The sequence below is a fragment of the Solimicrobium silvestre genome (genome assembly GCF_002976435.1).
GTDB lineage: Bacteria > Pseudomonadota > Gammaproteobacteria > Burkholderiales > Burkholderiaceae_D > Solimicrobium > Solimicrobium silvestre.
In genome coordinates, this window is record NZ_PUGF01000020.1 from 1 (window position 1) to 95,954 (window position 95,954).

The following is a 95,954-nucleotide window of genomic DNA, read 5'->3' on the forward strand; positions in this document are numbered from 1 at the left end:
GGTGTATTTAATGTATTTTACTGTCGCCAGAAGATTCTTAAAATCGACTTGCGCGCTGCAACTAATTCGGCTTAAATGTGTTACCCATGTCTGGATACACCCGTTACCTATGTCCCACGTCTAAACAGCGAAGCAAAAAAGGTAAGTAGCTGTCGGGCTACCCCCGACCCGCAGCCTTAAATTTACCGCGAAAGTATTTAATTTAAGTCTACGTAATATCAGGATATTTAAATCACATGAACACATCCGATTCAACAACAAAACCAAGCCAAATCCGCACCCGCCCCTACCCCTTCCGCACATCGGAACTACTAAGACAGCAAGGCGTACACCCAGTATTAGCCCGCTTATTCACAGCACGCGGCGTAACCAGCACCAGCGAATTATCATCAGAACTCAAAGCCCTACACGCCCCAACCGGCCTGCTCCACATTGAAGCGGCAGCAATTTTTTTAGCAGATTCCATCGCCGCACAAAAAAAGTTCGTAATCGTAGCCGACTACGATTGCGATGGCGCCACCGCCTGCGCCGTTGCCTTACGCGGTTTACGCATGTTAGGCGCGCAGGTTGATTACATTGTGCCGAATCGTTTTGAATACGGTTATGGCTTAACGCCGGAGATAGTCGAACTCACCCAGCGCACCACCGCACCAGACATTATCATCACCGTAGACAACGGCATTGCCAGCATTGAAGGTGTCGCAGAAGCAAATCGACGCGGCATTGAAGTACTGGTGACTGATCATCACTTACCCGCTGCCACCTTGCCAGATGCGCGCGTAATCGTAAATCCCAACCAGCCTGATTGCGGCTTCCCAAGCAAAAATCTAGCCGGTGTCGGCGTGATGTTTTATGTATTACTCGCGCTACGTGCCGAATTACGGCAACGCGGTCAGTTTGATGCGGCAACTCAACCTAAATTGGATGTATTGCTAGATTTAGTCGCACTAGGCACAGTCGCCGACGTAGTCAAATTAGATGCCAACAACCGGATCTTGGTAGCGCAAGGCCTAAAACGCATGCGCGCCGGAAAAATGCACGCCGGCATAGCCGCACTATTCCGGGTCGCGGCACGAAACCCGCAAACTGCCACACCGTTTGATTTAGGTTTTGCGGTAGGCCCGCGCTTAAACGCCGCTGGCCGCATGGACGACATGAAAATCGGCATCGAATGCCTAACCACTGACGACGAAGGCCGAGCCTGGGAAATTGCCCAACAATTAAATACCTTAAATATTGAACGGCGTGAAAAAGAAGCGGAAATGCAGGACGCCGCCTTACTGATACTGGACGACTTCCAACCACAAGACAGCACCACCTTGTGCGTATTCGACGAAAGCTGGCATCAAGGCGTGATCGGCATTGTGGCTTCACGCTTAAAAGACAAATTCTATCGCCCGACTATCACCTTCGCCCCCGGCGGCAATGGCATTATTAAGGGCTCGGGCCGCTCGATTCCCGGCTTCCATCTGCGCGACGCTTTAGATTTGGTTTCCAAACACGCCCCAGACTTAATCCAAAAATTCGGCGGTCACGCGATGGCGGCGGGCTTAACAATTGCCGCTGGCGATCTACCCGCATTTCAAGCGGCATTTGAAGCAGTCGGCAAACATTTGTTGGAACCCGCTCAACTGGAACGCATTATTGAAACGGACGGCGTACTGGAAGATGCCTATTACAGCGTTGATTTCATTCATCTTTTAGAACAACAGGTCTGGGGCCAAGGCTTTCCCGCCCCCACTTTTTGCGATGAATTCAGATTGATTTCACAGCGAGTATTAAAAGAACGCCATCTCAAACTGATGCTGGAAAAAAACGGCCAGCGCTATGACGCCATCTGGTTCGGCCACACCGACAATCTGCCCGCCAAAGTCAAAGTAGCATTTAGGCTAGATGCTAATGAATACAACGGCGTGACTCGGGTGCAGTTATTAGTAGAGCACGTTGAAGGGGCAGTCAGTTAGCAAGCCCTATACATATATTTGATTTTTTACCATTAACAGCGAAACTGTACATTGAGCTTAAAATATAGTTTTCATTGCGCCAATAGCCATTGGATAGGTTAAATTTTCAAAAAGCTAGGGAGTATAGTAAATAGTGCTTACTCCCCTGCTTTTACCTATGAAACACCTCGTTTTTCACAGTAAAACCCATCAGAAAAACAGACCGTTGCAAGCAATTTATTATCTATTACAGCCCTAAATTCTTCCATTCATCCCCTTTTTTTTGCAGACTGTCGCATTCCCACTACGTGCACTTAGGCACTTGGTTAAAGTGACTCCATCGCCATTAACCCTCACGGGAGAAGATCATGAAAAAGTTTAGCCAAGCCATCGCACTCGTCGCTGTGACTACCCTGTTTGCAACTGCATTTACCACTATTAATGTTGATCACAAAACTACCGACATGAAAGCAATTCCAGCGCAAGCCGAGCTCAATGTGCCGCAAGTTGTTATTGTTGGGAAGCGTATGAGCGTGCTTGAAAAAGCCCAATACGATGTTGAAATGCTGGCCCAAAACCAAACTCAGCCAACGAAAACTGAACAATCTGAATTACATATTGCCATAAAGTAAGCAACTCACTGTTAAACTATCACCACAATAAAAAGCGTGCCTATCATGAATCAGCCAACCCTTATCTTAGTTAAAGAGTTTATTGACAGCTTAATCAGCATGCTCACACGCTTTTTTGAAAAAGTGACCAATTGGGTCACCGAACTTTCCTGGATGAAGTTCGTTCTGTTTGCAATCGTACTGATGATCATGGGTGCGATTACCCAGGATCAGATTTTATCTTCCGATGAAAAAGTAATCGTCACAAAAAAACCGCATTCAGCGTCAAGTAAAATTTTCTCAGATCGTGACAGTGATATTGAAATTAATAATTCTGGTATTCACATCAGAAAAAATAAAAATTCTATCCCACCGGCACCTCCTGCACCGCCGACAATATCAACAACGCCAGCGGATTCAGTAGATTCAAGCAATACGACGCCGAGCAATTCCAATGCGAAAGAACCCATTGATGATGATGAAATCCACGTCAAATTGCCGCCGGGCGTTAGTGATGACATTAGCAAAGTAATTAATGATGAAATCGCGGATGCAAATGAACACGAAGTGGAGAGTTACCGCAAAAAACAATCAACTTGGCTGATGAGTTTAATCATGCTGTCCTTGTTTGGTTTATTCGGGATTAAAGCTTTAATGGGAGGCAAACGCCGTGCCGAAATATTGGCTCAGGCGGCACAGGAAGCTGCCGAACGTGAATCCTTGCGTCGCCAGGTCGTTGAAGCAAAAATGCAAATGATGCAGGCACAAATTGAACCGCACTTTTTATTTAATACATTAGCGTCGGTAGAGCATTTGATTGAAACAGATCCACCACGTGCTTCTGCCATGCAACGTAGTTTGATTCAATATTTACGAGCTGTAATTCCGCAAATGCGTGAAAATTCAAACGGCACTAATTTAGGACGCGAAGCGGGTATTGTGCAGGAATATTTAACCTTGTTAAAAATGCGGATGGAAGAACGGCTGGAGTTTTCAATATCGATACCTGAAGGTTTAAGCTCTGCTGCTTTCCCATCCATGATGTTGCAAACATTAGTTGAAAACGCCATTAAACACGGCTTGGAACCCAAAGCAGAAGGCGGCAAGGTAACTATCAGTGCTGAGGTTGCACACAATAAATTACGGGTCTCGGTCTCGGATAATGGTCTAGGTTTTGGTGCGGTTCCTAGCAATGGCACCGGACTGGGTTTACAAAACATTCGTGAACGGTTAGCCCTGCTGTATCAAGGTAACTACCAGTTTATTATTACGCCGAATAGCCCAACTGGTGTAGCGGTAACGATAGAAATTCCATATCAATTTACCCACCATTGATGCAAGTTTAAGATAAGCAGCAAAAAAAAATAGAGCATTATTATGCTCTATTTTTTTAATAATTTAGGACTTACGTAAAACTGTTCCAGCAAGGCTGAACATCCTTAGGTCGCTAAGGAAACTTCCCCGGCATGGGAAGTTCGTTCCGCCGGCAGGCGATATATCACCTGAAACCCCGACTACACCACGCTGACGCAGACAGTACTTTTAGTACGGCAAGGAGAGCGTAACGCGGCTGGAGCGGTTTTTCGCAAGTCCATGTTGTTGTTTTGAAAGAAATAAAATACACTAGGTAGCATTAAAAATAACCATCAACATCATTCCTATGCCAACTGCCATCATTGCTGACGACGAACGTTTAATGCGTGACCAACTTGTACTGCGCCTGCAACAAGTCTGGCCAGAACTTGAGATCGTCGCGCAAGCCAAAAATGGCGAGGAAGCGATAGAAATGGTCAAGCTGCACCAGCCTGACTTCGCCTTTTTAGATATTCGTATGCCGGGTAAAACCGGGCTCGAAGCAGCGCAGGCAATTGCCGGTTTAACGCATATCGTGTTTATTACCGCTTATGACCAATATGCAGTTGAGGCATTCGAGCACGGCGCAATCGATTATGTGTTGAAACCGGCCGATGTGGATCGCTTAAGTTTGACGGTAGATCGCCTGAAAAAACGCATTGCCCAAACGCCGAATGACATGAGTAGCTTAATTGCCCAGCTAAGCCGTCAAATCACTCAAAAACCGAATTATCTGCAATGGATACAAGCGTCCATCGGTTCTGAATTACGCTTATTTCCGGTCGAAGAAATCTTATTTTTTCAGTCGGATGAAAAATACACCCGGGTTCAAACCAAGACGGTCGAAGCGCTGATAAGAAAGCCGGTACGGGAATTAGTAGAAGAGTTGGACCCTAACCTGTTTTGGCAAATCCACCGCTCTACCTTGGTGAACGCCAAAGCTATCGACGGCGTAATTCGCGACATGCGCGGCCGTCATTTGGTGCAGATCAAGGGATTAACAGAAAAACTGGAAGTGAGCCGCAGCTACGTGCATTTGTTTAAGCAGATGTGATACGTGGCGGACTACGCAGGGATATCCTTGGTTGATCAACGAAGGATATCCCTACAAAGAACCTAACTACTTAGGTTTATTATCTGCACCAAACGGGAAAGTCGTGAACATGCCCAAAGTTTGATTTTGCATCTGCTCTTGCATCTGCACAAACAAGCTCTTACTTTGTTCAATGTAATTGCCCATCATGCCTTGCATCATTGGGCCTTGAATGTTCATGAACTGAGTCCACATTTCAGGGCTGAATGGTTTTCCATCGTAATTAGCTACCGAGTTCTCAGCTAATTTGTGTTGAATATCAATAAATGCCTGTATGTTTTTTTCCAGATAATTACCCATCATGCCTTGCATGGCATGGCCGTAATAGCGAATAATTTGCGATAAAACTGCGCTGGAAAACATCGGCGAACCACCGGCTTCTTCGTCCAAAATAATCTGCAACAAAATACTGCGGGTTAAATCTTCATTGGTTTTTGCGTCGACCACAACAAAAACATCACTGTCCATCACCAGTTGTTTTACATCAGAAAGCGTAATGTAAGTGCTGGTTTGCGTGTCATACAAACGACGATTAGGGTATTTTTTAATTAAATGTTCGGATGATTTTTTTGCGCTACTCATGGTTATTCCAATGAATTTATCGCCCTGCATAATTAGGCAGGGGAATAATTTGTTAATCAAATCGACCGTAGATTTATCGGTGTCTCAGTTTTATTGGCAGATTCGCATGCTGCGCCTAGCAAGCATACAATCCTTTTTTAATCGTGTTGTTTGGCCGATTATAGCAATGTCTCTTGCTTGTTAGTAAAGGATTTTCAAAATACAACGACGACAATAAAAAAGGGAGCCATGCCAGCTCCCCCCTTAATCCTGCACAGAGATTGATTACCCCATATGTAAGCCACCGTTAATTGAAAAATCGGAGCCAGTGGCATAACCACCTTCATTTGACGCAATCCAGGCAACGATCGATGCGATTTCATCCGGCTCAGCCAGACGCTTTACAGGAATACCGGAAACAATTTTTTCCAGCACATCAGGACGAATTGCCTTAACCATGTCGGTACCAACATAACCCGGAGAAACGGTGTTCACGGTAACGCCTTTGGTCGCCACTTCTTGCGCTAAAGCCATTGTAAAACCATGCAAACCCGCTTTGGCCGTGGAATAGTTGGTTTGACCAAACTGCCCTTTTTGACCATTCACCGACGAAATATTAATAACACGACCCCAACCACGCTCAACCATGCCGTCAATAACTTGCTTGGTGACATTGAACAACGAATTTAAGTTTGTGTTAATAACAATATCCCAATCTTCATGGGACATTTTTCTGAATTGACCATCACGGGTAATACCGGCGTTATTCACTAGCACATCCACTTCACCAATTTCAGCCCTAACCTTTTCAAATGCTTCTTTAGTTGAATACCAGTCAGAAACATTGCCTTCCGAAGCATGAACATCATAGCCTTCATCACGCATTGCTTTTAACCAAGTTTCTCTACGCATTGAATTAGGACCACAACCAGCGACCACAGTAAAACCATCTTTACACAGGCGTTTACAAATTGAGGAACCGATTCCGCCCATGCCGCCAGTTACATATGCAATACGTTTTTTCATTTTGCTCTCCGATTTAATTTTTCGAGGTATTCAATGCTGAGTTAGGGCGTGTTGACATGACTCAGCAAGAAACTTTTACATAACGTCCTGGCGCAGGTTCAATGACTTTGTGCTTTGCATTGCCCATCTTTGCCGTCGCTTTAATTTTTTTCCCTGCATGTTCAGCCAAAAACTCCGACCATTCCGGCCACCAGCTACCGGCATGCAGTTGCGCACCATCCATCCATTCCTGTGAATTTTTTGTCGACTTATTATTTGACCAATAATTTCTTTTCATTTTTGCAGGAGGATTAATCACTCCAGCAATATGCCCCGAAGCACCTAATACAAAGCGATTTTTAGATGGTTTTTTAGGGTTCAATAAAGATAACGAGGCAAACGCCGCCGTCCACGGAACGATATGATCTTCGCGTGAACCATAGACAAACACCGGCGCGTCTATCTTACCTAAATCAACTTTTTCACCAGCAACGATAAGTCTATTGGCCTGTTTTAAATTGTTTTCTAAATAGGTATTGCGCAAGTACCAGCAAAACATCGGGCCCGGCAAATTGGTGCCGTCACCGTTCCAGTACAACAAATCAAACGCAGTGGGCTCTTCGCCCTTCAGGTAATTTGCCTGCACATAATTCCACACTAGATCATTCGGACGCAAACTGGAAAATGCACTACCTAAATCGCGACCTGACATTAAACCGCCTTGGCCGATACTAGTTTCACGCATTTCAACTTGCATTTCATCGACAAATACTTCCAAAATGCCCGCATCTTCAAAGTCTAGCAGCGTCGTCAATAATGTGACGCTGGCAGCCGCTTGTTCGCCACGTGCAGCCAATACCGCTAAAGAAGTTGAAAGCAAGGTTCCACCGACGCAGAAGCCAAAGGTGTTGATTTTATCTTGACCAGAAATAGCTTGAACCACATGGATTGCCTCAATCACACCCGCTTCCACATAATCATCCCAAGTAATCGTCCCTAGCTCCGCATCTGGATTTACCCAAGATACTAAGAACACAGAATGACCTTGCTCCAGCGCATATCGCACCAGTGAGTTTTCAGGCTGTAAATCTAAAATATAGTATTTATTGATGCAAGGCGGAACCATTAACAAGGGCCGTTGATGCACTGTGCCGCTGAGTGGCTTGTATTGAATTAATTGAAATAAATGATTTTCAAAGACTACTTGTCCTTCAGTCGTTGCCACGTTGTGACCAACTTCAAAGGCAGTTTCATCTGTTTGTGAAATCCGTCCTTTTTGCATGTCAGCAAGCATATTGCTCATGCCTTTGGTCAAGCTTTCACCATGACTTGCGATTAATTTGCCCTGCGCTTCAGGATTAGTCGCTAAAAAATTGGCGGGAGACATCGCATCAACAATTTGTCCAACCGCGAAAAGTATTTTTTGTTTGGCACGCTTTGGCGCCTGCACCGCTTCAGCCAATGCGGTCAGGTAGCGTGCATTTAATAAGTAAGAAGCGGCAGAATAGGCGTGCAAGGAAGAGTTATGCCATTCGGGTGATTTAAACCGCCGGTCATCCAGCACCGCCGCTTTAGATTGCAGCATGTCTTGCCACAAGGTAGATATTTTCTCGAAATACTCTTGCTGCAACTGATTAACGACTTGTGGATCTAAGTTGCCACCCAAGTCTTTAAGCAAGGTAGAAACTTGCTTAGACATGTCGGGCATTGCCGTGGCGGGCATAAAGGTCGAAGGAAAAACTGGGGCCGGAGTTGAAGATATAGCGGCAGGAGGATTGAAAAAAGGGGACATGTTGGGCATGGTATGATACGCCGCGGTCCATGCCTGCCATTGCGGTTGCGTATTTAGCTGAGTAAGCATTGCTGCAACAAGTGCTTCTGGATCAAATGATTTCATGCTTCTCCTGTTCTGGCCAATTTCGGATCATAACTAGACGGACAATTCCACAAACTACTACTTTATTAAACTTATGCACATCATCGCACTAGGCTGGATTTACGTTGTTTTAATGATGGCGATTACCGAGTCTTCCATTATCGCGGGAATAATGACATTCACGTTTTATTGTGCGATTCCGCTGGGACTTGTTTGGTATCTCACGAGCCGCAAAAAACCTAAAATCGACAAATCTCAAGAACAACACAATAGCGATTTAAAAAGACAACAACATGACAGTAGCAAACCTTGCGAAAAATTGGAAACAAAAAATTAAATTTTGCATTCAATAAAATAATAAACTGAAATTTAGACTACTCCTTTAATCCAAATCAAACTCGCCATGCGCCCTGTCACGCCATCGCGCCGATAAGAATAGAATTTTTCTGGCTCGCTAACAGTGCAAAAATTTCCACCAGAAATTTGAACAACTCCGGCACATTGCAAACGCATCCGTGCCAATTGATAGATATCAGCATAAAATTTGCCAGGTTCTTTGCCCGGCTTAAATGCCGCGCTTGCACATGGATCAACTTCCATAAACCGCGCACGCACTTCTGCACCTACTTCAAATTTTAATGGCCCAATTGCAGGACCTAACCAAGCCAAGATATGTTTGGATTCTGCACCGGCTGCTTGCATTTTCAAAAGGGTATTTTCAAGCACGCCATCTACCAAACCACGCCAACCGGCATGTGCAGCAGCGACCACCCCATTTTTAGCGTCACAAAATAACACTGGCAAACAATCTGCCGTTTGCACAGCACAAACCACGTTAGCTTGAGTAGTAAAGCAGGCATCGGCAATCAGACCACTTTTGGCATTTTCCACAATTGAGCCTAAATCCAACACCGTGGTGCCATGCACTTGCGATAGCCATTGCGGCATATCTGGTAAAAACTGAGCAAGTAAAGACCGATTCTGCAAAACATGCTCAATTTGGTCGCCAACATGCGTACCTAAATTAAAGCCATCAACGCCGCTGCCATCATCAAATGGAGCACAACTAACGCCACCAGTTCGCAGCGTAGTTAATGCGCCTATTTGCGAAGGCAAATTCGGCCAATCAGGCTTTAAGATACAGCTAGGCGGCATACTCAATTCCGGCACTGACCAACAACGCGGCTATATCATCCGCTAACCCGACTTGCCAGGAGCATTCTTTTTGATTTTTAGGATGAAGCAAACCTAAACGACGCGCTTGCAATGCCTGACGATTAAAATAGCTCGCCAAATGCTGTTTGCCATATAAAACATCACCAACCAAAGGGAAGCCCAAATGCGCCATATGTACACGGATTTGATGAGTACGGCCTGTTTCCAACTGACACTCAACTAAGCTGACTGGTTTTCCATCCAGCACGCCGATGGCAATCCGTTGAAAATGGGTAACGGCAGGTTTCGCAGATGGACTATCTGATACCGCCATTTTGATGCGGTCACGAGGATGTCTGGCCATCGGTGAATCGATGGTGCCGGACAGATTTGGTCTGCCCCAAACAAGAGCCAGATATTCGCGCTTAACGGTACGCGCTTGTAATTGGCGCACCAAATCAGTTTGCGCTTCCAGAGTTTTAGCTACCACCATTAAGCCGCTGGTATCTTTATCCAGGCGATGCACAATACCGGCACGAGGTACGCCAGAAATGGCGGGGAAATGATGCAACAGACCATTGAGCAAGGTACCCGACCAATTACCAGCAGCTGGATGCACCACCAAACCGGCTGGCTTATTAATCACCAGCATGCTTTTATCTTCGAATACGATATCTAAAGCCATGTTTTCTGGCGAATAAGCATTATCTTCAGGTGCTGGCTGTGGATAAACGATGACTTCTTCGCCGCCCAACACAGTCATTTTGCCGCGACCGGCAACGCCGTCGACCGTCACATGGCCGGAAACGATCCATTGTTGCAGCCGGCTACGAGAAAATTGCGGGATTAATCGGGCGATTACTTTATCTAAGCGATCTCCGCACACATCTTCGTCTAATTTGAATATAATCGGTGTCGCGTTAAAAGCGTAACTTGCTTCAGACTCTTCGGCGAACTCATCGGCAAGATCACCTGTAAGCTCGTCAGGGTGGATTTCTGAACCGTGTAAATTGGATGGAATAGTTGCTATCACAGTAAGTCCCATCGGATATAATTGAAAAATTGTTTAAAAGTGCTCATGCAAAACCTCATGCAAAAAAATTCATTAAAACGCTTACGCTCCGTTACAGTCCTGATTTTCATCACCGTTTTCGGGTTATCAGCTTGTGGTCTCTTGCCAGAAAAATCGGATGAAACCAAAACTTGGTCTGCGGCAAGACTGTATCAGGAAGCGAAAAGTGATTTGGCAAATGGCAGTTATGAAAGTGCCATTAAAAACTTGGAAAAGTTAGAATCGCGTTTCCCATTCGGTACTTATGCGCAACAAGCGCAAATGGAAATTCCATACGTCTATTATAAACAAGGTGATCAAGCGCAGGCGCTTGCTTCGATAGAACGTTTCATTAAATTGCATCCAAATCACGAAAATCTGGACTATATTTATTATTTACGCGGTTTGGTCAACTTTAATGACCAAGTCAGCTTCTTCCAGGCGCTGGCAAAACAAGACATGACGGAACGTGACCCGAAAGCGGCACGTGAGGCATTTGATGCATTTAAAGCATTGGTAACGCGTTTTCCAGGCAGCAAATATACGCCAGATGCGTTGTTACGCATGAAATATTTGGTCAACACCATGGCGCAATATGATCTGCACGTTGCCAAATATTATTTCCGTCGCGGTGCTTATTTAGCATCGGCTAATCGGGCACAATCTGCCATCAAAGAATATCCTGATGCACCGGCTATTGAAGAAGCGTTATATGTTTTATATAATAGCTATGACAAAATGGGCTTAATCGAATTACGTGACGATGCTAACCGCGTGTTCACAACGAACTTCCCTAACAGCAAATTTACGCATGCTAGCAAAGAAGAAAAATCTTGGTGGCAATTCTGGTAGGTTGATTTAATGATGGTAGATGAGGCAATCCTCAACTACCATCTTCATCTCCCCACACGCCCCACAGACCCATCGCACTATTTACAGCGACTGCACAATCCCGCTCAACTCCGCCTGAATCTCTTCAATCGGACGATTTGAATTAATCACTCTAAAACGTGCTGGAAATTCAGCCGCCCTACGTAAATATTCCGCACGGGTATTCGCAAAAAAATCAGCCTTTTCCTGTTCAAATTTGTCTGGATCACGCGCCGCATCCAAACGGCTGCGAGCAACTTCTAGCGGCACATCAAAGAGCAAGGTCAAATCTGGTTGTAAATCGGGATGCACCCATTTCTCCAACGCCTCTAACTTGGCCAATGCTAATTTACGACCGCCACCCTGGTAAGCAAAACTTGCATCGGTAAAGCGATCTGAAACTACCCAATCACCACGCTCCAATGCTGGCGCTATCACTTGAGCTATATGTTCACGTCTTGCTGCAAACATCAGTAATGCTTCAGTTTCCAAATGCATAGATTGATGCAATAACAAGGCACGTAGCTGCTCACCTAACTCTGTTCCACCGGGTTCACGCGTGCTAACCACCGTGTGCCCAGCTGTTTCTAATAAGCTCACTACAAAAGGAATATGGGTAGATTTACCCGCCCCGTCTATGCCTTCAAAGGTAATCAGTTTTGCTGTCTTCATGGTTTTACTTAGTTTGTTTGATTGGTTCATCGGACGAATTGATTTACAGCGCGATTATGGTCATCTAAATTGCTGGAAAATTGACTACTGCCATCGCCACGCGCAACGAAATACAGTGCGTCTGTGTGTGCCGGATTTAATGCCGCCATGAGCGACTCCATCCCGACTAACGCAATCGGCGTAGGAGGCAAACCAGTGCGCGTATACGTGTTGTACGGTGTGTCTTGTAATAAATCGCGTTTGCGGATTTTGCCTTGATATTGATCACCCATACCGTAAATTACTGTCGGGTCGGTTTGCAATAACATGCCTTTACGCAAGCGATTAACAAATACACCGGCGATCATATTCCGATCCGATTTCATGCCAGTTTCTTTTTCTACGATAGACGCCAAAATCAATGCTTCATATGGAGTTTTTAAAGGTGTCGCCGCAACATCGCGCTGTTGCCAGGCAGTATATAAATGCTGCTGAAGCTGACTATAAGCGCGCTTATACACGTCCATATCGCTCACACCCTTGGGAAATAAATACGTATCAGGAAAAAAAAGTCCTTCTGGCTGATCATACTCACTGTTTAGCTTGGCTAAAATTTCTGCGTCAGAAAATTCGACTGTGTCGTGTTGTAGGAAAGGATTTTGACTAATGGCCAAACGCATTTGCTTAAATGTCCAACCCTCAATCAAGGCAAAACTGAACTGGGAAAATTCACCGCGCACAATTTTACTTAACAAGGCTAACGGTGTAATCCCCGCTTCCGCTTCAAATGCACCTGCTTTAAAAGTACTGTCTTGACTGTTTATTTGCTTATTCAAGCGCGCCAATACTTCAAATAAAATAGGCTGGATCGGCACACCGGCATTGGCTATTTGCTGGCTACTGCTACGCAAACTGCTGCCCGGTTTAATCGTGAATTCATGCGCACTGCCTGAGATCGGTTGCGTTGCCCAATAAACAAAGCCAGCGCCAGCAGCCAGTGCCAACAACAAAAATAAGCTAAATAATTTTTTCAAAATAACCCTAATCGTACGTGTTTCTTGCAACAGATTTATAATTTGGAACTTATGCTCATTTGAGCGCACCTTGCGAATTAAGGCAAAGTAAAAATAAGCCGTAATGATAATGCCAAATACCCAATAACCATACTGTCTCAACTAATTTAATTCTTTCACGGCCTTCACAATATGCATGCATTAACACTACCTAAACCTCTTAATAATTCCTTATCCGGTTTTTGTAAATTATCGCAATTTGCGCTAATCACGGCTAGTGGCGTTGATGCCGCTAATTTCTTGCAAAGTCAGCTCACCAATGACATTAAATCATTAGCCGCCAACCGCGCATGTTTAGCGGGATATTGCACGCCTAAAGGACGCTTGTTAGCCAGTATGCTGATATGGAAAACGACAGAATCTGCTACCGACACCATCACCATTGAAGTCCCGGCAGAATTGCAAGAAGCCTTGCAAAAACGCTTACAAATGTTTGTTATGCGAGCACAGGTTAAATTGCATCACAGCAGTCCTACTTCTGCCATTTTAGGGATTTTAGGTGCCGATGCCGCAGCCCAATTAGCAGAATGGTTTCCAACGTTACCCGTCGCGCCGTATGAGCTGGTAAACAATGAATCGGGCACCCTATTGCGCCTGGCTGATGCACAGGGAATAGCGCGCTACCAGTGGATTACGACCAAGGAATTTGCCGAGCAAGCTTGGCCAGCATTACTCGCAATCTCTCCAAGCTTGCCTGAGCATGTTTGGGGCTGGTCAGAAATACATGCGGGAATTCCGCACATCAGCTTAGCCACCCAAGAAAAATTTGTGCCGCAAATGATTAACTATGAATTAATCGGCGGCGTTAATTTTAAAAAAGGCTGTTATCCCGGCCAGGAAATCGTGGCACGCAGCCAATATCTCGGCAAGCAAAAGCGCCGCATGGTGTTAGCACAAATTAACAGCGCAACCGTACACAGCGGCATGGAAGTTTTTGCCAGTGACGACCTCAGCCAACCGTGCGGCATGGTGGTTAATGCACAACCCAACGGGGCTGATGGCAGTGACTGTTTAATTGAAATTAAAACGGCTTATCTGAAAGACGCGACAGTTCAATTAAGCAGCGGCGAAGTCTGTAACTGGCTGCCCATGCCCTACCCTTTGCCAGACGATACACTGGCATCAACTGACCAGCCAACTTCCTGAGGACTGCCATGTGCCTAATCGTTTTTTCATGGCAAGTGATTGGTGGGTATCCGTTAATTGCCGCGGCTAATCGCGATGAGTACTATAGCCGCGAAACGGCGCCAGCAACATGGTGGGCCGACCATCCCAACATCTTTGCGCCACGCGATTTGCAAGCAGGTGGCACTTGGATGGGACTGACTAAATTAGCAGGGCAAGATAATTCAGCAGGTAATAAAGCCGGCTATAAATTTGCAGCTATCACCAATGTGCGCGACGGTTCGGAGGTCATTCAAAATGCACCAAGCCGTGGGCAATTAGTCTCAGACTATTTAATCGGCGCGGACAATGTAGAAAGCTATATTCAACGCATTTCTAAACATGCCGATCACTACAATGGCTTTAATTTATTGGTCGGTGAAATCAGTGAAACCAGTCAGGAATTATGCTGGTTTTCCAACCGGAACACGTCAGATGCGCGCAACGGTCAGTTACTCACGCCCGGCATTTATGGCTTGTCCAACGGAACTTTAGATTCCCCTTGGCCCAAAGTCAGCAAAACCAAAGCAGAACTGGCGAGTTTATTGTGCCAGCATGCGCCGCAAGAAGCATTTTTTGAAATGCTATCCAACCCAATTCCCGCTCCAGATCACCGCTTGCCGGATACCGGCGTGAGCTTAGAAATGGAAAGATTGCTTTCTTCTACATGTATTGAATCTGAAAACTACGGCACGCGCAGTTCGGCCTTATTGAAGATCTGTAGCAACCTTGAATTTCAATATCTGGAACGCGTATTACGGTGATTTTTTAATGAAAAAAAGGGGGAGCTTTTATGCTCCCCCTTTTTTATTGAACTATTTAACGCGTCCAACTACCAGCAAAAACTAGCCGCGGTGATAACGTTGAGCAAAAAATGGCGTTTTAACGACTTCAACCGCCACCGGTTTACCGCGCACAATAGCTTGCAACTTAGTACCAATGGCAGCGAATGGCAGGCTGACATAGCCCATTGCTACTGGAGCATTAACGCTAGGGCCAAAGCCACCTGAAGTTACCTTGCCGATTACTGTGCCTTCAGCATCCACAATTTCCGCACCTTCGCGTACCGGGATTTTTTCATTGATCTGCAAACCAACGCGTTTTTTACTTACGCCGTCAGCAATATGAGCTTGAATTGCGGCAGCGCCCGGATAACCACCCGCACGCGCGCCATCGGCACGACGTACTTTAGATAAAGCCCACAGCAAACTGGCTTCAACCGGAGTAATTGTGGCGTCCATATCGTGACCGTACAAACACAATCCAGCTTCCAAACGCAATGAATCGCGTGCGCCCAAACCAATGGCAGCGACTTCTGGTTGCGCTAATAATAAACGCGCCAATTCTTCTGCTTTCTGATTAGGTACCGAGATCTCAAAACCATCTTCGCCTGTGTAACCTGAACGGCTGATGAAGCAACTCACGCCGACCAAAGTAACTTCTTTTGAATCCATAAACACCATTGCTTCTGTTTCTGGCAACAAACGTGCCATGACAGCTGCTGCGGCCGGACCTTGCAAAGCTAACAGAGCGCGATCAGCCAACTCTTCAACTTTGCAATATCCTTCTAAATGCTTACGCATATGTGCAACATCCTGCTGTTTGCAGGCAGCATTCACCACCACAAACAGGGAGTCACCCATATTGCTGATCATCAAATCATCGAGTATCCCGCCTTGCTCATTGGTGAACACGGCGTAACGCTGTTTGTTTAATGGCAAATCGAGTACATCGATCGGTACTAAAGTTTCTAATGCTGTAGCTACCGCATTGACGTCAGCACCAGCCAACGGGCTTAAACGTACTTGTCCCATGTGAGAAACATCAAATAAACCTGCCGCAGTGCGGGTATGTAAATGTTCTTTCATCACGCCAAGCGGATATTGCACCGGCATTTGGTAGCCGGCAAACGGCACCATTCTGGCACCGAGTTCCAGATGTAAATCGTACAACGGGGTACGTAGCAAATCAGTTGCTTCAGTTGCGTTTGTCATTATCAATCCCTTTATGATTAGTTGGTCTCGTAGTCAGACAACGGCGGGCATGAACAGATCACATTACGATCGCCATACACGTTATCTACCCGACCAACTGGCGGCCAGTATTTGCTGCCGTTTTTGAGTGAGGCAATCGGAAATACCGCTTGTTCACGGCTATAAGCATGCGTCCATTCCGCAGTTAAGGTCATGGAAGTATGTGGCGCGTGGCGTAACGGGCTGTCTTCTGCGCTGATTTTGCCACTGGCAACGTCGGCGATTTCTGCGCGGATAGCTATCATGGCGTCACAGAAACGATCCAACTCAATACGATCTTCACTTTCAGTTGGCTCGATCATCAAAGTGCCTGGCACTGGGAATGACATGGTCGGCGCATGGAAACCGAAGTCCATCAGGCGCTTGGCAACGTCATCAACAGTTACGCCGGTTTCATCTTTTAACGGACGCAAATCAACGATACATTCATGCGCCACAATGCCGCCCTCGCCTGCGTACAGAATCGGAAAATGTGCGCTTAAACGTTTGGCGATGTAATTGGCATTTAAAATCGCCACTTGGCTCGCTTGTTTTAAACCTTCTTGCCCCATCAACTTGATGTAAGTCCAGCTGATTGGCAAAATACTGGCGCTACCCCACGGTGCTGCGCACACTGGTGACGCTTGATTTTCCAGCAAATGATGACCTGGCAAGAATGGGATCAAGTGCGATTTAACGCCAATAGGACCAACGCCCGGGCCGCCACCGCCGTGTGGAATACAGAATGTTTTATGTAAGTTCAGATGCGAAACGTCACCACCGAATTTACCTGGCTGGCACAAACCAACCATTGCATTCATGTTGGCGCCGTCGATATAAACCTGGCCGCCATGCGTATGGATCACTGCGCAAATTTCTTTAATCGCAGCTTCAAAAATACCGTGCGTGGATGGGTAAGTAATCATCAGCGCAGCTAAATTAGCGGCGTGCTGTTCAGCTTTCGCAGTTAAATCAGCGACGTCAACGTTACCGCCCTCATCACATTGCACCACTACCACTTGCATGCCGACCATTTGCGCAGTCGCTGGGTTAGTACCGTGCGCAGAGCTAGGAATCAAGCAGATATTACGATGTGCATCGCCGCGGCTATGGTGATAAGCACGAATTGCCAACAAACCAGCATATTCACCTTGCGAGCCAGCATTCGGCTGCAAAGACACTGCATCGTAGCCGGTGCAAGCCACTAACATTTGCTCTAACTCGGTAATTAAACGGGCATAACCTTGCGTTTGTTCAGCTGGCGCGAAAGGATGAATATTGGAGAACTCTGGCCAGGTGACCGGGATCATTTCAGCCGTTGCATTCAACTTCATGGTGCATGAACCGAGCGGTATCATCGTACGATCCAACGCCAAATCTTTGTCCGACAACATACGCAAATAACGCAACATTTGCGTTTCTGAACGATGACGCTGGAAAACCGGGTGCGTTAAATACGCGCTGGTGCGTTGTAGTTCAGCTGGAATGCATTCTGCTGTTTGCGCAAATACCGTTTTGAAATCAGGAACTTGCTGGCTACTTGCCGCAAACGCTGCCCAAATATCTTGCACATCAGTTTCAGTACAGGTTTCATCGATTGAAATACCGATTCTTGCATCGTCAATTTGACGTAAATTGATTTCAATTCCACGAGCAACTGCATGAATTACTTTGGTGTGCGTGTCAGTTACTACTTCAATCGTATCGAAATAGCGTTCATTTTTTACGGTATAACCAAGTTGCTTCAAACCAGCTACCAACGTAGCGGTTAATTGATGTACGCGGTTGGCGATCCGCTTAATACCTTCAGGACCGTGGTAGACCGCAAACATACTGGCGATATTCGCCAACAAAACTTGGGCGGTACATACGTTACTGGTGGCTTTTTCTCGGCGAATATGTTGTTCGCGAGTTTGCAAGGCCAGACGATAAGCTGGGTTGCCGTGGCTATCAATCGACACGCCGACAACGCGACCTGGCATTTGACGCTTATGTGTATCTTTAGTCGCAAAGTAAGCGGCGTGTGGGCCACCAAAACCGAGCGGAACACCAAAGCGCTGTGCAGTACCAATGGCAACGTCAGCACCGAATTCACCCGGCGGCGTGAGTAATGTCAACGCCAATAAATCGGCAGCGACTACAACCATCGCCTGCTTGTCGTGCGCTAGTTTGCAGGTATCGGCGTAAGAGTAAATTTCACCACTCAAGGCTGGGTATTGCAACAACACGCCAAAGAAATCCAGATCTTTTAATGCAGTGCGATGGTCACCCACCACAACTTGAATACCGATCGGTTCTGCGCGAGTTTTAATAACCGCGATAGTTTGCGGGAAGCAGTCTTCCGACACAAAGAACACGGAGCTTTTACTTTTTGAAATGCGCTGGCAAAACGTCATCGCTTCTGCTGCAGCAGTAGCTTCATCCAGCAACGAAGCATTGGCGATTTCCATACCGGTCAAATCGCTGATCATTGTTTGGAAATTCAGCAAGGCTTCTAAACGACCTTGTGAAATTTCTGGCTGATACGGTGTATAAGCCGTGTACCAAGCTGGGTTTTCCAGCAAGTTACGCAGAATTACATTCGGCGTATGAGTATTGTAGTAACCCATGCCGATGTAAGATTTAAGGACTTGGTTTTGCTCGGCAATTTCACGTAATAACTGAAGCACTTCCGGCTCATTGTTGGCGTGTCCCAGTTCTAAAGCCTGTTCCGACAAAATCGATGCCGGAATAACTTTGCGGATAAATTCATCCATCGTGGCAAAGCCGAGAGTAGTCAGCATAAACTGAATATCCGTCGACGATGTACCGATATGGCGTGAAATAAATTCCGAATTAAATTCGTGATGTTCTTGTGCTGCGCGTTGCAAAACCATAATAACTCCTTAATTAAACCTAACTTAAAACGACACTAGCCAACTAGTGGACTGTAATGGATGAATTGAGAGTGAAGGACGCGGCTGTGGCGTGCAGGGCAAGGCGCAAAGCACAGCGATAGCTAGCTATCGCGCGCATTTGCAACGCGGCCATGTGCGACGCAGTCGTGGCAAGCTCTCTTGATTCATCCGTTGCAGTTCACTCACTAACCTAATTTGGCGATATATGCGTCATAAGCTGCTTCGTCCATCAGTGTGCTCATTTGAGCTACATCGGAGGTGGTCATTTTAAAAAACCAACCTGCGCCCAGCGGATCTTCATTCACTACCCCTGGCTCATCGTTTAATGCGCTATTGACTTCAACAACAGTGCCGCCAAACGGCATAGCAATACCACCCGCTGTTTTAACTGATTCAATCACGGCAACTTCTTCGCCAGCAGCATAATCAGCGCCAACATCCGGCAATTGGATATAGACTAAATCGCCCAAATGACCTTGCGCATAATCTGTAATGCCCACTGTCACTACGTTGTTGTCTTCCAAACGCAGCCATTCGTGTTCGCTAGTGAATTTTAAGTTACTCATGGTTTGATCTCCTTAGAATTAATGCAATATTGCAATAATATGAATTGATGGAACCCGAAAAAACGGATTAGTTATTAAAAACAGTATGGATTTAAAGCAGTAATTTGATGATTTAAAAGAAAATAATTTAGATCTCAATAGCTAAAATTTCTCTGAAAAATTGTAGTGGTATCACGGGTTTTCATGTGCTCATAGTGTAGCCAAAAATTTTGATTTTTAAACACATTACAGTGAAATTTTGTTTATTTAAAAAAATACACATGGTTATTTTTAAAAATACACATGTGTTTTTCCTTAGAAAGGATTTCAACAAAATCATCAACACACCGATTAATTAATAACCAATAATTAGTACCATTTCCCTATGGCAAAAATTCAATAAGCGATGATAAAACATTAAAATAGCTCAATATAGTGCGCATTACACATAATCATCTCAACGGATTCTTAATAAATATGAATAAACAAGTAGATATGTTGGTAGTTGGAGGCGGTATTAACGGCGTTGGAATCGCACGTGATGCAGCTGGACGCGGTTTATCCGTGTTGCTATGTGAAAAAGATGACTTGGCTTCCCACACTTCTTCAGCTTCAACCAAACTCATACATGGCGGCTTGCGCTATCTGGAGTATTACGAATTTGGCTTGGTTCGTAAAGCCTTGCAAGAGCGGGAAGTGTTATTGCGCGCAGCACCACATATCATCAGCCCGCTACGTTTTGTCATGCCACACGTGGCGCATCTGCGACCGGCGTGGATGATACGGATCGGTTTATTTTTTTATGATCACCTCAGCAAACGCAATATTTTGCCTGGCTCACGCGGCATCAATTTAAAAAAACATCCGGCTGGCGCACCACTACATGATAATTTCACCAAAGGTTTTGTCTATTCCGATGCGTGGGTTGATGATGCACGTCTGGTTGTGCTGAATGCAAAGGATGCACAAGAACGCGGCGCGACTATTTTGACGCGCACCAAACTTGTTTCAGCCAAACCGGATGCACAAGGTTGGCACGCAGAATTGCTTAACGCGCAGCAAAAAACTATTCATATCCACGCCCGCTGCATCGTCAACGCAACGGGACCTTGGGCCAGCGCATTATTAAATAATGCTATTCATTCAGACGCGCTCACGCCACGTAATGAAGTTCGACTGGTTAAGGGCAGCCACATTGTCACAAAAAAATTATTTGAACATGATCACGCTTATATTTTTCAAAACCCAGACAAACGTATAATTTTTGCGATCCCTTATCTGGATCAATTTACCTTAATCGGAACTACCGATCTGGAATACAAGGAAGACCCGAATCACGTCACGATTACCGAAGACGAAATCACATATTTATGTGAATCCGCAAATACCTATTTCAAACAATCGATTCACCCTTCCGATGTCGTTTGGAGCTATTCAGGCGTTCGCCCATTACTAGAGCAAGAAGATGCCGCAAACCCTTCCGCCGTGACCCGCGACTATCAACTCGAACTCGATACACCACACAAACTAGCCGTAGTGCTGTCCGTGTTTGGCGGAAAAATCACTACGTTCCGTCGTTTAGCGGAAGAAGCTGTCAACCTGCTCACCCCATCTTTGGGTATTCAACAACCCGATTGGACGGCGACGGCAACCCTACCAGGCGGAGATATTCCTCACGCCGACTTCCCTACTTTCTGCTCTGAATTCCAGCAACAACACGCCTGGCTACCCGTGCAACTAGCCAAACGTTACGCACACAACTACGGCACTCGTGCAACGCAGTTATTAAATGGCGCAGTGAATATGGCTGGTTTAGGAGAACAACTCAGCCCCGGTTTATTTGAGTTGGAAGCGCATTACCTGGTCAAGCATGAGTGGGCGCAACAAGTCGACGATATTTTATGGCGCAGAACAAAATTAGGATTGGCTGCTACGCCAGAATCAATTCAGCGGCTACAACAATGGCTAGATCATGCCGTAACAACTATCCACACTGAAGCTGAGACTCATGGAAAATAACATGGAAAATAAATTCATATTAGCCTTAGATCAAGGCACCACCAGCTCACGCGCAGCATTATTTGATCATGCGGGAAATATTATTTCAGTCGCGCAAAAAGAGTTTCAGCAAATATATCCGCATCCGGGCTGGGTTGAACATGATCCGCAAGAAATCTGGTCAACACAAGCAGGCGTTGCCGCCGAGGCGGTAACTAAAATGGGGTTGAATGGCAGTTCCATAGCGGCTATTGGCATTACTAACCAACGTGAAACAACCATCGTCTGGGAGCGCGCCACTGGTCGCCCTATCTATAACGCCATCGTTTGGCAAGACCGCCGCACAGCAGCATATTGTGATGAATTAAAGAGCCGTGGATTAGAAAAAATTGTGCGCGCAAAAACAGGGTTACCGATCGATTCCTATTTTTCCGCCACCAAAATCAACTGGATACTCAACAACGTTGCTGGCGCGCGCGAACGTGCCGAACGCGGCGAGTTAGCATTTGGCACCGTCGATACCTGGCTAATCTGGAACTTCACGCAGCATGAACTGCACGTGACCGATGTCACCAATGCATCGCGCACGATGTTATTCAATATCCATACATTAGATTGGGACGAAGAACTACTGGCCGCAATGGATATTCCACGCAATATGCTGCCGCAAGTTCGCTCCTCCTCTGAAATTGTCGGGCACACTAAAAGCACTGTTTTCGCCACCCCCATCCCCATTGCCGGCATCGCGGGCGATCAACATGCCGCCCTGTTTGGACAAATGTGTACCAGAGCGGGCATGGCTAAAAATACTTACGGCACAGGTTGCTTTCTAGTAATGAACACAGGCAATAAGCCCGTTGAATCAAAAAACAATTTAATCACGACCATCGCCTGGAAAATCGGCGATCAAGTTACTTATGCATTAGAAGGCAGTATTTTTATCGGCGGCGCGGTAGTGCAATGGCTGCGCGATGGCATTGGCATGATAAAAAGCGCCTCTGAAATTGAACAGCTGGCACGAACTGTTCCAGATAGTGATGGCGTATTTATGGTTCCCGCCTTTGCCGGGCTCGGCGCGCCGCATTGGAATCCCCATGCGCGCGGCAGTATATTTGGCGTTACGCGCGGCACGACTTCGGCCCATCTGGCGCGCGCGGCATTAGAAGCGATTGCACTGCAGTCGTACGACGTTTTGAAAGCAATGGAAGCGGATCTTGGCGAAAAAATTGCCGAATTACGGGTTGATGGCGGCGCTGTCACTAATGATTTACTGATGCAATTTCAAGCTGATTTACTGGGCGTTGATGTAGTTCGCCCAAAAATCATTGAAACCACCGCCTTGGGGGCGGCTTATTTAGCAGGTTTGGCCGTTAACTACTGGGCGAGTATCGACGAAATACAAGGTCAATGGAAACAAGACCAGCGATTTAGCCCCTCCATGGATGCCGCCCAAGTTTCTAATTATAAAAAGGGCTGGCAACGTGCCGTTACTGCCAGCATTGCCTGGGCAGACAGTAACGACTGAAGATGTCGATTCAATAAAACACAGTAGCGTGACTAAACTGCTTATTTTTGATGAATTTGGTGTGCATTTTTTTATGCGCGAATTCATCTAAATAAGCATTTGGCACAATCACAACCACGGGTTCTTTTAAAAGTTTAAATTGCTCGCGACTCAGCATAATGGTGTTCTCGGGACGTAATTGATTCCCCCAATACAAATCGCTGCTAACACTATCAATAACGTTTAACGGTTTTTTTAAATAAAACGGCAATGAAGAATTCTGCTCAAAATTACGATACAAATACACCGTGCGATTTGGCACTGTTTGTTGAATAAATGCAGCCATTGATCGGTCTGAAATCGATTCATCCATCGCGTTTGCGGTAACCAGCAAGATCCCCATCGAGAATAGCGGCAGAACTATATAGCTCACTAAGCCCACATTAGGAACGCGCCACGCCAACAACGCTGCCAGCAGGGATAATCCCGTTGCCGACCAAAGCGCAATCACTGCATAGTCGTGCCATGGCAGACCAAGTATGACTAATTCAGATGAGACCAAATTAGGTGCGGCTTGCAAAGTAATCGCCGCAGCACCCGTGAGTAACGCCACTACAACGCCTAATATCGTGCTCCGCTTACCCTTTAAAAAGTCACTTTGCTCAAGCAGCAAAGCTAAATTTAAGGCAGCAAATGGCATCGAGACGATGACATAATAATTAGCCTTAGCGCTCGAAATTGAAAAGAACAGGAGAGGAACCAGCCAGCCAAAAACAAGCGTTTTCCTCAATATAGTAAATTCTTGAATTTCAACCCGCGATAATCTTGTCCAGGTAGACAGTAATGCGATCGGTAATAAAAGCGACCAGGGAAAAAGATAAATCACCATACGCGGCAAGTAATACCACCACGAACCCGAATAAAAATCATGGGGTATCCGCAAACCTAAAAACCGCAACACATGTTCATTAACGAAAAAAAACCACAGGAAAATAGGTTCGATCAAACTCGCCGCAACAAACCAAGGCACTGTAATTGCAAAAAATAAACAGATAGAAACCAGATCAAACCATTTGCTAAATTGCTTCCACGCTGAAGAACCATGTACCAGTATGATCCACACTAAAGTCACCGAACCAAATAGCAGTAAAGCCACAAAACCTTTAGTTAACACGGCAAAGGCCAAGCTCACATGAGCAATACGTAAATCGCGTTTATGACCTTCTAGTTTGTATAAATAGGCAAACAGTAATGCCGCTGTTAAAAATGCCGTGAGCAACATATCAAACAACAGCGTGCGACTAATGATCATCACGCCTAAGCCAGAAATAAACATCAATGCTGCCAGACGACCTACTTGTGGGCGATAAATACGCTGACCAAAATTTAGCATCAAACCGACACATGCCAAACCAGACAAGCTTGGCACCAACCTGACCACCCAATCTGCCTGTCCAAAAAGTGTGAATGCCAGCGCAGTCAACCAGTACAGCAGCGGTGGTTTTTCCATGTATGGCAAACCATTTAAATGGGGAATTATCCAATATTTGATATCGCCGGAATTCAACATTTCACGGGGAATTTGTGCGTACAGTCCTTCATTGTTATTTAATACACCATACGCACCCAGGCCTGCCCAAACGCAGATAAAGGCGAGTAGCCAAATCAGCCAATCCGGGTTTTGCATACCTCGCTGTGTAATGCGCAGTCCAGCATTCTGCATAGTGGTTTGTTTCTGCCTCATTGCACTTCCGTAAGACCTGCTTCAATATAATTCGCTATTATTTCACAAACAATACCTTGATGCATTCCATTCAAGCTGACAAACCAGGCTGAAACTTACGCAGGTAGTGGAAAAACCTCATAACAAATACACATATTTTCAAACAAAAACTTACATTACCGCCTAATTCCATTTCGATAGTGCTATCCTAGGCGCCATTTTGTATTAAAGGGTAGAAACACATGCGGGTTGCTGTTATCGGTGCGGGTGTGGTGGGTGTCACTACAGCGTATTTTCTTGCACAAAACGGGCATCAGGTTAGCGTTATAGAGCAACGTGGCAATGTCAGTGAAGAAGCAAGCCTTGGACATGCCGGACTACTCGGCGCTGCGCACTTAACGCCTTTCGCTGCGCCGGGAATGCCGAAACAAATTTTGTCACACTTTTTTAAAACTGATGGCGCCATCAATTTACGCCCTTCCGTCAATGTGACGCATTGGCGCTGGCTGCGTAGTTGGCTACGTGAATGTTCCCTTGAAGGCTTGTTGGCAAACAAAGAAAAAATGCAGCGCTTGGGAAGATACAGTCAGCAACTATTATCAGAACTCAGCCACAGTCACAATCTTGACTTTCAACAACGCAGCGGTATTTTGCAGTTGTTTCGCAATGTCAAAGAACAAAAAAAAATAATCGCTGGCTTAGCACTATTAAGCGACGCTGACCTTCCTTTTCAGCAACTTGATACGGCAGCATGTCATCAATTAGAGCCTGCATTAAACAAAGACACCTCACTTGCTGGCGGCTTATATTTACCGCAAGATGGCAATGGTAATTGCGTGTTATTTACCAAACAATTAAAGTTGGTCGCACAACAACTAGGGGTCGAATTTGAATTTTTGACCAAGTGCGAGCAAATCATTCCAAACAAAAATGGTGCGACGTTACACTTAAAAAAAGCTGAACAAACAGGCCAGCAACAATTTGATGCTGTAGTGTTAGCCTCTGGCGCAAGTAGCACGCCATTTTTAAAAAATATCGGCATTAATCTACGCATTGCACAGTTTCAAAGTTACTCAAACACTGCCAACATTAAAAATTTAGATGATAGCCCGCGCTTGAGCATTATTGATGAATCTGAACAAATTGCTATCACCCGTATGGACAAACGCATTCGTATCGCAGGTACGCTGCATTTAGGAAAAAGAAAGAATACTGCCGATGAACGTGCCTGGCAAAAATTGCGCAACGTCGGCACGGATTGGTTTCCTGATGCCGCAAACTACCATACCGGCCAAAACTGGAGCGGTCATCATCTAATGCTGTCAGACAGCACACCTGTTTTAGGACGATCCGCTGTTAAAAATATCTTCGTAAATTGTGCCCATGCAGAATATGGCTGGGCAATGGCAACTGGTTCCGGCAAAATTCTAGCCGATCTAATTTCTGGAAAATCTCCTGAAATTGACTTGGATGGGCTTACGGTATTGCGTTAGTGTTAGATGGTTTATCTGTTTTACTTAGTGAAAGGTGTTAGCCATGCTGTACACAATTAAGCAACTACGTCAGATCGAACAATCCGCATTAAGCTCCCTAGAACCAGGTACGCTCATGCGCGCGGCCGGAAAAGCAGCCGCGCAAGCAGCGCTACAGTTACTTAAGACACCCAATCAAGCCGTCTTAATTCTTGTCGGGCCAGGCAATAATGGCGGCGACGCGCTGGAAGCGGCAGTGCATTTGGCGAATGCTGGTCACCAAATATTCGTGCTTCACTCTCCATCCAAAACAGCACGTTCACCAAGTGGCCAACAAGCATTTAATCAAGCCCAAGCTTGCACACAAATTAATTGGTTAGCTAGTGACGCGCCTTTGCAAGACAATTACGCATTAGTCATCGACGGCTTGTTTGGTATTGGACTAACGCAATTAGCTCAACAAAAAATATCACCGGCACTGCAAAAGCAAATTACCCAATGCAATGCGATGTCCTGCCCAATTCTGGCTCTTGATGTACCAAGCGGTTTAGATGCAGACACTGGCACCATCATCACAAACATCGCCATACAGGCAAGTCATACCATCACTTTTATTGCCGACAAAGCTGGCTTACATACGGGTGACGGGCAAGATTATGCTGGACTAGTTGAGGTTGCGGATTTAGATATTGCACTGGAATATTTTCCAGTGTCAGTATCAGAATTAAACAAACCCGCTTTATTTCCCGACATAGCCAAACCTCGCAGGCATAACAGCCATAAGGGAAGCAATGGCACAGTCGCCGTCATTGGTGGCGCTGTCGGCATGCAAGGCGCCGTTATTTTGGCAGCGCGCGCAGCACTTTATTCTGGGGCAGGTCGGACTGTGGCTAGTTTTGTTGAAGCCACACCGAATTTTGATGCACAACAACCTGAACTGATGTGCCGCCCAGCTCAACAGGTTCAATTTAATCCTGACACCGTCGTTGTGATTGGCCCGGGGCTTGGTAACAGCATTGCCAGCTTTGATCTGGTAAGCCGTGCATTGCTCAGTACCAGCCCATTAATTATCGATGCGGATGCCTTAAATTTAATGGCGCAACAACCGGCACTACATGCACTCTGCAATGGCCGCGATAAACTAAGCACCCTACTCACTCCACACCCGCTAGAAGCGGCGCGACTACTGGGGTGCAGCGTAGAGATCATTCAAGCTGATCGCATTAGTGCCGCAAAAAAATTGGCGCGCCAATACTCGTCCGTAGTTATTCTCAAAGGATCGGGCAGCATCATCGCGCATCCTGATGGAAACATGGTTATTAATCCTACAGGCAATGCCGGTTTGGCCAGTGGCGGAACCGGCGATGTATTAGGTGGGGTCTGTGGCGCACTAATGGCACAGCATAAAAATATGTGGCAAGCGGCTTTGGCTGCTACCTATTTACACGGCACTGCTGCTGATAGTTTGGTGGCGCTTGGCATAGGCCCAATTGGCCTATGCGCTAGTGAATTGTTAGTTGAAATCAGAAAACAGCTGAATACACTCTTAAAATAACTCCCTGTGCGTCCGAATCGATTCCATAACAATTGGACTAAGTTGCGTTTCCTCATCCACATCAATATGTTCGAGCAAAGCTCGCCGCATGCGCGGCTCCCAATATTTTTTTAAATGCCCTGAAATATCCTTCAAGGCTTGATTTCGGTCAGGCATCGTTTCATAAAATGAACCTATTTGATTTGCCATCGTGACCAAGTTTTCAACATTCATACCGACTTCTTTCTTTAGCGTTCAATTATTGACGACACTTAGTTTTTTTGAAGAGTCATCTGCATTGGCATCGGCATTTAACAAACCCAATTGCTCCTCATTAAAGCGACTATAGTTTTTTTGCCATTCAGAAGGCTGAGCAACCGGCATCACTTGCACCGCTGTCACTTTATATTCAGGGCAGTTGGTCGCCCAATCAGAATTGTCAGTGGTAATAACGTTTGCGCCAGACTCTGGGAAGTGGAAGGTTGTATAAACCACGCCAGGCTGCACCCGGTCAGTAATAATGGCGCGCAATACGGTTTGCCCTGCCCGCGATTCAATTCCCACCCAGTTGTTTTCTTTAATGCCACGATCTTCTGCATCATGCGGATGAATTTCCAATACATCTTCGCTATGCCACTGCACATTTTCCGTGCGACGGGTTTGCGCGCCCACATTGTATTGCGACAGAATGCGGCCGGTAGTTAAGATCAAAGGGAATTTTCTGGTTATTTTTTCAGATGTGGCAAAGAACTGGGTGTTAATAAATTTACCTTTACCACGCACAAATTCACCAATATGCATGGTTGGCGTACCGTTCGGTGCCGCGTCATTACAAGGCCACTGTATGCTGCCAAGCTCATCTATTTTTTTATAACTAACGCCGTGGAAAGTTGGCGTTAATGCGGCAATTTCATCCATGATTTCGGAAGGATGTTTATAGCGCATCGGATAACCGAGCGCATTCGACAAAGCCACCGTTACTTCCCAGTCTGACTTACCGGCTTTGGCTGGCATGACTTTACGAACGCGGGAAATACGACGTTCGGCATTAGTGAATGTACCGTCTTTTTCCAGGAAGGATGAACCCGGCAAAAATACATGGGCGTATTTCGCCGTTTCATTTAAGAATAAATCTTGCACCACAATACATTCCATCGCGGATAGCGCCGCGGTGACATGTTGCGTATTCGGATCAGACTGTGCAATGTCTTCACCTTCGCAATACAGTCCCATAAACGAGCCGTCGATAGCTGCTTCAAACATATTAGGAATCCGCAGACCTGGCTCAGGATCAAGTATACATTGCCAGGCTTCTTCAAATTGAGTGCGGACTGTGGTATCGGAAATATGGCGATAACCAGGGAGCTCATGCGGGAATGAACCCATATCGCACGAACCCTGCACATTATTTTGCCCGCGCAAGGGATTAACGCCAACCCCTTCTCGCCCCACGTTACCGGTTGCCATGGCGAGGTTAGCAATCCCCATTACCATGGTTGAGCCTTGTGAATGTTCCGTGACACCCAAGCCGTAATAAATGGCGCCGTTATTACCTGCGGCAAAAAGTCGCGCTGCGCCACGTAAATCTGCGGCACTTACACCGGTAATCGCTTCCACTGCTTCCGGCGAATTATCCGCATGCAGCACGAATTCTTTCCAGTCACTAAATGACTGCGTATCACAACGCTCTGCAACAAATTCGGCATCAAACAAGCTTTCGCTAATAATCACGTGCGCCAATGCAGTAATTACGGCGACGTTGGTACCTGGCCTCAGTTTTAAATGGTAATCAGCCTGAATGTGCGGCGATTTAACTAGCTCGGTAGTGCGAGGGTCAATCACAATTAACTTGGCACCTTGGCGCAAGCGGCGCTTCATTTGTGATGCAAAAACCGGATGCGCGGCGGTTGGGTTAGCGCCGATCACCATGATCACGTCCGACTTCATCACCGAATCAAATGTTTGCGTACCAGCGGATTCGCCCAGAGTTTGTTTCAAACCAAATCCGGTTGGCGAGTGGCAAACACGCGCACAGGTATCGACGTTGTTATTACCAAATGCTGCGCGCACTAATTTTTGCACTAAATAGGTTTCTTCATTCGTGCAACGCGAAGAAGTAATGCCGCCAATTGAATCCTTGCCAAATTTGGCCTGTATCCGGCGGAACTCAGATGCCGCATACGCCAATGCTTCATCCCAGGAAACCTCATTCCAGGGATCGGTGATATTTTTGCGTATCATCGGCTTTAACATACGATCTTTATGGGTCGCATAACCCCAGGCAAAACGACCCTTAACGCAGGAGTGTCCGTGATTTGCATGACCATCTTTGTTCGGTACCATGCGCACCACTTCATTGCCTTTCATTTCCGCTTTAAATGAACAACCAACTCCGCAATAAGCACAGGTGGTAATTTTGCTGTGCTCCGCCTGCCCCATCATAATGACGGTTTTTTCAGTAAGCGTGGCCGTTGGGCAAGCATCGACACAAGCGCCGCAAGATACGCATTCGGATTCCATAAATGGCTGATTTTGCCCAGCAGATACGCGTGAATCAAAGCCTCGTCCATCAATTGTTAGCGCAAACGTGCCCTGAGTTTCTTCACAAGCACGTACACAACGATTACAGACTATGCATTTTGATGCGTCATAAGTGAAGTAAGGATTAGACTCGTCTTTTTTTAAATCGAGATGATTTTTACCTTCGTAACCATAGCGGACTTCGCGCAAACCAACTACCCCGGCCATGTCTTGCAGCTCACAATTGCCATTGGTTGGGCAAGTTAAACAATCCAGCGGATGATCAGAAATATAAAGTTCCATCACACCTTTGCGCAATTCGGCTAATTTTGGCGTTTGGGTCCGTACCTTCATGCCTGGCTCGCACGGGGTTGTACATGATGCAGGGTAGCCGCGCCGGCCTTCAATTTCAACCAAACACAAACGGCAGGAACCAAAAGCTTCCAAACTATCTGTCGCGCACAGTTTAGGTACATTCACGCCAGCTTCAGCCGCCGCACGCATGACAGAAGTGCCTACCGCTACCGTTACCTCTACACCGTCAATTTCAATGCTGACGCGAGTCTCTGAGATTCGTTCTGGCGTTCCGAAATCGATTTGATTGAGCTGATTCATTTGTATTCCTTCACCTAAATCGCACTTAGGCGTAATTGTTTAATTTATTTTAAGGGTTTAATTTGCGATTAAAATCATCTGGGAAATAATTTAAAGCTGACAGCACCGGATTAGGTGTCATGCTTCCCATCGCACATAAAGAGCCATTCACCATAACGTCGCATAAATCGCGTAATAGATGGATTTGCTGCGGCCGGTCTTGATTAGCAATAATCTTGTCAACCGCCTCAACTCCGCGCGTTGAACCAATCCGGCATGGCGTACATTTCCCGCATGACTCAACCGCACAAAACTCCATCGCATAGCGCGCCTGTTTTGCCATATCTACCGTGTCATCAAACACGACTATTCCGCCGTGCCCAACCGTCGCGCCGATAGCAGCAAACGCTTCGTAATCTATCGGCGTATCAAATTTCGACTCAGGAAGATAAGCCCCCAGCGGGCCGCCGACTTGCACTGCCCGAATTGGGCGACCGCTGGCAGTACCCGCGCCAAAATCAAACAGCAATTCACGCAAAGTCACACCAAATGCTTTTTCAACTAAACCGCCCTGCTTAATGTTTCCCGCTAATTGCATAGGTAATGTGCCGCGTGAACGTCCCATACCTACATTTTTATAAAAGTCGGCACCACGCGCCAAAATCAACGGTACGGCGGCCAATGAAATCACGTTATTAATTACCGTAGGTTGACCGAACAAACCTTGTATCGCCGGTAAAGGTGGTTTGGCGCGCACGATACCGCGCCGACCTTCCAGGCTTTCAAGTAAAGCGGTTTCTTCACCGCAGACATAGGAACCGGCACCTTTCCGTACTTCCAGCTCAAAAGTCTGGCCGTAGCCGCAAATATCCTTGCCCAAATAACCGTGTTGGTACGCGCTGGAAATTGCCTTATTCAACGCAGCAATAGCGTGAGGATATTCAGAACGAACATAGATATAACCCTGCTTGGCACCAACCGCCAAACCGGCAATAGTCATGCCTTCGATCAGCATAAATGGATCATCTTCCATCACCATGCGATCTGAAAATGTACCGGAATCACCCTCATCCGCATTGCACACTACATATTTATCCGTGGCCTCGGTATTCAGTACCGTTTTCCATTTAATACCGGTTGGAAAAGCAGCGCCGCCGCGTCCGCGCAAACCGGAATCAAGCACTTCCTGCACTATATTTTGTGCGGACATTGCAGCCGCGCGTTTTAACCCAGCGTAACCTTCATGCGCCAAATAATCGTCTAGCGATACTGGATCAGTAATTCCTACCCGCATAAAAGTCAGGCGCTCTTGCTTCTTCAAATAGGAGATTTCCTCGGTGAGACCGAGCTGTAAAGGATGTGCGGCACCTTTTTCAAAACCTGCATCAAACAAACCAGCAACGTCTTCAACCTCAATCGGTCCATACGCAATCCGACCTTGATCGGTGCCAACCTCAACCAATGGCTCCAACCAAAACATGCCGCGCGAGCCATTGCGAACCAACTGAATTTCAATACCCCGGGCTTGTGCCTCATGAACAATTGCAGCGGCAACTTCATTGGAGCCCAAAGCAATCGCGGATGAATCGCAAGGTACATAAATAATGAGGGCCTTATTCATGCCGCACCTCGCTTGGCTGCCAATTTGGTGGACAATAAGCGATTAAATTTATCGTTTGAAACGCGAGCGTATAAATCTTCTCCAATTGTCATGGCCGGGCCGCAAGCACATTGACCCAGGCAATACACGGGTTCAAGAGTAAATTCGCCATCTGAGGTGGTTTCATGAAAATCACAGGCTAGCGTCGCTTTGGCATGCTGTACTAAAGCGTCAGCACCGTTGGCCTGACATGCTTCAGCGCGACAAATTTGCACTACATGTCGGCCTGCTGGCTTTTGTCGGAAAAAATGATAGTAGCTAATTACGCCATGCACTTCAGCACGCGAAAGATTTAGTTCCAATGCAATGAGCGGAACGACTTCAGCCGGAATATAACCAATTTTTTCTTGTATGCCATGCAAAATCGGGAGCATTGCACCGGGCAGTGAACGACGTTCTTTGATGATGGCTTCAACATCTTTTATGTTGAATGAACTTGCTACATCCATGCTAAACCTCAAAATTTATTAAAGTCAAATATGCTTTGTTATACATATCTATAGTGGCATTATATTGAATATAATTAACACTATCACCAATGAAGTCGTGTTTCAATAGGCTATAAAAAACATAATGTACAAAGTTAAAATTACCCCACATTGGGAAATAAGCAGTGATTCTGAGGCGGCTCTAGATACCTCCGCTTTACTCAGCCTACTCGCATCCATCCAAACAACGGGCTCGATTGCACAGGCAGCACAAGAAGTCGGCTTATCGTACCGCTATGCGTGGGGCATATTACGCGACGGTGAAAAACTGTTTGGCGAAGTATTAATGTCAAAAAGCCGCGGGCGCGGCACCACGCTGACTCCACTCGCTGAAAAATTAATCTGGGCAGATCGCCGAGTTGCGGCGCGTTTATCGCCAACACTGGAAAGTTTGGCCTCGGAATTAGAAAGTGAATTAAATAAAAATTCACTGGAAAAATCGAAAGCAATCCGCTTACATGCCAGCCATGGATTTGCTGTCGCCTCTCTTTTAACGATCTTCAACAAAGAAAAGCTGGCCGTTGAAACCATCTACCGAAACAGTACCGATGCGGTCGCGGCACTATCGCGTAAAGAATGCGATTTAGCTGGATTTCATGTGCCCTTGGGCGAGTTTGAAGCACCGGCCATTGCGCAGTATTCGCAATGGCTCAATCCCAAAACACATTGTTTGATTCATTTGGCGGTCAGAAACCAAGGCTTGTTTATCGCACCAGGCAATCCCAAAGGGATACGTGGCATCGCCGATTTAAATAAGCACAATATCAACTTTGTAAATCGTCAAAAGGGCTCTGGAACACGCATGTTGCTGGAGTTGATGCTGGCGAACTTAGATATTTCACCGAATGATATTAACGGATTTGAGAACACCGAATTTACCCATTCTGCGGTGGCGGCTTTTATAGCTAGCGGGATGGCAGAAGTAGGATTTGGCGTGCAAACTGCAGCCCAGCGATTTGGTTTGGATTTCATTCCACTAGTACGCGAACGTTACTTTTTTGCGCTTCCGCTCGCGGCTTTGGATGACCCCATCATTCAACATGTGATCGCCATTTTACAATCCACCGGTTTTCGTGACGAAATTCAACAACTAGCTGGTTATGATTCGCTCGATACAGGAAAAATCCTCTCTATTAATGAGGCATTTCCCTATATAAAACGCGCTTAAGTTAATCGAATCCGCTCAGGATGAGCGTAAGCCACCAAACCCTCATTCCGAACAAAACCGATTAAGGTCATGCCACTTTGCTGTGCCAGATTGATCGCCAGACTCGTTGGCGCCGAAATGGCGGCTAACAATGGCATCCCTGCCCGCGCCGCTTTTTGCACTAGCTCATAACTTGCCCGGCTAGTCATCAGCACGCAACCTTGTTGACGTGATTCAGGTTGAGAGATTATCGCGCCGATCAGTTTATCTAAAGCGTTGTGCCGACCTAAATCTTCCCTCACCATCATTACCTCACCCTGCGCATTAACCCATGCCGCAGCATGCATAGAACCGGTGATCAGATTGATAGCCTGGCTTTGTTTTAGTGAATTAAAGGCAGAAAATAAGGCTTGTTGAGTGATGATGAAATTATTTTCTGGTAGACGCGGTACGGCTGAACCTACAGCTAAATTTCCAGCCTCAAATGCTGATAAACTCTCTAACCCGCATATACCACAACCCGTGCGCCCAACCAAACTGCGGCGGCGTTCTTTTAAGCGCATAAAACAGGCATTGGCAATGGTCAGGTGTATTTCTAGCCCTAAATCAGGATGTGCAATTTCTTCAATTTCGTACACTTCAGAACGGTGACTAATAATGCCTTCTGAAAAACTAAAACCAATCGCGAAATCCGTTAAATTCAATGGCGTTGCCAGCATCACCGCATGGGAAATTCCATTGAATACCATCGCAACGGGCACTTCTGTCGCGACAAAATCGGTGCTACTGGTGAATGCGTTATCTTTATACCGCTGAATAGGTACTTCGCCATAACCACCGTCTTTATTGTTATCTAGCGAAGTATCTGGATTTTCGTTTTGCATAACCTGGATATTTTTTATAAAAAGGGAGAGGAGTTTCCCCAATTATCAACCAAAAATTCCCCTCCATCTTTTTTTAAAAAATTTAATCGGCGCTTACTCAAATAAGATAAGTGCTTTTTGCAAAGTAATCCAAATACCGAACAGCAGCGGAATTCCGACTGCGGACCAAGCCAATATTGCTACCAATACGCTGTTAGAACTAACGACTTCGTTAGTGCCCGCCATTGACAAAGTAACTGCTTTATCATGCGCCAGTTGTCGTTCATGCGCCAATTCCTCTGCCGTCATAAACTTATCTTTGGAGACTGGGCGGATTAGTAAATTACAAATAAATCCTAACGCCAACATACCCGCCAGCACATACATTGTCACATCATACGCTTGCGCCTTTGGCACGCCGTTACCCAATTGATATTCACGAATATAGTTAACCACCAATGGGCCCAGTACACCTGCAGTAGCCCACGCGGTTAATAACCGGCCATGAATCGCACCCACCATTTGCGAGCCGAACATGTCTGCCAAATAAGCAGGCACAGTCGCAAAACCTCCACCATACATCGACAAAATAATGCAAAAAGATAGGACAAATAAGGGTAAATGGCCGCTGCGCCCAATGGTTGGAATAGCCGCATATAAGATGAAACCAATCACAAAAAAGGCGAAGTAAGTCATCTTACGACCAATGAGATCCGACAATGAAGCCCAGAAAAAACGGCCGCCAATATTAAACAAAGAAAGCAGTCCGGTAAAACCGGCAGCAATGGTCGCGATTTGCGCTTTCTGGGCTAAATTTAAAGCATTAAAGCCCAAATCAACACCAATCAGGTGTCCGCCAAATACTTCCTGCAGCAGCGGTGACGCCATACCGATGATGCCGATTCCGGCCGTCACGTTCAAACACAATACCCCCCAGATTAACCAAAATTGCGGGGTGCGCCAGGCTTTAGCAAGGTGCACGTGCTGGTTAGTGATCATGACATTATTGATTTGCGCTACAGGAGCAGTCCAGCCAACTGGAGTCCAACCGGTAGCCGGAATCCGGTATGCGAAAGCTCCGCCTATCATAAACACAAAATAAATTACCGCCATAGTTAAAAAGGTTTCCCAAACACCGACTGAAGTCGCGCTGGAAAAATGTCGCATTAACCAATCGGCCAACGGTGCGCCAACCATCGCGCCACCGCCAAACCCCATAATCGCCATGCCAGTTGCCATCCCACGGCGATCCGGGAACCATTTAATTAACGTGGACACTGGCGAAATATAACCAAGCCCCAAACCTATGCCACCGATTACGCCAGCGCCTAACCACACCAACAAAATTTGATGCACATAAATACCGAATGCAGAAATAACTAAACCGCCGCACCAGCATAATGCAGCTACAACACCCGCTTTGCGTGGGCCAGCGTGCTCTAGCCAGCCACCGAATAGAGCCGCAGCGCCGCCCAGAAAAATAAAAAACAGCTGGAACATCACAACTAAACTAGATATTTTCCAATCGCAATTGGTGGCAAATAATGTTTCAAAAAAACTGAGCTCTTTGGCACAGGCGACCGAACTGGTAATACCAACCGCTCGGGATAAGGGCAACCAAAATACCGAAAAACCATAAGCCATGCCAATGCACAAATGAATTGCCAATGCGGCGGGTGGGACTAGCCAGCGATTAAAACCAGCACCCGCGATGATGTGTTCCTTGGAAAATACGTGCATAAAAGACATTAAACATTCCTCTTGATATTTATATTTTAAAAAATTTACTTATAGAAACTATTTAACTCTTTTCTCGAGCGAATATCAATTGCTAGAGCATAATTTTTTTCATAAATCGATATGCGCTCGCAGCATAATTTGGTCGCCTTGACAGCTATTCAGCATTAGAATCACGCAACGTCTTTTGACTCGCAACAAAAAATAGAAATCATGAATTTATTAACATCGCAACAGCGCATTTGCACTGACTTAAGTAACCAGGGTTGGTCGGTTTTAGATAACTGTTTAGAACCAGAACTCATCCGACAACTTGCCCAAGAATGCAGGAACCAACATGCACTAGGATCTTTACAGGATGCTGGCATAGGCCGCGCTGAACAACGTTCAGTGCAAAAATTAGTGCGCGGAGATCAAATACTTTGGCTGGAAACCGGCATGTCGGCAGCAACCGACATGTATTTAACTGCCATGGATACCTTGCGCCAGTCTCTGAATGAGCAGCTCTATTTGGGCCTGGAAAGCAGCGAAAATCATTTTGCGGTTTATCCACCTGACTCGTTTTACCAAAAGCATGTCGATCGGTTTCGCGATAGCGATAGCCGCACTATTTCTTCAGTCTTATATTTGAACCCGGAATGGCAGCCAGAACATGGCGGTGAGTTGCGACTGCATTTGAATGATCAACAGTTTGATATTGCACCGCTGGCGAATCGCTTGGTGCTATTTATTTCTGCCGACATTTGGCATGAAGTATTGCCAACAAAAGCGGAAAGATTATCGTTGACTGGCTGGTTTAAGCGACGGGCTTAATTTCTGATTTTATTTTTAACATACTAGGGGCTTAAAATTCAGTAGGTGCACGCCGGAAAGAGCACACCTACCCAATTGCTATTCTTCTTGTTCTTGCTCTGCAGGCCAATCACGAATATACGCTTTCAGCATTTTATTTTCAAAACTCTGCGCTTCCAACACTGCCTTGGCGACGTCATAAAATGAAATAACGCCCAACAACATTTTGGCATTCATCACCGGCAAATAACGTGCGTGCTTTTCTAACATGACGCGCCGTACTTCGTTGACTTCGGTATCCGGCGTGACGGTCAATGGATGATCGTCCATGTATTTTCTGACTGTGCCTGCGCCTAATGAGCCGCCATTGGAATGAATAGCTTTAATTACCTCGCGGAAAGAAAGCATACCAGCAACTTCGCCGAACTCCATCACCACCAACGAACCGATATCTTTTTCTTCCATGATATTCACTGCGTTAACCATGGATTCATCTGGCGTAACGGTATACAGAATGTCGCCTTTTACTTGCAGAATTTCTGAAACTTTCATGCTTTCCTCCGCTAAGATTTGTTTTACAATAAGCCTCTTAAAAAACCGTCAACCAACATTCAGGGCTTATCTTGGGTAGGTAATTGTTAAGGTCTCCAATTTTTCTTCGGAAAAAAACTTGTGCCGAGAGTGACAATGTATCTTATACCAATCGAAAAATCCAGCGATTGAATCTTGAAAACGTCCAAGCTACTAATTTTTTTCTCAACACCCCAGTTACTAGAAAGTCCACATGAGCGCTTCTAACACTCCCGGTTTTGACACCTTGTCATTACATGCCGGTGCAACGCCCGACCCAACCACCGGGGCGCGTGCTACGCCAATTTATTTCAGCTCTTCTTACGTTTTTAACGACTCCGACCATGCGGCTTCGCTGTTCAATATGGAACGCCCCGGACATGTTTATTCGCGCATTTCCAACCCGACCAATGCGGTATTAGAAGAACGGATTGCGGCATTAGAAGGTGGTGTTGCCGGGTTGGCGGTAGCCAGCGGACAAGCCGCCATGCATTTAGGCTTAAGCACCATTGCCGGAGCAGGCTCACATATTGTCGCTTCACGCGCGCTGTATGGCGGCTCGCAAAATTTACTGGCTTATACCTTAAAACGGTTTGGCATTGAAACCACCTTTGTTGATCCACGCAATATTGATGCATGGCGCGCCGCCATCCGCCCCAACACCAAAGTGCTGTTTGGCGAAACGCTAGGCAACCCCGGCTTGGATGTATTTAACATTCCCGCGATTGCCGAATTAGCGCATGAAAACCAGCTGCCGCTCATGCTGGATTCCACCTTTACCACGCCGTATTTACTACGCCCATTTGATCATGGCGCGGATTTGCTATTTCATTCCGCCACCAAATTCTTATGCGGGCATGGCACGGCAATTGGCGGCTTGCTGGTCGATGGCGGTCGTTTTGACTGGCAACAGGCTTATGACAAAACCGGACGTTTTGATGAACTATGTGCGCCATACGACGGTTTTCACGGCATGGTATTTGCCGAAGAATCCAGCACCGCCGCCTTTGCTTTGCGCGCACGCCGTGAAGGCTTACGCGACTTTGGCGCTTGCATGAGTCCACATAATGCTTTTGCGATTTTGCAAGGCATAGAAACCTTGTCGCTGCGCATGGATAAACATTTATCCAACGCCCGCAAAATCATTGAATTTTTGTTAGCGCACCCAGCGGTAGAGTCTGTCACTTACCCTGAACTGGAAAGCCATCCTGACTATGAGCTGGCTAAACAATTGCTGCCTAAAGGCTGTGGCGCGGTATTTACGTTTGCCTTAAAAGGCAACCGCGCAGCCGGTGCGCGCTTAGTTGAATCGCTTAAATTATTTTCCCATTTAGCCAATGTCGGTGACGCTAAATCGTTAATTATTCACCCTGCTTCCACTACCCATTTCCGCGTGCCTGCTGAACAGTTAGCAGCATCAGGCATCACTGAAGGCACCATGCGCTTATCGATTGGCTTAGAAAATGTGGATGACTTAATTGCGGACTTAAGTGCAGGATTAAAAGCAGCACAGAAAGGGATTTGAGATGATTTATCAAGTACAGGGAAACCCGGTTTATTGCTATACCGGCGGCAAGGCATTCCAGGCTGAATTGGCGACGCTGGTTTTTATTCATGGCGCACAAAATGATCATTCTGTTTGGGCTTTACAAAGCCGTTATTTGGCACATCACGGTTACAACGTATTAGCGGTTGATTTGCCCGGGCACGGTCGCAGCGCAGGCAACGCATTGACTTCGATTGAAGACATGGCGACATGGCTACTGGCTTTACTCGACGTCGCAGGCGTAGTAGGCGAGGCGAAAGCGAGTTTAATCGGGCACAGCATGGGTTCGTTAATCGCACTGGAAACAGCGCGTTGTGCACCTGATCGTGTGACAAAACTGGCGCTGTTAGGCAACGCTTATCCGATGAAAGTGGCCGACGCTTTATTAACGATGGCGCGTGACGATGAAGCCGCAGCGATCGATATGGTAAATAGCTGGTCACACTGCACCAGCACCCAACAATCGGCAATTCCCGGTTTTAATGTGCAAGGCAATGCACAACGATTAATGCAACGCATGTCCGCCATTAATCCAGCGCAGCTGTTTTACACCGATTTTTCCGCCTGCAATAATTATCAGCAAGGTGAAGCCGCGGCAGTGGCCATTAACAGCCAGCAGTGCCCAACGCTGTTTGTCATGGCTAAGCAAGATCGCATGACTCCGGTCAAGGCCAGTGCCACTTTACGCTCGAGCATTCTTGGCTCCAAGGTGGTTGAAATCGCCAACTGCGGCCATTCATTAATGACCGAGCAACCAGATGCGGTATTGACGGCTTTAGTCCAATTCTTAAAATAAAAAACTTTCACAAATAAATCCATGAGCATCACTAATTTATGGCTGTTTACAGCGACTGAAGCCGCGTTATCGTTGTCTCCAGGACCTGCTGTCATTATGGTGGTTGCTTATGGAATTGCTCGCGGCCAGCGCGGCGCGCTGTTTGTTACCTTGGGAATATTGGCAGCGAATGCGCTGTACTTTGCCTTATCGGCCACAGGTATTGGCGGACTTATTGCTGCATCGCCGCAGCTTTTTCATTATATTAAATGGTGCGGTGCGGCCTATTTAATTTACCTCGGCCTATCAGCCATCTTTGGTAAAGCTTCACCCATTACACTTTCTAAAATGAATGCCAATGCTCAATCAGGTTGGCGCATTTTTAGGGGAGCGGCGTTATTGCAGCTCTCCAATCCTAAATCCTTGCTGATGTTTGTCTCCATTCTTCCGCAATTTATAGACCCAGGCGCCCCCGTTGGCAGGCAAATGTTGATTCTTGCCGCCTGCTCCATTATTCCGGAATTCTTTATTTTATTGGGCTATGGCATGCTCGCGTCTAAAGCAAGCCGCACCTTAACCCAACAAAAATATGCGGTAATTACTGAACGGGTTGCAGGCTGTTTGGTACTCATGGCTGGTGTGATGGTGGCAGCGATTTAATGTACCTCCGGTTATGGCGGCGACAGTTTATATTTATTAAGGATTTTTTCATTAGTGCCATCCAGTTCCATTTCCTTAAAAATTGCACTCATCGTTTCAACTAATTTTTTGTCCATATTAAGATTGCACATTAAATTAAGCCCACGCCGAAACACAACAAACTGTTTCGTAATTTTTTTTTGCAGGCCAAGTTGCTGAATCATGTAGTCCCCATGTATTTCTGTCGTGATCCAGTAATCTAAACGCTTGTTGATCAATAAATTAGGGTTATCTTCATCGCGTGCTGAAAACTCAATGTTAAAACCTCGCGCAGCCAATTCGGTACCAGAGCCAGCTTTTAGATAAGAGCCGATCACATAGGGCTTTAATTCCGCTAAATTTTTAGGGTTGCGATGGTCATCAGAACGCCCATATGCCACCCAGTTTTCTTCCGCCATCGGCATAACCCATGTATATAGGGTGGCCTTTGCTTCATGGCGAAAAACCGGGAATGAGCAGCCCGTTATGTTATTACGTACATGCTCGTAGGAGCTGGCTTGCGAGGTATGCTCAATCGTAAATTCCCACTTTGCCCGCCGCATCATTTCAGTCACTTCTTCGACGGCAATACCTGTCATCGCAGTTGAGGGTGGATTAAGCATCAGCCACGGTGGATAGGTTTCAAAATAAAAATCAATTGTTGTTGCTGATGCAATTAGTGGCACAAAATAAATAACAACAATGAGTGAGCGGCGCCACATTTTTTTCTCTATAAAAAGCGCTATAGACTTTCATTAAAGCATTCCCCGCTCAGAATTCAATCAAAATCGCACATCATAAAATTATTTACGCATTTGAAATATTCCTGTAAAACAAGTTGTTCATAATCAGCTAAGTTTCCACCTTTTTATTTTTAATAACTTATGTATAAAAGTAATAAGCGACTAATTATCCTTGATGCCGATGGAACGACTATTGATGCGTTTAGTGCAATCACGTCAACTTTCTCTCAGCATGGAATGGATCTTGGGAATGAAGATAACTTCCAAAAACGCCACAATTTATTTAAATACATGGGTGGGTTTAAGGAGTTTCCGCGCAATATTAAAAAACAAATTAGCCATCGCAAGCGCTTGATAGCAACCTTGACCGATGTGTATAGGGATGAGGCACAACTTTATCCTGGCATTGCCGAGTTAATACAGCGCTTAATTTCTGCACCCAATGTCGTCGTTGGCATTGTGACGCGCAACATCACTAATCAGCCAATAGAAACCTTGGGAAAATTATTTTTTCGGCACGGAATTGATGTAGCCCAATTAGACTTCCTACACCACATCCCTGTTAAGCAAAACAAAATAAGCGCATTTAAAGAAATACGCGAACACTACGACATCAACCCAGCGTTAAGTTATATTTGCGGCGATGAGCATAAGGATTACCATGCAGCGCTTGCTTCTGGAATGCACCCGTTTATGGTGTCTTACGGTTTTGAAGATCACCAGCGACTCACCGAAAAATTTAATATCCCAGAAGAACTGATTGCACGCAGCCCTAGAGAACTATGCGCCAGGGTGTGCCACACTTTGCAATTAACTGAGCTTATTGATCCAGATTAATGTTCGCGCTGAATGGGCAATATTAACTAAGGTTAGAAACTAAGATTAGTTTCTAACACCCTCGTCAAACAGCTTCTTCAAATCCTGGCTTTTCAGTTTTATCAGAAAAAGAATAGGCCAGCATCACCATCCCTATCGCAATGGCAAACCAATAGTCAATCGGTGCGCCGCCCCACCAATGTCGATGCCAGGTAACATTGATCGGATCAAATCGCGCCAGGCCAAAGGCGGGGTTCAGCACAAACCAGAGAAAATCTTCTATTACCCAAAACAGCATCACCGAAGCCACTACCCGCGCTTCGATTCTCCAGCTCCATTTACCTATTAAAAAAATCGGCAAATGAAATATCAAGCCGATGAATGTAAACACCCACGCATGGTAGCCAGTCATGGCACGACCACCCCAAAATAGCGTTAATAACCAATGCTGCTCAATACGCCAAGTCGGCAAATTAGCCGCCCAACCGCCATCAGGCCCTTCAATTTGAATTTCGACTTTGGCAAAGAAAAATCCCAACACGAATACATATAAAAATAAGATGACAAGCTGTCTGCCATCAATTTGCGCCATTTTTTTAGCGCAAACATGTTTAATTTTATTTACCAGTTTCATCATTCAGCGCTCCAAAACATGCGTCAGTACGGCATGTGCTGCATTGGGTTTGGCGATTGCCAACATTTTTTGACGCATAGTTACTAACCGCTCAGGCTCAACGATGAATTGCCGGATTTTAAAATCCAGCCCAACAATGTCATGCGCTTTAACGGCCGCACCCTGCTCCATTAAATAATCACCGTTACGTTCTTCCTGGCCGGGAATCGGATCAACCAATAACATCGGCAAGCCCATAATCAAGCATTCAGAACTGGTTAAGCCACCGGGCTTAGTAATCACCACATCGCTGGCGGCCATCAGATTTTCTATGCATTTACTAAAGCCGAATATCACTAATCTGTCGGTATATTGGATAGCTAACTGTTGCAGTTCAGCCAGTCGAAGTGGGTTATTTCCAGCGACCGCAATGACTTGCAGCGTGTCGTTATTGCGCAATAAACGCTCAGCAATTTCAGTCACGGTACCAATTCTGGCGCCACCGCTCAAAATTAACGCGGTAGTCAATTCTGGCTTCAGGCACAGTTCCATACGACAATCATGTTTCTTTTTGTCAGCCAAAAAGACTGGGGACACAGGAATGCCGGTGACATGCACCACATCATTCGCAATTCCACGTTCACGCATTTTAAAAGCGACTTCATGATTAGCAGCAAAGTAGCCGCGCATATGCGGTTGCACCCACAAACTGTGCAAATCAAAGTCCGTCACTTGCACCCAAACCGGGCAAGTTAAGCGTCCATGTTTAATTTCCCGCGCGAGTAATTCCGCAGGTAGGAAATGCGTGCAAATGATGTGATCAGGTTTAAATTCGGCGATTTTTTTGATGAGTTTTTTGGTGCACAACTGCTCAATTGAACGGCGTAGCATGGAGCTAATATCGCTACGTTGTGCGTCATCGGTTTTTTTATATAAATAGGCCCACAATGCTGGCGCATGATTGATTAAGTGGCGATAAAAATCACTATATACACCACGAAAACTGCGACTGACATACGACATAACATCAATATGCTGCGCATGAATATGACTAAACTGCGGCTGACTAAATTGCGAAGACGTTTCTAACAAAGCTTCAGCGGCGCGTACATGACCTGATCCGGCTGACACACTAATCATTAATACTCGTGGTTGAGGCATTTACATTTTCCCATTCATAAACTAGCAGATATAACTGACCAGTTTATTCTTGAGAAATTTCAGGCGTGTGACGAAACCATTAGCAACCGCCAGAAATCATTGACGATATAACTAGATCAACTGCCCCGCAGCTATCGTCAAAACACGATCACAAAGCTCGGCCACTTTAGGGTCATGCGTCACCAAAACCAGAGTCGAACCGCGCTCCCGGTTTAAGGAAAACATCAACTCCATCACCGCTGCGCCAGTAACCGCATCTAAGCTGCCGGTTGGCTCATCGGCAAATAACAGCGGTGGCTCAGTGACAAAGGCACGCGCCAAGGCAACCCGCTGTTGCTCACCGCCCGATAAAAACTTGGGGTAATGCGTTAAGCGGCTGGATAATCCCACCCGACCCAGCATTTGCTCTGCCTTTTCACGCGCTTGTGAGCCCGAAAATTGATCGCCACGCAATTCCAGCGGCAGCATCACGTTTTCCAGCGCTGTTAAATGCCCCAGCAACTGAAACGACTGAAACACAAAACCGAGCTTTTGTTTGCGCAGCGCTGCCCGACCGTCTTCGTCCAGCTTGAAAATATCCACGCCGTCTATCTTGACCGAACCGGTGCTGGGCACATCAAGACCGGCCAACAATCCTAATAATGTTGATTTGCCTGAACCCGAAGCGCCAACAATAGCCATCGTTTGGCTAGCCGGTACGGTAAAATTCAGGTCATGCAAAATGGTCAGTTCACCACTGGCATCAAAAACGCGCTTACTTAAGTTGAGTACATCAATAGCAGCTGGCGCATTGGATAGATCACGATTAGCTTCATTATTTTGAGGTAAATGCTTCATGCAAAAATTTCGCCTGACTGAAAAATGGTTTAAAAAACTAAGCTGGGTTTTATTCTTAACGATCTTATTTACTGCGCTCAGCGGTTTTAGGACTGCCTATTCTGCACCAAAAACAGTCCTCGTGTTGGGTGATAGTTTATCGGCCGAATATGGATTGGCACGCGGTACTGGTTGGGTCGCCTTGCTGGAACAACGAATTCAAGATAAAAAGCTCGCTGTTCAGGTGATTAATGCCAGTATCAGCGGCGACACCACCAGTGGCGGCTTAGCTCGGATTAACGATTTATTAAAAAAACACCAACCAACGACAGTCATTATTGAACTGGGTGGCAACGACGGCTTACGCGGCTTATCCTTGACTGCATCGGAGCAAAATTTTCGCGCCATGATTGCGGCTAGCAAAACCGCTAAAGCCAACGTGCTGTTAGTCGGCATGCAAATTCCGCCTAACTATGGCCGTACTTATACCGATCAATTCTCGGCCATGTATGGAAAAATCGCCAAGGAAACCAAGATTCCCTTAGTGCCATTTTTACTGGCCGGTGTAGCAGATAAACCTGAATTATTTCAAGCCGATCGCATTCATTTAATTGCCGCAGCGCATCCAAGTATATTGAACAATGTTTGGCCTTATTTGTTGCCATTAATAAGTAAATAATTGATTTCAATCACAAACCATCTAAACTTATCTTGCTAACATTCTGAATGAATTGTGGATTTATTACGGGAGATAAAAATGGATCTGCGTACCGCTTATGAGAGTGACAAAGAACTGAAAGATCAATTTATCATGGCCATTGAAGCCAATGCCCAAGTTGATGCGACAGTGATCATGAAATCGGACCGTTGTGCACTAGGAGTGTGGCTGCATGGCGAAGCGGAACGCAAGTTCAAATTTTTAAGCTCGTATAAGCCGTGCATGGAAGCGCACGAAGCATTTCACGCGCAAGCAGCAAAGGTAGCGCGACAAATTAATCTGGGCGAACACACTTCCGCACGCAGCATGCTGGCCGACGGTACGCCTTATGCCAAAGCATGTTCATCACTGGGCTCGGCCTTGATTATGTTAAAGAAGGACGCAAAAATATAAGCAAGGTGCTTTTTCGATATTTTGTGCAATATTGCATAAAATAGTAGAACAATCGAATTGAAAAATTAAAAACCAAACTAAATAACAGCTCTTGCAAAGATTCAACATCGCCAATTAAGATCACCTCATTAAGGAATTACTATGACTTATAAAACGATATTAGTTCACATTGACGATACTAGCCGCTCACCAAGCCGCATTCAACTCGCAGCGCAATTAGCCATGAAACAGGACGCTCACCTGCTTGCTATTGCGGATACCGGTGTTTCACGGTTTATCTATCAAGACGGCAATATCAATGGCGTTGATCCAAGCTTACTGAGTCACTTAGAGTATTTGCGTGAACGAGCTACACAAAATGTCGTCGATTTTAAAATCCAAGCGGCCAAATTAGGTGTGACTTCATTCAGTAGCGAAATTACCCAAGATGATGCTTGCGGCGGGATAGGTTTACGAGCGCGATATTGCGATTTGGTGATTGTTGGACAAACCAATCCAGACGAGGCTTCCCCTGCCGTGATGGATGATTTCCCTGAATACATGATCCTTAATTCGGGCCGTCCGGTATTAATTATCCCGTACGCAGGTGACTTCAATCAGCCTGGGAAGCGCCCATTGATTGCCTGGGACGGCAGCCGCGCCGCAACCCGCGCTATTACCGACGCCATTCCCTTATTACGTACAGCCGATTTAGTGAATGTAGCGATAGTTAACCCCAAGGGTGATACGCACGGCGAGCAACCTGGCGCTGACATTGCCGCTTATTTAGCGCGCCACGGCATTAAGCTGGACGTTTCAGTGCACAACACAAAACTCAATACCGGCAACGCTTTATTATCCTTAGCGTCGGATTTAAATTCGGATTTAATGGTGATGGGTGGTTACGGCCATTCGCGTTTCAGGGAAATGATTATGGGCGGAGCAACCCGTACCATCTTGGAAAGCATGACGATTCCCACATTGATGTCGCACTAAAGCAAGAACAGGAAATTCTCCGCATCACGAAATCGGGTGGAACTAATAACCGCCACCCGCGATTTCTGCCACAGCCTGAGATCCAACATCGAATCAGCCACAGCTGATTCCCTTTCGCCTCCAAAAAAAACAGCGTCCGAGTAATTTCCCTTATTTTCCCTGCATGAAGGTAAGCTGATTTATACGATGTTTTGCACCCATGAGTAAGTTCAAGTTAAACTATTACTTTTCGTGCGGAGGATTAATCATGCGACACATTCTTATTTTTTCACTATTACTCACCCTTGTCTGTGGGCTATCTGCATGTGGGAAAACCGATAATAAAGCAGTTGAAGAAAAACCTGCTTTCGATATTGCGCCACAACGTGCGCAACTGCAAAAAGCCAAAGATCTTGAGAAAAAAATGCAGGAAGATGCTGAGAATCAGCGCAAAGTCATTGAACTTCAAACCAATCCAAAATAATCTGCTAACTAACAACACATCAAGAACCCATGCAATTTAGTCCAAAATCGATCGCCCTATTTCGTCAATTCATCCATTTCGCCGCTGTCGGCTTATCTGGCACGTTAGTGCAATATCTCAGTTTATGGATAGGCGTTGAATATTTTTTAATGGCAGCAGCCGTCGCATCAGCCATCGGCTACATTCTTGGTTCGGTGGTTAATTATTTGCTGAATTATTTCTTTACTTTCAGCAGCGGCAAATCACATAAAGAAGCAGCCAGTAAATATTTTTCCGTCATTGGAATCGGCTGGTGTCTTAACTTCTTGCTGATGAGCTTGTTTGTAAAACAGCTGGGATGGTATTACTGGTTTGCGCAAATCATTACGACTGGCATAGGCTTGTTGTGGAATTTTTCGGGAAGTAAATGGTGGGCGTTTAAACACAAGCCCACCTAACTCACTTAGTCAACGCGATAGTCATCGAAATTGAGCAAGAACAGCTTCGGGTAACGGAGCTGATTTTTCTTGTACAGTATCAACCCACACCACTTTTGCCTGCCCTTCCGCACACCGCGTTTTCTCGGCACCCAAACGATAAATTTGGTAATGCGTATTAAAACTGGAACGGCCCGGCGCAGCAATAAACATCTGCACTTCAATTTGATCCGGATATTTTAATGAGCGCAAAAAATTACATTGCGCATTGATTAAAACGGGACCAGTGTTTGACGCACTGGCCACGTCTAAAAATGAAGCCATCCATTCAATTCTAGCTTGCTCCATATAACGGAAATACACGGTGTTATTGACATGTCCAAATGCGTCCATGTCACCCCACCGCACCGGCATACAACATGTATAGACCAACTTCAACTCAGATTGCTGGTTTTGCTGCGTATTTCCTACTGTCGTCATTGAATACTCATCCCATCATCAGCACTCACAATTGCGCCATTTAAAAACCGGGATTCTTCTGCGGCTAATAACAACAATAATCCATCCAAATCTTCTGGCTGGCCCAGGCGATTGCGCGGCAACATGCTCATCAATTTTCTGCCTGCTTCGCTATCAAAATAACTTTGATTAATTTCGGTGGCAATGTAACCAGGGCAAATCGCATTCACATTAATACCGTATTTACCCCATTCCAATGCCATCGCCTTGGTCATTTGAATGACGGCCGCCTTACTCATGCAATAAATACCAATTTGAGGTAACGCACGCATACCGGCAACCGAGGCGATATTAACTATTCTGTGCTGTTTTTTAGGATCACCTTTAGCGCGCGCAACCATGCGTTTAGCGGTTTCCTGCGCCACAAAAAAGGCACCGCGCTGATTAGTATCCATGACATAGGCGTAATCGTCTGGCGTGACATCCAACAAGCGCTGCGTTGTAGAAACTCCGGCGTTATTAATCAAGATGTCAATCGGCCCGGCTTCGGTTTCCGCATGCGCAATCGCCGACTTAATGCTGGCATAGTCGCTCACGTCGAGCTGCACCATATGGGCGGCGCCGCCTTCGGCTTCAATTTCGGCACGCAATTCTTTTAAGCGATCAATTCGTCGTGCTGCCAACACCACTTGCGCACCGGCTTGAGCTAATACTTTTGCAAAGCGCGCACCTAAACCGCTGGATGCGCCAGTAACTAAAGCGATTTTTCCTTCGAAATTAACTTCAATACCCATCGTTGCCTCCTCAAATATAAAACATCACAACATGATGCCATAATTGTTGCAATTTCAGTGATGCAATCAGCACCCTATTCCAGTCATTTAATGCATATTTTGACTGGCTCTGACATAATTTCGACATTCGTTTCAAAATTCGTTGCTACGCTATCTTGCTCAATTCGTCAGTAACCTATATTATTCAAACAAAAAATAAGCACGCTCGTACTAAATTAACCTTACAACCAAAATGAGATCACCGTTATGACTACAAACTTCCTGGAAAAATTTGGGCCACGCGATACGATGGAATACGATGTCGTTATCGTCGGCGGTGGTCCTGCTGGGCTGTCAGCGGCGATCAAACTCAAGCAACTAGCGCTAGCTCAAAGCAAAGAAGTATCAGTCTGCGTGCTGGAAAAAGGCGGTGAATTAGGCGCACATATTTTATCCGGCGCAGTGATGGACCCGATCGCCATCAATGAATTATTCCCAAACTGGAAAGAACTCGGCGCACCGTTAAATACCGAAGTCAGCGAAGATCGTTTTTTAATGTTAACCGAAACTGGCTCCATCAAAACTCCCAATTGGATGCTGCCGGATTGCTTTCAAAACCACGGCAACTACGTTATTTCCTTAGCTAATGTGGTGCGCTGGTTAGGCCAGCAGGCTGAAAGCTTAGGTGTTGAAATTTTCCCTGGCTTCCCTGCTGCTGAAATTTTATATAACGAAGATGGCTCAGTAAAAGGCGTCGCCACTGGCAACATGGGCGTAAGCCATGACGGCACAGCCAGTGCGGCATTCCAGCTAGGCATGGAATTACACGCGAAATACACCTTGTTTGCAGAAGGTGCACGTGGCCACCTCGGCAAACAGTTGATGCAAAAATTCAACTTAAACGAACAGTGCGACCCACAAACTTACGGTATCGGTATCAAAGAATTGTGGGAAATAGATCCTGCTAAGCATCAAGCCGGTTTAGTCATACACACTGCTGGCTGGCCGTTAGCTTCAGATACTTATGGCGGCTCTTTCCTGTATCACCTGGAAAACAACCAGGTGGCAGTTGGCCTAGTAGTTGGCTTAAGCTACGCCAATCCGTATTTGTCGCCTTATGAAGAATTTCAACGCTACAAAACCCATCCGGCAATTCGTCACTTCTTTGAAGGCGCTAAACGGATCTCTTACGGCGCACGCGCGATTACTGCTGGTGGACTTCAATCCTTACCTAAACTCACCTTCCCGGGCGGAGCATTGATCGGGTGTGATGCTGGATTCTTGAATATGAGCCGTATCAAAGGTAGCCACGCAGCAATGAAGAGCGGTATGTTGGTAGCAGAATCCATCTTCACGGCATTAGCTTCAGAGCGCGCTCATGATGAACTGAGCAGCTACAGCGTCGCATTTAAAGATTCATGGTTACATACCGAATTGCATAAAGCACGTAACGTTAAACCGTGGTTGGCAAAAGGTTTGTATTTTGGTGCTGCGATGGTGGGTATCGATCAAATCCTATTCAAGGGTAAAGCGCCATGGACATTGCATCACCAGCATGCGGACCATGAATGCCTGCGCCCTGCTTCCGAATTTGAACCTATTGTGTATCCAAAACCGGATGGGAAATTAACATTTGATCGACTTTCCTCAGTCTTCATTTCCAACACCAATCACGCTGAAGACCAGCCGATACATTTGACGTTGAAAAACGCAGAGGTACCTGTCGGTATCAATTTAGCGCAATACGCGGGCCCGGAAGCACGTTATTGCCCTGCTGGCGTATACGAATTTATTAAAGCCGATGATGGCGCGGATAAGCTGCAAATCAACGCTCAAAACTGCGTGCATTGCAAGACTTGCGACATTAAAGATCCGACTCAAAATATCGTTTGGGTAACACCAGAAGGCGGCGGCGGACCGAATTACCCGAATATGTAATATTCAAGCTCCATAAAAAAAGCCGCAAACGCGGCTTTTTTTATGGAGCTGAGATCAATCTAAATCAACTTAGAAGCGATATCCGATAGCAGCATAAAGTACGATAGGGTTCAAAGTAAGTGTTGTATTACCCTGCACTGATCCAACTAGGGTTGGATTGATAGTTAAATCCGCCGTTGTTTTTAACTTTACATAAGACACTGTAAAACTGGCATACCAATCTTTATCAATCGCGTAACTTGCGCCAGCATTGAATACTGGAACCCAAGAACTGCCCAATTTAGCGGTAGAAACAGCGCTAGAATCAAATCCTTGTTGTTGTCCATATGTCTGAAAGCTATTAGACAATGAAACATCTGAATAACTTACATGAGCGATACCCAATCCTAAAATTGGACGGAATGCTGTTTGCGCAGTACCAAAATAATACTTGCCGAGTAAAGCCGGAGCCCATTGCTTGGCTGTACCAATTTGACCAATTGGAGCGAAAGTCCCCGTACCGATTAATTTATAAGTCGGCGGTACACCGATATCAAGGGAAGCAACCCAATTGTCGGTCAAAAAACGATCGATAGATACTTCCAAGGTATTGGTAGGATCAACGCTTGCGCCTGAACCTACTTTTGGTCCCGCTACTCCCGGAATATTAGGTGAAGTAATAACTAAAGGTGTACTAGAGTCTTGCGGAGCAATATGAGCCCAACCAGCACTCACAACTGTATCGCCAGCAGATTGAGCAAAAGAAGGCGCTGCAGATGCGGCCAGAATGGCTAAAGCGGCAAATTTAGCTGCGGAAGTAATTTGAAATTGCATTTATTGTCTCCAAATAAAAAATTGGTATTTATGTTGAAAAGCTAAAAATCAAGCAGGACATCCTAACTACACTAGGTATGGCTATTAATGAACTTGACTGAGCGCAATTTTAACCTTCCTCGCGAATTGAGAGTTAGAAGTTTAATTCCATTTGCAACACATTGCATTCAATAAATAACAATAGAAATAAAAAAAGCCGCAAAGCGGCTTTTTTTTGTGATGTTAGTAGCGAATTAGAAGCGGTAACCAACCGAAAGATACGTCACAATCGGATTAAGTGTTAACTTCGTCGTACTTAAAACTGGCCCAACATTAGTCGTCGTCGTTAAGTCAGCGGTAGTTTTCAAACGAACATAAGATACTGAAAAACTCGCGGACCAATCTTTAGTGATAGCGTAATTAATACCAACGTTCACAACAGGAGCCCAAGAACTACTCAACTTGGCTGAAGTATCCGTAGCCTTGATCGCTCCTTGACTTAGCAGGCCTAGCGTGCCAGCCACAGTTTGTTGGAAATTTTGCGTCAAGGAAATATCTGTATAGCGCACATAGGTAGCGCCCACGCCGACAAATGGACGAAACTGCGCGTTTGAGTCAGCAAAAAAATACTTACCTAGTAAGGTCGGAGCCCATTGCTTAGCCTCCCCAATTTGACCAACTGATGCCAATGAACCGGTGCCCTGCAATTTATAGGTTGGAGGAATACCTAAATCAAGCGAGGTTGCCCAATTATCGGTGAGAAAACGCGTTACCGAAAAGCCAAGGGTATTAGTAGGATCTACAGAAGCTCCAGAACCAGGCAATGACGCTGACATTGGCGAAGTAATTCTTAATGGTGTACTAGAGTCTTGAGGTGCTATATGAGCCCAACCTGCGCTTACAATCGTATCACCAGCAGATTGTGCTGAAGCCGATGCAGAAGATATTGCAGCAACCGCCAAAGCCGAGATTTTATATAAAGTAGTTAATTGAGATGACATTTATTTTCTCCTGATGAAATTATTGAGTTAGTGCGCTTAACGTCAGCTGAAAATCAAAGCAAAAAAACGTATGTGTATTAATTGCCAAGTTCAACAAGTTAGATTCTAACTTTAATTTCATTTCAAAAAATGAATGTTTGCATATAAAACATAATTTATTATTATCCATAAAGGTAGCAGAAGTTAAGTCAGCAAGTTATGTGACAAAACAACAGCAAAATGAGTAGAGAGGAAGTAAGACTAGGACTTAAGCCAAAGTCCAGATTGAATTTTTTCCAGCCAAAAAGCACCGATAATGGTTTTTACATCCGTAACTTGACCGTTTTTAACTGCATCCAGTAATTCGGTAAGTGGTGCCCGATAAGTTTCAAGGAATTCACCGTCATCCAGATTTGATTGTCCAGGATGTAAATCACGCGCCAAGAAAATTTCCAGATGCTCATCCGCATACGCAATGGCGTTGTGAATAGTGCAGACAAACTGCCATGAATTTGCCGTGTAGCCGGTTTCTTCAAGCAATTCACGCTTAGCACAATCAAGCGGGTCTTCGTCAAGGTCAATTTTCCCAGCAGGAAACTCGATAAAAACTTGATTAAGTGGATAGCGGTACTGGCGTTCTAATAAAACAGTACCATCTTCAAACAATGGAAGAATAACGACGGCACCAGGGTGTTTTATATATTCACGAAATGTGCTTTTACCATCAGGCAACGCAACTTTATCGCGCTGTATTTTTAAGAAGTGACCGTCATAAACCTGCTCACCAGAAATAAAAGTTTCTTTTAAATGCTTATCTAAGTCAGTCATTGGCGGCGCAAGTATTGATAAACGAAACCTGGAAATGCGAATACGATAAACAGGCAGGCAGAAATGGCGAAAAATTCCCATCCTTGTGGAAATACATTGCCAATACTGACTTCAAACAGATAGGCTAAGCCACCCAGTAAAAAGTAACAGACAAGCAATTCAAGCAAGCGCAGCCAAAATGATTTTTTTGAGCCTGCATTCCTAAGAGGAATCACTGCAAATAAACGTTGATTTAAAAAAGGCAGGTTGGCACCGAACAGTGCCAACACAATCACAATCCAAACAGCTACCGACAGCTGCATTAAGATGCCAATGTTTTAGTAATGGCAACCAAACAGGTATTCATTAGCGATTCAGGCATTATTCCGAATACTAAGACGGCCAAACCATTTAAGCTAAGTACCAAGCGCATTTCTTTACCAACCGCCAATACGTGCGTATCTGACGGCTCATCAAAGTACATCACTTTAATGACCCGAATATAATAAAACGCACCGATTAACGAGAATAAGACAGCTGCGATTGCCAGCCAGACTTGCCCTGTTCCTAATACCGCCTGCAGTACTGATAACTTCGCATAGAATCCCATAAATGGAGGAATTCCAGCCAGTGAGAACATCATCATTAACATCACAAAGGCAAACCATGGACTACGTTTGCTCAAGCCTTTTAAATCATCAATTTGCTCAGATTCAAAACCATTACGTGCTAACAGCAAAATCATGCCGAAAGTACCTAACGTGGTAATAACATAGGTAATCACATAAAACATAGATGAGGCATAAGCGCTCGCGGCTAAATTAACGTGTCCATCTGAAACGCCAGACAGCAGGCCTAACAACATAAAGCCCATGTGTGAAATCGTGGAGAAAGCCAACATACGCTTCAAATTGGTCTGAGCTAAAGCCGCGATATTACCGACCGCCATCGACAAAACTGCCAACACGGTTAACATTTGTTGCCAATCCACAGCTTGTGTAAACAAGGCTTCGACTAAGAGGCGGAAACAAATTGCAAATGCAGCAAATTTTGGAGCAGCACCTAATAACAAGGTAACACTGGTCGGTGAACCTTGATAAACATCGGGTACCCACATATGAAAAGGTACAGCGCCCAATTTAAAGGCCAGGCCAGAAACAATAAATACTAAAGCGAATACTAAAATCGTTTTATTCGCGGTAACTGACGAACTGATCCGTGCAATTTCAGATAAATCCAAAGAGCCAGTTGCACCGTACAACATGGATATTCCGTACAGCAAAAATCCTGAAGCTAATGCACCGAGTACAAAATACTTCATTGCGGCTTCTGTAGATGAAACATGGTTACGGCGCAAAGCGACTAAAGCATATAAAGCTAATGACATCAGTTCCAAACCGAGGTAAATGATCAGTACGTTATTACCTGAAATCATCACCATTTGTCCAAGCAAAGAGAACAAGGCCAGAACGTAGAATTCACCGCCCAACTCATTACCCAGCATGCCGCGATCAGTACTATATTGGCGACTATAAATTAAGGTCATACCAACAGCTAAGTATGAAAACAATTTCAATAAGTTAGACATTGGGTCAGACAAGAACATATTATTGAACGTATACACAGTTTGACCTGCGTTGAAGTCCGACATAGTCAATGCAGCACAAATCACAATGGAAGCGAGCGATAAATAGTGCGTCACTATGCGCTTTGAGTCTGACAAAAACATGTCAATCAACAAGATCGCACAGATCGCCAGTAGTAAAAATAGTTCAGGATATGCCGGTGTAAAATTCATCATCTTTTTGCCTGTTTGGCCTTAAATTTTGGATGTAGCGACATGCGCTAATAAATCAGTGACTGTAGTTTGCATCGCTGCTGTGAAAGGCTGTGGATACAGTCCCATCGCCAATACGGCTATTGCCAACACCGCCAACATAAAAAATTCGCGTGCACTTAAATCAGTTAATTCAGCAACGTGTTTATGTGTTACAGCTCCGAAAACGACGCGCTTTACCATCCACAAGGAATAAGCGGCGCCGAAAATCAAGGCCGTTGCAGCTAACATACCGATCCAGAAATTAAACTTAACCGCGCCCATAATTACCATAAACTCACCAACAAAACCTGAGGTCGCAGGCAAACCGCAATTGGCCATCGAGAACAATACAAAGAAGGCGGCAAATTTCGGCATGGTATTAACAACTCCTCCGTAATCGACGATTTGACGCGAATGAACGCGGTCATATAACACGCCAATACACAGGAACATCGCACCTGAGATGAAACCGTGTGAAATCATTTGAACCAGGCCACCTTGTACCGACATGTCGTTAAACATGAAGAAACCTAGCGTCACAAAGCCCATATGCGCGATGGAAGAATACGCCACCAATTTTTTCATATCGGTTTGAACCAAAGCCACCAAACCGATGTAAATCACGGCAATCAGCGATAAGGTAATAATAAAACCGGATAGGTAGTGGCTTGCATCAGGAGCAATCGGTAAAGAGAACCGCAAGAAACCGTAGGCACCTAATTTCAACATAATTGCCGCCAACACGACGGAACCACCAGTTGGTGCTTCAACGTGCGCATCAGGTAACCAGGTATGTACTGGCCACATTGGTACTTTTACGGCAAACGCCATCAAGAACGCGCAGAAAATCAAAATTTGCTGATTCAAATTGAGCGGCAATTTATGCCAGACAAGAATGTCGAAACTACCGGATTGCGTATATAAATAAATGATGGCAATCAGGGTCAGCAATGAACCCATCAACGTGTACAAGAAAAACTTGAACGACGCATAGACGCGATTTGCACCACCCCAGACACCGATAATGATGTACATCGGGATCAATGTCGCTTCAAAGAATACGTAAAATAGCAGTCCGTCTAAAGCGCAAAACACACCGATCATTAAACCTGACAAGATCAGAAATGCGCCCATGTATTGCGCTACGCGTTTTTCAATGACAACCCAACCTGCGATGACGACGATAACGGAAATAAAAGCCGTAAGTATCACCATCCACAGCGAGATTCCATCAATACCCAAATAATAGTTCACATTAAAGCGCTCTATCCAGCTGGAATGCTCAACGAATTGCATGCCGTGGGCAGCATTATCAAACTCTTTGATTAACGGGAGCGTGACAAGAAAACTGGTGACAGCCCCAATTAAAGAGACGATTCGTACCAGATTTGGATTTTCATCTTTGCCAAAAGCAATGACAAAAATCCCGAACGCGATTGGAAGCCAGATCGCAAGACTTAATAAAATGGAGGTTGACTGCATCATGGTTATATTCTTTGGTCTGCTTATTTAGTAAATGGGTTTGGCATAAAGTAGATCAGGAAACCCAACACGCCAAGTATCATGACAAAGGCATAGTGATAGATATAGCCGGTCTGAATTGTACGAATTGCTCTTGAAGACCAGGCAACCAGTTTGGCACTACCATTGACAATTAAACCGTCGATCAAACCTTTATCACCTATATTCCACAATCCGCCACCCAACAAACGTGCGCCACCAGCAAAAACTACATCGTTAAATTTGTCCATGTAGTATTTATTGTCCAGCAATGTATAAATGAAGCTGAGATTTTTCTTAAGTGCCGCCGGAATTTCAGGTTTCACCATGTAGAACAAATAGGAGGTAGCAACACCCGCCACTGCCAACCAAAACGGCAATGAAGTAAGTGAGTGAATAGCCATACCTAAAGCGCCACCAACTTCATGGAATTCTTCAGTTAATGTTTGCATCGCTTCATGTTGACCGGCCACAAAAATTGCATCTTTAAAGAAGCTGCCATGCAACATAGGCTCAATAGTGAAATAACCGATTAACGCAGAAGGGATAGCCAATAAAATCAATGGCAATGTAATTACCCATGGAGATTCATGCGGTTTTTGCCCCGGAGCTAAACCGTGATGTTCGTGCGCATCGTGGTCATCTGCATGCGCATCCGCAGCATGATGGTCATCATGTCCGTGCTCAGCATGCGCTTTGCCGAAATTTTCTTTACCGTGGAAAACCAGGAAATACATACGGAAAGAGTAGAAAGCGGTAACGAATACACCAGCCAAAACAGAGAACTGAGCGAAGCCTGCACCAGCTAAATGACTGCTTTGTACGGCTTCAATAATGCTATCTTTAGAATAAAAACCGGAGAAGAATGGCGTACCGATCAATGCCAGTGAACCAACTAATGAAGTAATCCAGGTAATCTTCATATATTTACGCAAGCCACCCATATTACGAATATCTTGGTCGTGATGCATACCCATGATGACTGAACCAGCACCTAAAAATAACAAGGCTTTAAAAAATGCATGCGTCATTAAGTGGAATACCGCAACTGAGTAAGCCGATGCACCTAGAGCGACTGTCATGTAACCAAGTTGCGATAAAGTTGAATAAGCAACGACGCGTTTAATATCGTTTTGTATGATGCCCATGAAACCCATGAACAAGGCAGTAATTGCGCCGATCACCAAAATAAACGACAAGGCGGTATCCGACAATTCAAATAACGGCGACATACGTGCCACCATAAAAATACCGGCAGTTACCATTGTCGCAGCATGAATCAATGCTGAAATCGGAGTTGGGCCTTCCATTGAATCAGGCAACCATACATGCAATGGGAATTGCGCCGACTTACCCATCGCACCAATAAACAGGCAGATACAGGCAACGGTAACTAACATCCAGTCAGTGCCTGGCAATACGCCGTGCAGCAAGATGTCTTTATTAGCAAAAACTTCGCTGTAATTCATGCTATTGGTGTAAGCCACAATTAAGCCTATACCGAGAATGAAACCAAAGTCCCCTACCCGATTGACTAAGAATGCTTTCATGTTGGCAAAAATTGCGGTCGGTTTGGTATACCAAAAACCGATCAGCAAATAGGAAACCAAACCAACCGCTTCCCAGCCGAAAAACAATTGCAAGAAGTTGTTGCTCATAACTAGCATCAACATCGAGAAAGTAAACAAGGAAATATAAGAGAAAAAGCGGTTATACCCTTCGTCCTCTGCCATGTAGCCGATTGTGTAAATATGCACCATTAAAGACACAAATGTCACTACACACATCATCATTGCAGAAAGACTGTCTATCTGAAAACCGACTTCCAGTTTTAAGCCAGCGACATCCATCCATTGATAGATCGTACCGTTAAAGCTTGCGCCGTCCAATACCGCCATCAAGGTGTAGATGGAAATGATCATCGCGATCAGCACGCCCAGAATAGTTACACTATGCGAGGTTTTACGTCCTACTATATTCCCTAAAAACTTAGTCCCAAGCAAACCTGCAATAGCAGCGCCTGCCAGTGGTGCCAAAGGCACCGCCAAGAGTAATTGTGGGTTAATCTGCCCTACCGTCATAATTATCTATCCTTTGAGCGTATCTAAGTCTTCAACATTAATGGTGTCTAAATTGCGGAATAAGACGACCAAAATTGCCAAACCAATCGCAGACTCTGCTGCAGCCACGGTTAAGATGAAGAAAACAAAAATTTGCCCTGCTGTGTCGCCCAGGTAATGAGAGAAAGCAATGAAATTCATATTCACTGCCAACAACATCAGTTCAATTGCCATCAATAAAACGATGATGTTTTTTCGATTCAGAAAAATGCCAATCACTGAAATTGCAAATAAAATTGCGCCAAGAATAAGGTAATGGCTAAGAGTAACTGTGAGTATCATTTGCCCTCCTTGTTGGCGTCAGTAGTGCTGCTTGTATCTGCGCTTGCATCCGCTTTTGTGCGAGTCGATTCAGCTTGCATCTTAACAATCCGCACGCGATCCTTACTCTTCACTTTAACCGCCAACGCAGGGTCGAAATGTTTGGTGTCTTTACGTTTGCGCAGAGTCAATGCAACAGCAGCGACAATCCCTAACAACAAAATGGCAGCGGCAATTTCAAATGCGTAGACATAATGGGTATAAATCAATAAACCCAATACTTTCGTATTGTTGATGGTTTCTACTTTTGCTGGCAAGTTACTCACTGGCGTCCAAAAACCGCGTAACAACACCATCGACATTTCAAGCACAATCACTACGCCGACTGTTGCCGCTAACGGGAAATTGCCCCAGAAGCCTTCGCGGATTTTATCCATATTGATATCGAGCATCATCACTACGAACAAGAACAACACCATTACCGCACCGACATAAACCAGAACTAAAACAATCGCCAAAAATTCAGCTTGCAACAACATCCAAAGAGCAGCAGCACTAAAGAACGACAACACTAAAAAAAGTGCCGCATGCACAGGATTGCGTGCAGTAATAACGCGAAACGCAGCACATATTAATATGGCTGAGAATACGTAAAAGAGGACAGAGGTAAATTCCATTATTCGAGCACTTATAGGTTAACGGTACGCCGCATCTTTGGCACGAGCAGCTGCAATTTCCGGTTCATACTTAGTTCCGACTGCCAGCAACATTTCTTTTGTGAAGTACAAATCACCACGTTTTTCACCGTGATATTCCAATATGTGTGTTTCAACAATTGAATCAACCGGGCAAGACTCTTCGCAAAATCCGCAGAAAATACATTTAGTTAAATCAATGTCATAGCGCGTAGTACGACGGCTTCCGTCGGCACGCTGTTCTGATTCAATCGTAATCGCCATTGCCGGGCAAACCGCTTCACAAAGTTTGCAAGCAATGCAGCGCTCTTCACCGTTTGGGTAACTGCGTAAAGCATGCAGACCACGGAAACGCGGTGACATTGGTGTTTTTTCTTCAGGAAATTGCACAGTAATCTTACGTGCAAACATATACCGACCTGTTAAGGCCATTCCTTTTATCAATTCACGCAGCATTAAGCTGGCGAAGAAATCTTTAATAGCGTGCATCTTAGCTTCCATTCACTTATTTCCAGATATTCCACGGGGTTTGCATCCAAGCCGCCACGATCACTAAGTAAACCAGCGTTAGCGGAATAAATACTTTCCAGCCCAAACGCATAATTTGATCAAAGCGGTAACGTGGGAATGAAGCACGCGCCCAAATAAACATGGAAACCACCACAAAGGTTTTAGCACCAAGCCAAATCCAGCCGGGTATCCAAGTTAAGAAACTAAACGGAGCTGCCCATCCACCCAAGAACATCAATGAGGCCACCGCAGAAATCAAAATCATGTTGGCATATTCGGCCAGGAAGAACATGGCAAACGACATGCCTGAATATTCCACCATATGACCAGCAACAATCTCAGATTCACCTTCAACCACGTCGAATGGATGACGATTGGTTTCAGCTATTCCAGAAATAATGTAGACAACAAACATCGGTAGCAATGGCAACCAGTTCCAAGATAGAAAATTTATGCCCAGATCAAAGAAGCGACCTTTACTTTGGCTCATCACGATATCGGTCAGATTCAAGCTACCGGAAACCATCAACACGATTACCAATACAAAACCCATTGCGATTTCATACGACACCATTTGTGCCGATGCGCGCATCGCACCTAAAAATGCGTATTTTGAGTTAGATGCCCAGCCCGCAATAATGACGCCATACACTTCCATGGAAGTGATTGCCATTAATAACAATAAACCGGCATTAACATTGGCCAGTACTGTTTCTGGGCCAAAAGGAATCACTGCCCAAGCAGCCAAGGCTGGCATGATCGTCATAATAGGTGCGATCACAAACAGAGCTTTATTCGCTTTAGTTGGAATAATAATTTCTTTGAGCAGCAATTTCAGTGCATCGGCAACCGGCTGCAACAAACCAGCAGGTCCAACACGATTTGGGCCTAAACGCACATGCATCCAGCCGATCATTTTGCGTTCCCATAACGTCAGGTACGCAACCAAGCCCATGATCGGCAAAGTAATGCAGATGATTTTAATTAATGTCCAAACTGTGACCCATATATTAGACCACCATGATCCAAACCATGCGCCGCCATATGAATTGATAAAGTCCATAATCATTACGCACGCTCCACAGTAATTTGACCGAACATTGCGCCAAGTGATGCGGTAACTGGATGCCCTGCAGCAACTCTAACTACGCCAGCCGGCAAGCCTTTATCACGCGACACTGGCAACAATACGCTTCGACCAGCTTGGCTGACTTTAACGATATCGCCATCAACTAGTCCCATTTCGGTTAAATGAGCCGCCGCCATCCAGGCACGTGGTGGTTTTGCATCCGCTGTTTCTTGCAGTGCTTCAGAACGACGCGCTAAAGCGTCTGTGCTATAGATAGCCACATTTGAAATTCGCTCAAAGCCTGCAACAGGAGTAACTTTATCCACGCCTGAAACGGTCAGACTAATCTTGTTATTTAGAAGGCTGGATAAGTCCGTTTGTTTTTGCAGTAACTCATCACGCACTGATTCCGATGTTTCGTAATCAAAACCGGCTATACCGAGTAAGTTGCCAAGAACGCGCAATACTTTCCATGCTGGACGAGTATCACCCAATGGTTTGACTGCACCATTAAAACTTTGTGCGCGACCTTCACAGTTCACGAAGGTGCCTGAAGTTTCAGTAAATGGTGCGATTGGCAGTAATACATCGGCGTAATCCAGTGCCTGTTTAAATGCCGACAACACAATCACCATTTCAGCCTGCTCTAATGCCGGACGAGCATCAGTCGCACAATCCAGCAGCGGATCTGCATTCAACAAGACGTAGGCTTTACGCGCTTGTGTCAACATTTGCTGTGCATTCAAGCCGTTTTGACCTGGCAAAGCATTGGCGATGTAACCGCCTACGGTATTTGCAGCTTCTGTCAAATATCCAAACTTAATGCCGGTTTGTTCAGCAATCCACTGAGCAACTGCGTGTAATTGCGTTGCTTGCGGATGTTGGGTAACTGCATTACCCAACATAATCGCGTTTTTATCACCAGCTAACAGATCGGCGGCAATTGCACGCGCTGCGTCTGAAATAGTGATTTGCGCGACTGGCGCAGTAACGCCTTTAGCTTCAGCAACTACCAACATAATTTCTGTTAATGCAGACAACCATGCTGACGGTGCACAAATTAATTTGTTTGCGACTGGCATCAACAAATCATCATCACTAGCATGCAGAATCGAAATTTTGCTACCGACTTTAGTCGAATGACGCAAACGAGCCGCCAACAATGGGTGATCTTTACGCAGGAAAGAACCGATTACCAAAACATTGGTCAATTCTGCAAACTCAGCAATCGGCATACCCAACCAAGGTTTGAAACCGGTTGTTACTGTGTCGTCAGATGCACGCAGGCGGAAATCAATATTTTCACTGCCCATGCCACGTATTACTTTTTGCAGCAAACTTAACTCTTCTAGCGTGGAGTGCGGGGTTGCCAAAGCACCGATCGCAGCTGCGCCGTGTTCATGTTTGATATTTTTCAAACCATGCGCAACATATTCCAGCGCTGTTTGCCAGTCAGTTTCCTGCCATTGGCCGCCCTGTTTGATCATCGGCTTAGTCAAACGCTGTTCGCTATTCAAAGCTTCGTAGGAGAAACGATCTTTATCGGTAATCCAGCATTCGTTGACTGCTTCGTTTTCAAGTGGCAAAACGCGCATAACTTTATTGTTTTTAACTTGAACAATCAGGTTACTACCTAAGCCATCGTGCGGACTAACTGATTTACGGCGTGACAATTCCCAAGTACGCGCTGAATAGCGGAATGGCTTGGAAGTCAACGCACCAACTGGGCAGATATCAATCATGTTGCCGGACAGTTCGGAATCAATTGTCTTACCAACGAATGTCGTGATTTCTGCGTGTTCGCCGCGACCCAACATGCCTAATTCCATCACGCCAGCAATTTCCTGACCAAAACGAACGCATCGTGTGCAATGAATGCAACGAGTCATGTCTTCCATTGAAATCAACGGACCGGCGTTTTTATGAAAAACTACCCGTTTTTCTTCTTCATAGCGTGAAGACGATTTACCATAGCCGACGGCCAAATCTTGCAATTGACATTCACCACCCTGATCGCAAATTGGGCAATCGAGCGGATGGTTAATCAGCAAAAATTCCATTACTTCTTTTTGCGCCTTAACCGCTTTATCGCTCTTGGAGCGCACGATCATGCCGGCTGTTACCGGAGTAGCGCAAGCTGGCAATGGCTTAGGTGCTTTTTCAACCTCAACCAGACACATACGGCAACTTGCCGCGATAGATAATTTTTTGTGATAGCAAAAATGTGGAATGTAAGTGCCCAATTTATTGGCAGCATCCATTACCATGCTGCCTGGTGGCACTTCAACTTTTTTGCCGTCGATTTCGATTTCAACCATGGTATTCTCTGGCCTATTCTTTAGCCTAAAGGTATGTCGGTACCAAGCAATGCTTATGCTCGATGTGATATTCAAACTCTGCGCGGAAGTTCTTGATCATAGCGCGCACTGGCATCGCAGCAGCATCACCAAGCGCACAAATAGTGCGACCTTGAATGCCATCCGAAATGCTATTTAACATATCCAGATCATCAGCACGACCTTGGCCGTGCTCAATACGATGCACCATACGATATAACCAGCCAGTACCTTCACGGCATGGCGTACATTGTCCGCATGATTCTTCGTAGTAAAAATACGATAAACGCAATAAAGATTTGACCATGCAACGGGTTTCATCCATCACGATAACGGCACCGGAACCAAGCATAGAACCAGCTTTAGCGATGGAATCATAATCCATATCGGTTGCCATCATTACATCACCAGTTAACACTGGCATCGATGAGCCGCCAGGAATAACGGCTTTAATCTTTTTACCGTCACGCATACCGCCAGCCAATTCAAGCAGCGTTGCAAACGGCGTACCCATCGGCACTTCGTAATTGCCCGGCTTAGCTACGTCGCCCGACATCGAGAAAATTTTGGTGCCGCCGTTGTTTGGTTTACCGATGGCTGCATACGCTTCGCCGCCCATATTCATGACAAACGGCACAGCTGCAAAGGTTTCGGTGTTATTAATTGTGGTCGGCTTACCGTACAAACCAAAGCTCGCTGGGAATGGCGGTTTAAAGCGCGGCTGGCCTTTTTTACCTTCCAATGATTCCAGCAAAGCCGTTTCTTCACCACAGATATAAGCGCCATAACCGTGGAAAGCATGCAATTGAAAACTAAAGCTGGAGCCCTGAATGTTGTCACCCAACATTCCTGCTGCACGTGCTTGTTCTAACGCCTCTTCAAAACGGTCGTAATCAGCAAAAATCTCACCGTGAATATAGTTGTAACCGACGGTGATGCCCATGGCGTAAGCACCAATCGCCATACCTTCAATCAACGCATGCGGATTGTAGCGAATGATGTCGCGGTCTTTAAATGTACCCGGCTCACCTTCGTCGGTATTACATACTAAATATTTTTGACCTGGAAATTGACGCGGCATAAAGCTCCACTTCAATCCAGTTGGGAAACCGGCACCGCCGCGACCACGCAAGGAGGATGCTTTTAATTCAGCAATCACTTGTTCAGGGGTGATGCCTTCGGTCAGGATACGTTTTAAGGCGCTGTAACCACCGCGTTTAACGTAGTCGGCCAAGCCCCAGTTTGTCCCGTCTAATCCAGCCAATATTAATGGCTTAATGTGTCTGGTATGTAAGCTGGTCATTTGCGAGAGCCCTCATTGCCTGAAGCGTCAGCTGGAGAGGTATTTTTTAACTCATCAACCAAAGCATCAATTTTTTGATCTGACATAAAACTACACATACGCTTATTGTTGACCAACATCACCGGCGCATCACCGCAAGCCCCCATGCATTCACCTTCCATTAAGGTGAATTTATGGTCTGCAGTGGTTTCTCTATAGTCGATACCGAGTTTGTGCTTTAAATGATGTGCCGCTTTTTCACCACCAGACAACGCACAAGGCAAATTAGTGCAAACAGTGATTTTGAACTGCCCAACCGGCTTGGTATTGTACATATTGTAGAAAGTGGCAACCTCTTGCACAGCCACTGCTGGCATGCGTAAATAGTCAGCAACTTCTTGCAGAACTTCGGGCGGCAACCAACTGGTTTGGTCTTGCGCAATAGCCAGCGCAGCCATGACAGCAGATTGTCGTTGATCGTCTGGAAATTTTGCAATTTCACGATCTATTTTTTTATACGTTTGCTCAGATAACAGCATAAATTTAACCTTAAATATCAACCACGAGCGCCTGATTAGCGGTCAATTTCACCAAATACAATATCTTGAGTACCAATAATGGTCACCGCATCAGCGATCATATGGCCTGTTGCCATTTCATTTAACGACTGCAAATGCGCAAAACCAGGAGCACGGATTTTTACCCGGTATGGTTTATTGGCACCGTCTGAAAGCAAATAAATTCCAAACTCACCCTTAGGATGCTCAACCGCCGAATAAGCCTCACTGACCGGCACATGAAAACCTTCAGTAAATAATTTGAAGTGATGGATTAAATCTTCCATGTTCGACTTCATGCCAACGCGTGACGGCGGTGCTACTTTATGATTAGTAGTCATTACCGGGCCCGGGTTATTCCGCAACCATTCTACGCATTGCTTGATAATCCGGTTGGATTGACGCATTTCCTCAACCCGTACCAGGTAACGATCATAACTATCGCCATTGACGCCGACTGGAATATCAAAATTCAGCAAATCATAAACTTCATAAGGTTGTTTTTTACGCAAATCCCATTCAACGCCCGAACCGCGCAACATGGCACCGGTAAAGCCCATGGCTTTGGCGCGCTCAGGAGAAACCACGCCGATACCAACCAGACGTTGCTTCCAGATGCGGTTATCCGTCAATAAGGTTTCGTATTCATCAACATAAGTCGGAAAACGTACGGTAAAGTCTTCGATAAAATCGAGCAGTGAACCGCTGCGATTATTATTCAAAACTTGCATGGTTTTAGCATTGCGCAAATGCGAGGCTTCGTATTGCGGCATTGTGTCCGGCAAATCGCGATATACGCCGCCCGGACGATAGTAAGCTGCATGCATACGCGCACCGGAAACGGCTTCGTAGCAATCCATCAAATCTTCGCGTTCGCGGAAAGCGTACAAAAATACCGCCATCGCACCGACGTCCAGAGCATGCGCACCTAACCACAGCAAATGATTCAATAAACGGGTAATTTCATCGAACATTACGCGAATATATTGCGCACGCAAAGGCACTTCCAAGCCCAACATTTTTTCAATTGCCATTACATACGCGTGCTCGTTACACATCATTGAGACGTAATCGAGACGATCCATGTACGGAACGGATTGCAAGTATGTTTTTTGTTCTGCTAATTTTTCCGTTGCACGATGTAACAAGCCGATATGTGGATCAGCGCGCTGAATAACCTCACCATCCAACTCCAACACCAAGCGCAAAACGCCATGCGCGGCAGGATGCTGGGGTCCAAAATTCAAGGTGTAATTCTTTATCTCAGCCATTAAATACCTCTATATATCTGTTGCGCATCTCAATTTTATTGACGCACTTTTCTTGGCACCGCATACGCAGAATTGATCACAATAAGGCTTAGAGTCAACCGTTATTGCCGTAGTTTTCTTCACGAATAATACGTGGAACGTTTTCACGCGGCTCGATCGTAACCGGCTGATAAATGACGCGTTTTTGCTCAGCGTCATAGCGCATTTCAACGTAACCAGAAACCGGAAAATCTTTACGGAAGGGATGACCAATAAAGCCGTAATCAGTCAGAATACGTCGCAAATCGTTATGACCATCGAACAAGATACCGTACAAATCAAACGCTTCGCGCTCGTACCAGTTTGCTGCTGACCATACTTCAGCCAAAGAAGCTAACATCGGCATTTCATCATCAGGAGCAAATACTCGTACACGCAGGCGCCAGTTGTTGGCAATCGACAGCAAATGGGTTACTGCAGCAAAACGCTTACCAGCCCACGAACCTTCGCCATAGGTCGAATAATCAACGCCGCACAAATCGATTAACTCTTCAAAATGGGTCGCTAAATTATCACGCAATTCAGTCATGACAGATAAGTAATCAGCGTGATCCACGACCAGAGTCAACTCTCCCAGCGCCAATGACAAATCATAGGCACGCTCCGCCATTATTGCGCGCACCGCCGACTCAAGCTTTTCTAATTTTGTCGTCATATTTTTATCAAACTCATCAAACTGCGAATTAATGCTTCGCATGTGTTTCATTAGTGCGCTTCATTAGCGCGCAATGGTATTGGTACGCTTGATCTTGTTTTGCAACTGCATCACGCCATACAACAATGCTTCTGCAGTAGGGGGACAACCAGGCACATAAATATCAACCGGAACAATCCGGTCACAGCCACGCACCACCGAATAGGAATAGTGATAATAACCGCCGCCATTAGCGCAAGAACCCATGGAAATCACCCAGCGCGGCTCTGCCATTTGATCGTAAACTTTACGCAGTGCCGGCGCCATTTTATTGCACAAAGTGCCTGCTACAATCATGACATCAGATTGCCGTGGCGATGGACGAAACACAACACCAAAACGATCAAGATCATAACGCGAAGCACCGGCATGCATCATTTCAACAGCACAACAAGCCAAACCAAACGACATAGGCCACATTGAGCCGGTACGCGTCCAATTAATAAGCTTATCCGCCGTTGTTGTTACAAAACCTTCGTTAAATATGCCTTCAATTGACATAGAACCACCCTTTTGGCTTTTCTTCAGACTTGCTTCGTAGAGCAAATCCATACTTGCTACTACACCTACTACTACAATTAATCTTTAACGAACTACTCCCAATCCAGCGCGCCTTTTTTCCAGATATACCAAAAGCCTATGCCAAATTCAGCAATAAAGCCCAGCATTACCAGAAAGCCAGCCCAACCCAGATCGCGGTTAGCCACGGCCCAAGGGAAGAAAAATGCTGTTTCCAGATCAAATAAAATGAATAAGATAGCGACGAGATAATAACGCACGTCAAACTTCATGCGAGCATCTTCAAACGCTTCAAAACCACATTCATAGGGAGATAATTTTTGCGCATCCGGCTTATGCGGAGCTGCCAGGCGACCTAGCAATTGCGGGACCACGCCGACCAGAATGCCGACGATAATAAATAACAGGACAGGGAAATAATTTTCGAGGTTCACGATTGGGCAATAAAAAGCTAAAAGTGGTTTAATTTCTGGTTTTGCATTTGAGCTCAAATAACACAAGCTACTGCAACCGCCCCGAAACCATCATGCTTTTAACAAGCATGAATTGGCTCTTTGTTTATGGTGCCGACGACGAGACTCGAACTCGTACAGCTTTCGCCACTACCCCCTCAAGATAGCGTGTCTACCAATTTCACCACGTCGGCCTTATTACTAATTTTCTTAACTGCTTTAACTTCCTAAGCAAGTGCAGCATTCTACTTGATTAGGACTATTTGTTCAACGCACAATTACCTAAAAACAAGCAATTTCAGGCTATTTTTTGAAATTATTTAGGTATCTGGTCAGCATGACCCGTATTGCTTGCTGCTTTAGTCGCTGCAGCCGGCGCTGGCGCTGGTATTGCAGTCGAAGTTGGAGCTGAAGTTGAGGCCGCAGTTGAAGCTGAACCCGCACTTGCTGCAGGCGCTACTTCCGTAGTTTTTTGCTGGGATAAATTATCCATGACACCACCAGATGGAGCAGCATGTCTGGTACCAATATAGGCCAAACCCAACGTTGAGCAAAAGAATATTGTTGCAGCGATGCCGGTTGCCTTTGATAAAAAGCTCGATGAACCGGTAGCGCCGAATAAACTACCCGATGCGCCCGAACCAAAAGCCGCGCCCATATCAGCACCCTTACCATGTTGCACCAGCACTAAACCAATAATGACCAATGCTGCGCAAACTTGAATTGCTACTACCAATGAAAATATAGTGTTCATTTAAAAGCCTAAAAAATTAATATACGCACACATTTTGGTGTGCCACAGTACTTCACAAAACTTTACTCTATTGCCGCCGCGATGATGCCTAAAAAATCAATCGATTTCAACGCCGCGCCACCAATCAAACCACCATCAATATCTTTCATCGCCAGCAAGGCTACCGCATTATCCGGTTTCATGCTGCCGCCATATAAAATCTGCACCTGCTCAGCCAACTCCGCATTCATCAACGCCAATTGGCTACGCAAAAATGCATGAACTTGCTGCGCCATTTCCGGCGTAGCGGTAATTCCAGTGCCTATCGCCCAAACAGGCTCATAAGCCACCACTATTTTCGCTAATGCCGCCGCATCCAATACCGACAAAACCGCATTTAACTGGCGCGCCACTGTCGCCTCTGTCAAACCAGCCTTACGCTCTTGCAAGGTCTCACCAACACAAACGATAGGTGTGATGCCCGCCTCCAACAAACGCAACGTTTTTTCCGCTACCAGCGCATCAGATTCCGCGTGATACACACGACGCTCCGAATGGCCGACGATGGCATACGCACAGGAAAAATCCTTAAGCATGGAAACCGACATTTCACCAGTATAGGCGCCGCCAGCCTGAGCAGAAACATCCTGCGCGCCCCATGCTATCGACGAAGTTTGCAATGCCACCTGAACTTGAGCCAGATACGGAGCCGGCACACAGACAGCAACATCGCAATCAGCCGCGCTTGCGCTTAAGTTTTTAATGCCGCTTTGCAGCTCAGATAGCAACACTGCATTGGTGACCAAGCTGCCATTCATCTTCCAATTACCAGCAATTAAGGGGCGACGTTGCTTCATCCAAATCTTCCAGTTCTTAAATAACCCGCCATTCTAGCTTGTCGCCCTAAACACGGTCAAATACTGTAACGATTATTATCGGAAAATACGACTAATTTGCTCACAAATGGGGGCAATTCATATACTCCCACTATTTTTTTAAATATTTAACGTATCTAATGGTTTTTCCATTAATCAAAAACGTCTTATATGGCAGTATATATAAAGCACATTGCAAAATAATACGCTAAATACTTATTTAAAATAAAATACCAGGGTATGATCAAACACAAAAATCAAGTACGATTTTACCAATATGCTCACTACTTTCCATTAATACATGCGCCTCCGACGCTTGCTCAAAGGAAAAAGTCTTATAAATCACCGGCTTAATCTTTCCCGATTCCAACAACGGCCATATTTTTTGATGCAACTTCTGAGCAATTACTTGCTTGAATTCAACTGAACGAGCGCGCAGTGTTGAGCCAGTTACCGTCAAGCGACGTCGCAATATGGCACCCATATCCAATTGCGCCTTTGCTCCGCCCAACAAGGCAATCACGACTAATCGCCCATCATCCGCCATGCAAGTCAATTCACGATTAACATAATCCCCTGCAACCATATCCAGCACCACATCCACACCACGCCCGCCAGTTAAGGAATGCACTACCTCTTCAAAATTTTCCGTTTTGTAATTAATGCCGCGGATTGCCCCCAATTCCTCGCATGCACGACATTTTTCATCACTCCCCGCCGTGGCAATAACTTTATGCCCCAGCGCAGTCGCCATTTGGATTGCCGCCACACCAATGCCTGAAGTGCCGCCCTGCACCAACAAGGTTTCCGAACCAGTCAAACCCGCACGATCAAACACGTTACTCCAGACGGTAAAAAAAGTTTCCGGCAAAGCCGCTGCTTGCACGGCGGTAAATCCATGCGGAACAGGCAAACATTGCGCTAACGGTGCGGCGCAATATTCAGCATACCCACCACCCGCCACTAACGCGCACACCATGTCGCCAAGAGCAAAACCACTGCCCGACAATTCGCCAGCAACAACCTCCCCCGCCACCTCCAACCCCGGCAAATCAGAGGCGCCAGCCGGTGCCGGATAAGCACCTTTACGCTGAAATACATCAGGGCGATTTATGCCAGCCGCATGCACTTTGATCAACACCTCACCAGCACGTAAAACAGGGATCGCACGCTCACATATGCGCAACACTTCCGGGCCGCCAGGCTGTGAAATTTCAATTGCTCGCATCATGATTTTTTCCTTAGAATTTATGGGACTTACAAAAAATTGCATCAGCAATGTGCACCGACGCAGACAGTATTTTAGTACGACAAGGAAAGGTGCGACGGTGGAATTAACAACATCACTGATGCTTGCGAAACAACACTGATATACCAGTGTGCGCCCTGCAGGGCAACGCCGCTGGCACGATTTATCATAAGTCCGAAAAAAAACGCCCATGTTTTCACATGAGCGTTTCTTAGCTAATGACTTACGTCATTCGCATGACTATTTATTGCTCAACCTGACCCGCTTCAGCAACAACGGCAGCAGGAGCTACAGATACTTCCGACTCAGAAGCAGCAGCCTTCATCGACAATTTCAAACGACCGCGATCATCTGTTTCCAACACTTTAACGCGCACTACCTGACCTTCTTTCAAGTAGTCGGCAACTGCATTAACGCGTTCGTTGGCGATTTGACTGATGTGCAGCAAGCCGTCTTTACCTGGCAATACTTGAACAATCGCGCCGAAGTCCAATAATTTCAACACAGTACCTTCATAGACTTTACCGACTTCAACTTCAGCGGTAATTTCTTGAATCCGACGACGCGCTTCCTGACCCGCAGCAGCATCAACAGAAGCGATAGTTACTACGCCTTCGTCGCTGATATCAATTTGCGTACCAGTTTCTTCAGTCAACGCACGAATTACCGCGCCGCCTTTACCGATTACGTCACGGATCTTTTCCGGGTTGATTTTGATCGTGATTAAACGCGGTGCAAAATCAGACAATTCAACATTGCCGTGCGGCACTGCAGTTTGCATTTTTTCCAAAATATGCAAACGACCTTCTTTAGCTTGCGCCAAAGCGACTTGCATAATTTCTTTAGTAATACCTTGGATTTTAATGTCCATTTGCAGAGCAGTAATACCATTAGCAGTACCGGCAACTTTAAAGTCCATGTCGCCCAAGTGATCTTCATCACCCAAAATATCGGTCAACACAGCAAATTTATTACCATCTTTAATCAAGCCCATCGCGATACCGGCAACATGCGCCTTAACTGGCACACCCGCATCCATCAGCGCCAAGCAACCACCGCAAACTGATGCCATTGATGACGAACCATTTGATTCGGTGATTTCTGATACCAAACGCACCGAGTAGCTAAAATCTGCAACATCAGGCAACACTGCTTCCAATGCACGCTTAGCTAAACGACCATGGCCAATTTCACGACGCTTAGGCGTACCAACACGACCAGTTTCACCAGTCGCAAACGGAGGCATGTTGTAATGCAACATGAAGCGATCTGAGTATTCACCCATTAAGGCATCAATTTTTTGCTCGTCGCGTGAAGTACCTAAAGTAGCAATAACCAAAGCCTGTGTTTCACCGCGAGTGAACAATGCTGTACCGTGAGTGCGTGGTAAAACGCCGGTACGAATACTAATTGGACGCACTGTGCGAGTATCACGACCATCAATACGTGGCTCGCCATCTAAAATTTGGGAACGAACAATTTTCGATTCCAAATCAAACATGATGTTACCCAATTCAACTGAATCAACATCTTGACCTACCAACGCCGCATTCACTGCCGCTGTTGCTGATTTCAATTTTTCGGTACGTGCTTGTTTTTCTTTGATTTGATACGCTGCGCGCAACAAAGGCTCAGCCACTGCACCAACTGATGCGATCAACGCTTCATTTTTCGGTGCTGGCGCCCACTCAACTTCAGGTTTACCGCCCTGCTCAACCAAATCATGAATTGCGTCAATAACTACACGCATTTCAGTATGACCAAACACAACGCCGCCCAACATGATTTCTTCTGACAGTTGCTTAGCATCCGATTCCACCATCAACACAGCAGATTCAGTACCAGCAACCACTAAATCCATCATGGACGTTTTTAATTGGGTCGGGCTTGGGTTCAATACATATTGACCGTCAATATAACCAACGCGCGCTGCGCCCAACGGGCCGTTAAATGGAATACCTGATACGCACAATGCAGCAGATGCACCGATCATTGCGGCGATATCTGGATCAATCTCTGGATTAACCGACAACACGTGAATGACTACCTGCACTTCATTTAAATAACCCTCTGGAAACAGTGGGCGAATTGGGCGGTCGATCAAACGTGAGGTCAATGTTTCTTTTTCTGATGGACGGCCTTCACGCTTGAAGAAACCACCAGGAATACGGCCTGCTGCGTATGTTTTTTCTAAATAATCAACAGTCAACGGGAAAAAATCTTGTCCCGGTTTGGCATCTTTTCTTGCCACAACAGTAGCTAAAACAACGGTATCTTCTATCGAAACTAACACTGCACCAGTAGCCTGACGAGCGATTTCGCCTGTCTCTAAAGTAACTTGATGTTGTCCGTATTGAAAAGTTTTAGTAATTTTATTAAACACAATGTGTCCTTTCTAATTGGTCTTTTGACCTTGCCGACAGAATTCCAGGTGCTGTCGTTCACCTCACAACAGGTCGCAAGCAAAACTTGCTGCGTGCAACCTTACTACAAAATCGCGGATAAATCCTTATCCAACAATGCAAAAAGCCCGCATCAGAGAACTGATACAGGCATTTTAAGATAGCTTACGGAATGGCAAGCTAATCTGAATTACTTACGCAAACCGAGTTTAACGATCAGGTCACGATAGCGCACTGCGTCTTTACCTTTAAGGTAAGACAACAAACTCTTACGACGGTTAACCATCATGATCAAACCACGACGTGAGTGGTGATCTTTAGAGTGAGCTTTAAAATGGCCATTCAAATCGTTGATACGTGCTGTCAACAATGCAACTTGAACTTCAGGAGAACCGGTATCGTTTACTGCACGTGCATTGTCAGCAACGATAGCTGCTTTTACTTGTTTTTCAATTGTCATGATAAATCCTTTACATGCGATGAATGGAGTAAATAAGCAACTTAGCAACCCCAAACACCGTGATTAATTAATGAATTAGCCGGTAAACCTACCGACTAAGGGCGAGATTATATAGGAGAAATTGTTTTAGTACAAATCATTGCTACGCTTAACTTATTTCCCTTCATTTGATTTGTGCCACATCTATCTTTGTCCGCTTAAAACCCATCCAACCGCACTACTAAATCTCAAGCTTTGTTGATGCTCATCAGCGAATACTTAAAAACATATTAATTAAAACAACATTTAAATTAATTAATATTTCCTTCCCACATCATCCCGCCTGTATTTAAATCACCCCAACACCTCAACTGACGCAATAAGCAAGCCATCCGCACCCAATTCTACTCCGCCACGATTCAGCCCATTCACTATCGACTTCAATGCAGCGACGCTGCTATTACGATCGATACCGATCCCAAAGAATGGTCGATGCTGGCCGATTTTAAGCTCCATATAGCAAATGGCCTCGGCCTGTGCGCCGGAACCTAGTGCATGTTCATGATAATCAACCACTTGCATTTCCAGCTCCAAGCCATTAATAAACGCCTCGATCGGGCCATTGCCGCAGCCTAAAATCTGTCTGACTTGCTGCTGGTGCTCGAGCACAATATCAATCTCAACCAGAGATGCGTCAGACTCAAACGATTGCAGCGGATTATTGCTGCAATTATGACTACGGTAACGATATGGCTGCTCTATATCCAAATACTCTGTTTTAAACAAATGGTAAATAATATCGGCCGTCGCTTCTTTGCCAGTTTGATCGGTATAGCGCTGAATCACCCGGCTAAATTCAATTTGCAAGCGACGCGGCAAATCGATGCCGTGCTCTTGCTGCAAAATATAACTAACGCCACCCTTACCTGATTGGCTATTGACACGTATCACCGCATCGTAGCCGCGATTTAAATCATCGGGATCAACCGGAAGATAAGGCACTTCCCACCAGGTATTGGGCTGCTGCTGAGCCAGACCTTTTTTAATGGCGTCCTGATGCGAACCAGAAAATGCGGTAAACACCAAATCACCGGCATACGGATGGCGCGGATGCACAGGCAACTGATTGCAATACTCAACCACTGAGCGCACCTCATCAATGTCAGAAAAGTCCAGGCCGGGATGTATTCCTTGTGAATACAAATTCAAGGCCAACGTAACCAAATCAACGTTACCGGTGCGCTCACCATTTCCAAACAAACATCCCTCAACCCGTTGGGCGCCCGCCATTACCGCCAATTCCGCCGCGGCGACTGCGGTGCCGCGATCATTATGCGGATGAATACTTAAAATAATTTGCTCACGACGCGCCAAATGGCGATGCATCCATTCGATCTGATCTGCGTAAATATTGGGCGTAGACATTTCTACCGTAGCAGGCAGATTAATGATCATTTTCTGTTCTGCGCTTGGCTGCCAGATAGCGGACACGGCATCGCAGATTTCTAAAGCGAAATCGGGCTCTGCCGCCGAAAAGGTTTCAGGCGAATACTGAAATACCCATTCGGTTTCCGGCATCGTTTGCGTTATCTCTTTGATTAAGCGCGTGCCTTGCATGGCCAGTTCTTTTATTTCCACACGGTCGGCATTAAAGACAATGCGGCGAAAATTTTCTGCAATGGGATTATACAAATGTACAATCGCCCGACGCGCTCCGCGCAGTGACTCTACTGATCGTCGGATCAAATCCTCCCTGGATTGTGTAAGAATTTCTATCGTCACATCATCGGGTATCAAATTTTGTTCGATCAAGCTCCGAACAAAATCAAAATCGGTATCTGACGCAGACGGAAACGCCACTTCGATTTCTTTAAAACCGATTTTTACGAGTTGCTGAAACATTTTTAATTTCTTCGCGACCGACATCGGCTCAATCAACGACTGATTTCCATCACGTAAATCAGTGCTCATCCAAATTGGCGGGGCCGTGATAAGACGATTCGGCCAAGTACGATCTGGCAAGGCAATCGCCTGAAAGCGTTTGTATTTCTTTTCCGGATGATTCAACATGACATTCTCCAATGCAGTAGCTGGCCAAAGGCAAGCGGATTAAAAACTCAAGGACGAACAAGTACCAACCACAACACAGGTTGCGATTAAAAAGAAGGAATTATTTTGGTGCGTGAAAGATCGGCTGACTGGGTTAAACAATCCAGTCAGCTCATACGCTATAGCTGAGGGTTGACTTTCTCAACCTTGGAATGCAGTTTGTTTAATGCAGAAATATAGGCTTTGGCCGAAGCGACGACGATATCCGGATCAGCGCCCACGCCGTTGACTATGCGACCGGCTTTGGATAAGCGCATGGTGACTTCCCCTTGCGATTGCGTGCCAGTGGTAATCGCATTTACCGAAAACAGCAGTAATTCTGCACCACTTTGCGTGACGGATTCAATTGCGGCCAGAGTTGCATCGACCGGGCCATTGCCATGCCCTTCGCAGATAGCTTCTTTACCCTCTATTGAGAACACGACTTTGGCATACGGCTGCTCACCGGTTTCCGACCGCTGCGCCAGTGACACATAACGATAATGTTCCTGTATGTGCGACTGCTGCTCATCCGACACTAATGACATAATATCTTCATCAAAAATTTCAGATTTTCTATCCGCTAATTCTTTAAAACGATTAAATGCAGCGTTGACTTCGGCCTCGGAATCTAGACTAATGCCCAACTCATCCAAGCGCTGTTTGAATGCATTCCGACCGGATAATTTGCCGAGCACTATTTTATTCGCCGCCCAGCCCACATCTTCGGCTCGCATAATTTCATAGGTGTCGCGCGCTTTTAAAATACCGTCTTGATGAATACCGGAAGCATGGGCAAAGGCATTGGCGCCAACCACGGCTTTATTCGGCTGAACATTAAAGCCCGTGATTTGTGAAACTAATTTTGAAGTTGGTACAAGTAAAGTCGCATCAATGCCAAGTTCAAAATCAAAATAATCTTTACGGGTGCGCACCGCCATCACCAGTTCTTCTAACGCGGTATTGCCAGCCCGCTCACCCAAGCCGTTAATTGTACATTCAACTTGACGTGCACCACCAATCATCACGCCAGCCAAAGAATTTGCAACTGCCATGCCTAAATCGTTATGGCAATGCACCGACCAGATTGCCTTGTCCGAATTGGGTACACGTTCACGCAAGGTTTTAAGCAACACCCCGTACATCTCCGGCACACCGTAACCCACGGTATCCGGAATGTTAATGGTTGTTGCACCTTCGTTAATCGCGACTTCAATCACGCGACACAAAAAATCAATATCTGAACGGCTGCCATCTTCGGCGCTAAATTCCACGTCATCGGTAAATTTACGTGCAAAACGCACCGACATTTTGGCTTGCTCCAAGACTTGTTCCGGGCTCATGCGCAATTTCTTTTCCATGTGCAAGGCGGAAGTAGCGATAAAGGTATGAATACGCTTGTGCTCTGCACCAACTAAAGCTTCGGCGGCGCGGGAAATATCACGGTCATTGGCACGCGATAAGGAACAAACAATCGATTCTTTAATAACGCTGGAAATAGCCTGAATCGATTCAAAATCACCCTGTGAAGCTGCTGCAAAACCAGCCTCAATCACATCAACACGCATTCTTTCCAGTTGTTTGGCAATACGGATTTTTTCGTCGCGCGTCATTGAAGCGCCGGGCGATTGTTCGCCGTCACGCAAAGTGGTGTCGAATATGATGAGTTTTTCTGCCATGATGTGCTCCAATATGAAAGCTAAGGTAAGTAAGAGTATTAAGGTTTATAGGGTGAAGCAGATAAATTTAAGCGCTTTTTCTCCACCCCCTGCCGGATAAGCACGAGTGAGAAACAACTCAAATTGTGGGGGTATGTGGTTTAGCGCGTGAACCGCACTAGGTCTAGCAATAGATTCAGCGCTAGCAGGGATTGCGCTAGGCCGAGGGAGGAATTGTTGCTGATGAATGTTGAAAACATGGGAAAGACTATAAGCGTTAAAAAACGAAAGTGCAACCAAATTTTCGTTTTTTTTGCATATTTTTAACGCGTAAAAAAAGCCATTCAAAAGAATAGCTTTTTAAAATTAGGTCTTAATGATCGTCATGCACTTCCAGTTCTGTTTGCAAAATACTGACCGGGCGACCTTTTCTCCAGCGCCATAAGAATATGGCGTAACCCGACAAACAATATAAAACAAACACGCCAAACAAAACCATAGGCGGATAACTGACGACTAACACATAGACCAAGACCAGCACGAGCGGCACGGCAAACGGGACTGATTTTTTGAGGTTCACATCTTTAAAGCTATAAAACGGTACATTGCTGACCATCGTTAAACCCGCCAGCACCGTAATCGACCAGATTACCCAACGCATATCCGGGCCAGCGATGTTTAAATCGGTCATCGCCCAGATAAACCCAGCCACCAACGCTGCTGCTGCGGGGCTTGGAATGCCTTGAAAATAACGTTTGTCAACTACCGCAATATTGGTATTAAAGCGTGCCAACCGTAATGCAGCACAGGCACAATACACAAACGCCGCCAGCCAACCCCACTGCCCTAATCCGCGCAAACCCCATTCGTAGGCAACCAAGGCGGGTGCTGCGCCGAAAGAAACCATGTCGGAAAGGCTATCGTACTGCGCGCCGAATTCGCTTTGGGTATTGGTCAACCGTGCCACACGGCCATCAAGGCTATCTAGCACCATGGCGATAAAAATGGCGATGGTGGCTTTTTCAAAAAAACCATCCATACCCATCACGATGGCGTAAAAACCACAAAACAAGGCGGCGGTAGTAAAGGCATTCGGTAGTAAATAAATACCACGGCGCGGTTTTTTTCTAACGACTTCAGCACCTGCTGGTGTTGCGGCATTTTGGTTTTTTTTAACTATTTTAAAAAAATTCTTTAAAGTAGCTTTTGATTTACGACGTTGGAATGCCATGCTTTGCCTTGTAGAGTTACTGAAGAATTCGGTGATGCGCGGCAAGTATAACTTTAATTCTGTGATGCTCAAAACGGCTTTTTTTCTATCGTTAAAATGCAGAGGAATTCTCTCAACTTCCTATTTAAGAATGCCCCTGTATTTTTATAGAATACGTCGAAATGGCAAAATTTTACTTTGAGCTTTACATACAGATTCTTATCGACCTGAAATCCATTTGATACGTTAAATATTTTCAAAAACAGTTGGCTTATATGAAATCACGGATTTAATTTGAAAATCAGGCGGATTTTACCGTCCACCTGAGTTCGAGCTAAATTTTAATTAAACTTGATTTTTGCCACAACTTTAGCCGTTAAAGTGGATTCACCTGCTTCAAAATTAGTTTCCGGCACTGAATTGCTTCTCGCCATCATCGGTGCGGCAGCCGCAAACATGCGCGGTTCTGGGTGACTTGCTGTGCCATCAAAATCCAGTGTTTCGATAACGGCACTGGCTGCATCACGCCCCATTGCTTTGGCTATCGCTTGCACCCGCTCCTGCATATTTTTGTAAGCGGCTTCCAAACGCGCTGCATCCAGGCGCTGCATGGTGGCGTCCGACAAACCAAAACTCAGTCCATTCAAGGCCAAAGTTTGCTGTGCTGCTGCGACAGTGGCCGGTAATTGTTGGATATTTTTGGTTGTCAACTCCAGATATTGGCCGACTCTCCAGCCAGTAATTGTGCGTGTTTTAGCGCTTGATAACGTATCCGAATAAACGGGGTAGGTGTAATAACCACGGGTAGCCAGCTTAGCTTCAGGATCGGCTTTTTTCAATATTTCAGTGCCGTCCTTCATTTTTTTATTCACCCGTCCAGCAGCTGCAGCCTTGTCTTTATCTTGTTCTTCAATAAAAAAAGTGGCATTCGCCTGGTCATTTTCAGCCTTCACTTCGCCGGTACCGGACACCACAATCAAACTTCCCTTAGTTTGCTGCGCGAATACTTGGGTGCTGAATAGGTAACATAGGACAACGGTTGCAGTGATGAATAGTTTCTTCATGTAAATCTCCAATTAAAAAAGGGGCATGCGTTACCGCAGGGCCCCTTAGAATACAACGTTTTTGCTTTTTAGATAAAGTCAAAATACCAACTAAGTAAAGCGGCAAATGAAAAATATCTAACAATCTAACAAATTAATTTTTCGATTGATCAACCATTTTATTTTTGGCAATCCAAGGTACTTGAAGCGTGAAAAAAACGGTGCCTGCGCACCGTTTTTAGCCTCGAGCTGTTTGCGCCCGCTGGCGCAAACAATGATGATGCCCGGCTATCGTATTAATCAGTTCTTCGATTGATCAACCATCTTGTTTTTAGCAATCCAAGGCATCATCCCCCGCAACTTAGCCCCAACCTGCTCAATCTGATGTTCCGAATTCAAACGACGGCGTGAAATCAAGGTCGGTGCACCGGCTTTATTTTCCAAGATAAAGCTCTTCGCATATTCACCTGTTTGAATATCTTTCAAACATTTGCGCATGGCGTTTTTAGTGTCTTCAGTCACAATTTTTGGACCAGTGACATATTCACCGTATTCAGCGTTATTTGAGATCGAGTAATTCATGTTAGCGATACCGCCTTCATAGATCAGATCAACGATGAGTTTAAGTTCATGCAAACATTCAAAGTACGCCATTTCCGGCGCATAACCCGCTTCGGTTAATGTCTCAAAACCAGCTTTAATCAGTTCGACTGCGCCGCCGCACAATACCGCTTGCTCACCGAACAAATCAGTTTCAGTTTCTTCGCGGAAGTTGGTTTCAATAATGCCGGCACGACCACCACCGTTCGCCATGGCGTAGGACAAGGCGATGTCGCGGGCAGAACCGGATTTATCCTGATACACCGCAACCAGATGCGGCACGCCGCCGCCTTGGGTGTACGTTGCGCGAACCGTGTGGCCGGGTGCTTTTGGCGCGATCATGATGACGTCTAAATCAGCACGTGGCACAACTTGGCCGTAATGCACATTAAAGCCATGAGCGAAGGCTAATACCGCGCCTTGCTTTGCGTGCGGTGCTACATTTTCGTTATAGACTTGCGCGATATTTTCATCCGGCAGCAAAATCATAATCACGTCAGCGGCTTTCACTGCCTCGTTAACTTCTGCGACGTTCAAACCGGCATTTTTGGCTTTATTCCAGGAAGCACCGTCTTTACGCAAAGCGACGGTAACTTTACAGCCTGAGTCATTTAAATTCTGCGCATGGGCATGGCCTTGCGAACCGTAACCGATGATGGTTACATTTTTGCCTTTGATTAAGGAGAGATCGCAATCTTTATCGTAAAAAACGTTCATTTTATTTTTCCTAATTTATATTTGAGGGAGTTAATTAACAATCCAATTAAACTTTGAGTATGCGTTCACCGCGTCCGATACCTGAACCACCGGTACGCACTGTTTCCAGAATTGAGGTGCGCTCGATAGAGTCAATAAAAGCATCTAATTTGCCTTTATTGCCAGTTAATTCAATGGTGTAGGTTTTTTCAGTGACGTCAATAATCCGTCCACGGAAAATATCCGCGGTACGCTTCATTTCCTCACGTTCCTTACCTACTGCGCGCACCTTAATTAACATCAGTTCGCGCTCGATGTGCGCGCCCTCGGTTAAATCAACCACTTTAATCACTTCGATTAAGCGGTTCAGGTGTTTGGTGATCTGCTCAATCACATCGTCAGAACCGGTTGTAACTATGGTCAAACGCGATAACGTAGCGTCTTCGGTCGGCGCTACGGTCAGCGTTTCAATGTTATAGCCACGCGCCGAGAATAGGCCAACTACGCGCGATAAAGCGCCGGCTTCGTTTTCTAACAAGACAGAAATAATATGGCGCATGTTATAAATCCTCCGAACCAAGTAACATTTCAGAGAGCCCTTTGCCGGTTTTCACCATAGGCCAGACGTTTTCGGTTTGATCGGTAATGAAGTTCATAAATACCAGCCGGTCTTTCATCGCAAATGCGTCATGTAAAGCACCATCCACGTCCGCCGGGTTTTCAATTTTCATCCCCACATGTCCGTAGGCTTCCGCCAATTTTGAAAAGTCAGGTAATGATTCCATATACGATTCAGAATAGCGTGAAGAATAATCAATCTGCTGCCACTGACGCACCATGCCTAAAAATCGGTTATTCAATAAAATGATTTTTGGTGTCAGATGATATTGCTTGCAGGTTGCCAGTTCCTGAATACACATTTGGATCGAACCTTCGCCGGTAATGCAGGCAACGGTTGCATCGGGATTCGCCATTTGCACGCCCATCGCATACGGCAAGCCAACCCCCATAGTTCCCAATCCGCCTGAATTAATCCAGCGTCGTGGTTTATCGAATCGATAATATTGCGCCGCCCACATTTGATGCTGGCCAACGTCGGAAGTAATGAAGGCATCACCCTTGGTGATTTGCCACACTTTTTCGACTACCGATTGCGGTTTAATGACTACGCTGGAATCAACATATTTTAAACAATCGCGTTTGCGCCACTCATTAATTTGCTGCCACCAGGCGGAAATGGAGGCTGGATTGGGACGATTCTCAGCGACGCTTAATTGCGACAATAATTCTTGCAGCACATCCTTCACATTCCCAACAATAGGAATATCCACTTTGACGCGTTTGGAAATAGACGACGGATCAATATCGATATGAATAATTTTGCGCTGTTGCGAAGCAAAATGTTTAGGATTGCCGATCACCCTATCATCAAAGCGTGCGCCGATGGCAATTAGCACGTCGCAGTTTTGCATCGCCATATTCGCTTCATACGTGCCGTGCATACCGGGCATACCAACGAATTTTTCGTCCGATGCCCGATACGCGCCCAAGCCCATTAAGGTATTGGTACAAGGAAAACCTAACTGATCGACTAATTTATTCAGTTCAGCTGATGCATTGGCTAATATCACGCCGCCGCCTGTGTAAATCATCGGTCGTTCAGCCTGCATTAATAATTGCAACGCTTTGCGGATTTGTCCTGAATGGCCCTTATCTACGGGCTTGTAGGAGCGCATTTCAACTTCTTTCGGATACGAGTAAGCACATTTGTGCGCACTGATATCTTTAGGAATATCAATTAAAACCGGGCCGGGACGACCAGTCGTCGCAATATAGAAGGCTTTTTTAATCGTCAATGCAAGGTCGCGCACATCTTTCACCAGAAAATTGTGTTTGACGCAAGGACGGGTAATTCCAACGGTATCGCATTCCTGAAAAGCGTCTTGACCAATTGCGCTGGAAGGCACCTGACCGGAGATAACTATCATTGGAATCGAATCCATATACGCTGTCGCCAAGCCGGTAACGGCATTGGTTACGCCAGGGCCGGAAGTCACTAAGGCAACGCCAACTTTATTGGAAGAACGGGAATAGGCATCCGCCGCATGCAAAGCCGCCTGCTCATGGCGCACTAGCACATGTTGGAATTTGTCTTGTTTGTAAATGGCATCGTAGATATACAATACCGCGCCACCAGGATAGCCGAACACATGTTCAACGCCCTCTTCGGCCAGACAGCGAACTAAGATTTCCGCGCCTGTTAAATCTGAATTTGTACTCACTTGCAATTCCTTTCAAGGTCCATAGGAGATTGATCGGATGTTCTCGCCTTACGAAGTGCCATACCAGACAACGAGTGCTTTGCCAGACGCTATAAACTTGGGTTTATACTTTTTTACCGTAACCGCATTCGCCCTTCACACAACCGTAGGTGTGTTACAAACCAATACTCAATTACAACTGGATTAGCTAAGCCACCTGATACAGAAAAACTTCTCACGCTTGTGGCATGGGTTAGAACAAACTAGCTTCAAACAAAAGCAAATCGCACATTATTGACGTCTTGCGTCACCATGCGGACTTTAATACCCCGCGATGGCAGGGTGGATAGCTACGTTAATGCGCCGCACCATTTTATGTCAAGGTTTTTTATGGTTTTTCTGATGAAAATTTATAAAATGGCGAATTCTTTTAAATTTAATGAATGATTATTCCGTTTTAATTGCGAATATTACGCATCCCAAAAAGGTTATTCCGTAAAACATGCTTAAACATTGCTGTGAAATAAGTTATTTTGTGTTGAAAACATTGCTTCTCATTTATACTTCGCACATCTGAGGAGATTGAACATGCATAAAAATTCCCGCAAAAATTGTCACATTATCGCCCTACTTAAACTTAGCCTACTTATTGCAAGCGCAAGCTGCTTATTAAATGGTTGCGTAGTCATTGCCGTTGCTGATGCGGTAGTTGGCACAACGGTAAGCGTTGGTGCTGCCGTGGTCGGCACAACAGTGAATGTTGGCTCAGCTGTAGTTGGCTCTACCGTTGATGTTGCCCGTGCTGGCGTGCGCGCCGCGACTAGTGCGCCTGATCCCGTTGTGCCCAAATAATTAAACTACATCATAAAGGGGCAGCAGCTAGTTCAGCGGCCCTACTCACCTCATTACGGCTGCATTCCAGCATCCATCCTGCATTCAAATTCTCATCAAAGCCACCATGAACTGGTCGGCATTATTATTAAAATAGTTGTTTTTATAATATAAATAGATAATTATTTATGTTACGGTGCGGGCTGAGCAAATAAAACGACAAAGGTTAATTCATGACTGAGCCACTCAGCATTCCAACCAAAGATCGCCTTAATTCCACAGTTTTCATCGGTTCCGCCGCCTGCATCATTGCACTTACCATCTGGTCTATTATCGATACTCAGCATGTAGCCGCCATCATGAGACTAGTGCTCGGCTGGATTACAGAAGGATTCGGCTGGTATTATTTCTTAGTAGCGACTCTCTGCATAGTCTTCGTCATTTTTATTGCCTCATCCAAATTTGGCAACATCAAGTTAGGCCCTGATAACTCCAAACCTGAATACAACCTGTTTACTTGGGGCGCGATGTTATTCGCAGCTGGAATCGGTATTGACCTCATGTTCTTCTCCGTTGCAGAACCTGTAACACATCTACTGGCACCGCCAGAGGGTGAGGCAAACACCATCGCGGCAGCGCGACAGGCCATGTCCTGGACTTTATTTCACTATGGAATTACTGGCTGGTCCATGTATGCGCTGATGGGTATGGCGCTCGGTTATTTTAGTTATCGTTACGATTTACCGCTGAGCATTCGCTCGGCGCTCTATCCAATTTTAGGTAAAAGGATTCATGGTGCCTTAGGCCACGGAGTAGATATTGCAGCAGTACTTGGCACCATCTTCGGTATCGCGACCTCGCTAGGTATCGGCGTAGTTCAACTCAACTACGGTTTGAAATTCATGTTTGACGTTCCAGAGGGAATCGTCCCGCAAGCCTGGCTCATTTTACTGTCTGTCGTCATGGCGACTATTTCAGTTGTTTTAGGTGTAGATAAAGGCATCCGTCGACTTTCTGAACTGAACGTGATTTTAGCTATTTTCCTTATTATTTTCGTTCTCATCAGCGGGAAAACGGTATTCCTGCTAAACGGGCTGGTACTCAATATTGGCGATTATTTGCACAGTTTTACCAGCATGACGCTGAATACCTTCGCCTTTGATCGTCCGGTCGACTGGCTCAATGCATGGACATTATTCTTCTGGGCCTGGTGGGTTGCCTGGGCACCTTTTGTCGGCCTGTTTTTAGCACGCATATCCAGAGGACGCACGCTGCGCCAGTTTATCGCTGGGACGTTAATCATTCCCTTCGTATTTACGCTGATCTGGATTTCTGTATTTGGCAACAGCGCCCTGGACATTGTGCTGTCAGGGAATCAGGAGTTTGGCAAAATCGCGATGGAAACACCGGAACGCGCCTTTTATTCATTACTGGCCGAATACCCTTGGATAGGATTTAGCTCCATATTAGCCACCGTCACCGGATTACTGTTCTATGTTACTTCTGCCGACTCCGGTGCCTTAGTGCTAGGAAATTTCACGTCTTACCTAAAAACCGCGAATAGCGATGCACCAAAATGGCTGCGTATTTTCTGGTCATTCGCTATCGGTATTCTTACGCTGTCGATGCTGATGGTGGGTGGCGTGCCAACGCTTCAAAACGCCACCATTATTATGGGGCTGCCACTATCCTTCGTTATGCTTTTTATTATGATTGGCTTATATAAAGCACTGAGGATTGAAGCAATTAATGAAGAAAATAAGCAATAAATTCCAACTAAATCACAACTTAAAACTTATGGCCATTTCCATTCCTTGAAAAGATAAAAATAAATGGTTGCATATATATAAATAAAGTATGATGCAAGCCCTTATCGCTCATTGTCATTTGGAGATTAAATTGAAAATAAATAAAACTATTCCTTTGTTCGCTAGCATCGTACTTGCATCCACTTTAGCGGGTTGTGCCACCGAAAGCTCGCAGTCATTACCTATACAAAAAGTAATCAGCGCCAGTCAACCATACGTTGGTGTACGTACCTTGATTTCAGTTGGAAAATTCGATAATCGCTCAAGCTATATGCGCGGTATTTTTTCTGATGGCGTTGATCGCTTAGGTAGCCAGGCCAAAACCATTTTGATCAGCCATATGCAGCAAACCAATCGCTTCAATGTGCTTGATCGTGACAATATGGCTGAAATGAAGCAAGAAGCAGATCTTAAAAAACAAACGCAAAACATTAAAGGTGCCGATTTTGTTGTGACGGGTGATGTGACTGAATTTGGCCGTAAAGAAGTCGGCGATCAGCAGTTATTCGGCATTTTAGGACGGGGGAAAACACAAGTCGCTTACGCAAAAGTAACCCTCAATATCGTCAACATCGCCACATCTGAAGTTGTCTACTCAAGCCAGGGTGCCGGTGAATACAGCTTGTCTAACCGAGAAGTAATTGGTTTCGGCGGCACCGCCAGCTATGACTCAACTTTAAATGGCAAAGTGCTTGATTTAGCGATGCGTGAGGCCGTCAATACCTTGGTTGCAGCGTTGGATTCCGGTGCATGGACACCAAACAAACCACAATAAACTAGAAAAACGAAAACAATACAATGACCAAGAAAATTGTCATTACACTGGCCGCTGCCAGTGTATTACTCTCCGGCTGCCACACTCAACCAAAAACTTTATATCAATGGGAAGGTTATCAGCCGCAGGTATATCAATATTTTAAAGGCGAGAGCCCCGAACAACAGATCGCTATTCTTGAAAAAGGCCTGGAAATCATTAAGGCAAAAGGAAATATGCCACCACCTGGCTATCACGCGCATTTAGGTTTGCTATATTCCGGCATTGGCAAACAAGATCAAGTGATTCAGGAGTTCCAGACCGAGAAAACATTATTCCCAGAATCATCGGCCTATATGGATTTTCTGCTGAATAAAATGAAAAAAAGTGAGCAATGATATGTTGAAAAAAACACTGAAACTTGTCGCCTGTCTTATGTTGATAGCACTGGCAACTGGTTGTGCCAACCATCAAGTCACTCCTACTGACTACACGGCATTCAAACAAAGCCGCCCGGCTTCGATTCTTATCCTGCCACCGCTAAATGAGTCTCCCGATGTCGCTGCAACCTACAGCATGCTGTCGCAAATGACTTACCCACTTTCTGAAGCAGGGTACTACGTATTGCCAGTTACCCTTGTCGACGAAACTTTCAAACAGAACGGGTTAAGTACTCCAGCAGATATTCATGCCGTAGCACCAGCCAAACTCAAGGAAATTTTCGGCGCTGATGCCGCGTTATACGTAACCGTAACCCAATATGGTGCAAGTTATACGGTACTCAACAGCGTGGTGATTGTAACGGCCAAGGCTAAATTAGTTGACTTAAAAACCGGTACGACTCTGTGGCAAGGCGCCGCAACTGCCTCCAACAATGAAGGTGGTAACAACGGCGGAGGTGGTTTGATCGGCGCGTTGGTGGCAGCCGCTGTGAAACAAGTTATTAATAATGTTTCCGATGCAGGACACCCGGTTGCAGGAGCCGCCAGCATGCGCCTGTTATCGGCGGGACGCGCTAATGGAATTTTGTATGGGCCACGTTCGGAACGTTACCAAACAGATTAATCAACGGCGAGCTTAACAATAAAAAACCTGTCATTTTTTTAAGGCAGGTTTTTTATTGTTCTATTTTTGCCCTACTCACATTTTCCCCGTCTCTGGCTTGTAAGGTCGTAAACGTCAATGCAGACAATATCGTGAGCATTCCCATCGCAACAAAGGCATGATGTAATGCGCTCAATATCGCGGGATGATTGGTTTGTGGCAGCCCATCTAAAAACCAGCTAGTAATTAACAAGCCGCAAGCCAAACCGAAACTCATCGAGAGTTGTTGAAGCGAACTAGCAATGGTGCTCGCCATGCTGGAATCAGTTATTTGTATGTCCGCATACGCCATCGAATTCATACAGGTGAATTGCAGCGAGTTGAAAAATCCCATAGTAAAACCCAGCATCACGATCAATGCGATAGGCGTATTGGGGGTGATTAATGAAAAACAGCTGATCGTGCAACCTATCATGACGGTATTCACCATCAAAATACGGCGATAGCCCAGGCGCGCCAACACTTTGGACGCAATCATCTTCATGCCCATGGCAGCCAGCGCGGCAGGCATCATTAATAGACCTGATTGCCATGCCGGCAATCCTAGGCCGAGCTGATACAGCAAAGGCAGTAGAAAGGGTAAAGCGCCGATACCTAAACGGGTGATAAAACCGCCAGCAACCGAGACGCGGAAGGTGCGGATTTTAAACAGCGCGAGATTTAGCAAAGGATAAGCATGCTGTCTGGCATGCCAAACATAAGTCGCCAGCAGCACCACGGCCACCACAAACAAGACTCCGACCGAAGTGCTATCCAAACTATGCTCGCCAAATATTTCAAGCAACCACGACAACAACGCAGTTCCTGTGCCAAACAGCACCAAACCAAGCACATCTAATGGTCGTTGTTCTTCGCCAAAATAATTAGGCATAAACCGATGACTTAAATACAAAGCAACTAAACCCACCGGGATATTCACAAAAAATATCACCCGCCAGGAAAGCCAATGCACAATTAAACCACCGACTAACGGCCCCAATAAAGGGCCGATTAAAGCGGGAATAATTACAAAATTCATCGCTGCCAGTAATTCAGATTTGGGGAAGGTTCGCACTATGGTAATCCTCCCGACCGGCAGCATTAGCGCCGCACCTATCCCTTGCAGAATACGCGCAGCAACCAACATCGGCACACTCATGGAAAGTCCGCACAGGATCGAGGCAATGGTGAAAATGGTAACGGCATAACTAAATACGCGCCGAGTTCCATAACGGTCAGCGATCCAGCCGCTGACTGGAATACATACGGCAAGACTGAGTATGTAGCTGGTGACCACGGCTTTTAAGCTCAGTGGCGTGACGTTCAAACTCGCAGCCATTGCTGGCACGGCGGTATTGACGATCGTTGAATCAAGCTGCTCCATAAAGAGCGCCGATGCGACTACCCAGGGCAGGTAGCGCTTAACTACAGATTCCATCATTGCTTAGTATGGTTTCAGTGAAATAAAGAAACCTGATTCTACTCCTACTCAGCAACATTTACCGGCGCCGTTCCCATAACGTGCTTCTTGCCGCTCACGGAAAAACTCTTCGTACGTCATACAGTGTTTATCCGGATGATTGACACGCATATGCTCGACATAAACTTCATAATCGGGCACGCCAACCATCAAACGTGCGGCTTGCCCTAAATAGCGGCCGACTTTACCTAAATCTTCAAACATGAGTACCTCCATGTAAGTAAGGGAAGGTGTTGAATTCTAAATCACCAACTTCCCTTATTACTTATTAACTAACCGACGTCATTGCCTCATAAGGCGTTTCGTTAGATGTTGGCTGATCGCTCTTCAAGGATTGAAATGCGGTACGCAAACCAAAACCAACTACGCTCACCACAACAAACATAAACAACAACGTTAAACCAGCATCAAGACGATTATTAAAGACTAAGCGACTCATTTCTTCGGCTGACTTGGCCGGTGCTATCAGAACGCCATTTTCCAGCCCAGTGGCAAATTTATTTGCCAACGCCAAAAAGCCTAATTTTGGATTGCTATCGAATACCTTAATCCAGCCAGCAGTTAAAGTGCAGGTTAATAAAATCAGGGTTGGAACTATGGCTACCCACGCATAACGTTGGCGCTTCATTTTGAATAGAATTGCTGCGCACATGGTGAGCGCTATCGCCGCCAGCATTTGATTGGCAATGCCGAATAACGGCCATAAGGTATTAATTCCACCTAACGGATCAACCACGCCTTGGTATAAAAAATAGCCCCATAACGACACGCAAACACCGGTTGCAATTAAGTTGGCCGGTAATGAATCGGTGCGTTTTAAGGAAGGGATAAAGGTACCTAACAAATCTTGCAACATAAAGCGACCGGCGCGAGTTCCAGCATCGACTGCGGTCAAAATAAACAAGGCTTCAAACAAAATCGCAAAATGGTACCAGAACGCCATCATTTTTTGACCGCCGATAAACTGGTGCAAAATATGCGCCATACCAACAGCCAGAGTTGGCGCGCCGCCAGCACGCGATAAAATCGTGGTTTCGCCGATATCTTTAGTAGTTTGGATCAACACATCCGGGGTAATCACAAAGCCCCAGCTGCTAACTACCGCAGCGACTGCTTCCGGCGTGGTACCGATTACGGCTGCAGGGCTGTTCATTGCAAAATATACACCCGGGTCAATTACCGACGCAGCCACTAAGGCCATAATCGCCACGAACGATTCCATCAACATACCGCCATAACCAATGAAGCGCGCCTGACTTTCATTTTCCAGCATTTTAGGTGTCGTACCAGAAGAGATCAGCGCATGAAAACCGGAAACTGCACCGCAAGCGATGGTAATAAACAGGAACGGGAATAAGCTACCTGCCCAGACTGGGCCACTGCCATCAACAAAACGGGTGATTGCTGGCATTTTCAATTCCGGCGCAACAAATAACACGCCAACAGCCAAGCCGACAATGGTACCGATTTTTAAGAAGGTGGATAAGTAATCGCGCGGTGCCAACAACAGCCAAACGGGAATAACGGCGGCCACAAAACCATAAACAACCAAAGCCCAGGTCAGTTGTTTGCCGTCAAAATTAAACATGGCACTCCACACTGGGTCGGCTGCTACAACGCCGCCAAAGTAAATTGCCAACATCAGTAAAATAAAACCAACAATCGAAATCTCGCCGATGCGTCCCGGACGAACATAGCGCATATACAGACCCATCATTAACGCGATAGGAATAGTTGCGCCTACGGTAAAGGTTCCCCAAGGACTATGTGTAAGTGCTTTCACAACAATTAGTGCCAATACCGCGAGAATAATAATCATAATCAGGAAGCAGCCAAACAGCGCGATTACGCCGGGGACGGTGCCAAGTTCAGATTTAATTAAATCACCTAAAGAACGGCCATCGCGTCGCACAGAGACGAATAACACCATAAAATCTTGTACCGCACCAGCTAATACAACGCCCGCCAATATCCACAGCATGCCGGGCAAATACCCCATTTGAGCAGCCAATACTGGGCCAACCAGCGGGCCGGCGCCAGCAATCGCGGCAAAGTGATGTCCGAACAAAACGTATTTATTGGTGGGGACGTAATCCAGACCGTCATTGTGTTTGTAGGCAGGAGTTTTACGAGTTGGATCTATGCCTAATACTTTATCGGCAATAAAACGGCTGTAATAACGATACGAAATTAAATACACGGAGACTGCGGCAACGATAATCCATAACGCATTAATGGTTTCACCGCGATTCAAAGCAACATAGCCAAGTGCAAATGCGCCAACCAGCGCCAAGAGCAACCATCCGATATGCGATGATATTTGTTTCATTAATATCTCCAATTTAATTTTTTTATTCAATTAGGACCTACACAAAACAGCTCCAGCGGCGTTACGCTCTCCTTGCCGTACATTCGTACTGTCTGCGTCGGCGTGCCTTGCCAGATCAATTTTGCGTAAGTCCTACAATTTATTTAACCTAAGTGAAATCTTAACCCCACTTTGAATAAATTGCATCACTGATAAGTGAAACTTGGTATTTATTTCAAAATTAGCTTTGATCAAGTTCCGCAGTCAGATAGCATATAGCCTTTGTTTTTATAGCTTAAATCCGCATGTCTCCAGACGAATATTGCCAACAAAAAGCCGCTCAAAGCGGCTCCAGTTTTTACTATAGCTTCCTGTTTTTGCCCAAACCGCGACGTTTGGCAATTACCGCGCTATACGCGTTTTGCCGCGAAGTCGATGATGCTGTCGATGAAACCAGCGATGCCACTGTCGCTCAAAACAAATTACTGTGGTGGCGCTCTGAAATCAATGCCATGTTAGCTGGCAAGCCCACTCATCCGGTTACCCGCGCCTTACAGCCACATTTAGCTACTTATCAATTAGAAGGCAAACATTTGCTGGCAATTATTGACGGCATGGAGATGGATTTAAGTCAGACTCGTTATTTAGATTACATCGGCCTACAACGCTATTGTTGGCACGTAGCTGGTGTAGTGGGAATTTTATCCGCCAGTATTTTTGGTGTGACGAATCCAAAAACGTTGGAATTTGCAGAAAAACTTGGATTGGCGTTTCAGCTCACCAACATCATCCGCGATGTCGGCGACGATGCGCGCAAAGGACGAATTTATTTACCAGTGAATGAATTACAGCAGTTTGGCGTAACTGCGGCGGACATTCTCAATGCGAAACATAGCGATCAATTCGTCGCATTAATGCAATTTCAATATGAGCGTGCACAAGCTTGTTATGAACAGGCGTTTGCCCTGCTTCCACAAGAAGACCGTCGCGCCCAGCGCACCAGCTTAATCATGGCGGCGATTTACCGCACGCTGCTAGTTGAAGTCAAAGACGATGGTTTCCATGTATTAAACCAGCGCATTTCACTCACGCCAATCCGCAAATTGTGGCTGGCCTGGATTACCTATGTGCGCGGATAACTGGCTATGAAATACGCAGTAATCGGCGCAGGCTGGGCAGGATGCAGCGCTGCGGTTGAGCTGGCCAAACGCGGTCATCAAGTACATTTATTTGAAGCGGCTCGCACGTTAGGTGGCCGCGCCCGGCAAGTCAGCAGCCACGATTTAATGCTGGATAACGGTCAGCATATTTTATTAGGTGCGTATAAAGCGACCCTAGCCTTACTCAGCACCCTAGGCATCAATCAAAAAACCACCCTGCTCCGGCTGCCGCTGCAAATGTGCTACCCGCCAGACTCAGGCGGAATGGAATTTATTGCACCGAAACTGCCCGCGCCATGGCATGTGGCCGTCGCTTTGCTAAAAGCTTCTGGCTTAACTCGTGCCGACAAAATGGCACTAATGCGTTTTTCCAGTACCGCACGCTGGATGGGCTGGCAGTTAAATAACGATTGCAGCGTAGCTGAATTACTGCATCGCTACGACCAAACCGACAACCTGACCCGACTCATGTGGCAACCATTATGTATCGCCGCATTGAACACGCCAATTCACCGCGCCTCGGCACAAGTATTTTTAAACGTACTAAAAGACAGCTTAGGGGCCAAGCGCGCCGCATCTGACATGCTAATTGCGCGCACTGATTTAACTAGTTTGCTGCCACAACCGGCGGCACAGTTTATCGAAGCTCAAGGTGGTCAGGTGCATTTGGGTTGCGCTGTGCATTCGATTGAAAAAAACACGGAATGGCAACTGAACTTCCAACAAACTCAGGCAAATTTCGATGGCGTAGTAATTGCCACTTCGGCCGAGGTTGCCAGCAATTTGTTAGCACCGCTCAATATGGCGGAGCACATTCCAACATTTGAATACGAACCCATCACTACCTGCTATTTAAAATATGCTACCGACATCAAGTTGGCACGCCCTTTTCTGGCATTAGTTGAGCGACCTGAACATTCAGCGTGGGGGCAATTTGTCTTTGATCGTGGTCAGATCGAGGGAGAGAAAGCGGGCGGAATTGCAGCGCAAGCCGGTTTATTTGCCGTAGTAGTCAGCACCTCGCAACAAGCGATCGAACACGGTCACGCAGAACTCGCCTTCAACTGTGCTAAGCAATTAGCAGTGGATTTAATGCGGCCGGAATTAGCTGTACCGGAATGGAGTCAGGTAATTACCGAAAAACGCGCGACCTTCGCTTGTACTCCGGGCTTGGTGCGGCCGGCTAATCAATTACCGGTTTCTGGTTTGGTTTTGGCGGGAGACTATACCGAAAGCAGTTACCCTGCGACACTGGAATCAGCTGTGCAAAGTGGAGTGTTGGCGGCAAATTTGTTGATGTAAATTTTTCACACGCAGAAGTGATTGAAGTTTGTATGTGCTGCCGTTGACCTTGCTTTTGACCTTGCCGTTGACGTTGCTTTTGACCTTGCCGTTGACCTTGCTTTTGACCTTGCCGTTGACGTTGCTTTTGACCTTGCCGTTGACCTTGCTTTTGACCTTGCCGTTGACGTTGCATTTGACTTGCCCCACTTAAGGCAGGTAGCCGCCGGTCTACCACCGGCCTACTAGCATCGGATCAGCTCCGAAAGCAAATCAAAAACTATCCGCAAATTAACAGGTTTTGACGTACTTCCAGCTTCCAAGAAGATATTGCGAAGACTCAAATTCATCAACCGCGGCGACAAATTCAAGGCTTGGGGCCGGTGGTAGACCGGCAACTAGTCACCTTTTTTGCTTCGCTGTTTAGACGTGGGACATAGGTAACGGGTGTATCCAGACATGGGTAACACATTTAAGCCGAATTAGTTGCAGCGCGCAAGTCGATTTTAAGAATCTTCTGGCGACAGTAAAATACATTAAATACACC

General features: G+C 45.7%; 89 protein-coding genes and 1 tRNA gene. 31 read left to right on the plus strand and 59 right to left on the minus strand.

The genetic code is table 11. From position 1 onward, the window contains the following. Nucleotides 1-236 precede the first annotated feature (236 nt). The 4 genes from recJ (at nt 237) to S2091_RS17880 (ending at nt 4,961) form a co-directional block, all read left to right on the plus strand. Nucleotides 237-1,964: a single-stranded-DNA-specific exonuclease RecJ gene (gene recJ, locus S2091_RS17865; RefSeq protein ID WP_105533322.1), complete on the plus strand. Its 1,728-nt coding sequence runs from the start codon at nt 237-239 to the stop codon at nt 1,962-1,964. A gap of 347 nt (nt 1,965-2,311) precedes the next feature. Further along, the gene (locus S2091_RS17870; protein ID WP_105533323.1) at nt 2,312-2,575 is read left to right on the plus strand and encodes a hypothetical protein; all 264 of its coding nucleotides are present in this window, start codon (nt 2,312-2,314) and stop codon (nt 2,573-2,575) included. A 45-nt stretch (nt 2,576-2,620) separates the two neighbouring features. After that, a complete protein-coding gene (locus S2091_RS17875; RefSeq protein WP_105533324.1) occupies nt 2,621-3,889 on the plus strand; it encodes a sensor histidine kinase in 1,269 nt (422 codons plus the stop codon). Between the two features lie 325 nt (nt 3,890-4,214). Beyond that, nucleotides 4,215-4,961: a LytR/AlgR family response regulator transcription factor gene (locus tag S2091_RS17880; RefSeq protein ID WP_105533325.1), complete on the plus strand. Its 747-nt coding sequence runs from the start codon at nt 4,215-4,217 to the stop codon at nt 4,959-4,961. 66 nt (nt 4,962-5,027) lie between these two features. On the opposite strand, the gene phaR is transcribed toward S2091_RS17880, so the two are convergent. From phaR to phaC, 3 genes are all read right to left on the minus strand, one after another. Continuing rightward, a complete protein-coding gene (gene phaR, locus S2091_RS17885; protein WP_105533326.1) occupies nt 5,028-5,582 on the minus strand; it encodes a polyhydroxyalkanoate synthesis repressor PhaR in 555 nt (184 codons plus the stop codon). Nucleotides 5,583-5,846: 264 nt separating this feature from the next. Next, on the minus strand, nt 5,847-6,587 hold the full coding sequence (locus tag S2091_RS17890) for a 3-ketoacyl-ACP reductase (RefSeq protein WP_105533327.1): 741 nt from the start codon (nt 6,585-6,587) through the stop codon (nt 5,847-5,849). 61 nt (nt 6,588-6,648) lie between these two features. Beyond that, complete coding sequence (phaC, locus tag S2091_RS17895; protein WP_105533328.1) at nt 6,649-8,463, minus strand: class I poly(R)-hydroxyalkanoic acid synthase; 1,815 nt, start codon at nt 8,461-8,463, stop codon at nt 6,649-6,651. A 73-nt stretch (nt 8,464-8,536) separates the two neighbouring features. Between phaC and S2091_RS24095 the strand changes: the two genes are divergently transcribed. Further along, the gene (locus tag S2091_RS24095; RefSeq protein WP_105533329.1) at nt 8,537-8,779 is read left to right on the plus strand and encodes a hypothetical protein; all 243 of its coding nucleotides are present in this window, start codon (nt 8,537-8,539) and stop codon (nt 8,777-8,779) included. Nucleotides 8,780-8,811: 32 nt separating this feature from the next. Here the strand turns inward: S2091_RS24095 and pgeF are convergent, their stop codons facing one another. Together pgeF and S2091_RS17910 are read right to left on the minus strand one after the other, a co-directional pair. After that, nucleotides 8,812-9,597, minus strand: a complete 786-nt coding sequence (gene pgeF, locus S2091_RS17905; protein ID WP_105533330.1) for a peptidoglycan editing factor PgeF — start codon at nt 9,595-9,597, stop codon at nt 8,812-8,814. Beyond that, nucleotides 9,587-10,642, minus strand: coding sequence for an RluA family pseudouridine synthase (locus S2091_RS17910; RefSeq protein ID WP_105533331.1), 1,056 nt, complete (start codon nt 10,640-10,642; stop codon nt 9,587-9,589). Before S2091_RS17910 ends, pgeF begins: the two co-directional genes overlap by 11 nt. A 45-nt stretch (nt 10,643-10,687) precedes the next feature. Here S2091_RS17910 and S2091_RS17915 point away from each other — a divergent pair, with 45 nt between their 5' ends. After that, nucleotides 10,688-11,500: an outer membrane protein assembly factor BamD gene (locus S2091_RS17915; protein WP_105533332.1), complete on the plus strand. Its 813-nt coding sequence runs from the start codon at nt 10,688-10,690 to the stop codon at nt 11,498-11,500. Between the two features lie 81 nt (nt 11,501-11,581). Here the strand turns inward: S2091_RS17915 and tmk are convergent, their stop codons facing one another. Both tmk and mltG read right to left on the minus strand, forming a co-directional pair. Next, nucleotides 11,582-12,190: a dTMP kinase gene (gene tmk / locus S2091_RS17920; RefSeq protein WP_105533396.1), complete on the minus strand. Its 609-nt coding sequence runs from the start codon at nt 12,188-12,190 to the stop codon at nt 11,582-11,584. A 26-nt stretch (nt 12,191-12,216) separates the two neighbouring features. Continuing rightward, the gene (gene mltG / locus S2091_RS17925; protein WP_105533397.1) at nt 12,217-13,203 is read right to left on the minus strand and encodes an endolytic transglycosylase MltG; all 987 of its coding nucleotides are present in this window, start codon (nt 13,201-13,203) and stop codon (nt 12,217-12,219) included. Nucleotides 13,204-13,374: 171 nt separating this feature from the next. Here mltG and ygfZ point away from each other — a divergent pair, with 171 nt between their 5' ends. Next, nucleotides 13,375-14,388 (plus strand): CAF17-like 4Fe-4S cluster assembly/insertion protein YgfZ, encoded by a 1,014-nt coding sequence (gene ygfZ, locus S2091_RS17930; RefSeq protein WP_105533333.1) that lies wholly within the window; start codon nt 13,375-13,377, stop codon nt 14,386-14,388. A gap of 8 nt (nt 14,389-14,396) precedes the next feature. Then, entirely contained in the window at nt 14,397-15,170 is a 774-nt protein-coding gene (locus tag S2091_RS17935) for an NRDE family protein (RefSeq protein WP_105533334.1), read from the plus strand. Between the two features lie 81 nt (nt 15,171-15,251). Here the strand turns inward: S2091_RS17935 and gcvT are convergent, their stop codons facing one another. From gcvT to gcvH, 3 genes are all read right to left on the minus strand, one after another. Beyond that, nucleotides 15,252-16,400 (minus strand): glycine cleavage system aminomethyltransferase GcvT, encoded by a 1,149-nt coding sequence (gene gcvT, locus S2091_RS17940; RefSeq protein WP_105533335.1) that lies wholly within the window; start codon nt 16,398-16,400, stop codon nt 15,252-15,254. 17 nt (nt 16,401-16,417) lie between these two features. Further along, nucleotides 16,418-19,294 (minus strand): aminomethyl-transferring glycine dehydrogenase, encoded by a 2,877-nt coding sequence (gcvP, locus tag S2091_RS17945; protein ID WP_105533336.1) that lies wholly within the window; start codon nt 19,292-19,294, stop codon nt 16,418-16,420. 206 nt (nt 19,295-19,500) lie between these two features. After that, a complete protein-coding gene (gcvH, locus tag S2091_RS17950) occupies nt 19,501-19,881 on the minus strand; it encodes a glycine cleavage system protein GcvH (protein ID WP_105533337.1) in 381 nt (126 codons plus the stop codon). Nucleotides 19,882-20,331: 450 nt separating this feature from the next. Here gcvH and glpD point away from each other — a divergent pair, with 450 nt between their 5' ends. Both glpD and glpK read left to right on the plus strand, forming a co-directional pair. After that, the gene (gene glpD / locus S2091_RS17955; RefSeq protein WP_423828249.1) at nt 20,332-21,879 is read left to right on the plus strand and encodes a glycerol-3-phosphate dehydrogenase; all 1,548 of its coding nucleotides are present in this window, start codon (nt 20,332-20,334) and stop codon (nt 21,877-21,879) included. Nucleotide 21,880: 1 nt separating this feature from the next. Next, nucleotides 21,881-23,383: a glycerol kinase GlpK gene (gene glpK, locus S2091_RS17960; RefSeq protein ID WP_105533339.1), complete on the plus strand. Its 1,503-nt coding sequence runs from the start codon at nt 21,881-21,883 to the stop codon at nt 23,381-23,383. Nucleotides 23,384-23,393: 10 nt separating this feature from the next. Here glpK and S2091_RS17965 read toward each other — a convergent pair whose 3' ends face one another. Then, a complete protein-coding gene (locus S2091_RS17965; RefSeq protein WP_105533340.1) occupies nt 23,394-25,106 on the minus strand; it encodes an ArnT family glycosyltransferase in 1,713 nt (570 codons plus the stop codon). A gap of 221 nt (nt 25,107-25,327) precedes the next feature. Here S2091_RS17965 and S2091_RS17970 point away from each other — a divergent pair, with 221 nt between their 5' ends. Together S2091_RS17970 and S2091_RS17975 are read left to right on the plus strand one after the other, a co-directional pair. Continuing rightward, nucleotides 25,328-26,578, plus strand: a complete 1,251-nt coding sequence (locus tag S2091_RS17970; RefSeq protein ID WP_105533341.1) for an FAD-dependent oxidoreductase — start codon at nt 25,328-25,330, stop codon at nt 26,576-26,578. A gap of 43 nt (nt 26,579-26,621) precedes the next feature. Next, nucleotides 26,622-28,112 carry an NAD(P)H-hydrate dehydratase gene (locus S2091_RS17975; RefSeq protein WP_105533342.1) on the plus strand — a complete coding sequence of 497 codons (1,491 nt, stop codon included), beginning with the start codon at nt 26,622-26,624 and terminating at the stop codon, nt 28,110-28,112. On the opposite strand, the gene S2091_RS17980 is transcribed toward S2091_RS17975, so the two are convergent. The 4 genes from S2091_RS17980 to S2091_RS17995 are packed head-to-tail and all read right to left on the minus strand — an operon-like array spanning nt 28,104 to nt 33,314. Then, nucleotides 28,104-28,325 (minus strand): formate dehydrogenase subunit delta, encoded by a 222-nt coding sequence (locus S2091_RS17980; protein ID WP_105533343.1) that lies wholly within the window; start codon nt 28,323-28,325, stop codon nt 28,104-28,106. The genes S2091_RS17975 and S2091_RS17980 overlap by 9 nt on opposite strands. 21 nt (nt 28,326-28,346) lie before the next feature. Further along, nucleotides 28,347-31,226, minus strand: a complete 2,880-nt coding sequence (gene fdhF, locus S2091_RS17985) for a formate dehydrogenase subunit alpha (protein ID WP_105533344.1) — start codon at nt 31,224-31,226, stop codon at nt 28,347-28,349. A 49-nt stretch (nt 31,227-31,275) separates the two neighbouring features. Beyond that, a complete protein-coding gene (locus tag S2091_RS17990) occupies nt 31,276-32,826 on the minus strand; it encodes a formate dehydrogenase beta subunit (RefSeq protein WP_105533345.1) in 1,551 nt (516 codons plus the stop codon). Further along, complete coding sequence (locus tag S2091_RS17995) at nt 32,823-33,314, minus strand: formate dehydrogenase subunit gamma (RefSeq protein ID WP_105533346.1); 492 nt, start codon at nt 33,312-33,314, stop codon at nt 32,823-32,825. The genes S2091_RS17990 and S2091_RS17995 overlap by 4 nt, the downstream gene beginning before the upstream one ends. 124 nt (nt 33,315-33,438) lie before the next feature. Between S2091_RS17995 and S2091_RS18000 the strand changes: the two genes are divergently transcribed. Further along, entirely contained in the window at nt 33,439-34,521 is a 1,083-nt protein-coding gene (locus S2091_RS18000; protein ID WP_105533347.1) for a substrate-binding domain-containing protein, read from the plus strand. On the opposite strand, the gene fdhD is transcribed toward S2091_RS18000, so the two are convergent. Together fdhD and S2091_RS18010 are read right to left on the minus strand one after the other, a co-directional pair. Next, nucleotides 34,518-35,384, minus strand: coding sequence for a formate dehydrogenase accessory sulfurtransferase FdhD (fdhD, locus tag S2091_RS18005; RefSeq protein ID WP_105533348.1), 867 nt, complete (start codon nt 35,382-35,384; stop codon nt 34,518-34,520). The genes S2091_RS18000 and fdhD overlap by 4 nt on opposite strands. 93 nt (nt 35,385-35,477) lie before the next feature. Further along, nucleotides 35,478-37,112: an OFA family MFS transporter gene (locus tag S2091_RS18010; protein WP_105533349.1), complete on the minus strand. Its 1,635-nt coding sequence runs from the start codon at nt 37,110-37,112 to the stop codon at nt 35,478-35,480. Nucleotides 37,113-37,313: 201 nt separating this feature from the next. Here S2091_RS18010 and S2091_RS18015 point away from each other — a divergent pair, with 201 nt between their 5' ends. After that, complete coding sequence (locus tag S2091_RS18015; RefSeq protein ID WP_105533350.1) at nt 37,314-37,913, plus strand: 2OG-Fe(II) oxygenase; 600 nt, start codon at nt 37,314-37,316, stop codon at nt 37,911-37,913. Nucleotides 37,914-37,991: 78 nt separating this feature from the next. Here the strand turns inward: S2091_RS18015 and S2091_RS18020 are convergent, their stop codons facing one another. Next, on the minus strand, nt 37,992-38,444 hold the full coding sequence (locus tag S2091_RS18020; RefSeq protein WP_105533351.1) for a CBS domain-containing protein: 453 nt from the start codon (nt 38,442-38,444) through the stop codon (nt 37,992-37,994). A 232-nt stretch (nt 38,445-38,676) separates the two neighbouring features. On the opposite strand from S2091_RS18020, the gene S2091_RS18025 reads away from it, so the two are divergent. The 3 genes from S2091_RS18025 to S2091_RS18035 are packed head-to-tail and all read left to right on the plus strand — an operon-like array spanning nt 38,677 to nt 41,443. Beyond that, nucleotides 38,677-39,987: an O-acetylhomoserine aminocarboxypropyltransferase gene (locus tag S2091_RS18025; RefSeq protein WP_105533352.1), complete on the plus strand. Its 1,311-nt coding sequence runs from the start codon at nt 38,677-38,679 to the stop codon at nt 39,985-39,987. Nucleotide 39,988: 1 nt separating this feature from the next. Further along, on the plus strand, nt 39,989-40,804 hold the full coding sequence (locus S2091_RS18030; RefSeq protein WP_105533353.1) for an alpha/beta fold hydrolase: 816 nt from the start codon (nt 39,989-39,991) through the stop codon (nt 40,802-40,804). Nucleotides 40,805-40,825: 21 nt separating this feature from the next. After that, a complete protein-coding gene (locus S2091_RS18035; protein ID WP_105533354.1) occupies nt 40,826-41,443 on the plus strand; it encodes a LysE family translocator in 618 nt (205 codons plus the stop codon). A gap of 11 nt (nt 41,444-41,454) precedes the next feature. On the opposite strand, the gene S2091_RS18040 is transcribed toward S2091_RS18035, so the two are convergent. Further along, nucleotides 41,455-42,183 (minus strand): substrate-binding periplasmic protein, encoded by a 729-nt coding sequence (locus S2091_RS18040; RefSeq protein ID WP_105533355.1) that lies wholly within the window; start codon nt 42,181-42,183, stop codon nt 41,455-41,457. A gap of 162 nt (nt 42,184-42,345) precedes the next feature. Here S2091_RS18040 and S2091_RS18045 point away from each other — a divergent pair, with 162 nt between their 5' ends. Next, nucleotides 42,346-43,041, plus strand: coding sequence for an HAD family hydrolase (locus tag S2091_RS18045; RefSeq protein WP_105533356.1), 696 nt, complete (start codon nt 42,346-42,348; stop codon nt 43,039-43,041). Between the two features lie 64 nt (nt 43,042-43,105). Here the strand turns inward: S2091_RS18045 and S2091_RS18050 are convergent, their stop codons facing one another. From S2091_RS18050 to S2091_RS18060, 3 genes are all read right to left on the minus strand, one after another. Next, a complete protein-coding gene (locus S2091_RS18050; protein ID WP_105533398.1) occupies nt 43,106-43,612 on the minus strand; it encodes a hypothetical protein in 507 nt (168 codons plus the stop codon). Between the two features lie 45 nt (nt 43,613-43,657). Next, nucleotides 43,658-44,794, minus strand: coding sequence for an MGDG synthase family glycosyltransferase (locus S2091_RS18055; RefSeq protein WP_105533357.1), 1,137 nt, complete (start codon nt 44,792-44,794; stop codon nt 43,658-43,660). A 111-nt stretch (nt 44,795-44,905) separates the two neighbouring features. After that, complete coding sequence (locus S2091_RS18060) at nt 44,906-45,631, minus strand: ABC transporter ATP-binding protein (protein WP_105533358.1); 726 nt, start codon at nt 45,629-45,631, stop codon at nt 44,906-44,908. On the opposite strand from S2091_RS18060, the gene S2091_RS18065 reads away from it, so the two are divergent. The 5 genes from S2091_RS18065 to S2091_RS18085 all read left to right on the plus strand — a co-directional run bounded on the left by S2091_RS18065 (nt 45,630) and on the right by S2091_RS18085 (nt 48,596). Beyond that, nucleotides 45,630-46,289, plus strand: coding sequence for an arylesterase (locus S2091_RS18065; protein ID WP_105533359.1), 660 nt, complete (start codon nt 45,630-45,632; stop codon nt 46,287-46,289). The two genes, S2091_RS18060 and S2091_RS18065, sit on opposite strands and share 2 nt — an antisense overlap. 78 nt (nt 46,290-46,367) lie before the next feature. Then, nucleotides 46,368-46,721, plus strand: coding sequence for a CZB domain-containing protein (locus tag S2091_RS18070; protein WP_105533360.1), 354 nt, complete (start codon nt 46,368-46,370; stop codon nt 46,719-46,721). Between the two features lie 141 nt (nt 46,722-46,862). Further along, on the plus strand, nt 46,863-47,696 hold the full coding sequence (locus tag S2091_RS18075) for a universal stress protein (RefSeq protein ID WP_105533361.1): 834 nt from the start codon (nt 46,863-46,865) through the stop codon (nt 47,694-47,696). A 247-nt stretch (nt 47,697-47,943) separates the two neighbouring features. Next, the gene (locus S2091_RS18080) at nt 47,944-48,159 is read left to right on the plus strand and encodes a hypothetical protein (protein ID WP_105533362.1); all 216 of its coding nucleotides are present in this window, start codon (nt 47,944-47,946) and stop codon (nt 48,157-48,159) included. 29 nt (nt 48,160-48,188) lie between these two features. Then, nucleotides 48,189-48,596, plus strand: coding sequence for a GtrA family protein (locus tag S2091_RS18085; RefSeq protein WP_105533363.1), 408 nt, complete (start codon nt 48,189-48,191; stop codon nt 48,594-48,596). Nucleotides 48,597-48,617: 21 nt separating this feature from the next. On the opposite strand, the gene S2091_RS18090 is transcribed toward S2091_RS18085, so the two are convergent. After that, nucleotides 48,618-49,013 (minus strand): acyl-CoA thioesterase, encoded by a 396-nt coding sequence (locus tag S2091_RS18090; RefSeq protein ID WP_105533399.1) that lies wholly within the window; start codon nt 49,011-49,013, stop codon nt 48,618-48,620. 38 nt (nt 49,014-49,051) lie between these two features. Continuing rightward, a complete protein-coding gene (locus S2091_RS18095; RefSeq protein WP_105533364.1) occupies nt 49,052-49,828 on the minus strand; it encodes an SDR family oxidoreductase in 777 nt (258 codons plus the stop codon). A 288-nt stretch (nt 49,829-50,116) separates the two neighbouring features. On the opposite strand from S2091_RS18095, the gene S2091_RS18100 reads away from it, so the two are divergent. Next, nucleotides 50,117-51,745, plus strand: a complete 1,629-nt coding sequence (locus S2091_RS18100; RefSeq protein WP_105533400.1) for an electron transfer flavoprotein-ubiquinone oxidoreductase — start codon at nt 50,117-50,119, stop codon at nt 51,743-51,745. Between the two features lie 69 nt (nt 51,746-51,814). On the opposite strand, the gene S2091_RS18105 is transcribed toward S2091_RS18100, so the two are convergent. The 31 genes from S2091_RS18105 to S2091_RS18255 form a co-directional block, all read right to left on the minus strand. Then, entirely contained in the window at nt 51,815-52,558 is a 744-nt protein-coding gene (locus S2091_RS18105; protein ID WP_105533365.1) for an OmpW/AlkL family protein, read from the minus strand. A gap of 233 nt (nt 52,559-52,791) precedes the next feature. After that, nucleotides 52,792-53,538 (minus strand): OmpW/AlkL family protein, encoded by a 747-nt coding sequence (locus S2091_RS18110; protein ID WP_105533366.1) that lies wholly within the window; start codon nt 53,536-53,538, stop codon nt 52,792-52,794. 240 nt (nt 53,539-53,778) lie between these two features. Continuing rightward, nucleotides 53,779-54,345 carry an NUDIX domain-containing protein gene (locus S2091_RS18115; protein WP_105533367.1) on the minus strand — a complete coding sequence of 189 codons (567 nt, stop codon included), beginning with the start codon at nt 54,343-54,345 and terminating at the stop codon, nt 53,779-53,781. Further along, on the minus strand, nt 54,342-54,641 hold the full coding sequence (locus S2091_RS18120) for a DUF2818 family protein (protein WP_105533401.1): 300 nt from the start codon (nt 54,639-54,641) through the stop codon (nt 54,342-54,344). Before S2091_RS18120 ends, S2091_RS18115 begins: the two co-directional genes overlap by 4 nt. A 5-nt stretch (nt 54,642-54,646) precedes the next feature. Next, entirely contained in the window at nt 54,647-56,122 is a 1,476-nt protein-coding gene (gene nuoN, locus S2091_RS18125) for an NADH-quinone oxidoreductase subunit NuoN (RefSeq protein ID WP_105533402.1), read from the minus strand. A gap of 21 nt (nt 56,123-56,143) precedes the next feature. Then, a complete protein-coding gene (locus tag S2091_RS18130) occupies nt 56,144-57,628 on the minus strand; it encodes an NADH-quinone oxidoreductase subunit M (protein WP_105533368.1) in 1,485 nt (494 codons plus the stop codon). Nucleotides 57,629-57,648: 20 nt separating this feature from the next. After that, nucleotides 57,649-59,724 carry an NADH-quinone oxidoreductase subunit L gene (gene nuoL, locus S2091_RS18135; RefSeq protein WP_105533369.1) on the minus strand — a complete coding sequence of 692 codons (2,076 nt, stop codon included), beginning with the start codon at nt 59,722-59,724 and terminating at the stop codon, nt 57,649-57,651. Nucleotides 59,725-59,730: 6 nt separating this feature from the next. Beyond that, a complete protein-coding gene (gene nuoK / locus S2091_RS18140) occupies nt 59,731-60,045 on the minus strand; it encodes an NADH-quinone oxidoreductase subunit NuoK (RefSeq protein ID WP_105533370.1) in 315 nt (104 codons plus the stop codon). Next, entirely contained in the window at nt 60,042-60,701 is a 660-nt protein-coding gene (locus S2091_RS18145) for an NADH-quinone oxidoreductase subunit J (protein ID WP_105533371.1), read from the minus strand. The genes nuoK and S2091_RS18145 overlap by 4 nt, the downstream gene beginning before the upstream one ends. A gap of 18 nt (nt 60,702-60,719) precedes the next feature. Beyond that, nucleotides 60,720-61,208 (minus strand): NADH-quinone oxidoreductase subunit NuoI, encoded by a 489-nt coding sequence (gene nuoI, locus S2091_RS18150; protein ID WP_105533403.1) that lies wholly within the window; start codon nt 61,206-61,208, stop codon nt 60,720-60,722. Between the two features lie 16 nt (nt 61,209-61,224). Next, nucleotides 61,225-62,292 carry an NADH-quinone oxidoreductase subunit NuoH gene (gene nuoH / locus S2091_RS18155; RefSeq protein WP_207769748.1) on the minus strand — a complete coding sequence of 356 codons (1,068 nt, stop codon included), beginning with the start codon at nt 62,290-62,292 and terminating at the stop codon, nt 61,225-61,227. Nucleotides 62,293-62,297: 5 nt separating this feature from the next. Further along, nucleotides 62,298-64,616 carry an NADH-quinone oxidoreductase subunit NuoG gene (nuoG, locus tag S2091_RS18160; RefSeq protein WP_105533373.1) on the minus strand — a complete coding sequence of 773 codons (2,319 nt, stop codon included), beginning with the start codon at nt 64,614-64,616 and terminating at the stop codon, nt 62,298-62,300. 25 nt (nt 64,617-64,641) lie between these two features. Continuing rightward, nucleotides 64,642-65,937: an NADH-quinone oxidoreductase subunit NuoF gene (nuoF, locus tag S2091_RS18165; protein WP_105533374.1), complete on the minus strand. Its 1,296-nt coding sequence runs from the start codon at nt 65,935-65,937 to the stop codon at nt 64,642-64,644. Continuing rightward, nucleotides 65,934-66,455 carry an NADH-quinone oxidoreductase subunit NuoE gene (gene nuoE / locus S2091_RS18170; RefSeq protein WP_105533375.1) on the minus strand — a complete coding sequence of 174 codons (522 nt, stop codon included), beginning with the start codon at nt 66,453-66,455 and terminating at the stop codon, nt 65,934-65,936. Before nuoE ends, nuoF begins: the two co-directional genes overlap by 4 nt. A 35-nt stretch (nt 66,456-66,490) precedes the next feature. Beyond that, complete coding sequence (locus tag S2091_RS18175) at nt 66,491-67,744, minus strand: NADH-quinone oxidoreductase subunit D (RefSeq protein WP_105533376.1); 1,254 nt, start codon at nt 67,742-67,744, stop codon at nt 66,491-66,493. A gap of 94 nt (nt 67,745-67,838) precedes the next feature. After that, complete coding sequence (locus S2091_RS18180; RefSeq protein WP_105533404.1) at nt 67,839-68,438, minus strand: NADH-quinone oxidoreductase subunit C; 600 nt, start codon at nt 68,436-68,438, stop codon at nt 67,839-67,841. Nucleotides 68,439-68,501: 63 nt separating this feature from the next. After that, the gene (locus tag S2091_RS18185) at nt 68,502-68,978 is read right to left on the minus strand and encodes a NuoB/complex I 20 kDa subunit family protein (RefSeq protein ID WP_105533405.1); all 477 of its coding nucleotides are present in this window, start codon (nt 68,976-68,978) and stop codon (nt 68,502-68,504) included. A 92-nt stretch (nt 68,979-69,070) separates the two neighbouring features. After that, on the minus strand, nt 69,071-69,430 hold the full coding sequence (locus S2091_RS18190; RefSeq protein WP_105533406.1) for an NADH-quinone oxidoreductase subunit A: 360 nt from the start codon (nt 69,428-69,430) through the stop codon (nt 69,071-69,073). 127 nt (nt 69,431-69,557) lie between these two features. Beyond that, nucleotides 69,558-69,642 (minus strand) — tRNA-Leu (locus S2091_RS18195). Between the two features lie 122 nt (nt 69,643-69,764). Further along, nucleotides 69,765-70,202, minus strand: a complete 438-nt coding sequence (gene secG, locus S2091_RS18200; protein WP_105533377.1) for a preprotein translocase subunit SecG — start codon at nt 70,200-70,202, stop codon at nt 69,765-69,767. A gap of 62 nt (nt 70,203-70,264) precedes the next feature. Then, nucleotides 70,265-71,038 (minus strand): triose-phosphate isomerase, encoded by a 774-nt coding sequence (gene tpiA, locus S2091_RS18205; RefSeq protein ID WP_105533378.1) that lies wholly within the window; start codon nt 71,036-71,038, stop codon nt 70,265-70,267. A 262-nt stretch (nt 71,039-71,300) separates the two neighbouring features. Beyond that, nucleotides 71,301-72,284: an NAD(P)H-quinone oxidoreductase gene (locus tag S2091_RS18210; protein ID WP_105533407.1), complete on the minus strand. Its 984-nt coding sequence runs from the start codon at nt 72,282-72,284 to the stop codon at nt 71,301-71,303. A gap of 265 nt (nt 72,285-72,549) precedes the next feature. Beyond that, complete coding sequence (pnp, locus tag S2091_RS18215) at nt 72,550-74,688, minus strand: polyribonucleotide nucleotidyltransferase (RefSeq protein WP_105533379.1); 2,139 nt, start codon at nt 74,686-74,688, stop codon at nt 72,550-72,552. Nucleotides 74,689-74,897: 209 nt separating this feature from the next. Further along, the gene (gene rpsO / locus S2091_RS18220) at nt 74,898-75,167 is read right to left on the minus strand and encodes a 30S ribosomal protein S15 (protein ID WP_105533380.1); all 270 of its coding nucleotides are present in this window, start codon (nt 75,165-75,167) and stop codon (nt 74,898-74,900) included. A 333-nt stretch (nt 75,168-75,500) separates the two neighbouring features. Then, nucleotides 75,501-77,216, minus strand: coding sequence for a 2-isopropylmalate synthase (gene leuA / locus S2091_RS18225; protein WP_105533381.1), 1,716 nt, complete (start codon nt 77,214-77,216; stop codon nt 75,501-75,503). A gap of 158 nt (nt 77,217-77,374) precedes the next feature. Further along, nucleotides 77,375-78,913: a 2-isopropylmalate synthase gene (locus tag S2091_RS18230; RefSeq protein WP_207769744.1), complete on the minus strand. Its 1,539-nt coding sequence runs from the start codon at nt 78,911-78,913 to the stop codon at nt 77,375-77,377. A 352-nt stretch (nt 78,914-79,265) separates the two neighbouring features. Further along, complete coding sequence (pssA, locus tag S2091_RS18235) at nt 79,266-80,123, minus strand: CDP-diacylglycerol--serine O-phosphatidyltransferase (protein ID WP_105533382.1); 858 nt, start codon at nt 80,121-80,123, stop codon at nt 79,266-79,268. Nucleotides 80,124-80,443: 320 nt separating this feature from the next. After that, nucleotides 80,444-81,166, minus strand: coding sequence for an SIMPL domain-containing protein (locus tag S2091_RS18240; RefSeq protein ID WP_105533383.1), 723 nt, complete (start codon nt 81,164-81,166; stop codon nt 80,444-80,446). Nucleotides 81,167-81,445: 279 nt separating this feature from the next. Beyond that, the gene (gene ilvC, locus S2091_RS18245) at nt 81,446-82,462 is read right to left on the minus strand and encodes a ketol-acid reductoisomerase (RefSeq protein ID WP_105533384.1); all 1,017 of its coding nucleotides are present in this window, start codon (nt 82,460-82,462) and stop codon (nt 81,446-81,448) included. A 46-nt stretch (nt 82,463-82,508) separates the two neighbouring features. Then, the gene (gene ilvN / locus S2091_RS18250; RefSeq protein ID WP_105533385.1) at nt 82,509-83,000 is read right to left on the minus strand and encodes an acetolactate synthase small subunit; all 492 of its coding nucleotides are present in this window, start codon (nt 82,998-83,000) and stop codon (nt 82,509-82,511) included. Between the two features lies 1 nt (nt 83,001). Next, a complete protein-coding gene (locus S2091_RS18255; protein WP_105533386.1) occupies nt 83,002-84,723 on the minus strand; it encodes an acetolactate synthase 3 catalytic subunit in 1,722 nt (573 codons plus the stop codon). Between the two features lie 567 nt (nt 84,724-85,290). Here S2091_RS18255 and S2091_RS18260 point away from each other — a divergent pair. The 5 genes from S2091_RS18260 to S2091_RS18280 all read left to right on the plus strand — a co-directional run bounded on the left by S2091_RS18260 (nt 85,291) and on the right by S2091_RS18280 (nt 89,160). Further along, a complete protein-coding gene (locus S2091_RS18260; protein WP_165795026.1) occupies nt 85,291-85,554 on the plus strand; it encodes a hypothetical protein in 264 nt (87 codons plus the stop codon). A 212-nt stretch (nt 85,555-85,766) separates the two neighbouring features. Then, the gene (gene betT / locus S2091_RS18265) at nt 85,767-87,302 is read left to right on the plus strand and encodes a choline BCCT transporter BetT (protein ID WP_105533387.1); all 1,536 of its coding nucleotides are present in this window, start codon (nt 85,767-85,769) and stop codon (nt 87,300-87,302) included. A 130-nt stretch (nt 87,303-87,432) separates the two neighbouring features. Further along, a complete protein-coding gene (locus S2091_RS18270; RefSeq protein ID WP_423828248.1) occupies nt 87,433-88,116 on the plus strand; it encodes a CsgG/HfaB family protein in 684 nt (227 codons plus the stop codon). A 23-nt stretch (nt 88,117-88,139) separates the two neighbouring features. After that, entirely contained in the window at nt 88,140-88,493 is a 354-nt protein-coding gene (locus S2091_RS18275) for a DUF4810 domain-containing protein (protein ID WP_105533388.1), read from the plus strand. 1 nt (nt 88,494) lies between these two features. Beyond that, nucleotides 88,495-89,160 carry a DUF799 domain-containing protein gene (locus tag S2091_RS18280; RefSeq protein WP_105533389.1) on the plus strand — a complete coding sequence of 222 codons (666 nt, stop codon included), beginning with the start codon at nt 88,495-88,497 and terminating at the stop codon, nt 89,158-89,160. A 52-nt stretch (nt 89,161-89,212) separates the two neighbouring features. Here S2091_RS18280 and S2091_RS18285 read toward each other — a convergent pair whose 3' ends face one another. The 3 genes from S2091_RS18285 to cstA form a co-directional block, all read right to left on the minus strand. Continuing rightward, a complete protein-coding gene (locus S2091_RS18285) occupies nt 89,213-90,619 on the minus strand; it encodes a DHA2 family efflux MFS transporter permease subunit (RefSeq protein ID WP_105533390.1) in 1,407 nt (468 codons plus the stop codon). A 48-nt stretch (nt 90,620-90,667) separates the two neighbouring features. Next, nucleotides 90,668-90,862: a YbdD/YjiX family protein gene (locus S2091_RS18290; protein WP_105533391.1), complete on the minus strand. Its 195-nt coding sequence runs from the start codon at nt 90,860-90,862 to the stop codon at nt 90,668-90,670. A gap of 64 nt (nt 90,863-90,926) precedes the next feature. After that, nucleotides 90,927-92,987, minus strand: coding sequence for a pyruvate/proton symporter CstA (gene cstA, locus S2091_RS18295; RefSeq protein WP_105533392.1), 2,061 nt, complete (start codon nt 92,985-92,987; stop codon nt 90,927-90,929). A gap of 284 nt (nt 92,988-93,271) precedes the next feature. Here cstA and hpnD point away from each other — a divergent pair, with 284 nt between their 5' ends. Together hpnD and hpnE are read left to right on the plus strand one after the other, a co-directional pair. Then, nucleotides 93,272-94,105 carry a presqualene diphosphate synthase HpnD gene (gene hpnD / locus S2091_RS18300; protein WP_105533393.1) on the plus strand — a complete coding sequence of 278 codons (834 nt, stop codon included), beginning with the start codon at nt 93,272-93,274 and terminating at the stop codon, nt 94,103-94,105. A gap of 6 nt (nt 94,106-94,111) precedes the next feature. Beyond that, complete coding sequence (hpnE, locus tag S2091_RS18305) at nt 94,112-95,428, plus strand: hydroxysqualene dehydroxylase HpnE (RefSeq protein ID WP_105533394.1); 1,317 nt, start codon at nt 94,112-94,114, stop codon at nt 95,426-95,428. Here hpnE and S2091_RS23880 read toward each other — a convergent pair. Further along, the gene (locus tag S2091_RS23880; RefSeq protein ID WP_133166941.1) at nt 95,384-95,617 is read right to left on the minus strand and encodes a hypothetical protein; all 234 of its coding nucleotides are present in this window, start codon (nt 95,615-95,617) and stop codon (nt 95,384-95,386) included. The two genes, hpnE and S2091_RS23880, sit on opposite strands and share 45 nt — an antisense overlap. Nucleotides 95,618-95,954 lie beyond the last annotated feature (337 nt).

Excerpts from the sequence above, each read along its gene's own strand:
- S2091_RS18065 (WP_105533359.1), top strand. The coding sequence starts at position 45,630 with ATGCAAAAATTTCGCCTGACTGAAAAATGGTTTAAAAAACTAAGCTGG.
- S2091_RS18260 (WP_165795026.1), top strand. The coding sequence starts at position 85,291 with ATGCATAAAAATTCCCGCAAAAATTGTCACATTATCGCCCTACTTAAA.
- S2091_RS18025 (WP_105533352.1), top strand. The coding sequence starts at position 38,677 with ATGAGCGCTTCTAACACTCCCGGTTTTGACACCTTGTCATTACATGCC.
- cstA (WP_105533392.1), bottom strand. The coding sequence starts at position 92,987 with ATGAAACAAATATCATCGCATATCGGATGGTTGCTCTTGGCGCTGGTT.
- S2091_RS18060 (WP_105533358.1), bottom strand. The coding sequence starts at position 45,631 with ATGAAGCATTTACCTCAAAATAATGAAGCTAATCGTGATCTATCCAAT.
- S2091_RS17910 (WP_105533331.1), bottom strand. The coding sequence starts at position 10,642 with ATGGGACTTACTGTGATAGCAACTATTCCATCCAATTTACACGGTTCA.
- betT (WP_105533387.1), top strand. The coding sequence starts at position 85,767 with ATGACTGAGCCACTCAGCATTCCAACCAAAGATCGCCTTAATTCCACA.
- fdhD (WP_105533348.1), bottom strand. The coding sequence starts at position 35,384 with ATGCAAAACGAAAATCCAGATACTTCGCTAGATAACAATAAAGACGGT.
- S2091_RS18285 (WP_105533390.1), bottom strand. The coding sequence starts at position 90,619 with ATGATGGAATCTGTAGTTAAGCGCTACCTGCCCTGGGTAGTCGCATCG.
- S2091_RS17875 (WP_105533324.1), top strand. The coding sequence starts at position 2,621 with ATGAATCAGCCAACCCTTATCTTAGTTAAAGAGTTTATTGACAGCTTA.
- S2091_RS18020 (WP_105533351.1), bottom strand. The coding sequence starts at position 38,444 with ATGAAAGTTTCAGAAATTCTGCAAGTAAAAGGCGACATTCTGTATACC.
- nuoH (WP_207769748.1), bottom strand. The coding sequence starts at position 62,292 with ATGGACTTTATCAATTCATATGGCGGCGCATGGTTTGGATCATGGTGG.
- S2091_RS18030 (WP_105533353.1), top strand. The coding sequence starts at position 39,989 with ATGATTTATCAAGTACAGGGAAACCCGGTTTATTGCTATACCGGCGGC.
- nuoL (WP_105533369.1), bottom strand. The coding sequence starts at position 59,724 with ATGACGGTAGGGCAGATTAACCCACAATTACTCTTGGCGGTGCCTTTG.
- S2091_RS18040 (WP_105533355.1), bottom strand. The coding sequence starts at position 42,183 with ATGTGGCGCCGCTCACTCATTGTTGTTATTTATTTTGTGCCACTAATT.
- S2091_RS18230 (WP_207769744.1), bottom strand. The coding sequence starts at position 78,913 with ATGGCAGAAAAACTCATCATATTCGACACCACTTTGCGTGACGGCGAA.
- nuoI (WP_105533403.1), bottom strand. The coding sequence starts at position 61,208 with ATGCACGCTATTAAAGATTTCTTCGCCAGCTTAATGCTGCGTGAATTG.
- gcvH (WP_105533337.1), bottom strand. The coding sequence starts at position 19,881 with ATGAGTAACTTAAAATTCACTAGCGAACACGAATGGCTGCGTTTGGAA.
- S2091_RS17870 (WP_105533323.1), top strand. The coding sequence starts at position 2,312 with ATGAAAAAGTTTAGCCAAGCCATCGCACTCGTCGCTGTGACTACCCTG.
- S2091_RS18095 (WP_105533364.1), bottom strand. The coding sequence starts at position 49,828 with ATGGGTATTGAAGTTAATTTCGAAGGAAAAATCGCTTTAGTTACTGGC.
- fdhF (WP_105533344.1), bottom strand. The coding sequence starts at position 31,226 with ATGAATCAGCTCAATCAAATCGATTTCGGAACGCCAGAACGAATCTCA.
- S2091_RS17975 (WP_105533342.1), top strand. The coding sequence starts at position 26,622 with ATGCTGTACACAATTAAGCAACTACGTCAGATCGAACAATCCGCATTA.
- S2091_RS17935 (WP_105533334.1), top strand. The coding sequence starts at position 14,397 with ATGTGCCTAATCGTTTTTTCATGGCAAGTGATTGGTGGGTATCCGTTA.
- nuoF (WP_105533374.1), bottom strand. The coding sequence starts at position 65,937 with ATGACCAGCTTACATACCAGACACATTAAGCCATTAATATTGGCTGGA.
- nuoG (WP_105533373.1), bottom strand. The coding sequence starts at position 64,616 with ATGGTTGAAATCGAAATCGACGGCAAAAAAGTTGAAGTGCCACCAGGC.
- leuA (WP_105533381.1), bottom strand. The coding sequence starts at position 77,216 with ATGTTGAATCATCCGGAAAAGAAATACAAACGCTTTCAGGCGATTGCC.
- S2091_RS17965 (WP_105533340.1), bottom strand. The coding sequence starts at position 25,106 with ATGAGGCAGAAACAAACCACTATGCAGAATGCTGGACTGCGCATTACA.
- ilvN (WP_105533385.1), bottom strand. The coding sequence starts at position 83,000 with ATGCGCCATATTATTTCTGTCTTGTTAGAAAACGAAGCCGGCGCTTTA.
- phaR (WP_105533326.1), bottom strand. The coding sequence starts at position 5,582 with ATGAGTAGCGCAAAAAAATCATCCGAACATTTAATTAAAAAATACCCT.
- S2091_RS18035 (WP_105533354.1), top strand. The coding sequence starts at position 40,826 with ATGAGCATCACTAATTTATGGCTGTTTACAGCGACTGAAGCCGCGTTA.
- tpiA (WP_105533378.1), bottom strand. The coding sequence starts at position 71,038 with ATGAAGCAACGTCGCCCCTTAATTGCTGGTAATTGGAAGATGAATGGC.
- hpnD (WP_105533393.1), top strand. The coding sequence starts at position 93,272 with ATGTCTCCAGACGAATATTGCCAACAAAAAGCCGCTCAAAGCGGCTCC.
- S2091_RS17980 (WP_105533343.1), bottom strand. The coding sequence starts at position 28,325 with ATGAATGTTGAAAACTTGGTCACGATGGCAAATCAAATAGGTTCATTT.
- S2091_RS18055 (WP_105533357.1), bottom strand. The coding sequence starts at position 44,794 with ATGCCTCAACCACGAGTATTAATGATTAGTGTGTCAGCCGGATCAGGT.
- S2091_RS18110 (WP_105533366.1), bottom strand. The coding sequence starts at position 53,538 with ATGTCATCTCAATTAACTACTTTATATAAAATCTCGGCTTTGGCGGTT.
- S2091_RS17890 (WP_105533327.1), bottom strand. The coding sequence starts at position 6,587 with ATGAAAAAACGTATTGCATATGTAACTGGCGGCATGGGCGGAATCGGT.
- S2091_RS18185 (WP_105533405.1), bottom strand. The coding sequence starts at position 68,978 with ATGTCAATTGAAGGCATATTTAACGAAGGTTTTGTAACAACAACGGCG.
- S2091_RS18070 (WP_105533360.1), top strand. The coding sequence starts at position 46,368 with ATGGATCTGCGTACCGCTTATGAGAGTGACAAAGAACTGAAAGATCAA.
- ilvC (WP_105533384.1), bottom strand. The coding sequence starts at position 82,462 with ATGAACGTTTTTTACGATAAAGATTGCGATCTCTCCTTAATCAAAGGC.
- S2091_RS18045 (WP_105533356.1), top strand. The coding sequence starts at position 42,346 with ATGTATAAAAGTAATAAGCGACTAATTATCCTTGATGCCGATGGAACG.
- S2091_RS18000 (WP_105533347.1), top strand. The coding sequence starts at position 33,439 with ATGTACAAAGTTAAAATTACCCCACATTGGGAAATAAGCAGTGATTCT.
- gcvP (WP_105533336.1), bottom strand. The coding sequence starts at position 19,294 with ATGGTTTTGCAACGCGCAGCACAAGAACATCACGAATTTAATTCGGAA.
- S2091_RS18100 (WP_105533400.1), top strand. The coding sequence starts at position 50,117 with ATGGAATACGATGTCGTTATCGTCGGCGGTGGTCCTGCTGGGCTGTCA.
- S2091_RS18240 (WP_105533383.1), bottom strand. The coding sequence starts at position 81,166 with ATGAAGAAACTATTCATCACTGCAACCGTTGTCCTATGTTACCTATTC.
- S2091_RS18075 (WP_105533361.1), top strand. The coding sequence starts at position 46,863 with ATGACTTATAAAACGATATTAGTTCACATTGACGATACTAGCCGCTCA.
- S2091_RS18130 (WP_105533368.1), bottom strand. The coding sequence starts at position 57,628 with ATGATGCAGTCAACCTCCATTTTATTAAGTCTTGCGATCTGGCTTCCA.
- gcvT (WP_105533335.1), bottom strand. The coding sequence starts at position 16,400 with ATGACAAACGCAACTGAAGCAACTGATTTGCTACGTACCCCGTTGTAC.
- S2091_RS18010 (WP_105533349.1), bottom strand. The coding sequence starts at position 37,112 with ATGTCTTTTATGCACGTATTTTCCAAGGAACACATCATCGCGGGTGCT.
- nuoE (WP_105533375.1), bottom strand. The coding sequence starts at position 66,455 with ATGCTGTTATCTGAGCAAACGTATAAAAAAATAGATCGTGAAATTGCA.
- nuoK (WP_105533370.1), bottom strand. The coding sequence starts at position 60,045 with ATGATACTCACAGTTACTCTTAGCCATTACCTTATTCTTGGCGCAATT.
- S2091_RS17995 (WP_105533346.1), bottom strand. The coding sequence starts at position 33,314 with ATGGATGTAGCAAGTTCATTCAACATAAAAGATGTTGAAGCCATCATC.
- ygfZ (WP_105533333.1), top strand. The coding sequence starts at position 13,375 with ATGCATGCATTAACACTACCTAAACCTCTTAATAATTCCTTATCCGGT.
- S2091_RS18290 (WP_105533391.1), bottom strand. The coding sequence starts at position 90,862 with ATGTTTGAAGATTTAGGTAAAGTCGGCCGCTATTTAGGGCAAGCCGCA.
- phaC (WP_105533328.1), bottom strand. The coding sequence starts at position 8,463 with ATGAAATCATTTGATCCAGAAGCACTTGTTGCAGCAATGCTTACTCAG.
- S2091_RS18210 (WP_105533407.1), bottom strand. The coding sequence starts at position 72,284 with ATGCGAGCAATTGAAATTTCACAGCCTGGCGGCCCGGAAGTGTTGCGC.
- secG (WP_105533377.1), bottom strand. The coding sequence starts at position 70,202 with ATGAACACTATATTTTCATTGGTAGTAGCAATTCAAGTTTGCGCAGCA.
- S2091_RS18080 (WP_105533362.1), top strand. The coding sequence starts at position 47,944 with ATGCGACACATTCTTATTTTTTCACTATTACTCACCCTTGTCTGTGGG.
- S2091_RS18050 (WP_105533398.1), bottom strand. The coding sequence starts at position 43,612 with ATGGCGCAAATTGATGGCAGACAGCTTGTCATCTTATTTTTATATGTA.
- S2091_RS18085 (WP_105533363.1), top strand. The coding sequence starts at position 48,189 with ATGCAATTTAGTCCAAAATCGATCGCCCTATTTCGTCAATTCATCCAT.
- S2091_RS17990 (WP_105533345.1), bottom strand. The coding sequence starts at position 32,826 with ATGAATAAGGCCCTCATTATTTATGTACCTTGCGATTCATCCGCGATT.
- S2091_RS24095 (WP_105533329.1), top strand. The coding sequence starts at position 8,537 with ATGCACATCATCGCACTAGGCTGGATTTACGTTGTTTTAATGATGGCG.
- recJ (WP_105533322.1), top strand. The coding sequence starts at position 237 with ATGAACACATCCGATTCAACAACAAAACCAAGCCAAATCCGCACCCGC.
- S2091_RS18105 (WP_105533365.1), bottom strand. The coding sequence starts at position 52,558 with ATGCAATTTCAAATTACTTCCGCAGCTAAATTTGCCGCTTTAGCCATT.
- S2091_RS18015 (WP_105533350.1), top strand. The coding sequence starts at position 37,314 with ATGAATTTATTAACATCGCAACAGCGCATTTGCACTGACTTAAGTAAC.
- rpsO (WP_105533380.1), bottom strand. The coding sequence starts at position 75,167 with ATGACAATTGAAAAACAAGTAAAAGCAGCTATCGTTGCTGACAATGCA.
- S2091_RS18145 (WP_105533371.1), bottom strand. The coding sequence starts at position 60,701 with ATGGAATTTACCTCTGTCCTCTTTTACGTATTCTCAGCCATATTAATA.
- S2091_RS17915 (WP_105533332.1), top strand. The coding sequence starts at position 10,688 with ATGCAAAAAAATTCATTAAAACGCTTACGCTCCGTTACAGTCCTGATT.
- S2091_RS17880 (WP_105533325.1), top strand. The coding sequence starts at position 4,215 with ATGCCAACTGCCATCATTGCTGACGACGAACGTTTAATGCGTGACCAA.
- hpnE (WP_105533394.1), top strand. The coding sequence starts at position 94,112 with ATGAAATACGCAGTAATCGGCGCAGGCTGGGCAGGATGCAGCGCTGCG.
- tmk (WP_105533396.1), bottom strand. The coding sequence starts at position 12,190 with ATGAAGACAGCAAAACTGATTACCTTTGAAGGCATAGACGGGGCGGGT.
- pgeF (WP_105533330.1), bottom strand. The coding sequence starts at position 9,597 with ATGCCGCCTAGCTGTATCTTAAAGCCTGATTGGCCGAATTTGCCTTCG.
- S2091_RS17970 (WP_105533341.1), top strand. The coding sequence starts at position 25,328 with ATGCGGGTTGCTGTTATCGGTGCGGGTGTGGTGGGTGTCACTACAGCG.
- glpK (WP_105533339.1), top strand. The coding sequence starts at position 21,881 with ATGGAAAATAAATTCATATTAGCCTTAGATCAAGGCACCACCAGCTCA.
- S2091_RS18275 (WP_105533388.1), top strand. The coding sequence starts at position 88,140 with ATGACCAAGAAAATTGTCATTACACTGGCCGCTGCCAGTGTATTACTC.
- S2091_RS18175 (WP_105533376.1), bottom strand. The coding sequence starts at position 67,744 with ATGGCTGAGATAAAGAATTACACCTTGAATTTTGGACCCCAGCATCCT.
- S2091_RS18115 (WP_105533367.1), bottom strand. The coding sequence starts at position 54,345 with ATGACTGACTTAGATAAGCATTTAAAAGAAACTTTTATTTCTGGTGAG.
- pssA (WP_105533382.1), bottom strand. The coding sequence starts at position 80,123 with ATGGCATTCCAACGTCGTAAATCAAAAGCTACTTTAAAGAATTTTTTT.
- S2091_RS18280 (WP_105533389.1), top strand. The coding sequence starts at position 88,495 with ATGTTGAAAAAAACACTGAAACTTGTCGCCTGTCTTATGTTGATAGCA.
- S2091_RS18180 (WP_105533404.1), bottom strand. The coding sequence starts at position 68,438 with ATGACGACAAAATTAGAAAAGCTTGAGTCGGCGGTGCGCGCAATAATG.
- nuoN (WP_105533402.1), bottom strand. The coding sequence starts at position 56,122 with ATGAATTTTACACCGGCATATCCTGAACTATTTTTACTACTGGCGATC.